The sequence below is a fragment of the Variovorax sp. YR216 genome, assembly GCF_900107745.1.
Lineage (GTDB): Bacteria > Pseudomonadota > Gammaproteobacteria > Burkholderiales > Burkholderiaceae_C > Variovorax.
Genome location: NZ_FNRO01000006.1, coordinates 169,877 through 280,280 on the forward strand (window position 1 = coordinate 169,877; position 110,404 = coordinate 280,280).

Consider the following 110,404-nt stretch of genomic DNA (forward strand, 5'->3'; position numbering starts at 1 on the left):
GAACACGCCCGAGAGAATCAGCCGCAGCACGTGCGTCGCGGTCTCGACCGCATAGCCCCAGGACGCGAAGCCCAGTTGCGGAAAGTCCTTGTAGTAGGCCTCGAACACCTGCGGATGGGGGTTGGACGGGTGCAGGTAGATCGGCACGCCGAGCGCTTCAGCCGCCTCGAAGATCGGCCAGAAGCGTTGCTGGTCGAGGTAGGCGCCGCGCGTGTGGCCGTTGATCATCGCGCCCTTGAAGCCCATGCGCTGCACGGTGCGCTCCAGCTCGGCGGCGGCCGCTTCCGGCGCGCCGGTGGACAAGGTCGCGAACGCGGCGAGGCGCGTGGGATGGCGGGCCACCGCTTCGGCGAGGTAGTCGTTGGCCGCGCGGGCGAGCGCCGCGGCCTGCGCGCCGTCCTCGATCTCCTGCGCGCCGGGCTTGGTGTGCGAGAGCACCTGCAGGTCGATGCCTGCGCGGTCCATCTCGGCGATGCGCATGTCGCCGATCTCGTCGAGGCCGGGCACGCGCGAGGGCGCGAGCAAGGCGCGGTCGGTCTCGTCGTAGGTGGCGAGCAGGCCGTCGTAGAGGAAGTGTTCCTCCAGCGCGATCAGCCGCACGGGCGGCGGCACGTAGACCTGCGTGAGTTGCGGGCTGGGTGTAGTCATGTGGTCTCCTTGGCGTGCGGCTGTTCGTGATTGGTGATGAAGTCCTCCGGCACGGCCGGACCCCAGACATAGAGCGAGTCTTCCGGCGCATGGTCCGCGACCGGCCAGTCGACGTCATGCGCGATGAAGTCGATGTCGAAGGAATACTCGGCGAAGCTGCCCCATGGATCGCGCACGTAGTGGAAGTAGTTGGAGCCGAGCACATGCCGGCCCAGCCCCCAGCCCCGGTCGAAGCCGGCCGCGCGCATCTGCTCCGCGCCGCTGCCCACTTCGTCGATGCTGGCGACGGTCCAGCTGGAATGGTGCAGGCCCGGCGCATGCGACTTGGCGAAGGCCACGAGGTGATGGTCGCTGCCGTGCGCGCCGTGCAGGAAGGCGATGATGTCCTGCGAGCGGTCGGACAGGCGCAGCCCGAGGATCTCGGTGCAGAACCTCAGCATGCGCGGCACGTCGGCGGTGAAGAAGAGCAGGTGCGACAGCGCGCGCGGCCGCACCATGCGGACCTGGCTGCGCGCGGGCGCTGCGCCCTGCCCGGGTGCCGGGCTCGGCCGCGCGGCGGGGCGGCTCTTGGCGCTTGGCGAGACCTTCGGTGCGACCACGAGTTGCAGCGGCGTGCCGTCGGGGTTGCGCAGCCACAGGCCCGCGCCGTCCGACAGCGGATGCGCGGCACAGCCCAGGCTGTGGCGGTCGATGCGGTCGCGAAAGGCCGACACGTCCTCGGCATGGATGCCGTAGCTCAGGTATTCCAGCCGCTTCGGCGCATCGCCCGCGTGCACCGATCCCCAGCAGTGCGGATGGCCCGCGGTGTAGAGATCGAGTCTTTCGCCGACCTGCCGGGGCTCGAGCCCGAAGGCGGTGTAGAAGCGGCGGGCTTCCTCCAGGTCCGGCACCGAGAAGACGAAGCGGTGGACCGAATGCACGCCAATGGCGCCGGCGCGGCGCGGGGTTTCGCTGTTCATCGTGTGGTCCTCCGGGTTCAAGCGGCGCGGCCCGATACGCGGCGCAGCAGCGCCTCGCCATCGGCCGGCCAGGCATGGCCACGCCAGGCCACGTGCTGGTCGGGGCGCACGAGCGTGTAGCGGGTGGGGTAGAGGCTCGCGATGCAGCCCTCGTCGGGCTGCAGCACAGTGAGCGGCAGGCCGCAGGCGGCGGCCGCGGCGCGCGCGGCTTCGAGTTCCGCGTCGGTGCCGCGCTCGGCGGCCATCAGCGTGAAGCCTTGGCCGAAGTGGTCGTACAGCGAGCTTCCGTCGTGCCGCCAGGCATGCGGCGCGAGGCTGCCGGGGCGCGAGCTCGGTACGTAGTTGATGAAGTCCGCCGGCGGCGCGGACGTGCCGTCCGGCACGATCACGGGCGAGTGCTCGTAACGGTAGCCCAGCACCACGCCGAGCGTCATGAATTCGCGCATCTTGCTCGCGCCAATGCGGGCGCCAATCTCGCGCCGCACGGCCTCGCCTGCCTCGCCCGCATCCTCCAGACCGGCGGCGGCCAACTGGTTGCCGAGGATCGCGTGGTTGGCCTCGGCTTCGGCCATCACCCATTCGTGCACCGGGCGGCGCTCGGCCTCGTAGCTCTCCAGCAGCGCGGGGCCGCCCCAGCCCTGCAGCACCGCGGCCAGCTTCCAGCCCAGATCCACGCCGTCGGCCACGCCCATGTTCATGCCATAGCCGCCGAACGGTGGATGCAGGTGGCAGGCATCGCCGGCGAGGAACACGCGCCGGTCGCGGTAGCGGTTGGCGATGAGGCGGCTGGCGACCCATTCGTCGCTGCTGAGCACTTCGTAGGGCAGGTCGATGCCGGTGGCGCGGCGAATCAGCGCGGGCGCTTCCAGGTCGGCCAGGCGCACGCCTTCGGGCACGTGCGTGGGCATGAAGAACCAGGTGTCGCCGCGGTCCATCGGGCCGATCAGGCTGGGGACGTCGCCATTGATCTGCCAGTACATGATGGCCGGGCCGTGCGGATGCGCCTCGGCGAGCCCCGGCGCGCGGAAGACGATGTTGTAGTTGCGCGAAAGGCCGTACCGGCCTTCCATGCGCGCGCCGATCTGCTCGCGCACCGTGCTGCGCGCGCCGTCGGCGCCGACCAGGTAGGCCACGCGCACGGTGCTGTCCTGGTCGCACACCTTGTCGTGCAGCCGGGCGGTCACGCCGTCGGCGTCCTGTTCGAGTCCGCGCAGCTCGCAGTTGAAGCGCAGCTCCACGCCCGGCAGCGACTGGGCATGCGCCCGCATCACTTCCTCGACGGTGTATTGCGGAATCCACTGCGCATGCTCGGAGTAGAGCGGATTGCGACCCGGGGCGCAGTACATCGCGTTCTCGAAGCGCGCCAGCTCGTGGCCCGCGAGCCGGGTGACGAACACCACGTTCGACGGGTACTGGGCGCCCAGGGGCGAGGCCGCGCGCAACTGGTCGGCGATGCCCCAGCGGCGCAGGTGCTCGCGCGTTCGGACGTTGGTGGTCTTGGCGCGCGGCGCATAGCCGACGCGGTCGTTGCGCTCGATCACCAGGCATGGCACGCCGCGATGACCCAGTTCGATCGCCAGTGCCAGTCCCACCGGGCCCGCGCCGACGATCAGCACGGGCAGCGGCGGAGTTGTCTCGTTCATGTCGTATTTCCTCGGCTTCACTTCGCAGATGGAGCGGGATCGTAGAAATGGGCGACTGATCGCCAAAGATGCGGGAAATGCGCGAACGATGCTCAAATCACATCACTGCTGATTGCGTGGCGACTGGCGCGGGTTTGCACCGAGAGACGCGAGTGATTCAAAAACCGAACAATTTGCGCCCCGAAGTGTTTGCAATGAATCGGACGAGATGAAACTCAACACAGTGCGCGACTTCCTGGCGGTCGCCGAGCGCGGCAGCATGCGGGCCGCGGCGCGCCAGCTCAGCCTGGCGCAGCCGGCGATGACGCGCAGCATCCAGGAGCTCGAAAAGGAACTGGGTGTGGAGCTGTTCGAGCGCCGCGCGCGCGGCGTCATGCTCACGCCCATGGGTGAAGTCTTCCTGCGGCGTGCGCAGGCGCTGCGCAGCGAGATGCGCAGGGCGCAGGAGGAGATGGACCAGCTCAAGGGCCTGCGCCATGGCCATCTCCGCATCTGCCTCTCGAGCGGCGCGCACATGGCGCTGCTGCCCAATGCGCTGCGGCCTTTCCGGCAGCGCTTTCCCAACGTCGCGCTCGAAATCATCGACACCGTGTTGCCCCGTGTCGAGCGGGACCTGATCGATGGCACGCTCGATGTCTACATCGGCCCTTCCTACGACGAAGTGGGTGGCGAGCTGGTTTCGGAGCGGCTGTTCGACAACGAGCGCGTCATCCTGGCGCGCAAAGGCCACCCCCTCGCCGGTGCCAGGTCACTGGCCGAACTGGCGGACGCCGAATGGGTCACCACCTCGGTCACGCACCGGGCTGAGGACGAGATCGTCCCCCTGTTCACGCAGCGTGGGCTGCCGGCGCCGAAGATCGTGGTGCAGGGCCATTCGGCGCTCACCTTCTTCTTCATGATCGCGTACTCGGACCTGCTGATGATGCTGCCCATCCAGTGGGAGCGCTCGCCACCCTTCGCGGGGCTGCTCACGCGCATCGATGTGGGCGAGCGGCTGCTGGCGCCGCCGATCTCGATCGTGCGCCGCTCGTCGTTGCCGCTGACGCCGGCAGGCGAGTACTTCTGCGACATGATCCGCCGGGCCGCGCTGCACCGGGACTGAGCTGCCCGCGGGCCCGCCGCGGGCGACGCACCTCTTCAACCCTTCCACCGCTTTCCGCACCTGCCGGAGGGCGCGGCCGCGCGCCGACGTTCCCGCTCGGCGATGCCGAAGGGCTATCGCAGTCGGCATTTCTGCATCTTTTGCGCAGACCTCGGCGCTCCTACGCTTGCGCCCATTCCGACTCGCCATCCGCCGGTCGGCCTCGTCGAGATACCGGGGCAAGGCCCCGCACAAAAAGGAGACACATGCTTGATCTGCGCAAACCGCTGGCCGCGCTCGCGCTCGCCATGGCAGGCAGCTTCGCCGCCGCACCCGCGGCGGCCCAGTCGCCGATCCGCATCGGCTACCTGAGCACGTTCTCGGGCCCGATCGGCTCGCTCGGCCAGGACATGTACGACGGCTTCATGCTCGGCGTGGAGCAGGGCGGCAACAAGCTCGGGGGCGTGCCGGTGGAGATCCTGAAGCAGGACGACCAGTTCAAGCCCGAAGTCGCCAATCAGATCGTCCAGAAGATGATCGAGAAGGACAAGGTGCCCATCATCACCGGCGTGGCCGGCTCGAACGTGATGATGGCCGTGCAGCGCGCCATCGCCGAGAAGGAAGTGTTCCTCATCGGCGCGAACGCCGGCCCTTCGGAACTCGCGGGCGCGCAGTGCTCGCCCTACCGCTTCGTCGCCTCGTGGCAGAACGACAGCTGGGCCGAGGCCGCGGGCAAGTACGCCAACGACAAGGGCTACAAGCGCATGCTGCTCGTGGCGTCCAACTACCAGGCCGGCAAGGACGCGGTGGCCGGCTTCAAGAAGTTCTACACGGGCCAGATCGTCGACGAGATCTATCCCGGCGTGACCCAGCCCGACTTCTCGGCCGAGCTCACCCAGATCGGCGCCGACAAGCCCGATGCGGTGTTCGCCTTCGTGCCCAGCGGCGGCATCAACTTCATCCGCCAGTACCAGCAGGCGGGCCTCCTCAAGACCGTGCCGCTGCTCACCGTGGGGATGGCCGACGGCACCACGCTGCCCGCGCTCAAGGAGTCGGCGCTGGGCATCCAGTCGGTGCACTTCTGGGCGCCCGACACCGACAACCCCGTCAGCCGCCAGTTCGTCGAGGCATTCGAGAAGAAGTACGGACGCATCCCCTCCAACTTCGCGGCGCAGGGCTACGACTCGGCGCTGCTGCTCGACGCGGCCATCGGCCGCGTGAAGGGCGACGTCTCGGACAAGAAGGCCTTCATGGCCGCGCTCAGGCAGGGCAGCGGGAAATCGGTGCGCGGCAGCCTGCGCTTTGCCAACAACAACTTCCCCATCAACGACTGGTACGCCTTCGAGGTCGCCAAGGACGCCAAGGGCCGCGTCAGCCTGAAGACCGTCGCCACGCCGCTGAAGAACTACCAGGACTCCTACCACGCCAAGTGCGCGATGAAGTGACCGCGCCGACCACCGCCATGACCGCCACGATGAACGCACTCCCGCCCCTCGCCGAACCCCGCGTCGAATCCCGCGCCTATCGCCAGTTGATCGCGGGCGAATGGGTCGCGGCCGACGATGGCCGCAGCTTCGACGACTTCGACCCCTACACCGGCGAGCTCTTCGCGCGCATCCCCGCCTCCGGCGCCGCGGACGCGCAGCGCGCCATCGACGCGGCCGAGCGGGCCTTCGCCTCCTGGGCCGCGATGGGCGCGCGGGCGCGCCAGGCGATCTTCCTGAACACCGCGTCGATCCTCGAACGCCGCGCCGACGAAGTGGTGCTGCTGATGGCGCAGGAAACCGGCTGCGCCGCGCCTTTCGCCCGCTTCCAGATCCAGTGGGCGGTGGGCCTGCTGCGGCAGGCGGCCGGCTACCCCTACCTGCCAGGCGGGGAGATCGTCGCGTCGGACACGCCGGGCGTGTTCGCCATGGCGGTGCGCAAGCCCGTGGGCGTGGTGTGCGGCATCTCGCCGTGGAACGGCTCGCTCGCGCTGGGCTTTCGCACCGTGGTCGCACCGCTGGCCTGCGGCAACACGGTGGTGCTCAAGCCTTCGGAAGATGCGCCGGTGTGCGCGGGCCTGCTGATGGGCGAGATCTTCCACGAGGCGGGGTTGCCGCCCGGCGTGCTCAACGTCGTCACGCATGCGCCCGGCGAAGTGGGCCCGGTGGCTGACCGCCTCTTTGAAAGCCCGAACGTCCGCGCCTACAACTTCACTGGCTCGTCCGCCACCGGCGCGATGCTGGCGGAGCGCGCGGGCCGGCACCTCAAGCGCATCGCGCTGGAACTGGGCGGCTACAACCCGATGCTCGTGCTGGCCGATGCCGATCTCGACGACGCGGTGGACACGGCGGTCTTCGCGGCCTTCTTCCACCAGGGCCAGATCTGCATGAACACCCGCAAGATCCTGGTGCACCGTTCGCTGTACGACGCGTTCATCCAGCGCTTCGCGGCGCGGGCGGAGGCCATTCGCGCCGCCGATCCGGCCGATCCCGCCACGCGCATCGGTCCGCTGATCAACGATGCCGCCGTGGCGAAGGTCCAGCGCGCCGTCGATGCCGCCGTCGCAGGCGGCGCCCGGCGGCTGACCGGCGGCGCGCCTCGCGGCCGCTGCTTCGACCCCACCGTGCTCGTGGAGGTGCCGGCCGACGCGCCGATCCACTGCGAGGAAGTCTTCGGCCCGGTCGTGCTGGTCGAGCCCTTCGACGACGAACAGGAGGCGGTGTCACGCGCCAACGCGACCGCCTATGGCCTGTCGGCTTCCATCATGACGGCCGACGTCTGGCGCGGGATCAGCCTCGGCGGGCAGGTGCACGCCGGCATGGTCAACGTCAACGGACCGACCATGGGCGGCGAGCCGCAGATCCCGTTCGGCGGCGTCAAGGACAGCGGCTGGGCGCGCTTTGGCCGCTGGGCGATCGACATGTTCACCGACCTGAACCTGGTGACGGTCAGCCAGGCCAGGCGCCAATACCCGCTGTGAGCATGATGAATGCACTGCATCTCCCGCGCACCGTGTTCGGCGCGGGCGCCATCGGCCAACTGGCGGCCGAGCTCGTCGCGCTCGGCGTGCGCCGGCCGCTGGTGGTGGCGGACAAGGGCATCGTCGCCGCGGGGATCGCGCAACGGGTCGTGCGCGCCTGCGGAGAAAGTGCCGCGCCGGTGCTGTTCGACGCGGTCACGGAGAACCCGCTCTTCGCCGACGCGGATGCGGGCGCCGGCTGCTATGCGGCGCAAGGCTGCGATGGCGTCGTCGCTGTGGGCGGCGGTTCGGTGATCGACACGGCCAAGCTCATCGCCCTGCTGGCCGCCAATCCGGGGCGCGTCGCGGACTACGTCGGCGCCAATGCCTCGCGCCATGGCGCGGCCGCGCCGCTGGCCGCGATCCCGACCACCGCGGGCACGGGCAGCGAGGCTTCGCCCTCCGCCGGGCTGCATCCGGACGCGACCACGCCCTCGGTCGGCATCAACTCGCGCCATCTGGTGCCGCGCCTCGCGGTGCTCGACCCCGAGCTCACTGTCAGCCTGCCGCCATGGCTGACAGCCGCCACCGGCATCGATGCGCTGTCGCATTGCATCGAGGGCTGTCTGTCCGAGCGCGACCAGCCGCTGGGGAAGGCCATTGCGCTCGACGGCATCGCGCGCGTGGCGCGCCATCTGCGGCGCGCGGTCGATGCTGGTGCGGATGCGAATGCGCGCGCGGAAATGATGCTGGCCGCCTTCGCGGGCGGCGTTTCCATCGGCATGGGTCTCGGGCCGGCGCATGCCATCGCGCTCACCTGCAGCGACCAGGGCTTTCGTCACGGCGTGCTGAGCGGCATCGGGCTCGTGGCCACGCTCGACGCGACCGCGGTGCATGTCTCCGCGCGCATGGCGGCGATCAATGACGCGCTCGGCCTGCCCGCGTCCGTCTCCACCGCGCAGGCCGTGCGCGGGCTCATGCGCGATCTCGGCTTGCCGGGCTCGCTGGCGGAACTCGGCTACGCCGCCGGCGACCTGCAGGCGCTCGCGCAGGCGGCCGCGCGCAGCCACTTCAACCTGAGCGCGCCCTTCAAGCCCGATGCCGAGGCCTACGCCGGCTTCTTCCGGCAATCGCTCGGGCTCGGCGCCGACGTTGCGGGGGTGTCGCCATGAACGCATCGCTTCTCTTCGCACAGGCGCTGAACGGCCTCCAGCTCGGCGTGCTGCTGTTCCTGCTGTCCGCCGGGCTCACGCTGGTGCTGGGCATCATGAACTTCGTGAACCTCGCGCACGGCTCGCTGTTCATGATGGGGGCCTACTTCGGGGCCGCGAGCTTCGCCGCCACGCAGTCCTTCGCGCTGGCCGCGGTCGCGGCGATCGGCGGCACGATGGTGCTGGGCGTGCTGGTGGAGCGCCTCGTCCTCGCGCGCCTCTACGAGCGCGACCATCTCTACCAGGTGCTCGGCACCTTCGGCCTGATCCTGGTCTTCAACGAGATCGCGCGTTTCGTCTGGGGACAGGCGCCGGTGTTCATGGACGTGCCGCAGTTGCTCGCGGGCACCATCCAGCTCGGGCCGGTGGCCTACCCCGCGTACCGCTTCGCGATCATCGTGGTGGGGCTGCTCGTGGGGTTGGCGCTGTACCTCGTCATCCACCGCACGCGGGTGGGCATGCTGATCCGCGCCGGCGCGTCCGATGCGCAGATGCTCTCGGCGCTCGGCGTCGACAACGGACTGGTGAGCGGCCTCGTGTTCGCCGTGGGCGCGGGCCTGGCCGGGCTCGCCGGGCTGATGGCGGGGCCGATCCTCACGGTGCAGCCCGGCATGGGTGAGCCGGTCCTCATCCTCGCGCTGGTGGTGCTCATCACCGGCGGCATCGGCTCCATCCGCGGAGCGTTCTACGGCGCGCTCATCGTCGGCGTGGTCGACACGGTCGGGCGCGCCTTCCTGCCGGGGCTGCTGCGCGACTTCGTGGAGCGCTCGTTCGCGCAGAACGCCGGGCCGGCCATCGCCTCGATGCTGATCTATTTCCTCATGGCCGCAGTGCTGGCTTTTCGCCCCGCGGGGCTGTTTCCGGTGAAGCATGGATAAGAACCCGACCCTCGTCGCCACGGCGCCGGTCTCTCCGGTCATGGCCGCCGCGCTGCGCCGCATCGGCGCGGGCCCACTGCGCCTGGGCTTCGGCCTCGCGCTGCTCGTGGCGCTGGCCGTCGTGCCGCTTGTTTCGCTCCTCGCGGGACAGTCGTACTACGTGACCCTCGTGTCGCGCATGATGGTCTTCGCGCTCGCGGCACTGGGCCTGAATCTCGTCGTCGGCTACGGCGGCATGGTCAGCTTCGGGCATGCGCTCTACGTCGGCGTCGGCGCATTCGCGGTGGGCATCCTGTCCTTCCACGGCATCGGCAACGGCTGGGTGCATCTCGCGGTCGCGCTGGGAGCGGGCGCGGTGCTCGCGACGCTGATCGGCCTCGTGTGCCTGCGCGTGAACGGCATCGCCTTCATCATGATCACGCTGGCCTTCGCGCAGATGATGTACTTCGCCGCGGTGGGCCTGAAGCAGTACGGCGGCGACGATGGCTACGCGCTGCCCGCGCGCAGCGACTTCGGCGTGCTGAACCTGGAGAACGACGTGGCGCTGTACTACGTGATCTTCGCGCTGCTGGCTGTCACGCTGCTGGCGTTCCACCGGCTGGTGAATGCCCGGTTCGGCATGCTGCTGCGCGGCTGCAGGACGAACGAGCGCCGCATGCGCGCGCTGGGCTACGACACAGTGCGCGCACGCCTCGTCGCCTACGTCATCTCCGCACTGGTGTGTGTGCTGGCCGGCATGTTGCTGGCGAACCTCGCGCGCTTCGTCTCGCCCTCGTACATGCAATGGTCGGTCTCGGGCGAACTGATCGTGATGGCCGTGCTCGGCGGCACGGGCAGCCTTCTCGGTCCGGTGCTCGGCGCGATCGTGTGGCTCGCGCTGGAGGAACTGCTCTCGTCAGGCGCCTGGGGCCTGCCGGGCGATCTCGAAGCCCTGCTCAAGACGCACTGGCTGGGCGTGCTGGGCATCGTGGTGGTGCTGGTCACGCTGACGCTGAAGCAGGGCCTGTACGGCTGGCTGCAGCAGCGCGAGCAGCGTGAGGAGAAGACGCAATGAGTGCATGCTTTCTGCTGCAGGTGCGCGGCCTGACGAAGCGCTTCGGCGGCCTGCGGGTCACGGACGGCTTCGACCTCGACATCGGCGAGGGCGAGGTGCACGCGATCATCGGCCCCAACGGCGCGGGCAAGACGACGCTGATCAATCAGTTAAGCGGCGAACTGCGGCCCGACGGTGGCTCGATCCTCTTCGCGGGCGAGGAGGTGGTGCATACGCCGGTGCAGCGCCGCGTCGCAATGGGAATGGCGCGCAGCTACCAGGTCACCTCGGTGTTCCCGGATTTCAGTGCCCTGCAGAACGTCATGTTGGCGGTGCAGAGCGCGAGCGGCCACAGCTACGGATTCGTGCGCCCCGTGATCGCGGACCGTTCGCTGGTGGAGCCCGCGCAAGCGCTGCTGGCCAGCGTGGGCTTGGGCGGGCGGGGGAACGTTCCCGTCGCCTCGCTCGCGCATGGTGCACGCCGGCAACTGGAACTGGCGATGACGTTGGCGCTGCGCCCCCGCTTGATGCTGCTGGACGAACCGATGGCCGGCATGAGCCAGAAGGAGTCGGCGGAGATGGTGGAACTGTTGCAGCAGGTTCGCGGCCGGCACGCGATGCTGCTGGTCGAGCACGATATGGACGCGGTCTTCGCGCTCGCCGATCGCATCACCGTGCTCGTGTACGGCAGGGCGATCGCCACCGGCACACCCGACGAGATCCGCGACAACCCCGAGGTGCGACATGCGTACCTCGGCGACGAGGAGGAAGTCCTGTGAGCCTGCTGGAAGCCCGCGACATCGAGACTTGCTACGGTGCGAGCCAGGTGCTTTTCGGCATGAGCTTCGACGTCAAGGCGGGCGAGGTGGTCACGCTGCTGGGGCGCAATGGCATGGGCAAGTCGACCCTGGTCAAGTCCGTCACCGGGCTGCTCGCCCCGAGGCGCGGCACGGTGCGGCTCGCCGGCGTCGACCTCGCGGGCCGGCCGCCGCACCATGTGGCGCGGGCGGGCATCGGGCTGGTGCCCGAGGGCCGGCGCGTGTTCCCCAATCTCAGCGTGCGTGAGAACCTGGTCGCCACCGCTGCCAACCGGCATGCGCAGCCGCAGCCCTGGACACTCGAGCGCATCTACGGCCTGTTTCCGCGCCTGCGCGAGCGCGAACGCAACCTCGCCTGCAACCTGTCCGGCGGCGAGCAGCAGATGCTCGCCATCGGACGCGCGCTGATGACGAACCCGCGGCTGCTGATCCTGGATGAAGCCACGGAAGGGCTTGCACCGCTCATCCGCCGCGAGATCTGGAACTGCCTCGCGCAGCTGAAGGCTGCGGGCCATGCGATGGTGGTGATCGACAAGAACATCGGCCCCCTGCTGCGCCTGGCGGACCGGCACTTCATCGTCGCGAAGGGCCGCACGATGTGGAGTGGCACTTCGGCGCAATTGCGCGCCGAACCCGCGCTGCTGCACACCTACGTGGGCCTGTGAAGAGCGTTAGTGCAGCACTTGCTCTTCAAGTGACCTCAGAGCTTGGCGAACGGAGTTGCGGCTGACGCCGAATTGCTCCGCGAGATCACGCTCGGGAGGAAGGCTGTCGTCAGCGCGAAGTCGCTGGTCATGGATGAGACCTCGTTGCCGTCGTGCTCGATGCGGAATTCCTCGAGGCTTTCCGCCTATCTTGACGTCCCGCCGGAGTACTACGCCAAGGTCTGGAAGCGCGTTCATACGAGTTTTTGGGTCTTTGGCCGCGTGCGTCCCCTAAAGGCGGCCGCGCCTTGACTAGAGTTTCGACTACGACTTTGTTCTCGCCAGACAATGATGCACCGAGAATTCTGTCCATTGAACGACAGACAGGAGCCGGCCACCATGGAAACCACGAACGACATCGCGCCCGAAGCCGAGTGGGTGCGCTGGCGCCATGACTTCCACCGCTTTCCCGAGACGGGCTTCGACGAGCAGCGCACTGCGGGCCGCGTCGCACAGATCCTGGAATTGCTGGGGCTGGAAGTGCATCGCGGCATCGGCGGCACCGGCGTCGTCGCGAACCTGAAGGTCGGCACCGGCAGCGGCGTGATCGGGCTTCGCGCCGACATGGACGCGCTCGCGATGCACGAGACCGCGGAGCGTCGCGACTACGTCTCGACGCACCCGGGCCGCATGCATGCCTGCGGTCACGACGGCCACATGGCGATGCTGCTCGGCGCGGCGCAGTTGCTCGCTGCCGGGCGCGACTTCGACGGCACGGTGCGCCTCGTCTTCCAGCCTGCCGAGGAGCACGGCAAGGGTGCGGCCGCGATGCTTGCCGATGGCCTGCTGGAGCGCTTCCCGATGGACGAGATCTACGGCGCGCACAACATCCCCGGCATGCCGGCCGGACATTTCGCGACCCGCGTGGGCGGCATCATGGCCAGCGAGGACAACTTCGTGATCCGCATCACCGGCCGCGGCGGCCATGCGGCCCGGCCGCACATGGCGGTCGATCCGCTGGTCATCGGCGCGGAGATCGTGCTGGCGCTTCAGACCATCGTGGCGCGTTCGGTCGATCCGCGTCATTCGGCGGTGGTGTCGTGCACCGAGTTCATCACCGACGGCATCCGCAACGCGATCCCGACTGAGGTGGTCATCAGGGGTGACACGCGAAGCTATGCGCCGGAGGTGCAGGCGCTGCTGGAGAAGCGCATGCGCGAGCTGTGCGAGGGCATCTGCCAGGCGCACGGTGCGCGCTGCGTCGTCGAATACACCCACGAATTCGCGCCCACGGTCAACTGGCCGCAATGCGTGCCCGTCGCGGTGCAGGCCGCACGGGCCATTGCCGGCGCGGCGCACGTCGATGGCGATGTACCGCCGATGATGATTTCCGAAGACTTCGGCCGCTTCCTGCAGAGCATTCCCGGTGCCTTCGTGTTCATCGGCAACGGCGATGGCGACAGCCCCGGCGCGGTGCCGTTGCACAACGCGCGCTACGACTTCAACGACTCGATCCTTCCCATCGGAGCGCGCTACTTCGCCGAGCTGGCGCGCATCCGGCTTCCCCGTTCCAACTGACATGTTCCTGCTCAATTCCCACGCCACCCGTCGTCTGTACGACATCGATCTCCAGGCCATCTTGAACCTTGCCGAAGGGCGCGCAAGCCGGCAGCGGCTGTCGACATGGGACCGGCTCTCGCCGTGCCCGACCCCGGCGTGGTCGCTGCCGGGTCTCGCTGCTTCGCTGGGAATCGCGGGGCTCACGCTCAAGGACGAGTCCAGGCGTTCCAGCCTCGGCAGCTTCAAGGCGCTCGGCGCGCCCAATGCGCTCATCCGGCTGGTGCTGCGGCGCTGGCCCGATCGTGGATGGCGTGCGGATGATCTGTTTCGTGGAACGCACGCGGCCGAGTTGCGCGGCTTCGTCGTCATCAGCGCCACCGACGGCAACCATGGCCGTGCGCTGGCCGCTGCCGCGCAGAGCATCGGCTGCCGATGCGTGATCGTGCTGCACGCGCATGTCAGCCAGGAGCGCGAGGACGCGATCGCCGCGTTCGGCGCCGAGATCGTGCGCATCGCGGGCAACTACGACGAATCGGTGGAAGAGGCCGCGCGCCTCGCGCGTGTCAATGGATGGGAGGTGGTGTCCGACACCTCGTACGAAGGCTACGAGGAGGTGCCGCGCGACGTGATGCAGGGCTACGGCGTCGTCGCCGAAGAGCTGCTCGAGACCGCGCCTTCCGACGCCTGTCCGTGGACGCATGTGATTCTGCAAGGCGGTGTCGGCGGACTGGCCGCCGGCATCGTGAGCCACTTCTGGGAGCGCTATGGCGAACGCCGTCCGCGCTTCGTCGTCGCGGAGCCCGAGCAGGCCGATTGCCTCTGTCAAAGCGCGCTGCAAGGTCGGCCGGCGCGCGCGACCGGCAGCGTGGATTCGGTGATGGCGGGGCTGGCGTGCGGCGAGACATCGCCGCTCGCGTGGCGCTTCCTGCAGCCGGCGGTCGATGTCTTCATGACGGTGTCGGATGCGCAGGCGGTGGAGGCGATGCGATTGCTGGCCGGCGGATCGCATGCCGATGTCCCGGTGGTGGCAGGCGAATCCGGCGTCGCGGGGCTGGCTGCGCTCGAGCGCATCGCGCGCAACGATGCGTGGCGGCAGCAGGCGGGCCTCGCCGCGGATGCACGCGTCCTCGTCATCAACACCGAAGGGGCGACCGCGCCGGCGGTGTACGAAAGCCTCGTCGGACGCTCGCACGATGAGGTGCTCGCCGCCCAGCAGCAGTGGCTGCGGCAGCGCTCGGTCGGCGAGGCGGCGCTGGTCGAACGCATCGAGGCGCATGCCGCCATCGGCGCGATCGAAGGCGGCGGCGTCTGCCGCATCGCGCTGACCGATGCCGACCGCGATGGACGCGACCGGCTCGTCGCGTGGATGCGCGAGCTCGGCCTCGCCGTGTCCATCGACCGCATCGGCAACATCTTCGGCGTGCGCCGCGGCAAGGCGGACCTGGCGCCGGTGATGACCGGCTCTCACATCGACACTGTCGCGACCGGCGGCCGCTACGACGGCAACTACGGCGTGATGGCGGGGCTCGAAGTGGTGCGCTGGCTCAATGACCGCGGCATCGCCACGCATCGTCCGCTCGTCGTCGCGGCGTTCACGAACGAGGAGGGCGTGCGTTTCCAGCCCGACATGATGGGCTCGCTGGTCCATGCCGGCGGCCTGCCCTTGCAGCAGGCGCTCGACACCGTCGGCACCGACGGCGCGCGGCTGGGCGACGAGCTGGCGCGCATCGGGTACGCCGGCGGGATGGCGTGTGGATCGATCGTGCCGCATGCGTTCGTCGAACTGCACATCGAGCAGGGCCCGGTCATGGAGGCCGAAGGCGTGCAGATCGGCGCGGTCGAGAACCTGCAGGGCATTTCATGGCAGGAATTCACGATCACCGGCCAGTCCAACCATGCGGGCACCACGCCCATGCGCCTGCGCCGCGACGCCGGCTATTGCGCGGCCGCGATCGCGGTGTTCGTGCGCGAGCTGGCGCTGCGCGAGGGCGGAAGCCAGGTTGCGACCGTGGGCGCGATCGACCTGCACCCGAACCTCATCAACGTGATCCCGGCACGCGCGACGGTCAGCGTCGACCTGAGGAATACCGACGAGGCCACGTTGCAACGCGTCGAGCGGGAGCTCGCCGCGTTCGTCGGCAAGCTCGCCGACGAGCAATCGGTGCGCATCGACACACGCCGGCTGGTGCGATTCGAGCCGGTGGTCTTCGACGGGCGGCTGGTGCGCGTCATCGAGCGCGCAGCGCAGACGCGCGGCCACGCAACGCGGCGCATGACCTCCGGCGCCGGCCACGACGCGCAGATGATGGCCCGCGTGTGTCCGGCGGCGATGGTCTTCGTGCCCAGCGCGCTCGGCATCAGCCACAACCCGCGCGAACACACCGCGCCCGCAGACCTGCTGCGGGGCGCGGACGTGCTGCTCGATGTGCTGCTGGCGCTGGCGGAAGAGGGCTGAGCGTCGCTACGACGGCTGCAGCCCCGGCGCGCTGTCGATCTCGGAGCCGCGGTAGAGCTTGTGCTGCGCCGCCGGCCCGGGCGCATCGCTGACCACCGCGAGGCGCCACGGATCGCCGGCCTTGGCGCACGCGCGTTCCGCGCTGGTGAGCTGGAAGCCGGGCCCGCCCGACTTCGTGCCCTTCACCGCGATCTTCAGCAGCGTCTTGCCCTTCTTGTCCGAGACCTCGATGTCGTAGCCCAGCCCCTGGGCTGCGACGTTCTCGGCCTTGTAGCCGTAGCCTGCGAAGTGCTTCGTGAGGTGCTCCATCGCGGCCGCGTGCAATTCTTCCGGCGATGCCGGGCCGGCGGACGCATCCGCTTCCGGCGCCGGCTCGGGAATGGCGGCGCGTGCGCGCGCGGCCTGCAGCTCTTCGTCGCCCGGCATCCAGCCGGGTGCGCCGCGCACCAGGATCGCGAGCTGCCGGTCCGCATTCCAGTCGACGATGTGCCATTCGTCGTCGTCCGGCACGCGGACGGACACCTTGGCCGTCCTGTCCGACTCCATTTCGAGCACGGGCACGCGGTTGGTCTGCAACACCACGCGCACGCCCTGGCCCGCGTCGTGTGCGCGCTTGAGCAGGCCGTGCCGGTCCTTGGCGCGCTGCGCCTGCTGGGCGCTGCGGTCGCCGCCGCCGATGCGGATGAGCGGATTCAGCGATTCGATGTAGAACCAGCGCCCGCTGGCGCTCACGTTGACGAGTTCCGCCCACAGCGTGGCGATGACGTTGAGGCTGTCGCCGGTGGCCAGCCATGCGAGGTCGCCGGCTTTTTCGCGGGCGTCGAACACGCCCATCCTCGCGATGATTTCGACGGGCGTGCGCTTTTCGCCCAGGAGGCGCTTTTCATTGATGATCCCGAGCACCGCGGGGTCGACTTCCTTGTCCATTGGGCTTGATCTGACGAGTTGAATTTGCGTCGAGTATGCCTTGCGTCGCCGCTCTCGCTGGCGGCGCACCCAGGTAGTCGCGCATGTCGCACGGGGCGTCGCGCTGTCCGGCGTCCGGCGGCTCAGGCGTCGCGTTCCTCGAGCCAGTGGGTCATGAGGCCGAACAGGCGCTGTCCTTCCGCGACGGTCAGCAGGAGCAGCAGCCGGTTGTATTCGGTGTCGGGATGCCAGAGGCCGCCGTTGCACGGCGTGCCGTCACCGTTCATGAGCAGGCCCTCGGTCCAGCCGACGCGTATCTCACGCGCGTGGAGGTAGGGCCGCACGGTCCAGTTCGGCCCCTCGGTCGACGGAGACATCCCGTCGGCGGGTCCACGGCGGTCGTCGGGGCGGATCTCGCAGGTCGTGGCCGACGACTTCATCGCCGTCAGGGCGCGCTCGAGGAAGGTCCGCGGATCATCTGTGCGGGTCATGAGGCGGCTCGGTGGTCGGATGGCGGATTCGGAATCGCAAACCTTCGGCCGGGCGGGCATGTCGCAACGTAGGAATCTTTCCCGTGCGGGTGGCGGAAGACGGCTGTTTCGGGGTTCTTGGATCGACGGCGACTGGAATGCGTCGGGCGCGACCGGTTCGGTGGCTGTGTCCCTGTTCTGAGCGCCGGGCTGTTGCCTCACTGCACGCGCTCGGCGGCGCGAACCGGCGGCGTGGAGCGGTGCAGCAGGCTCAGCAGATCGGCCTGCCGCGACGTCCCGGTCTTCGCGTAGATGCGCTGCAGGTGGGTGCGAACGGTCGGTTCGCTGATGCCGAGCATCTCGGCCGACTCCATCCCGCCGAGCCCCTGCGACAGGGCCAGCACGACGCGGAGTTCGGCGCCGGTCAGTCCGTGCAGCCGTGCGAAGGCCTCACCCGGCATGAGCGGAACCTTGATGGGGTCCTGCATGAACACTGCGACCGACGCGGCGAACGGCGCGAGGATCCCGCTGCGCTGGCCGTTCTCGATCGGCAGCAGCGTGGCGACATAGCCGCCGCCGACGCCGTCCGGGATCGCCACGGAATGTTCGCTCCAGGGTGATGCGACATCCGCGCGCGTCGCGGCATCGATGCTCTTCGCAAGTGCCGCACGCGCCACGGGATCGATGGGGGACAACCGGTTCTGGGCGACGCGAATCGAACGGCCGGCCCTGACCTGGCGCTCGGCCGCGGCGTTCATGTAGACGACGTGGCCGTCGCTCGCCGTGAGGTAGACGCCGGCGGCGAGTCCGTCCAATGTCTTCTCGAGCATCTCGGACCGGAGCGCGCGGATGTCGAGCGCGTCGGAAATCGCGAACGCCCGGCAGACATGCGGGGACAGGAGCTTGAACAGCCGCACGTCGTGCTGCTGGTAGCAAGGTCGCTGGTCACTGCGGGACGCATGCAGCGACGCCGTCCGGCCGCCGTTTCGCAGCGCGGGAAACCACATCATGTCCGTCAGTCCGTAGGGCTCCAGCACCTCCCGATAGAACCGGCTTTCGTACAGCTGCCGCGGCTCCGCGGCCAGGGAGTTGACGTCGCCGACATTCGAGACGACATCGGCGGTGGCCATCGGGCTTTCGGAGAACCGGCTGCCCAGCTTCTCCAGGAATTCCGGCTGGTAGCCGAACACGAAGAGCTGGTCGTTCTGAACCTGCTTCAGGTCATGCACGCAAATGCCGCCTCCCGTGCTGGCACAGAGATTGGCGATCGTGCGGCAGGTGGCCGGCCACAACGCGGGGTCGAGGGCGCAGTCGTAGACGGATCCGATCACGTCGGAGAGCTGCTGGGCGGTGATGCCTTCCAGACCGTTCATGTCGATCTCCCTTTCTTCATGGGCTTGGGTTCGTCATCGCTTCGGATGACGCGGCGGCGGGGGCGATTTCCTAACCTTGCGCGCAAGACCACTCGACCAAAGAAAGGTCCCCGATGCTCGACCGTGTCATTCGAAGCCTCTCCACAGCTGCAAGAAGGACGTCCGCCGGCTACGTGGTCACGCTCGTCGTCGCCTGCGTCCTTCTGGCATTGGCATGGAACAGTCCGGCCGGGCATGTCCAGGCGGCGATCAAGCATCCGGTGGCCAAGGGCAGTGCCGTATCCGCCGCGCACCGGCTGTGCGTGTCGGGCGAATGAACGGTCGGGAGACGCCGCAATGAAGCTCGATACCGATCCCGGACGCGCGCGTGAATTTGAAGTGCTGGCGATCGTGATTCTCCTGGCGCTTGCCGGCGCATCGCTGTCGGACTTCCTGCGTGCGCCGACCTGGACGCCGCTGGTCGACGCGTCGCTGCCGGCGGACGATGGCGGCTGCTGCACCGGCATCCTCGTCGAGCCGTGGGTCCCACAGGCGCCGGAACGCGAAAGCGACCGGTGACCGCGCTGAATATCGCGCGCACCGACCCGGGCAGGTACTACCTGGAAAGGTGGCCCCGACCTCCCTTATGCTCGCCCGAGGTCTGCGACCCGCAGACCCCTCTCGGGGGCGACATGCATCAAGGCGTGGATTCAACGAATGCCCGGAGCGACGACGTCTATGCGCTCTGGGATCGCTTGGCGGAGTTCTCGGTCGGCGACGGCGATGCCGCGCTCGTGCATCTGCTCGCTGCGCTGTGCGCCATGTTCGGGGCCCGGAATGCGCTCTGGTCCGTGGTCGTGCGAATGCCTTCGCCGGCGCCGGCGGACCCGCTGCTCGGCTGGCGCCCGCGATTGATCCGGCTCCTGCACCCGGTTCCGACGGTTGCGGCGTCGGTCAAGGAGCAGTTCGACACGCTCTGGTCGCCCAACGTCGACCTGTCGCAGATCCTGGCCGTGTCGGGGGACGAACCGTTCCGGACGCGCCTGCTGTTCGAAGCGCTGCCGCCCGAGTGGTTCGAGGGCGAGCACTATCGCCGCCACTACCTGGACGTCGGCCTTGCCGACAGCATGTCTGTGCGTTGTGCGCTCAACGACGACGTGCGGATCCACCTCTTCGTTTTTCGCGACGCACAGGCGCCGCGGTTCTCCACGCGGGACAGCAGCCTGCTCGGCTTCGTGATGCGCGGGCTGCGATGGTTCTACCGGCAGCAGTTGCTCAGCCACGGGCTCCTGATCGCCAATGCGCCCCTGACGCCGGCCGAACGACGCGTGTTGCTGGGGATGCTCGACGGACACGTGGAAAAGCAGATCGCGCAGACGCTGGACCAGAGTCCGAACACCACCCATTTCCACATCAAGTCGATCTACAGCAAGTTCGGCGTCAAGAATCGCTCGGCGCTCGCCGCGCTCTGGCTCGGCAAGCTGCGATAGCTGCGCCGACCGCGCCGGTCGAGCCGGCGCGGTCCGCCATGCACGGCGTGCTACTGCGCGAACGACTTGACCATGCGGTACATGAACTCGCGGCCGTCATAGAGCCGCGGGATCGCGACGCGCTCGTCGAGGCCGTGCGCGCGCGCGTCGCTGGGCTCCGAGAAGATGCCCGAGACGCCGTACATGGGGATGCCGATGTTGCGCATGAAGCGGCTGTCGGTCGCGCCGGTGCTCATCGTCGGCACCACCGGGATGCCGGGCCACATCTGCTGCGTGAGCGAGTCCACCACCTGCACCACGTCCGGGCGCAGCGGCGAGGGCGGGCTCTTCAGCGGCGGGTTGGTCTGCTCGATCTTCATGCGTGGGGTCTCGAGCACCTTGCGCAGCGCGGCATCGACCTCGGCGGGGTCGTCGTGCGGCAGGATGCGGCAGTTGACCGTGGCCTTCGCCGATTGCGGCAGCGCGTTCTCCGCATGGCCCGCGGTGACCTGCGTGGCGACACAGGTGGTGCGCAGCGTCGCGTTGTAGAGCGCCGATTTCGACAGCCGGTCGGTGGCTGCTTCGTCGGGCTTGCCGGAGGCGACGGCGCGCATGTCCTCGGCCATCTGGCCGGTCTCGAACTGCGCGCTGCGCTCGAAGTACTTCTGCGTGACTTCGGCGAGCTTCACCGGGAAGCGGTACTTGCCCAGGCGGTCCAGCGCGGTGCCGAGCTCGTAGACGGGGTTGCTCGGCGTCGGCAGCGAGCTGTGGCCGCCGACGTCGCGCACCTCGAGCTTGTAGGTGGTGTACATCTTCTCGGCCACCTGCACGCGGTGCAGCACCGGCTTGCCGTTGTTGAGCTGGCCGCCGCCGCCTTCGTTGATGCCGAACTCGGCATCGAGCAGCGCGCGCTGGTTGTTCACCAGCCAGAAGGCGCCATTGGTGGGCACGTCGCCGAGCTCTTCGTCGGCCGTGAGCGCGAGCACGATGTCGCGGTTCGGCTTGAAGCCCTCGCGCTTGAGCTGCGACAGGATCGAGACGAACGAGGCGGCCATGGCCTTGTCGTCCGAGGAGCCGCGCGCGGTGAAGTAGCCGTCGTCTTCCTTGAGCTTGAAGGGATCGGTCTTCCAGTCGGAGCGCCGGGCTTCGACCACGTCGATGTGGGCCAGCAGCAGGAGCGGCTTCTTCGCGCCCGTGCCCTTGTAGCGCACGACGAGGTTGCCCTTGTTCGGGTACGGCTCGAAGAGCTGGATCTCGTCGGCCTTGAAGCCCGCATCCAGCAGGTGCTTGCGCATCGCCTGCGCGGCCTCGGTGTTGTTGCCGCTCAGGTGCGTGGTGTTGATCTCGACCAGCTCCTTGTAGATGTCATGGAAGCGTTGCTGCTCGGGCGTGAGCGGCGGCATCGGCGCGGGCGCGGGCTGGGCGCCGGCCCATGTGGCGGCGCAAAGCAGGGTCGCTGCGGCGGCGCAATGTCGTACCTTGTTATTCATCTGACTGAAGTCTCCTTGTTGAATGCTGGACAGGGCCGTGCCTCCTGTTGGCACAGGCCCGGGCCAGTATAGGAGGGAGACTTCGCCGTCCCTCGCTCAGAGCGGCACGGTGGTTGCCGCGAAGCGACGTGTCGGCTTCACGCCCGGCGCGGCGTCGCCGGCTTCGAGCAGCTTCTCGTAGTTGCGCCGCAGGATGATGCCGGCGTAGTAGACGTGCTCGCGCATCAGTTGCTCGGCGCGGATGCTGTCGCGCGCGATGACGGCTTCGACGATGCGGTGATGGTCGCCGTGCGAACGCAGGATGATCGCGTGGTCGTCCCACAGCACGATGCGGTCCGATGCGAAAGGGATGTTCTGCGCCTGCTCGGCGAACCGCGTGACCCATGGATTGCCTGAAGCAGTCAGCAGCGTGTCGTGGATGGTCACGTTCATGAGCTGATAGGGCTCGTGGTCTTCCGGCCGAAGCACACCGGTCGAGAGGATGCGGTCGCCGTCCGCAAGGCTCGCCCTGAGGCGACGGGTCTGGTCTTCGGTGAGGCCGCGTGCCGCTGCATTGCGGCATGCAAGCCCTTCGAGCACCGATCGCACTTCGTAGGCGGCGACGATTTCTTCCATGTCGAAGCCGCGCACCAGATAGCCGCGCTTCGGCTGGTGGTCGATCAGTCCCTCGGTGGCGAGCGTGCCGAGCGCCGCGCGCACGGGCGTGCGCGACACGCCCAATTGCTCCGCCAGGGGCACCTCTTCCAACCGCGCGCCGGGTCGCACCTGGCCATGAAGGATCCAGTCGCGAAGGGTGTCGGTGACGTTCTGAGCCAGTGTTTTCATAGGCCGTTTCCCCCGTTCGGATTTCGCTGCTCAAGTATACGTATTCGCGTAGACGTATACATGAGATGCCAATAACAGCTTATTTCAGGGAAAACCCTCGCGTTTGATCGCATTCATGTATACATAATGCTTTTAATTCTTTCGATATCGGCGAATCAGGAGTATCGGCATGACGGGCGTGGGCAAGGACTTCGGAACCAGTTGGCTGGGACTCGGCGAACGGGTCTGCGTGGTGACCGGAGCGGGCGGAGGCATCGGCGCCGAGATCGCGCGCCAGCTCGTGGATGCCGGGGCGCGCGTGGCGTTGCTCGACCGCAATACCGACACCCTGCACGGTGTCGTCGAGAGCGTGGGCGATGCCGCGAGCCGTGTGATGCCGGTCGCCTGCGACGTGACCCGCGCGGAAAGCGTGCAGGCTGCCGCCGACCAGATCCAGGCGGCATGGGGCCCCGCGACGCTGCTGGTCAACAACGCTGCCGCGCTGTATGCGGATGCGGTCATGGACATCGCGCTGGACAAGTGGAACCAGTTGCTCGCGGTCAACCTGTCCGGCTACCTGCTGTGCGCGCAGGTGTTCGGCCGCCAGATGATGGCGGCGGGCGGCGGCTCGATGGTGCACATCGCCTCGATCTCCGGAAGCATCCCCCAGCCCTACAGCGGCGCCTACAGCGTGAGCAAGGCCGGCGTGAAGATGCTGTCGCAACTGCTGGCCGTCGAGTTGGGCGAAAAGGGCATCCGCAGCAACGTGGTCAGCCCCGCCATGATCCGCACGCCGATGAGCGACGGCATCTACCAGAACCCCGAGGTCCGGCAGCGCCGCGAGCAGATCGTTCCGGCCGGCCGCATCAGCACGCCGGACGACATCGCGGCGGCGGTCCTGTTCCTTGCCAGCGAGCGTGCGAGCTACATCAGCGGCCAGGAGATCCTGGTCGACGGCGGCCTCACGCAGGCCTGGCTGGGCCTCATCCCGCGTCCGGGCTTCGAGAAGGACGACGCGGCGCGTTCCACGGCCTGAGGCGATCGGTCGCCCGCCAACCCCCTCACCACAAACTCCACAGGAGACAAGCATGAAGTTGAGCAAGTCCTTTGTCGTGGCGCTCGCGGCCACGGTCGTCGCCTTCGGCGCCAGCGCGCAAGGCGAGCCCGGTCTGACGGACAAGACCATCAAGATCGGCATGTTCGGCCCGCTGTCGGGCAACTCGATGGCCTACGGCTTCGACGTCATCAACGCGGCGAAGATGTACTACGACAAGGTCAACAAGGAAGGCGGCGTCAACGGCCGCAAGATCGAGCTGGTCGTCGAGGATGATCGCTGCAACGCCAACGACCTGCTCGCCGCGGTGAAGAAGCTGACGGAGCAGGACAAGGTCTTCCTGCTCAATGGCGGCTCGTGCTCGGGCCCGGTCGTCGGCGCGCGCGAATACGTGGAACGCGTGCAGGTGCCGCTGGTGATGCTCAACGCCTCCGGCGACGGCGCGCTGTATCCGCCGTCGAAGTACATCTACGGCGCGTTCTCGATCTCGCAGCGCGCGGTCGGCGGCTCGATGGTGCAGTTCGCCGTGGAGCACCTCAAGGCCAAGAAGATCGGCTACATCAACCACGACGACGCCTACGGCGGCTGGAACCTCGAAGCGGCCGAATTCCAGGCCAAGAAGGTCGGCGCCGACCTTCAGGTGCAGTCGATCAACCCGAACATCACCGACGTGACCGCGCCGATGCTCAAGATCCGCGCGGCCAATCCGGACGTGCTGGTCATCACCACCTACGCGCGGCCGGTGAGCCTCCTGGTGAAGAAGGCGCAGGAACTCGGCTGGAACAAGCCGATCGTGATCGCGGTCAACGGCACGGCCGACCTGAAGCAACTGGTGGAGAACGTCGGCAACAAGGACGCGTTCAAGAACGTGTACCTGCAGGAAGTGATGCTCGACGTGCCCGGCGGCGCCAAGCTGCAGTGGGTGTACGACATGTACAAGGACTACTACCCCGAGCTGGCCGCCAAGCCCGGCTACCCGCAGACCTACATGCCCTACGGCATTCCTTCGGCGATGACCGTGGTCAACGCGCTCAAGGCCGCCGGCCCGCAACTGACCCGCGAGAAGTTCCTCGACGCGCTGTCGAAGACGAAGTTCGACTCCAAGGTGATGGCCGGCCCGATCGAGCTGACGCCGACGGACCATGCGGGCCAGAAGTCCGCCATCTACCTGAAGTTCGATGGCGAGAACAAGACGCCGGTGCCGGGCTCGTACCGCAGCGCCTGGGTCTACCAGCCCAAGTGACGTCCTCCGCGCCGGTTCCAGACCATGAGTTTCAGTGACTTCTGGCTGTTCCTGCAGCAAGGCCTGTTGTCGGGCCTTGTGACGGGCAGCGTGTATGCATTGCTGGCACTGGCCATCGTGGCGGTGTTCAAGACGACGGACGTGCCCAACTTCGCGCAGGGCGAGATGATGATGATCGGCGGCTACGTGGCGCTGAGCCTGCTGCTGCTGGCCAAGCTGCCCTACGCCGCCGTGATTCCGCTGACGCTGGTCATCGTGGCGCTGGGCGGCGCGCTGTTCCAGCGCGTCGTGATGGAGCGGGTGACCGGCTCGCGCGGGGTCGGCGTGCAGTTGGTCATCGCCACGCTCGGGCTGGCCTATTTCCTGAAGGGCCTCGTGCGGCAGACCGGCCTCGGCGACACCCCGCGCTCGCTGCCCGCGCTGGTCTCCGGCGATACGGTGCTGATCGGCGATGCCGCGCTGACGCGGCTGGACATCGCGATCTTCGTCGTGGCGGTGGTCGTGATGGTGCTGATCTACCTGATGTTCACCTACACCCGCATCGGCAAGGCGATGCGCGCGGTCGGCATGAACCCGCGCGCGGCGCAGATCGTCGGCATCCGGCTGTCGCGCATCCGCATGCTCGTGTGGGCGATGTCGGGGCTGATCTCCGCGATCGCGGCCTTGCTGATCACGCCCAAGGTACTGGTCACGCCGGACATCGCGCACATCGCGATCCTCGCGTATGCGGCGGCCATCGTCGGCGGCTTCACCAGCCTGCCGGGCGCGGTGCTGGGCGGGCTGATCATCGGCGTGGTGGAGAACCTCGTCGGGCTGTTCATCTCGACGAACGCCATCGTCGTCGCGCCGTTCCTGGCCATCCTCGTCACGCTGATCGTGCGGCCGCAGGGTCTGCTCGGCGGCAAGGTACAGGTGAAGAAGGTATGAAGAAACCCAACCTCGATCACGCGGCGCTGCTGGTGCTGCTCGCGGTGATCTGCGTGCTGCCCTTCGTGGCCACGGGCTATGTGCTGTATGTGGTGAACCTGCTGATGGTGTTCGTGGTGCTGGCCCTCGGCATGCACGTCGTCATCGGCGAGGCCGGGCAGTTCGCGCTGTCGCACACTGCGTTCTACGGCATCGGCATCTATACGGCCGGCATCATCAATGCGACCTGGCATCCGCCCTTCGTGGTGTCGATCATCGCGGGCGGCGTGCTCTCCGCGGTGCTCGGCTACCTGATCGGCTTCCTGGCGCTGCGGATGCGGGACATCTATCTCGCTCTCGCGACCTTCGCGTTCGGCGAAGCGATGCAGTGGGTCTTCCTCAACTGGGACGGCGTCACGGGTGGCTCCAACGGCATGCGCCTGCAGCCCGCCGAGCTGTTCGGGCTCAAGCTCACGAACGACCTGCAGGCCTATCCCTTCGTGATCGGGCTCACCGCACTCATGCTGTGGGCCACGGTCGCGATCTCGCGCTCGCAGTTCGGCTCCGCGCTGCGCGCGGTGCGCGAAAGCGATGTGGCTGCCACGGCGATGGGCATCAATGCGCGTGCCATGAAGCAGTCCGCGTTCGCGATCTCTGGTGCCTTCGCAGGGGTCGCCGGCGGCATGTACACCCTGTTCGTGTCGTTCATCCATCCGGAAAGCCTGGGCTTCCAGACCACGATCCTGGTCCTGACGATGGTGGTCGTCGGTGGCATCGGGTCGGTGCGCGGCGCGGTCGCCGGGGCGATCACATTCGGGATCATCTCGGAGCTGCTGCGGCAGGCGCTCTCGGTGCAGGAAATCATCTATGGCGTGATCCTGATGGGCTTCATGATGTTCAAGCCGCGGGGCCTGTTCGCCGATCGCAAGAAGCGCGCGGCGCGTCCCGCCGCGCAGGAAGGGCTTGGCGGTAGCGCGGTCCATCCGGGCGTGGCGGAAAGGAGCCATGCATGAGCGCGGTTCCATTCCTCGACGTGCAGGGCATCACTGTCCGCTTCGGTGGCCTGACGGCGGTCAACGACCTGTCGTTCCAGGTGCAGAAGGGCACGATCCACGCGCTGATCGGCCCGAACGGCGCGGGCAAGTCCACCACCTTCAACTGCATCTCGCGCTACTACCAGCCGACCGCCGGCCGCATCGTGCTCGACGGCCAGGACGTGAGCCACGCCCGCGCCGACCGCATGGCCGGCTTCGGCGTCGCGCGGACCTTCCAGAACCTGGAGCTCTTCGGCGAACTGAGCGTGTACGAGAACGTGCTGCTGGGCTGCTATTCGCACAGCGCGAGCACCGTGCGGCGCCTGCTGCGCCGGCCCGACGGCGAGACGCGCGACCTGGTGGACAGCCTGATCGAGCGCGTGGGCCTCACCCACGATCGCAACACGACCGCGCGCGAGCTGGACTTCGGGCACCAGAAGCTGCTCGAACTGGCGCGGGCGCTGGCACTCAAGCCGCAACTGCTCCTGCTGGATGAGCCAGCCGCAGGGCTGCGCAACAGGGACATCGAAAGTCTCGACCAACTGCTGCGCGAACTCGCGACGCGAGATGGCATCACGGTGCTGCTGGTCGAACACGTCATGCAATTGGTGATGTCGATCTCCGACCGGATCACCGTGATGTCCTTCGGCGAAAAGATCGCGGAAGGCACGCCCGCCGAAGTGGGGCAGGACCCGCGCGTCATCGAGGCCTACTTGGGCAAGGGAGCCGCCAATGACTGACATGATGCTGGAGCTGCGCGGCGTCAGCGCCTCCTATGGCGCGATCCAGGCGCTGCAGAACGTGTCGCTGCAGGTGCCGCGCGGTGCGATCGTGGCACTGCTGGGAAGCAACGGCGCGGGCAAGAGCACCACGCTCAATTCGGTCTCCCACCTCATCGAGCCTTCGGCGGGCGAGATCCGGTTCGACGGGCAGTCGATCGGGCGGCTCCACTCCGACGAGATCGTGCGGCGCGGCCTGGTGCAGGTGCCGGAGGGCCGCGAGGTCTTCAAGGACATGAGCGTGCGCGAGAACCTCGAACTCGGCGCTTTCCTTCGCAAGTCGTCGCGAAAGGAAATTGCCGAGGACTTCGAGCGCGTCTACCAGATGTTCCCGCGCCTCAAGGAACGCATCGAGCAACGCGCCTCGACGCTGTCGGGCGGCGAACAGCAGATGCTGGCGATCGGGCGCGCGCTCATGGCGCGGCCGAGGATGATCCTGCTCGACGAACCGTCGATGGGCCTCTCGCCGCTGCTGGTGGAACAGATCTTCGAGATCATCCAGCGCCTGAACCGCGAACAGGGCCTGACCATTCTGGTGGTGGAGCAGGACGTGCGGCTCGCGCTGCGCATTTCGAGCTACGCCTACATCCTCGAGAACGGGGAGCTGAACCTCCACGGCCCCTCGAAGCAGCTATTGAACGACCCGGCGGTCCGCCGGGCGTACCTAGGCGTCTGAGCGACGCCCAACGCAAGGAGATTTCCCGATGAATCTGTTGAAGGACAAGCTGGTCCTCGTGACGGGCGGCGGCGGTGGACTGGGCGCGGCGATGGCGCACGGCTTCGTGAAGGAAGGCGCCCGCGTGATCGTGCTGGATGTGCAGCGCGACAAGGCCGAAGCGGTTGCAGGGGCGATCCGCGAGAAGGGCGGCGAAGCCTGGGCCGAGGCCTTGGACGTGACCGACCGCGAAGCGACGCAGAAGATGGCGCAGTCGCTGACCGAGCGCCTCGGGCCGATCGACGTGCTGGTGAACAACGCCGGCATCTCGGGCAAGGCGCGCATCGACGATCCGAACGCGACGGAGGTGTGGGATCGGTTGATCCAGGTGAACCTGCAGGGCCTCTTCAACGTCACGCATGCCTTCGTGCCGGCCTTGAAGCAGTCGAAGGGCTGCATCATCAACCTGTCGTCGATCGTGGCTTTCGTGAGCGGCATTTCGTCGGCAGGCTACGTCGCATCGAAGGGCGCGGTGCGCTCCTTCACGCAGGCGCTGGCGCGCGATCTCGCGCCTTTCGGCGTGCGCGCCAATGCGGTGGCGCCCGGCCTGATGCTCACCGACATGGTGACGCCGCAATTGCAGGTGCCTGGCGGCACCGACTGGTACATGAACCGCGTGCCGGTCAAGCGCGGCGGCAAGCCCGAGGAGATCGTCGGGCCGGTCGTGTTCCTCGCATCCGAGATGGCCAGCTATGTCAACGGTGTGGTCCTGCCGGTGGACGGCGGCTTCCTTTCTGCCTGAGGTGTGTCCATGAATTCGAACAAATCAGTCGCGCTCGTCACCGGCGGCGCGAGCGGCATGGGCCTCGCGACGGTGGAGCGCCTTGCGCGCGACGGCTTCGCGGTCGTCATGGTCGATCGCGTCGAAGCCCTGGCCGTGAAGGAGACGGAACGCCTCAAGGGCTTGGGCCTCGACGTGCAGGTGCGCATCGTCGATCTCACCGACGAGGCCGCGGTCCGCGCGATGGTGCAGGAACTGCCGCCCATCAGCGCGCTGGTGAACAACGCCGGCGTGTTCGACGAGCGCAAGTTCATGGAAGTGACGAGCGACGACTTCCGCCGCGCCTACGAGATCAACACGATCGCGGCCGCGACGCTGACGCAGGAAGTCGCGCGCAGGATGCCCGATGGCGGGCGCATCGTGAACATCGCCTCACGCGCCTATATCGGTGCGCGCAACCATCCGCACTATGTCGCGTCGAAAGCCGCCATCGTCGGCTACACGCGCGCGAGCGCGATGGAGCTGGCCTCGCGCGGCATCCTCGTCAATGCGATCGCGCCGGGGCTGATCGACACGCCGCTGCTGCGCGCGCTCACGCCCGAGCGGATGGCCGCGCAGCTCGCGCTGCAGCCGACGGGCAAAGCCGGCCGGCCGGAAGACATCGCGCGGGCGGTGTCGTTCCTCGTCTCGCCCGAGATGGGCTTCATCACCGGACAGGTGCTGTTCGTCGACGGCGGCAAGTCGCTGGGAAGCTCGATCGTATGAAGACGAAGACACAGGCGCGGTGGGACAAGGAAGTGGATGTGCTGGTCATCGGCGGCGGCGCCGGTGGCATGACCGCGGCGATCACCGCGCACATCCATGGCAGCTCGGTGCTGCTGGTGGAGAAGACGGACCGCATCGGCGGCTCGACCGCGATCTCGGGCGGCGCTGTCTGGGCGCCACTGAACTCGCAGAGCGCCGCGGTCGGGCACCCCGACACCTTCGAGAAGGCGTGGAGCTACATGTGCAATACGGTGGGCGATGCCGCGCCGGAAGCGATGCAGCGAGCCTTCCTGAATTCGAGCGCCGAAGCGGTGGACTTTCTGGAGAAGAACACCGAGCTCAAGCTCGCCGCCCGCAAGTATTCGCCGGACTACTACCCCGACCGCGAGGGCGCGGCATTCGGCGGCCGGTCGCTGGACCCGGTCATGTTCGACGGCCGCCTGCTGGGCGAGCACTTCCGCGAGCTGCGCGATCCGCTGCCGGAGTTCATGGTGCTCGGCGGCATGATGATCACCATGACCGACGTCAACCATCTGCTCGCGGTCACGCGCTCCTTCGCCTCGTGGAAGGAGGGCATGAAGTTGGTGCTGCGCTTTTTCGGCGACCGCCTGCGCGGCTACCACCGTGGCACGCGGCTGGTGCTCGGCAATGCGCTTGCGGCGCGCCTTTTCAAGACCGTGCTGGACCGGCGCATCGAGTACTGGCTCGCCTCGCCGCTCAAGTCGCTGATCACCGAGGGCAGCAGCGTCATGGGCGCCGAGATCGAGCGCGATGGGCGTGTGCAGCGCATTCGCGCGAAGCGCGGCGTGGTGGTCGCAACGGGCGGGTTCCCGTGGAGCACGGAGATGCGCGGCAGGCTCTACCCGCAACCCACCGGCCCGTGGTCCATGTCGCCGCAGGGCAATGCGGGGGAGGGCATCGAAATCGCCCGCGCGGCCGGTGCGTCGATGGGCAGCGGCCACTTCTCGCCGGCCTTCTGGGCGCCGGTCTCGATCCTCCAGAAGCCGGACGGCTCACATGTGCGCTACCCGCATCTCGTGTGGGACCGCGCCAAGCCGGGGCTGATGGCGGTCAACGCGGCCGGGAAGCGGTTCGTCAACGAGTCGACCTCGTACCACGAGTTCGTGATCGGCATGTACCGATCGCACCAGACGCTGCCGACGCTGCCCGCCTACCTGATCTGCGACAGCGATTTCATCGAACGCTGGGGCCTGGGTCTCGCGCTGCCGGGCGGCCGTCCGCGCGAACATCTGGTGCGTGCGGGCTACCTCTATCGCGCCGCCACGCTGGACGAACTCGCCGCCAAGCTGGGCATCGACGCCAAGGGGCTCAATGAATCAGCCGAACAGTTCAATCGCTACGCGCAGGCGGGAGAAGATGAGGCGTTCGGAAAGGGCAGCACCGCGTACAACCGCTATCTGGGTGACGCAGGCAACAAGCCGAACGAATGCCTGGGCCCGTTGCAGAAGGGGCCGTTCTACGCGGTGAAGGTCTACGCGGGCGACATCGGCACCGCCTGCGGCATCCGCTGCAACGAGAATGCACAGGCGCTGGACGCCGATGGCCAGCCCATCTCCGGTCTCTATGCGGCGGGCAATGACATGCAGTCCGTGATGGGCGGACAGTACCCGGCGCCCGGCATCACGCTCGGCCCCGCGCTCACCTTCGGATGGATCGCGGGCCGGCATGTCGCGCAGCACACCACACAGCCACAAGTCGAAATGGAGACCGCGTGAAGATCCTCTTTTCCCCTTTCTCGCCCTATGTGCGCAAGTGCCTCGTGACGGCCCATGAGCTGGGGCTCGACGACCGCATGCAGTTGCTGCCCTCGAACGCGAACCCCGTCCAGCGCGACCGCGACATCATTCGCGACAACCCGCTGGGCAAGGTACCAACCTTCTACACCGACGACGGGCAGGTGCTGTATGACAGCCGCGTGATCTGCGAATACCTGAACGACCTGGCCGGCGGGGCGCTGTTCCCCGCGTCGGGCGCCAAGCGGTGGGAAGCGCTCACGCTTCAATCGCTGGGGGACGGCATCCTGGATGGCGCACTCATCGCACGCTACGAAGACGTGGCGCGGCCCGAGCCGCTGCGCTGGCCCGAATGGCGGGCGGCGCAACTGGACAAGGCGGAAACGTCGCTCGCGCACCTGAACGCGCGCCCCGAACTGCTCGAAGGACGGGTGGATATCGGCGCGATCGCGGTGGGATGCGCGCTCTGGTACCTGGATCTGCGATTCGCGGATTTTGGATGGCGTGACCGGCATCCTGCGGTGGCGCAGTGGTTCGGCGCGTTCGGCGAGAGGCCGAGCATGCGGGCCCAGTGGTCGCTGTAAGGCGGCCTGAACGCGCCGAAGGTTCCGTTCCCGCCCTCAGTTCAGCAGGATCGTATTTCCCTTGACCGTCACCGGTTGGCCGACGGCGAACGAACTGCGGGAGTCGATCGTGCGCAGCGACCCGTCCTGCATACGCACGTTGATCCTGTACATGGTGTGCGTGTTGCGGTTTCTTTCGACGGCATTGCCCGCCATGGCGCCGCCAGCGGCGCCAGCGACGGTGGCGAGCGTCCGACCCCTGCCGCTGCCGACCTGATTGCCCACGACGCCTCCCACCACGCCGCCGGCCACGGCGCCGACTCCGGATGTGGATGCCGAGGCCTGCGCAGGGTTCACGGACTCGACGGTGCCACAGACGGAGCAGGTGCCCGCGGAGCTCTGAGCATGCGCCACGCTCAGCGTTGCGGCGAGCAGGCAGGCGGCCGACCATTGCCGTGCGAAAGTGAAACTCGATGCCATGAAGCCTCCATTCATCTTCAGTGCCGTTGCGAATACGTCGGAGGCCCGTGGGCCATCCGGCAGGTGTTGGAGCCCAGTGTCAACTTGCTCTTCGCGCATGCTGCACCAGGGACGTCAAGCACGCAAGCGCATCGAAGAAGCGCAAAGCCTAGAACGCGCTCTTCGTACAGCCGCCGTCGACGCGAAGCGCCGCCCCTGTCGTTCCCGATGAAAGCGGGCTGGCAATGTAGGCCACCATGGAGGCAATCTCCGCTGGATTTTCGAACCGCTTGATGAGGGACGTCGGGCGCACCTTTTCGAAGAACTCCCTCTCGTAGGCATCGAAGGACTTGCCATCGGCCTTGGCAAGCGCCTCGACGAAGTCGCCCACGCCGCGCGACTTGGTCGGGCCCGGCAGGATGCTGTTGACGGTGATTCCAGTGCCGGCGACGGCCTCGGCCAATCCGCGGGAGACGGCCAATTGCGCCGTCTTCGTCATGCCGTAGTGAATCATCTCCGAAGGAATCTGGATGGCGCTCTCGCTCGAGATGAAGATGATGCGTCCCCAGTTGGCCCGCCGCATCGCGGGCAATACCAGACGCGCCAGGCGCACGCCGCTCAGGACATTCACATCGAAAAAGCGCGTCCAGTCTTCATCCGGAATGTCTTCGAACGGCTTGGGTTCGAAGATGCCGAGGTTGTTGACCAGAATCTCGATGCCGGGGTACTTCGCCACCAGGGCTTGCGCCGCCGCGGCGGTGCTCAGGTCGCCGGCAAAACCGATGACTTCGCCGCCTTCCGCCGCCTTGATCTGAGCCACCGCGGCGTCCACCGAGTTCTGCGAACGCCCATTGACGATGACGCGTGCGCCCTCCGCCGCCAAGGCATTCGCGATGGCGAATCCGATGCCTGCCGTGCTGCCGGTCACCAGCGCCAGCCTGCGCGTGAGTTGGAGATTCATTGCGTGTGCCCTTCAAAGAGAAATGATGGGTCGTGCCAGGCGGCGCAGCGCGGCGGCGACTGGCCCTTGGGGCTCAGCGTAGGCGAATTCGAGGGCGTCGTCGAGCGGCCGCGCCACACGACAACTAGTCGAGCCGAACCCCGCTTCGCCTGACCGCTTCTCCCCAGTGGGCGTACTCGCTGCGGACAAAGGCCGCGGCTTCCGCCGGACTGGTGCTGAACCGCGGAACGGCGCCGATTTGGCGCATCCTGGCATCGACCTCCATGGTCTGCATGGCCTTGTTCATGGCCCCGAACGTGCCTGCTACCAATTGCTTGTCGGTGGCGGCAGGGTAGAGAAGCATGAGCCACGTGACAGCGCTGAAGTCCTTGAAGCCCTGTTCCGCGATGGTGGGCACGTTTGGCATCGTGCCGAGCCGCTTCGTGGTTCCGGCACCGAGCGCCTTGAGGCGACCGGACTGGACGAACGGCTTCACGGCGGCCGCGGTTTCCAGCGCGAGCGACACCTGACCCGCGACCACATCCGTCAGTCCCGGGCCGCTTCCCTTGTAAGGCACATGCAGGATGTCGATGCCGGCACGGGCCTTGAAGTCTTCCATGGCCAGATGAGAGACCGTTCCGTTGCCCGATGACGCGTTCGTCAACTTGCCGGGGTTGTCCTTGGCGTAGCGCACCAACTGCTCGACGTTGTTGAACGGCGTCGACGGATGACACACGAGCACGAACGGAAGATCGCCGAGCAATCCGACGGGCTCGAAATCCTTCAGCGAGTCGTAGGGCACTGACTTGTACATGTGCGGATTGGTCGCCACCGCGGACATGTGCGTGAGCATCATCACGCTGCCATCGGCCGGCGACTTCGCAAGCGCCCCCATGGCGAGACTACCGCCCTGGCCGGGTCTGTTGTCGACGATGTAGTTGCCGCCGGTCACCGCGGGCAGCTTGTTGGCGAGCAGCCGCGCAACGATGTCGGTGGCCTGCCCGGCGGGGAACCCGACGATGATCTTCACGACCTGAGACCCCTTGCTCACTTGCGCCTGTGCCGCACCCGCGAGACCCATGCCGGCTGCGGCCAGGACGAAGGTGCGCCGATCGATGCCGGCATTCTTCATGTCTGTCTCCATCTCAACTTCTCTTCTCGGTGGGATGAACGTTTCGCCGTTCAGCGTGCAAACAGAACACCCGCCAGGGTGGCGACCGAGCCGATGACGGCCGAAATCGCGAGCCACCAGCCGGGAACCATCACCGTTGCGGCGGCGCTTGCATCGGATCGAGTCGCGGCGACGGCCGCCGGTGTCGGTGCGACGGAAGCACTGGCTGTCGAGCCCGCCACCGGACGCCCGGCGGAAACGCCGATCGGCCGAGTTGCGGTCTCCTTCGCAGCAACGGGCACTCCGGCCAGTTGCGTCTTGAAGGCCTTGAAGAAGTCATCGGCCATCTTGCGTGCCACGCTGTCGATGAGCCGCGAGCCGACCTGGGCGAGCTTGCCGCCCACCTGTGCCTGCGCGGTGTAGGTGAGTTCAGTCTGACCGTTCGACTCGGTCAACTTGACGGACGAGTTGCCCTTTCCGAAGCCGACAGCGCCTCCCTGTCCTTCGAAGACCATGGTGCAGGATGTAGGCGCCTCGATATCGGACATCCTGAGCAGGCCGTTGAAACGCGCACGCAGAGGGCCGATGGCCGCGGCCATGATGACCTTGAATTCCTCCGCGGATGTGCGCTCGACGGACTCGCAGCCGGGCAGGCTCCTCTTGAGGATGTCAGGGTCGTTCAGCGCATCCCAGACCCGCTGGCGCGGCGCTGAGATGGTTTGGGTTCCGGTGATTTCCATGGCCGCCTCAATGCGTGTTCTTCTTCATGGCGGCGGCCGTGTTGACCATGGAGTGCAGGCTGCGTGCGTAGTCGATGGCGCCCTGCTCGTCCATGCGAGGCGCCACGCGCAGGTACTCCTTCAGGCCCAGGATCGCAGGACGCGGGCGGGAGAGCAGCACATCGACGAAGCGACTCACCTCCGCGTCCAGCTTCGCATCGGGAACCACGTGGCTCACGAGCCCGTAGGCCAACGCCCGCTGCGCGTCGATGAAGTCGGTGGAGTACGCCATCCACAGGATCGCGTTCCGGTTCATGCGGTCGTACACCGCCGACATCACCATCGTCGGCATGACGTTGTGACCGATCTCGGGGATGTTGAAGGTGGCGGTGTCGCTGGCGAAGCTCACATCGCACAGGGAAGCGATGGCGGTGCCGAAGCCCATGCAGCGACCCTTGATGACGCCGATGATCGGCACCTTCGCGCCCCGCATGGCCTGGTAGCTGCCGAAGATGCCGTCGTACTCGTCGCGACGGGTGTAGGCCTCGGAGGTGGGCGGGGTGGTGCCCGCGTCACGGATGCGGCCGGTGCAGAAGTCCGGGCCGGCACTGCGTAGCAGCACGGCATCGGCGGTCTCGTGCGCCTTGGCCAGCAGTTGCGACAGTGCCGAAGCCATGCTGTCCGAGACGCCGTTGTCGTCGGTGCGGTTGAGGGTTACAGACAGCAGGCGGCCCTGCTGCTCGATGATCAGATGCGGATGCATGAAGGTCTCCGTAGTGGTTGGAAATGGGTTACTTGCGGACGCGCTCGAAGTGCCGCAGCAGGGCCGCGTTGAACGCGGCGGGCTGGTCGACGTTGGGCAGGTGTCCCGCTTCGGCGATCGTTTCGAGGACCGATCCGGCAATTCGCTGCTGCAGGTCGCGCATCGCTTCGGGCAACACGCCGTCGTTCGAGCCGACGATCAGCGTCATGGGCGTTGCAATGCCGGCCAGGTCCGCCAGGTAGTCCAGGCCTTGAATGGCTCGGGCGCAGCCGACGAATCCCTTGATGGAGGTGCGTGCGGCAATGGCCTCGAAGCGCTCGGCGATCCCGGTGTTCGCCATCACGAAGGGCTTGCCGAACCAGCGCTCGATCGTCGGGGCGGCCAGTGGCGCGCAGGTCCCGCGCTGCTCGGCAATGGCAATACGCTCGTCCCAGGGCGCGGCTACCGCAGGCGGCGCATCGGCCCTTCCATCGCACAGCACGAGGCTCAGGAGTCGCGCGCCGTGGCCGATGCCCAGCCCGAAGCCACTCATCGCGCCGAGGGAGAGTCCGACGTAGTGCGCCCTCGCGATATCCAGTGCGTCCAGCACCGCCACCGTGTCCGCGGCGAGCCCATCCATGGTCACGGCTTCGGCCTTCGGTGCGGGCGAATCACCGTGGCCCGTGGCATCCACGCGCACCACGTACCAGCCCTGACCGGCGAGCAATGCAGCCTGCTCGTCCCACATGGCTGCCGACGAAAGAATGGAGTGGGTCATGACGACGGCCGGGTGCTTCGGATTGCCTTGCAGCCGGACGGCCACGTCCCCATGGTGGGCGCGCACGAGGCGCTGCTGGATGTCTGCGTGGTTCATTCGGATTCCTTCACGCCCGCAGCGCGCAGCGCACGCCACACCGCTTGTGGCGTCATGGGGAGTTCATTGATGTTTGCGCCGACAGGTGCGAGCGCGTCGTTGATCGCGCTGGCGATCACTGCAGGGCCGCCGAGATAGCCGGCTTCCCCGGAACCCTTCTGCCCGAACGCCGTCAGCGGCGATGGCGTGCAGTGGTCGACGATGGTGATCGACGGCACCTCTTCTGCACTGGGCAGGAGGTAGTCCATGAAGGTGCCCGACAGCAGTTGCCCCTCCTCCGAGAAGGCGAACTTCTCCATCAGCGCGGCGCCCAGGCCATGCGCGACGCCGCCGTAGGTCATGCCATGAACGACGTCGGGGCTGATCATCACGCCGCAGTCGTGGCCGACGGCGTAGCGATGCAGGTGCGTCTTGCCGGTCTGCGGATCGATGCTTGCGAGCACGACGTGCGACTCGAAGGAATGGCAGGGGTACATCTGCACCCGACCGTCCTCGGTCGGCATCTTTCCGCCGGTGGGAACCTCCCAGCAGAACTTCTCCTGGAGCCCGGGCTCCATGCCCGGAGGCATGCAGTGGTACTTGCGATGGGCGATCTCGACGAGCGCGTCCCAGCGCATCCGGCGCACGGGGTCGGCCTGGACGAAGACGTCGCCGTCCTCGTAGGTCAAGGCTTCCTTGGGCGCCTCCAGGTTGTGGGCCGCGATGGTGAGCAGCTTGTCCTTGAGGATCTTCGCGGCGCCGGCCGCAGCGCCGCCCAGCATGATGGCCATCCGGCTGCCTACCGGGCTGTTCGATGGCAGTGCGTTGAGCGAGTCCGCATGCAGCACGCGGATGCCGTCCGGCTCGCGCTGCAGCACTTCGCCGACCACCGTCGACACCAGCGTCTCGTGCGCCTGCCCCGAGGTGGAGGTGCCCATCAATGCCGTCACCGCGCCGTTGAGGTCGATGCGGATGAGGCACGAATCCATCCAGGTCGTGGTCTCGTTCTTCGGATTGAACAGCGGCTCGAAGGCCGAGTTGCCGCCCGAAGGCTCCAGGCAGGTCGACACGCCGATGCCCGCCAGCAAGCCCTTGGCGCGCAGCGCGTCGCGCTGCACGACCAGTTCGTCGTACGCCGCTGCCGCGAGCGCCTTGTCCATCACCGCCTCGTAGTCGCCCGAGTCGTAGTAGGTGCCGCTCGGGATCAGGTAGGGGAAGGAGTCCTTGTGGATCAGGTTCTTGCGGCGCAGCGCGACGCGGTCCATGCCGAGGTGGCGGGCGATCCTGTCGATGCCCGTCTCGATGGCGTAGTTGGTCGGCGCCTGGCCGAAGCCGCGCACCGCTTCCTGGGGCGTCTTGTTCGTCATCACCGAGTAGGCGTCGTACTCGACGCTGGCGATCTTGTAGGGACCCACGATGGCGCCCACCGGCTTGCCGAGCTGAAGCGGGGAGCGCCCCGAGTACGCACCGATGTCATCGACCGCGCGCATGCGCATCGAGCGGATCGTTCCATCACCGTCGAAAGCGAGCGTGACGTCGAAGATGCGGTCCGGCCCCTGCATGTCGCCGCCGCGCATGTTCTCCAGCCGGTCTTCCAGGAAACGCACGGGACGACCCAGCTTGCGCGCCAGGAAGCCCACGAGGACCGTGTGCTTGAGACCCCGCTTGACGCCGTAGCTCCCGCCCACGTCGACGTCGTAGTGCACGCGCACGCCATTGCCCGGCAGGCGCAGGCACTTGGCCAGCAGGTCGGGGTACTTGGGCATCTGGATCGAGGCCCAGACATCCAGGATCTGCGTGGCGTCGTTCCAGCTGCAGGTCGCGACGAAGGTCTCGATCGGCACGGTGGAGCTGCGAGCCCACCGCACCCGGTAGCTCAACTGGTGCACGGAAGTCGCGAAGTGCGCGTCGACATCGCCCCATGTGAACTTGCGCTGCCAGATGATGTTGCCGCCATGGGCCGGATGCACCCTGGGCGCGTCCGGAGCCATCGCAGCTTCGGGGTCCACCACATGCGGCGTCGGCGCGTACTCGACATTCACCATCTCTGCGGCGTCCTCCGCCAGCGCACGCGACTCCGCGACCACCGCCACCACCCATTCGCCGGCGTAGCGGACGACGCCGCGTGCAAGCGGGTAGCGCGCGACCTTGGGCGCATCGACGCCCGGCAGCATCGGATCGACAGCGTCGTTGAGTTCCTCGCCGGTCAGCACCGCATGCACGCCGGGCATGGCCTGCGCGGCGGAGGCGTCGATCGACAGGATCCGCGCGCTCGCGTAAGGGCTGGCCACGATCGCCACATGAAGCAGGCCCGGCGGGACCACATCGGCTGCATAGTGGCCGTTGCCCGTCACGAAGCGCCGGTGCTCGACGGCCCGGCGATGACGGCCGATGTACTTGAAGGCTTGGTAGGCAGGGTGCTTCGGATCAGCCATGGGAAGCCTCCGTGCCCTTGGCGCGCGCATCCTTGACCTCATAGCCAGGCGAGGTCGCCAGCTTGACCGCGTCGACGATCTGCTGGTATCCGGTGCAACGGCACAGGTTGCCGCCGATGGCGTCGCGGATCTGCGCCTCATCGGGCTGCGGTGTGCGCTCCACCAGCGCGTGGCAGGCGACCAACATTCCCGGCGTGCAATAGCCGCACTGCAGTGCGTGGGTCTCGCAGAAGGCGTCCTGGATCTTGGAGAGGCATCCACGCTGAGGCGCCAGGCCTTCGACGGTGGTCACCGCCATGCCATCGGCCTGCACGGCGAACATGCAGCACGAACGCACAGGTTCGCCGTCGAGCAGCACGGAGCACGCACCGCAAATGCCGTGCTCGCAGCCGACGTGGGTTCCGGTGAGGCCCAGATGGTCGCGCAGGAAATCCACCAGCGTTGTGCGCGGCTCCACGGCACGCGGCTGGATCACTCCGTTGACCTTGATCTCGACTGTGACTAGGGAGGACATGGCGATTGGGCTTTCTTGTCTCAGTGATGAAGGGCGGGAGAGCCGCGATGGGTCTGCGCGGCTTTGAGCAGGACGCGCGTGAGCATCACGACGCCCAGATGCCGTCGGTAGTCGGCGTTGGCATGCAGGTCCGATCCCGGCTCGGTCTGTTGCATCGCTGCCTGGGCCATTTCCCTGGCCATTCCTGCATCGATGCGATAGCCGATCAGTTGCCGCGCCAAATCAGGAAAGGCCCGCGGCGTGCCATCCACGCCACCGACACCGAAGGCCGCGCGCCGGCAGACACCATCCGCATCCAGTTCGAGCTGGCAGGCGGCGGAGGCCATGGCAAAGTCGCCATGGCGAATCGCGGTTTCATCGAAGGCAGTGAAGACACGGCCTTGCCAGACAGGCCACTCGATCTCGACCAGGCATTCGGTTTCGCCGGTCGCGGTGAACATGGGGCCGAGGAAGAACTCCTGCGCGGAGATCTGCCGCTCGCCATCGGCCTGGCTCTGCAGGCGCAGCGTCGCATCGAGAACGGTCGCGGCCAACGGCAACTCGGCAGAAGGATCGGCATGGACAAGGCTGCCACCCACGGTGCCGCGATTGCGCGTCTGGATGTGCCCCACCCAGCGCAGCGCGTCCCGCACCAGAGGCAGGGCCGCTTGTAGGTCGGTTCCGTGCTCCACTGTGCGCTGTCGGGTGGTGGGGCCCATCCGTACCCTGTCCGCCTCGATGCTCACTTGCCGCAGCTCGGGCAGCCGGTAGATGTCGAGAAGCACCGTGGGACGCGCCAGGCGCATCGCCATCATCGGCACCAGGCTCTGGCCACCGGCGATGGCCTTGGCATCCATGCCGTTCTGGTGGAGGCAGTCCAGCGCGTGTTCGAGGGATTCCGCGCGGACGTAGTCGAAGGGGGCTGCTTTCATGGGTTCAACGCGGGGTGTATGTCGTTTGGTGAAAGCTGTGGCAGTAAATCTCACGTTCCCGGAGATTCATCGGTGCTGCTGCCTTCTTCGCTTGTCTCGTTTTGGTAAGGGAATTTTGTTTTCAGCCCTCTGCACGAGCAATCGATCAAATCTGATGCGGCGTGAGAAAATCTCACGGTTCACACCGTGCGAAAGCCACGACATTTGCGGGGACCATGATGAGAAAGCTCCCGCCACTGAACGCCTTGAAGGCCTTTGAGGCCGCCGCCCGTCACGTCAGCTTCACCAAGGCGGCGGAGGAACTGCACGTCACGCACGGGGCCGTCAGCCGGCAGGTTTCGCTTCTGGAGGACTGGCTGGGCGCGACGCTCTTCCAGCGCGGCGCTTCGCAGGTGGCGCTCACCGATAGCGGCCGCGCCTACGCGCAGGAGGTCACATCGCTCCTCGATCGCCTGTCCGTGGTCACTGCGCAGGTGATGGAGAGGGCGGCCCCGTCGGCCATCAGCGTGAGTGCGCCGCCGACCTTCACGATGCGATGGTTGATTCCCCGTCTATCGGTCTATCAGAGAAAGCGGCCCGGCATCGAGGTGCGACTGACGACGTCGATCGCGCCCGTGCACTTCCAGGAGAACAACTACGACATCGCGATACGCGGCGCGCTGGAGCCCATGACGGGTTGCGACTCCGTGCCCTTCATGACGGAAACCATTGTTCCGATCTGCCACGCCGACTTCGTGGAATCGGGTGGCTTGCGAAGCCCGGCGGACCTGAAGCGACACACGCTGATTCGCTACACGACCGAGCCCTACCCGTGGTCGACATGGTTCGAGTCGGCGGGCATCGACGAGATTGCCGGCGCGAGCACGCTTCACTTCGAGCAGATGTACTTCGCCTTGCAGGCCGCGGCAGAAGGATTGGGCGTGGTGCTGGTGCCGCTCTTCCTGGTGGCGGACGACATCGTGACCGGAAAGTTGTGCGCGCCGTTCGGCCTGCACGGCGCGATGCATCGACACTACTACGCCAACACGTCACCGGCCTCGACGCACAACGCAGTCATCGCGGAGTTCCGCGCCTGGCTCATCGAGGAAGGCCGAAGCACGGAGCAAGCCATCAACACCTGGGCACAGGAGACGCTGAAACAGGTCACGCCACCTGCGAGCCGGCGAAGACGGAGATAGCAGCCTCAGGGTCCGAGGACTTCGAGGCCCGGCGCCCAGCGCGGGGTCCATCAGCCCAGCAGCGGACTGCGCGTCGCGCTGTACTTCGACGCGAGATCGTACGCATGCCCGATCTGCAGCACCGCGAGATCGGCCTGTGCGCGGCCGATCACCTGCATCCCGATCGGCAAGCCGCCCGGCCCGAAGCCCGCCGGCACGTTGAGTACCGGCAAGCCCGAGAGCGTGCCGCCCACGACCACTTCCATCCAGCGGTGGTAGGTGTCCATCGGCTTGCCGTTGATGCTCTTGGGCCAGTCCAGCTTCGCATCGAAGGGGAAGATCTGCGCCGACGGCAGCACCAGGTAGTCGTAGCGTTGGAAGAGCGTGTTGAGCGCCTGGTACCACGCACTGCGGTCGATGGAGGCGCGGTAGACGTCCGCGCCCTTGAGGTTGAGGCCGTTCTCGACTTCCCACACCGCCTCGGGCTTCATCATCGCGCGGGTCTTCGGATCGGCGTAGAGGCCGCCCGCGATGCCTGCGACGATGAAGCCGCGCATCGTGAGCCAGGTCTTCCACAGCCGCTCCATCGGGAAGTCGGGTTGCACTGCGTCGACCGTGCAGCCGATGGTCTCGAAGTGCTTGAGCGCCTTGGTGCAGGTGTCGAGCACGCCGGCCTCCATCGGCAGGTAGCCGTTGTAGTCGCCCATCCACCCGATGCGCGCGCCCTTGAAGTCCTTGTTCAGCGGCTTCGTGAAGATCGACGGGTCCTGGTCGATCGACAGCGGCACGCGCGCATCGAAGCCGGCTTGCACCGACAGCAGCATCGCGACATCCGCCACGCTGCGGCCCATCGGGCCTTCGTAGCCGAGCTGCTGGATGAAGACCTCGTTGGTCGGCCCGTAGGGTACGCGGCCGAACGAAGGGCGGAAGCCGAAGACGTTGTTCCATGCGGCAGGGTTGCGCAGCGATCCCATCATGTCGCTGCCGTCGGCCACCGGCAGCATGTTGAGCGCGAGCGCCACGGCCGCGCCGCCGCTGCTGCCGCCGGCGCTCCTGGTCGGATCGAAGGCATTCAGCGTGGTGCCGAACACGGTGTTGTAGGTGTGCGAGCCGAGGCCGAACTCGGGCGTGTTCGTCTTGCCGATCAGCACCGCGCCGGACTTGCGTGCACGCTCGACAACGATGGCGTCGGTCTTCGGCACGTAGTTCTTGAAGATGGGCGAGCCCTGCGTCGTGACAATGCCCGCCGTGGCCGCGAGGTCCTTCGGCGCCTGCGGAAAGCCGTGCATCCAGCCGACCGTGCGGCCGTCGTTCTTCGCGGCCGCGAGTTGCGCGTCGCGTTCCTTCGCCTGCTCCAGAAGCCCGTCGCGCGGCTGCTGCGAGACGATCGCGTTGACCTTGGGGTTGAGCTTGTCCACTTGCGCGAGGTAGGCGTTCATCACCTCCACGCACGAGACGCTGCGCGACTGGATCGCGCGGGACAGCTCGATCGCGGACCAGCCGGTGATCTCGCTCGCGGCCTTGGCCGATGCCCCCTGCGCAAGCGCGCCCAGCGGTGCCGCAGCGAGCAGCGCCGCGCCGGTCTTGAGGAATTCGCGGCGGCCGGTGTCCGTGCCGTGAGCGGAAGTCGAATCGTCGATGTCAGTCATGGTGGATGCTCTCGTGGTCTTGGGTGTTGGAATTCGAGGCGAAGCCGGTTACTTGGCCGGATTGACTGGATGGGTTGGACGGTTCAGCCCCAGCGTGGGCGTCTCGTCGAAGTAGTTCCACGGCTTCAGCAGCGCGTGCACCCATTCGGTCGGCATGATCGGCCACTCCTCGGCGCGCGCGACGTGCGTGGTGCCGGTGGTCAGCCACACCACGTTGTCGGTGTTCACGATCGGCTGGTCGTCGGCGGTGAACTGGCCCAGGCCCGTGTCCTTGCCCGACCGGTTGGGGTACTTGCCTTCGGGGAACTTCTCTTCCGGGTCGTACCGCGTGACCCAGATCTGGCGGTCCATGAAGCTCAGGCGGTGGTTGATCCACTCGTCCTTCGCGAAGTTGGCGCCCTTGGCGATCGGGTGCGTGCCGCCGGCGTATGGAATGAGCTGGTACGACACCGGGTTGCCGACCTTGTTGAGCTTGTTCGTGTTGCTCAGGAGGCGGATCGTCGAGGCATCGAACTTCTGCGCCGCGGCCTTCTCGCTCGCCACCGTGCGCTGCACCGTCTGCATGGTGCTGGTGCGCGGACCGCCGCGGGTGTTCTTCTCGACCACCGGGTCGATCTCGGTGAGCGAGTTGGCTTCGCCGTCCACGTCGAGGTCGAGCCGGAAGTTGTAGATGTGCTGGTGCGTCGTTCCGACGATGTTGTGGTCGAGCAGCGTTCCGTAGCGCGTGTCCTCGGCGGCGGTCGCGTCCTGCATGGTGCGCGAGCGCACGCCCTTGACCGCCTCGATGCCGGTGGCGCCGGCGTTGATGCCGATGGTGCCGTTCTCGGCGAACACCCAGTCGAACATGTAGTCGTAGTTGCCCACGGTGCTGATCCAGCGCACCACGAGTTCACGCCGCTCGGTGCTCACGTTGGGCTTGCCCATTTCCTGGTGCTTGAACTCGGGGTCGGCGTAGCGCTCGAAGACCGCGATGGCGTTCGGCACCTTGGCCGGTGCGCCGGTGTAGTCGGCGAGCGTCGCGTCGAGCAGCACTGCGTTGTCGGGCGCGTCCTGCCCGCGCTCGATCGGCGAGGTGAGCGTGCCCATGCCGTACTCGCCCGAATCGAGATACGCCTTGAAGTACCAGCCCACGTCGGGGTCTCCGTAGGGCACGATCATTCCGCCGAGCGAGCCTTCGTACATCACCTTGCGGCGCGTGCCGCGATCGTTGTAGGTGACGGTCGAGAGCACCAGCCCCACGCGCGAATCGAGCCGCAGGTGGAAGTCCCAGTTGCGCCAGTGCAGCGTGTTGCCGGTGATCGTGTAGTTCTTGCCCTCGGGCTCGGTGATCTCCAGCGGCTTGTGCGGTGCGGTGAGCTTGCGGTCGCGGCCGTCGTACGGCGTGGGCTTGAGCGGCACCGGGATGACGCCCTCGTCCTCGATCTTCACGACCTGCTTCTTTTCGAGATCCACCACCGCGACGAGGTTCTCGATCGGGTGCGCCCAGTAGTTGCCGTCGCCCACGTCGAGGTAGCTCACCACCTTGAGCAGCCGGTCTTCCTGCTTCAGCGAATCCTTGCCATCGAAGTAGCCGACGGTCAGCGGCGTCGCGACGACCTTCTTCACGTCATTGATGTCGCGCTTGCGCAGGGCCTGCGCGTACTCGGGGCTGGCTTCGATCGCAGCCTGCACGGTCGCGAAGTCGTCGATCAGCACCATGCCGTGCGCGCCTTCGACAGGCTCCCAGCGCGTCACGCTGCGGGCGGCGAGGTCGACGGTGCCTTCGATCAGCTTCTTGCCATCGAGCACCACCACCGACGCCTGGCGCGTCGCACGCACCGGCTGGCCGGTGAGCGCGAAGTTCCAGACTTCGTCCTTCGGCGGCGTCTTCAGCGTGATCTCGGTGAAGCGGTAACCGGGCTGGTAGCGGCCGGAGGCCTTGAGGATCGATACGGCCGCGTTGATTTCATCGGCAGTCAGCGGATTGAGCGGGCTCGGCGTGCGCTCGATCGCGAAGGTCTTGTCCAGGCCCGACTGGAACACCTGGTTGATGAAGTCGTGCGAGACGAAGGCGGTGTTGCCGCGCATGGTCACCGGCACGTCGAGCTTCACCGGCTGGCCGTTCACCAGCGCGGTGCGCGAGCCCGGCTTGACCCGCACCAGCGTGCTGTTGCGTGCGATGGTGAAGACGCCCGCGAAGCTGTCGTAGCGCACGTTCGCGCCGAAGTCTTCGAGCGTTTTCTTTAGAGGCACCATGTGCGCTGCGCCGCCATGCGCGTGCGCCGGCGGGGCGAAGGTCGAAAGGGCCGCGCAGGCGGTGATGGCCGCGATGGCGGTCAGCGCGGCGGCGCGCGTGCGGAGGGGTCGGGAAGCCTTGGGCGATTGGAGCTGCATCGTCGTACTGCGTCGCTGTGGGAGTGGTTGCCACGAAGCGTACGAGCGCCGGCCGCCGGGCCGTTATCCCGATTTGGCAAGACTTGCGGGGGCGGAAAGGGCAGGGAGCGCGAGAAGACTCAGTGCGCGAGCGACACCAGCCGCGCGGCGCCGCGTGCGCGGGTCGCCGAGGGCAGCTCGCCGAAGTGCTGCCGGTAGTCGGCTGCGAAGCGGGAGAGATGCCAGAAGCCCCAGCGCGCCGCGATGTCGCCCACGGTGTCGTCGCAGCGCGCGAGCAGCTCGCCGCGCACATGGTTGAGCCGCATCACGCGCAGGTAGGTCACCGGGCTCAGGTGCAGGATCTCTTCGAATGCGTATTGCAGCGCGCGCCGGGATGCGCAGGTGGCCTGGCACAGGTCGGGCACGCTGATCGGCTCGTCGGCATGGGCGCGCATGTAGTCGCGAGCGGCATTGAGGATGCGCCGGCGCGCGGCGGCGCTGGGCCGCACGCCGGCCTCGCGACGGTCGCCGGCGATGCCCTCCAGCATGGCTTCGGAGAGCGACAGCGCCAGCATGCGCTGCGCCGGGTGCTGCTGCAGCATGGCGGGCTGCAGCCGTGCGAGGGAGAGCGCGGTTTCGACGAGGTTCCTCAGCCCGGCCTGCACGGCATCGGAGGCATCGAGCACGCACGGCCCGCGCGCCGGAAGCACCGCATGCTCGCCGCCGCGAAGCCGGGTGGCCAGCGCGACGAGGTGCTCGGTGTCGATCGAGATGCCGGTCACGCCCATACCGGCGCCGGCGGTCAGGTCGAATTCGGAATCCGACGCGATCATGATCATGTTCTCGCCGTCCAGGCGATGACCGCAGAACCAGCCGCCTTCTGCCTTCGGCTGCATCAGCCCGATCGTGTGCGAGCCCGCGCGCGGCATGCCGCACTGGAACACGGCCCGGCTCGCGGTCTCCACGAAGATCTGCACCGGCCCGATGCGCAGGTCTTCGACATGGCCGTCGAAGCGGCCTGCGGAGATCTGCTCGTATCGCTGGTCCCAGGCGCTCAGGCCCGCGGCATGTTCATCCGCATCGCGGGTATCGAGAGTGGTGTAGCAGACGTCTTGCATGGGGCGAAACCTTCGGGCGTATTCGCGCAAGAAGCGTGCCCCCATTGGACGGTACGCGCAAGCCCAGAAACCCCGCGGAACCGGCTTTGCCGGGCCGCTGGGGGTGTTACTTTTTCAAGCTGATCACCTGCGGCTGCGTCACGGACTTCAGGCCGTCGATGCCGAACTCCACGCCCCAGCCCGAACTCTTCACGCCGCCGAACGGCACCATCGGGTGGATCGTGCCGTGCTGGTTGATCCACACCGTGCCGGCCTGGATGCGCGAGGCGACCGCGCGAGCCTTGCCAATGTCGGCGGACCAGACCGACGCGCCGAGACCCACGTCGAGCCGGTTCGCGCTCGCGATCGCGGACTCCACGTCCTTGTAGCGAATGATCGGCAGCACCGGACCGAACTGCTCCTCGTCGACCAGCCGGCTGCCGTCCGCGATGCCGGTCACCAGCGTCACCGGATAGAAATTGCCGGCACCGCCAGTTTCCTTGCCGCCGCACACGACGGTCGCGCCGTGGGCCTTCGCGTCCTCGACCAGCGACACCACCTTGTCGAACTGCATGCGGTTCTGGATCGGCCCGATCGCGATGCCGGGCTCCATGCCGTTGCCCATCGGCATGGCCTCGGCGAGCGCCTTGAGCTCGGCGACCACCGCGTCATGCAGGTTGTCGGGCACATAAAGGCGCTTCGCGGCAGCGCAGGTCTGGCCCATGTTGAGGAAGGCGCCCCAGAAGAGGCCCATCGCGATCGCCTTGGGGTCGGCGTCGGGCAGCACGATTGCCGCGTCGTTGCCGCCGAGTTCCATCGTGGTGGGCGTGAGATTGCGCGCGGCGGTGGCCGCGATGCGCGCGCCGGTCGCGGTCGAGCCGGTGAACATGATCTTGTCGATGTCCGTGTTCTCCACCAGCGCGGCGCCCACGTCGCCGCCGCCGCTCACCGTGTTGAGAACCCCCGGTGGCAGCACCTCGGCAATGATGCGGACCATCTCCAGCGTGCCGATGCTGGTGTATTCGGACGGCTTGAGCACCACTGTGTTGCCCGCGCGCAGCGACGGGATGATCTGCCAGATGGCGATCAGGAGCGGCCAGTTCCACGGCGCGATGGCGGCCACCACGCCGAATGGCTTGCGGTGCACTTCGTCGCGGCGGGTGTCGTCCTCGAAGGCGACTTCCACCGGCAGCTCGAGGCTCGCGGGCACCTGCGTCCAGACCTCGCAGCCCCAGATCTCGAAGCGTGCGCCTGGCACCTGGTCGGGGCCGACGCCGCCGAGCGGTTTGCCCTGTTCGCGCGTGACCCATTCGGCGAGGTATTCGTTGTTGGCCTTGATGGCTTCCGCCACCTTCATGAGAAGCGCCTTGCGCTCGGCATCGGGGCGCGCGGCCCAGGCAGGCTGCGCCGCACGCGCCGCGGAGACCGCCTCGGCGACCTGCTCGGGCGTGGAATGGGGCACGAGGCCGAGCGTTTCGCCGGTGGCGGGGTTCTTCGATTCAAAGGTGCGCGCAGAACCGACGCGGCGGCCGTTCACGGTGTTCTCAAAGGTCTTCACGGGATGTCTCCGGACAGTGGATTCGGGCCGCAGTCTAGGGAGCGAGCGCGCGCGGCTCCATCGCGAAGATTCGCGATAGGGTTCGCCCGGAGGGGCTGGAATCAGTGATGCGGAGAGACGGCCAGCGCCCGCGCGAGCCGCGCGGTGGAGCTCACGCCCAGCTTGTCGCGCACGCTGCGCAGCTGGTGGTCGACGGTGGAAAACGAACGACCCAGTTCACGCGCAATCTCCTTGTAGCTCATGCCCGTCGCCGCCATGCGAGCGACCTTCAGCTCGGCCGGCGTGAGTCCCGCGACGGCGGTGTGCGCTGACGAATCGACGTGGGCCCGGGCGAGCGAACGTGCGGCAGTGAGCACGGGACTCAGCACCGAACGCGCGAGCAGCGGCAGATGCTCGCAGGCCTCCGAATGCCAGCGGGACCGGGGCTCCATCCAGTCTGCGCACAGAAGGCCCAGCGGCCGGGCGCCGTCATGCAGCGCCATCGAGAGCTTGGTGCGCGTCCCGATGGACGAGAGCTGCGCGCGCATCGCCGGGCCGAAGCGCCCATCGCTCGCGACGTCGTCGAACACCACCACATCGTGGGAGGACCAGACCTCGGCGAGGCTCGAATCGCGCGCATCCATCTTCGCGCCGACCACCGAAGGCACCGCGCGATCGGGCCGCAGCGATTCGACGAGCGGCGCATACAGCGCCTGCCCGGGCTGTGCGAAGCCGCCGTCGACGCGGTCGGCATCGAGCAGTTCGCGCAGGCACTCCACGCCGACGCGCCAGCACTGGAGCGGGTCCTCGACATAGAGGAGCATCTGTGCCGCGAACTCGCGCGCCGGCCGCCAAGGCAGCGCGCAGCGGTCATCGAGCAGGCTGCCGCGCAGCCTGCGTTGGGCCTGGAGCACGTCGTCGCTTTGGATCATGTCGGGTCCCCGCGTTGGGCATGCCGCGCATGCCGGGACCGCATTTTCCACGCATGCGGGCAAACCGGGCTCAGCGCGTGCGCCGGACGTAGGCGACATCGGTGAATTCGTCGAAGCTCGGCAGCTTCCAGTCGACATCGCGGGTGAAGCGATAGCTGTCCAGCCATGCGCGCCAGCATTCGAACTGCGGCGGCGAGGGCGCCACCTGCGGGCGCTGCCTTTTCAGGAGCGCCAGCGCCTCGAGCGGCGGCATGCCGCGATGCACGAGCACGCACAGCGCGAGCGTGGCCGAGCGGCCGATGCCGTATTCGCAGTGGATGAGCACACGCCGGCCCCCGTCGAGGAACTCATTGGCAAAGCGGATGCCGTATTCGAGGTCCGGCGTTTCCACCGCGCACATGTCCTCGGTCGGAAGGTGCAGCAGCGAGATGCCGTGACGGCGCATCACCACGGCGTCGGGCTTGGCCTCGCCGCGCAGGTCGACCACCGCGGCGACGCGATGTTCGCGCGCAAGAGCGTCCACCCGTTCGAGCGGAAAGCTTCCACCGACGGCGAGCTGCTCCGTGATCCAGCTGAGGTTCGGCTGCCAGTGACTCATTCGAAACTCTATGTCCTTTCCTCGGCCCTGGTCCGTATCGGCCTAGCAGCCGGCGTGGAAAAGCGTGTCTGCATGCGACCCCGTACTCAGGTGTGTCCGGGTGGTCGATGCGCCTCGTGGAGCCGCTGGCAGGGCACGCAGCGCTCGCTGGAGGGCTGAACCTCCAGTCTCTCTCGCGGGATCTGCGTATTGCAGTCGATACACCGGCCGTAACGCCCGTTACGCATGCGTTCCCTGGCATCGGCGATCCGGCGCAGTTCGAGCGCGTCACGCTGCGCCTCGCCGTCGCGGACCGTTTCGTGGATGCGCGCCTCGGCCTGGTCCACGGCGTCGCCGGCTTCCATCGGCGGCAGCCGCGATGATTCCTCCATCGCCTCGTTGTTGATGGACGCGAGTTCGGCCGCGAGCTCGGCCTCTCGCCGGTCGAGCTTCTTTCGCAAGGAAGCCAGTTGCTTTTCGCTGAGCCCGGTCATGCACCGCTCCTTGAGTTGGAGTCCGACATGAGGCCCGAAGCGGGTGGGCGCCGCCTTCGGCGTGGTTCCCGTGCGCGGGTCAGTCCATGCCGACAGAAAGTCCCGGATTCGGCCGGCCGGCGCGCGTGCCTGCAAAATCCGGTCCATGACGACTCCGCTCGATTTCCACAATCCGTACCGCCACGGCTTTGCCCGCGTGGCCGTCGCGGTGCCGCGCAATCGCGTCGCCGATCCCGTGTTCAATGCCGCCGAGACGGTGCGGATGTACCGCGAAGCCGCCGCCAAGGGGGCGGTGCTGGTGGCCTTCCCCGAACTGGGGCTCTCCGCTTACACCTGTGACGATCTGTTCCACCAAGCCGCATTGCTCGATGCCTGCGAGGCGGCCTTGCGGACGGTGGTCGAGGCCTCGCGGGAAGTGAATGCGGTGGCGGTGGTGGGATTGCCGCTGCGGGTCGACCATCGGCTCTTCAACTGTGCGGCCGCGGTGGCCGGCGGACGCGTGCTCGGTGTGTTCCCGAAGACCTACCTGCCGAACTACGGCGAGTTCTACGAGGCGCGCCAGTTCGCGGCCGCCGATTCCGCGCTCGCGACGGAGATCGAGCTGTTCGGCCAGCGCGTGCCCTTCGGCACCGACCTGATGCTGCGCGCGCGCCAGATGCCCTTGCTGAAGCTGCACGTCGAGATCTGCGAGGACGTGTGGGTGCCGATCCCGCCGTCGAGCCTCGCCGCGCTCGCGGGAGCAACGGTGCTGGTCAACCTGTCGGCGTCGAACATCACGATCGGCAAGTCGGCCTACCGGCACCAGCTCGTGAGCCTGCATTCCGCTCGCTGCCTCGCGGCGTATCTCTATTCGTCGGCGGGCATCGGCGAATCGACCACCGATCTCGCGTGGGACGGGCAGGCGCTGATCTACGAAAGCGGCGAGATGCTGGCCGAGAGCGAGCGCTTCAGCAACGACTCGCACATGATCTGCGCCGACGTCGACCTCGAGCATCTGTCGCGTGAGCGCATGCGGCAGAACTCCTTCGGCGTTTCGGCGCAGAAGCATCGCGCGGCGCTGCAGGCGTGGCGCACGGTGGACTTCGATCTGGAGATTCCGCAGCCCGCATCGCGCGCGCTGCTGCGCAAGGTCGAGCGGTTTCCCTATGTGCCGGCCGATGCCGCGCACCGCGACGAGCGCTGCCACGAGGTGTTCAACATCCAGGTGCAGTCGCTGGTGCAGCGCATGGAGGCCGCGGGCATCAAAAAGCTCGTCATCGGCGTCTCGGGCGGGCTGGATTCGACCCATGCACTGCTGGTGTGCGCAAAGGCGGTGGACCGGCTCGGCATCCCGCGCGCGAACATCCTCGGCTACACGATGCCGGGCTTCGCGACCAGCGACCGCACACTGGGCCAGGCCCATGCGCTGATGCGCACGGTCGGCTGCACCGCGCAGGAAATCGACATCCGCCCGAGCTGCATCCAGATGCTGAACGACCTCGGCCATCCGTTCAAGGACGGGGTGCCGCAGTACGACATCACCTTCGAAAACGTACAGGCGGGCGAGCGCACCAGCCATCTCTTCCGGCTCGCGAACCATCATGGCGGCATCGTCGTCGGCACCGGTGACCTCAGCGAGCTCGCACTCGGGTGGTGCACCTATGGCGTGGGCGACCACATGTCGCACTACAACGTGAATGCCAGCGTGCCCAAGACGCTCATCAAGCATCTGGTGCGCTGGGTCGCCGAGAAGAACGAGATCGGCGCGGAGGGCAGCCGCGTGCTCGAGGCGATCGTCGATACCGAAGTCAGTCCCGAACTGGTGCCTGCGAACGCCGCGGGCGGCCCGGATGCGCAGGCGCAGCCGGGCCAGCGCACCGAGGACACCATCGGCCCCTACGAGCTGCAGGACTTCCATCTCTACTACACGCTGCGCTTCGGCTTCCGGCCGACGAAGGTGGCGTACCTGGCCTGGCAGGCATGGCACGACCGCACGCTCGGCGCGTGGCCCGACGCATTGCACACCGAGCGCAACGAATACGGGCTCGCGGAGATCCGGCGCCATCTCGGCACCTTTCTCTATCGCTTCTTCAAGACCAGCCAGTTCAAGCGCACCTGCGTGCCGAATTCGCCGAAGGTCGGCTCCGGCGGATCGCTGTCACCGCGCGGCGACTGGCGCGCGCCCAGCGATTCGGAAGCGGCGGTATGGATGGCCGATCTGGAAGGCATACCGGCCGAGGCGCCTTCAGCGAAGGGCTGACCGGCCGGACGCCTCCACCCCAATGGGGGCGAATTGCGTCAGCTAGTTTGAAGCCTTCTCGCAAGCGAAGCTCGCCGCCCTCTCGGGATCGCCGCCCTTATAGAACGCAATCAACGGGTACGCACAGAGGGGGCGACTGCGGTTGGGCGCCCACGTCGCCGGCACGTCTGCGTTGACGCCGGATGGATTGCCTGCCCCCCGTGCCTGGGCAACGATGCTGGAGGGCGCACGCCCGGCCTCGACCCAGTCGATCAGTATGTTGAGGCCGGCATACTGGTCGGTGGCGGGGCCTCCGCTGACGTGACCCATGCCCGGTACGCGGAAGAATCGAACGAACTTCGACTCGTCTCCGAAGTACCGACGGCCAAGCGCATCCATGTAGGCAGCAGTATCGTTGGGGGAGAAGACACCGTCCGCTTCGCCATGGACAATGATCATCTTCGCGCCCCTGTTTCTGAGCATGTCAAGGTTTTCCGGATTGGGCGGTGTCATGTATGAAATGGCGCTTTCCGTGTAGAGGCCGCTCGTCGCATAAAACTTCGGTGCGTCCACGTCCAAGCTGAAGGTGAGCGCGTAAGCCAGAGTGTCGGCGAGCTTCGCAGGCTCGGGCGGCGTAGCGAAGATCACGGCAGACACCGGGCCGCGATTCGCGCCCACGGAGTTTCGGAACGTCCAACCGGCCCAGCCCGACGCGACCATTCCGGGATCAAATGGCCAGTTCGCATACAGCGCTACGCCCGCGCTGTTGATGGGACCCCGATAGACGTTCGAGAACGCGCTTTTCTGGGCGTCGGTCAGGCAAGTGCCATCTCTTGCGCCTCTGCAAGAGGGCACGTCACGTTGGATGTCGAAGGCTTTGCGGCAGCCCTGATAGTCGTTCACCATTCCGTCCGCGAGACCGTCCAGTGCATCGCATCGGGCAAGGATGGCATCGGCTACCAGACGACGTTCGGCGACGGGGAAGGCAGTTTCCAGATCTGCGAGATCGGTCGCAACGGTTGCCCACTGCTGCGCTCCCCAGAGTTGCGCGATCGACGACTTGGGAAGGTTGAAGCCGGGCGAAACTGCCAGAAAGCCATCGTATTCCGCGGCATACCGTGCGGCCGCCACCATGGTGTGCCTGCCGCCGTTGGACCCGCCCGCGAAGTAGGACCGATCCGGTCCCCTGCCATACGCAAGCTTGACGAGAGCCTTGGCCATCGGCGTGAGGGTTCCCACCGCCGCATAGCCGTAATCCAGTCGAGCTTGAGGATCCATGCCGAACAGGGGGTTCTGAGCGGCCGAATGACCCGCATCGGAGCTGAGAACCGCAAACCCTAACTTCAGTGCATTGGTCTGTCCCGCTCCTGTATCGCCAGTCGCGGTCGCTACGCTGCCGTCGATACCGCCGTTGCCCTGATGAAGAAAGCGTCCATTCCAATTCTTTGGCAGTCTCATCTCGAACTGGATTGAATATGGCTGTCCGTCGACCGGTCCTACCCGTTCATTCATCTTTCCTGTCACGCGGCAGTGCTCCTCGATGGGAATGCCGGCAACAGTGAGCGTCCCTGCCGAGACCGTCGTGGCCGTGACAATCTTCGTCTTGTCGAAGATAAAGCTGGCCAACGATTCGCAGGAAGAGCCGAGAGAGCCGCTTTGCGCAGCGGCTAGTTGGGGAATCGGTGCCGGGCCGGCGATCTCACCGCCTGTTTCTCCTTGGCCTCCTTGACCTGCCTGGCCGGCACCTCCGCCGAGGCCGCCTTGAGCGGCGGTGCTTTCGCCTGCGCCTACGAAAGGAATGCGATTGTTGACGCCGCCGCACGCGCTCAAGACGAACGCGGCCACGGCCGTCATCAAATATTTTCTTGGTTTCATGTGGTCTCCATCTATGGATTTTGTGATCCACGACTACTGAGATTCGTTGTAGCGATACCGAGTGCAGCACCGCTCTGGCCGGCAGCCACCAGGTCCATCCTTCTTTGATCAAGCATCAAAGAATTCAGGCCGCATCCGATGGCCGCGCTCCTGTAGGCATCGGCGGGGCGCTAGAGGTCTAGGACAAGGACGGGAGATTTGGATCGCGAGCAACACGGCATGAACTGGTTATTCGCGGCATGCTCTTGGGCTGTCAGGTAGTGGTCCCGGTGATCCGGCGTGCCTCGAAGTACCCGAGTGACGCACGTCCCACAGACGCCTTGCTCGCATGACGTCTCTACTTGGACCCCGTGTTGCGCCAATGCTTCCACCACGCTTTGCCCACCAAGCACTCTGACAAGCAAGCCGCTGCTGGAGACTTGCACTTCGAACTCCGCATCGCTGTTGCTCTTCGAGACCTCTGCTCCAAAGTACTCGTAGTGAAGCTGTGCCGCAGGCCATCCGGCGGCCTCCGCCGACTGGATAACCCAGTCGAGGAAACCCTGGGGACCGCACACGTACAGGTGAACGCCAGTCGCCTCCCGATGTGAATCCAGGAGTTCGCGCAAGTGCAACTTTTGACCTTCGTCGCCGTCGTCATGATGAAAGCTGACGCGCGTGGCAAAGGCAGAAGCAAGAATGCGACTGTGAAACGCCGTGCACTGGAGCGAACGCGTGCAGTAGTGGAAATCAAAAGGCGCATCAATCGCCGAAAGCCGCTCGGCCATGCTCAAGATTGGCGTCACGCCAATGCCACCCGCCAGCAGGATGCTGTGACTCGCTTCGATCGCCAGCGGGAAATGGTTCCGCGGCGAACTGATCTCGAGGGTCGTTCCCTCCTTGATCAGATCATGCACAGCAGTGGATCCCCCACGCGAGGCGGAATCTCGCAACACGCCGATCTGATAGCGATGGCTGTCGGCAGGACTGTTGCACAAGGAGTACTGCCGCACCAATCCGTTCGGCAACTGGACATCAATGTGCGCGCCAGCCGAAAATGCCGGAAGTGGCTGCCTTTCCTCGTCGACGCTCGCCAACTCCAGAACCGCAACGTCTTCGGCGTCCATCGATTTACGAGTGACGCGTACCTGCAGCATCGTTCTACTCAAGCTTGATGCTCGCATTCTTGATCACCAATCCCCAACGCGCGGTTTCATCTTTCACGAAGGGGCCAAACTGCGCATCCGTCATCGGTGCGACCTCGAGCCCTTGATCAGTGAACTTCTTGCTCAACTCCGGCGACTGAATGGCCTTGACGACTTCATTGCTGAGCAGCGAGACCACAGCGGGGGGCGTTCCTGCCTTGACCGCCATCCCGAACCAGGCGACCAGATTGATGTCACCCAGACCCACCTCGGCCAGCGTAGGCACGTTCGGAAATTGGGCCGACCGCTTTTCAGCGCCGATGGCCAACGCCCTGAGCTTTCCGTCCTTCACGAACGGCCCGCTCGTGATCATCGGATCGAAGAAGACCTCGACCTGGTTGCCGACCATGTCGATCAGCGCCGGTGATGAGCCCCGATACGGTACATGGTTCAGATTGCCCTTGGTCTTGTCGCGCAACATCTCCGCGAACAGGTGTCCGCCCGAGCCCGTGCTCTGCGAGGCGATGCTCACGCCGCCTGGCTTCGTCTTCACGGCCAAGATCAGATCGGCCGCGGTCTTGTACGGGCCGTCGGCATTCACGACGAGGAGCGCTGGAGCGAGGGCCAGACGAGCAAGCGGCGTGAAGTCCTTCAGAGGGTCGTAGCTCAGCTTGGCATAGAGATTTCCGTTGAGCGCGAAGGAGCCGATGTCGCCGATGAAGATCGTGTGGCCGTCTGCGGGCGCTTGCTTGACGAAGTTGGCGGCGATCTGCGCGCCGGCGCCTGGCCGGTTATCCACGATGACCGGAACCTTCAAGCTCTCGGACATCTTCTGACCGACACCGCGCGCGAGCTGGTCGGTGACACCGCCGGCTGGAAACGGCACCACGATGGTGATCGGCTTGTTAGGAAAGTTGCCGCCTTGAGCTGAAGCCAAAGCGCTTGTGGTCGCAAGCAACGCTGCAGCTGCAACCTGCATGAAGCGGGGAAAGTTCATCGAGAGTCTCCAGTTGTTTTACGTATGCCGGGGAAATCAGGTTGTCACGGGTATGAGGGGAATGACCGCTGGCGCCTTGTTCTCCAGATCGATCAACTCGGTCAACAGCCGGCGATATTGGATGAGCCCCGCATCCGCTGCCATGGCGACCATCGATGACTCGGGCGAGTTGTCGATCATTTGCTGCTGCGCCTCGAGGATCTGCTTGTCCTCGATGAACGCGCGCTTCTGGCTCTGATCGATGGATTCCGTGACGACAGCGTCGTCGAGCCGGAAGTTGTGGGCCTGCATGAAGAAGTAATGCGTTGACTTCTCGGTCTCAGGCGTTATCGCCTGGCAACTGTGGAACTGCAGCGCGCCGCTCATGTCGTCGTCCGGTGTCGCAGCGGATTTCACGCCAGCATCGAGAAGCAGAATTCCGGGGACGTGGAAGTCATATCGGAACCAGCGATCAACCTTGCCTTCGAAGCTGCCGAGGCGCTGGTGATACGGCGCGGGAACTGTGCCGCGCACCGGCCGGCTCACCCGAACGCCTCGCTCCATGCGCTGCACTTCAGGCCGGGCCTCAGCGATGTTTGGTGACCCACCGAAGGTCTTCTCATGCACGTAGCTGAGGTGGGAAAAGTCGAGAAGGTTGTCGCTGATCAGGAGGTAGTTGCACTCGTAGTGGAGGTACGAAGGCTTCCATCGCCAGTCCGGATGAGCGAGCGAGTAGGTGTCGGGGATCAGCGTGTCGTCGGCGAGCGCCGGATCTCCCATCCAGATCCACACCCAGCGTTTACGCTGCACAGTTGGGTAGACGCGTTGGCGCAGCTTCGGCGGGATGCGTTCTTGACCGGGAACTTCGACACAGGCGCCGGTCGCATCGTATTTCGCTCCGTGGTACATGCAACGGACGCAATCGCCTTCCTTGCGGCCCATGTGCAATGGTGCGTGCCGGTGGCAGCACTTGTTGTCCATGGCAACCACCGTTCCGTCCTCCTTGCGGTAGAAAAGAACGGGCTGCCCCAGGAGGGTCCTCGTCAAGAGCGTATCGCCGAGGATTTCGTGGTCCCAGGCTGCCACGTACCAGCAGTTCTTCAAGAACATGTTCATCGTCTCCGTAGGGGCGCCGCTCTGAAAACGGGGCGCTCGAGGGGGACTTTAGGGAAGCCCCTCCCCCCCGCGCTACACGATTGGGTGGAAGATCACTATCTGTGAAAACGATAGACACCACTTTCGATCTGAACCTCTTGCGCGTGCTGGTCGCGCTCTCCGCAACGCGGAACGTGACCCAGGCTGCCCATGCTCTGGACATGAGCCAATCGGGCTTCAGCACCGCGCTTGCGCGGTTGCGGCAAGTGCTCGATGACCCGCTTTTCGTTCGCACGCCAGTGGGTATGTCTCCCACCCCGCGGGCAGCGCAGATGATCGCGACCGCTCAGGATGTGCTGTCGCGCGTCACGGAAGAAGTCTTGCAAAAGCCCGGGTTCGATCCGGCAACCGCCCGCACCGTCTTCCGACTGGCGATGGCTGATGTCGCGGAGATTGTTTTTCTTCCCAAGCTGCTTCAGCATCTGCAGCAGCACGCGCCATATGCAACCGTAACCTGCGCCTCCATGGACACGGAGACGCTGAAACAGGCGATGTCCAATGGTGACATCGATCTCGCACTCGGGTACTTTCCCGATCTCGATTCGCAGTCGTCTTTCCAGCAGCGCCTGTACTTCCACACCTACGCCTGCATGCTTCGTCGAGGACATCCCCTCGCAGCTCGAACGGTCACGGAGAAGAGTTATTCCGAGATTGGTCACGTCGTCGTCTCTTCGCCCGCCAGGACTAACGCGCTGTTCGAAGCATTCCTGGAAAAGCGGTCCATTAAGCGCAGGATCGTGCTTGAAACGCCTCATCACCTGAGCCTGCCCGCGATCGTTGAGAGCACAGATCTGATGGCCACCGTGCCGCTGGCGACGGGCGCTCGGTTCGTGCAGCTTGGAATGGTCGAGCTACTGCGCCTGCCGTTCACGCCGCCGAGCTTTGCGGTGCAACAGCACTGGCATCCGCTCGTTCACCATGACGCTCGCAGCCAGTGGTTGAGGAAGCAGGTGGCGCGGCTCTTCAACGTCGAGTCCGATGAATGGCGTGATCTTCAGGCCGCGTTGTACGGTCGTTCTGTTCGACCGAGCACAGGTTGAACAAGTCCCACCCGCGACGTCCCAGGCACCGCGTGAAGACGCCCCGTACCAGCGCACGACGATCAAACCTGTGAGTGTCTGCTGCTGGGCTATCAGCCTCGATGCGTGTACTTCCGCAACGGGCTACCGACATTAAAGAGGCTCAGAAGGTCGAGCACTGCAAACGCAAGTGCTTCAAACATTGTTTCCATTTCGAAAACATGGCAGTTCTGGTTCACTAGGGTTTACCCTATGTTTTTCGTGAGAGACTTCTTCCCACGGTTTCACGCCCCGAAACAACTCCAAAGGAAGCATCCATGAAAGTCTCGAAAATTCTCGCTGCAACGGCCCTGTCTTTTATCGCTATCGCTGGCGTTCACGCGGAGACCTATGAGGGTGTGCACCCCCTGACGTCGTCCGCCAGCCGCGCTGATGTGGCCCGCGAAGCCGTTGCCGCCGCGCACGCGGGCAACGTGTACGGCGATGCCGCAAGCACGGGTGAGAACGCTCAGCCCTTCACTTCGACCGCAAGCCGTTCAGAAGTTCGCGCTCAAGCCGTCGCCAAGGCAAGTGCGAACCGCGACAGTCTCGACAGCCGCTCGTTCTACCGAGACCAAGTGCCCGCTCAGTTCAATACGGGCCTGCACTTCACGCGACAAACGCAACAAGCCTCGCGCTAAGCTAATCGACCGCTCACCCGCTCGGTTTGGCGCGGTAGAGAACCCTCAGCGCTTGGACGTGCTGAAAGAAGCCTCCGGCATAGCCTGGAGGCTTCTTTTTTTTGGGAGAGGCTGGTCATCGTCCCTCGGCCGGGTTGCGAGCCGTCAGGAGCCCGCGTCGACCTGCGTTCAGGGACGCCTCCTCAGGAAGAAGGAGGCCGACTCTAGCCTAACCACAGCCGCGTCGTGGCGACGCATGCTTGGTCTTGGTCGTGACACCAAGGGGGTGTCGCGAACGTCTGCTGTGAGGTGCGCATTCAACCGGTCGATGCAACGATTTGGCTGAACATTTCAGCCGGTGTTTGAAAGTCGAGCGTCTTTCTGGGGCGCTCGTTCAACCTCCGCGCCAGCGCATTGAGCTTGGCTTGTGAGTAAGTCGAGACATCGATGCCCTTGGGAAGGTACTGCCTCAGCAGCCCGTTCGTATTCTCGTTGGTTCCACGCTGCCACGGGTTCTGAGGATCGCAGAAGAAGACCTGGATGTCGGTCGCCAAGGTGAACTGCTTGTGGCCCGCCATCTCCTTGCCTCGATCCCAGGTGAGCGACTTGTAGAGCTCCTGCGGCAGCTTGCGAGCATTCTTGATCAGTGCGTTGACGACCGTCTCGGTGTCCTTACCTGTGATCTTCACAAGCATCACATAGCGTGTCTGGCGCTCGACCAGCGTGGCGATCTGGCTGTTGGCGCTTCCAAACAGCAAGTCGCCTTCCCAGTGACCAGGAACCGCACGATCTTCGACAGCGGCCGGTCGCTCGCTGATCGAGACGGCGTCAACGATTCTTCCGTGGGCATCGGTCTTCTGCGAGTAATGGCGTGACCGTCGCATGCCTCGCGTTCGCCTCAGATGCTGCAGCAACTCCTTCTTCAACGCCCCGCGGGCTTGAATGAACAGGCTGCGGTAGATGGTCTCGTGTGACACGTGGCAAGTCTCGTCGCAAGGGTAAGTTTGTTTGAGCCACCCGGCAATCTGCTCCGGAGACCATTGCAGCCGAAGCTTCTCCGTGACGATGCGTGCCAAGGGTCGGTTCTCGGCCAGCTTGCAGCGCTTGGGCCGATGGTCTCTTTCCCAGGCGGCCTGGTCGGCCTGAGCCGCCCGATAGCATCCCTGACCACCGTTGCGCTTGATCTCGCGGCTGATGGTGGAGGGAGCTGGCCCGAGGATCACAGCGATCGCGCGAATCGAGAAGCCAGCTGCCATGGCACGTGAGATCTCCTCGCGCTCGGCCAGCGTCAGAGCCATCGGGGAGCGGCTTCGCTGCGGCGGTCGAATGCCGCCCGTGCGGGACAGAATGCCTTGTACCGTAAGCGCGCGGTGATCCCGTCTTGAGTTGGGGGCTTGTGTCCATGACGATGGTGTCCACCAAGGATTTAGGTGGACACCATGGAAGACTCCAAGCGCTTGAGCCGGCGGCGCCACGCGGCCGATCTGAAGCGGCAAGTGCTGGCCGCGTGCGCGGAACCCGGAGCGTCGGTGGCTCAGGTGGCGCTGGCCCATGGCCTCAATGCCAACCTCGTTCACAAGTGGCGCCGCACGGCCGACGCGGGAGGCGTCGACTCGAAGAGCGGCGAGCGCCAAGCCGAATTCGTCTCGCTGACGCTGGCGTCAAGCTCTACCGTCGCGAGTGACATCCACCTCGAGCTTCGCCGCGGTGCGATCGCGGTGAACGTGACCTGGCCGTTGAGCGCATCGAGCCAATGCGCCGCCTGGCTGCGCGAGATCCTCAGGTGATCCGGGTCGACGCACTGTGGCTTGCCATCGAGCCGTTGGACATGCGCGCAGGCACCGAAGCTGCGCTGGCGCGCGTGGTTCGTGTCTTCGGTGCTGCGCGCCCGCACCACGCATACTTGTTCGCCAACCGACGTGCCAACCGCATAAAGGTCCTGGTGCACGACGGAATCGGAATCTGGTTATCGGCAAGACGCCTGCACCAGGGCAAGTTCATCTGGCCCAAGGACAGTGGCACCACCCTCAGCTTGACCCATCCCCAGTTCGATGCGCTGGTGCTCGGGCTGCCGTGGCAGCGTATTGGCGAAGCCGGGGTCATCTGCGTGCTGTAGTGCAATTGCCGAATGTGCTGATGCGTTCGCGGGGACATCGGGGCACCATCACCTTCCGTGATCGACACGGCCGACCTTGACCACCTGGATGCTCAGCAACTGCGTGAGATGGTCCTCTCGCTCAGAAGAGGAGCCGCAGCCGACAAGCTCGAGATCGAACGCCGCGACCACGAGATCGCGTTCAAGCAGGCCGCCATCGACAAGCTCACGCACGAGATGGCTGTGCTCAAGCGGCTGAAGTTCGCCGCCAAATCTGAAGCCTTCAACGCCGAGCAGAAGAGCCTGCTAGAAGAGACCATCGATGTCGATCTCGCGGCAATGGAGCTCGAACTGGAGAGACTTGCAGGCACCTCATCAGCGGGGTGCGAGAAGCAACAACCCAGGCGCCAGGCGTTGCCCGCACACTTGCCGCGCCGGGAGATCCGCCACGAGCCCGAGAGCACCACCTGTGCCTGTGGCTGCACTCTCCAGCGCATCGGTGAGGATGTGGCCGAGAAGCTCGACTACCAGCCTGGCGTGTTTACCGTGGAGCGCCACGTCCGCGGCAAATGGGTCTGCACAAAGTGCGAGACGCTGGTGCAGGCACCCATCGCCCCGCACATCATCGACAAGGGGATCCCCACGGCTGGGCTGCTCTCACAGGTGCTGGTGGGCAAGTACCTGGATCACCTGCCGCTGTACAGGCAGGAAGCCATCTTCGGTCGCGCCGGCCTGGCCATCCCGCGCTCGACACTGGCTAGCTGGGTCGGACAGTGCGGCGCGCAGTTGCAGCCGCTGGTCGATGCGCTCAAGCGCGAAATGCTCCAATGCCGTGTGCTGCATGCCGACGAGACGCCGGTGGCGATGCTCAAGCCCGGCAACGGCAAGACACACCGGGCGTACCTCTGGAGCTACTGCACGACGAGCTACAGCGCGCTGCGCGCGGTGGTGTTCGACTTCGCCGACAGCCGGGGCGGCCAGCATGCTCGCGCCTTCCTCGGGCTGCCTGATGAACATGGCTGGCGCGGCACGCTGGTGTGCGACGACTTCAGTGGCTATAAGGCGTGCTTCGAGCTCGGCGTCACCGAGGCAGGTTGCCTGGCGCACGCGAGGCGCAAGTTCCACGAACTCTGGGTCAATCAAGGCAGCCAGGTTGGCGAGCAGGCGCTGAAGTTCTTCGGCGAGCTCTATGCCATCGAGCGTGAAGTCGCTCAGTTGATACCCGACGAGCGAAGGCGAATACGGCAGGAGAGGTCGCGCGAGGTAGCGGATGCCCTGAAGCAATGGCTCGCCGGGCAGCAGCTGAAGGTGCCGAATGGCTCGGCAACGGCCAAGGCGCTCGGCTACAGCCTGAAGCGCTGGCAGGCGCTCACGCGCTACATCGACGATGGCGATCTGCCTGCGGACAACAATTGGGTGGAAAACCAGATTCGTCCGATTGCAATCGGAAGATCCAACTGGCTGTTCGCAGGATCGCTGCGGGCAGGCCAGCGCGCTGCGGCCATCATGAGCTTGATCCAGTCAGCCAAGCTCAATGGACTCGAGCCGCACGCATACCTCAGCGACATCCTCGAGCGGCTGCCTACCCAGCCGGCCAGTCGCGTCTCCGAGTTGTTGCCGCATCGCTGGCAGCCAGCTTCGACATCCTGATCTGCGACCGGAGTCAAGACGGGATCACCGCGCGCTTACCTTGTACCGACGTGTGCGGCCGATTGAATAGCTCAGCGATCTGATGCAGGGTCCATCCCTGCTTCCATCGCTCCCACATCAACGCCTTCTGGCTGTCTGTGTAGTAGGTTCGTGTCCGGTACGCCATCTGCAACACTCCTTCTGCCAACGGCAGTCTTCAGTGTGTTGCATCGACCGGTTGAATCCGCACTCCAAACCAGACATCCATGGCCGCATCACTGCGGCCGAAGCGGACTCCGGCCAGGCACTGGTTCTTCAGAGGCACTTGCTTCCAGCCTTAGGCATAAACCCGATTGGCCATCAACATGAGGCTCTTCGGGAAAGTGATTCCCAACGCTGCGGCAGTCTTCGTATTCACCGCCAAGTCGAACTTCAGTACCAACTCAACCGGTAGGTCCCGAGGGGCGGCACCTCGATAGATTCTTGCGATGTAGTCAGCTGTCTTGTCCAGCACGTAGGCCAAATCCGCTCCATAGCTCATCATTAGCCCTGCTTCCGCGAAGGTGCGAGTGTCGCAAATGGCTGGGAGGCGGTGCTGCAGTGCAAGCTCAGCCAACAGCTTTCGTATGCCCAGGAATTCAGCTGAATTGTTGAGGACGACCGCGTCAACGTTGCGCTGCTTAATCTCAGCAAAGGCGTCTGCAAGCTCCGCGAAGGACCGCAGCTTGACGAACTCCATCCTGATGCTCATCGAGCTAGCCGCTTGAGCCAAAGCCACGTCATACTGTTCGTCGCGCTTGGTGAAGCCGCCTAAGTTTGTCGCCAGGTATGCGACGGCAGATGGACTCGCTAGAGCCTGGACCAGCAATTGAAGTCGCTTGACAGCGAGCTCGACTCCAAAAATGCAGTTCCCCGTGACGTTTCCGCCGGGGTGGGCCAGACTGTTTATGAAGCCGTCACCCACAGGGTCGGCCGAGCTCATCATCACGATGGGGATAGTCTTCGTGGCTTCCAGCGCCGCTTTGACGCTCGGGGAGCCTCCCATGGTGACAATCATGTCAACGCCCATGGAAACGAGTTCCTTGGCCGCCTGCAAGTACTGCGCATCTCCGCCTGAGAAACGTAATGCGAAAACATAGTGTTTGCCTTCAACGAGACCTCGGCGTTCCAGCGCAGCTCGCATGATGGCGGCGGCGTCCCGGTCGGCCGTTGCTCCAGGTGTTAGCAAGACGCCCAGAATCCAGCATCTATCGTCGCAGAGCGCGAGCCGTGGCCAGCATACGAAAGCTGCAGCCGTTGCTGCGCCGACAATGAGGCGGCGGCGAAGTTCCATGGTTCCTCCTCGCGCCACTGAGTTGGCGCCGTTGAGTACCTTTTCTCCGCACATTTTGCTCGTCTTCGGAACCGTCCTCTCCTCGGACTTCCTAAGTCTTGGGGATGACCGGGACCGGCTACAGTCGGCCAGAAGCGGTCCGTTGACTATGTGGCACGACTAGGGCCGTAAACTCGGTGCCCAACGTCCCCAACAGGACGCAATGATGTCATTGCTCCGACGCCTCCGAGCAGAAACCACGGCCGGGTTAGCGAAGGCGCGTGCGTTGCTCCCCAGGTGGGAATGGGTCATAGCGACATGCTTTGCCTCTTCAAGCGGCACGGCGACCGCCCGGACCGCCAGCGGCTCTATCTGGCCACTGGCAAGCAGATAGTCAACGAACGCGGAGCGTACTGCGTCGATCTCGCCTGGAAGACACGGCAGGAGCATTGGTGCCGTGTCGTCTATCGCTACAAGGACGCGTTCTACTTGGGGGCTCCGAACCTGGGCAACAGCCCGAATGCCAAGGTTGGGTTGCTGAAGGTTTGGCCTGACGCGTCGACGATAGCCTTTCCGAGAGGGGCCACATTCGACGGGCGGTGGACCGCCACGTTCAGGGGTGGCACCGTCCTGTTTCAGGCGGACGTTCAGATCGATGGTGACCGGGGCACCTGGTATGGGTACTCTCACATGGTGCAGAAGGACGACAACCAGTGTTTGGTAAAGCGGATGCCCCTGCGAGTTCTGACGAAGACCGATACAGCGATCACGTTTGAAGTCCTGCAAGGAGAGGTTGTGCCCGGGTGTGAGACGTGGCGGATCGGTCTCGTCTGGCTGGATGCAGACACGCTCGCAGGCCAGTTGGCCCAGGGGTGGAACATCAGGCTCACGCGGAAATAACCTGCTCGAGAAGAGCAACGTACAGCGTCGTCTTGGCCGGCCAGAACGGCCGCGTTGTAGCGCCTTGACTGTCTCAAAAGGGCCCACAGGAGCCGCTCAGCAGACGTCGAAACTGCGCAAAGCGGGCATTCACCGGCACTGTTCCAAACATCCGCGTCGCGGGGTTGGTCCTCGGGCACATAGCGATCGGTCGACGAATCCGAAACCGCTCGTTGAAGACGTGCGGCGCCGCTGGTTGCTCGATTGCGGGCTTTCTCGTCCCAAGGGGCGGACTTGGCACCAACTGCACACGGAAAAACACCCCCGGCATGTGACGACCCCAGGGTGATTGCCTAGTTCGGTGGCATCTACACTTTAAGCCAATCCCTCCAGAGAGGATCGCTCATTGCCCGAGCGTTGTTGACCCCAGAGTCCCGGCTGCCCATGCCGGTGGCGACAGACCCTGTCGAGCAGTTGCGCGAGTCGCTTCGTCCTGTCAACCGGGTGGCATCCAACTTGCATAGGACCATGCCGGCTATCAAGCACCTATTCCGTTCACGACCGCACACCTTCGCCCAAGCAACTCGATGACTGTTTCTCTCCGCTCCACGTCTCATTGGTCGACCGCCCTGTCGGTCGCACTCGTCCTGGCTGCCGCGCCCGACTTTTCCGCGGCGCAGACGGCACTCGATGATGTCTTCAAGGCCAAGTCGATCCGTGTCGCGATCCCGACCGACTTCCCGCCCTATGGCTCGGTAGGTACCGACCTCGCGCCGCAAGGCCTCGACATCGACATGGCCCGCTACATCGCCGCCAAGCTCGGCGTGAAGGCCGAGTTGCTGCCGGTGACTACCGCCAACCGCATCGCCTACCTGCAGACCCGAAAGGTTGACCTCGTCATTTCGACGCTGGGCAAGAACCCGGAGCGCGAGAAGGTCATCGATTTCACGGTCGCCTACTCGCCGTTCTTCATCGGTGTGTTCGGACCGAAGTCGATCACGCTCAAGACGCCGGCCGATCTCGCGGGCAAGTCGATCGCGGTCACGCGCGGCTCCGTCGACGACGCGGAGCTGACCAAGGTGGCGCCGCCGGCGACCGAGCTTCGCCGCTTCGAGGACAACAACACCACGATCTCCGCGTTCGTCGCTGGCCAGACCCAACTGGTTGCCACCAGCGCCCAGGTGGCCTCGGCCATGATGAGCAAGAACCCGCAACTGGGCGCCGAATACAAGTTCGTCCTCAAGGATTCGCCCAACTTCGTCGGCGTCGCGAAGGGCGAGGACAAGCTGCGCATGCGCGTCAACGAGATCCTTGCGGAAGCCCGGAAGAACGGCGACCTCGACAAGCTTTCAGTCAAGTGGCTCGGTCGTCCCACCGGCGAACTGCCTGACTGAGCGTCGTTCAGCGACGCTTCGGAACTGTGTCGACATCGGTGTAAACACTCTGATCGACATCTCGCTCTTCACGGACCATCCAAGACCGCAGCTCGCTTCACACGGTCAGGCCGGTGGCGCGCAATTTGCAAAAGGCACGCCATGACCGCCAGCTCGCCGCGCACGCCCAGCAAGACCACCAAAGTCACGCGTATCGACCGTGACGGCGACAGCACGGTGCAGTCGCTCACGCGTGCGATGCAGTTGCTCGAACTCCTCGCGGAGGACGACGAGGGCTATCGGCTGGTGGACATCGCGGCTCACAGCGGCCTGTCGTCGTCGACGGCGCACCGGCTGCTCACGACGCTGGAGCAACGGCAGTTCGTCCAGTTCGACCGCGAGACCAGCCTCTGGTACGTCGGCGTTCGCTGTTTCTCGGTGGGTGCCGCGTTCGGCCGTCGCCGCCGCATAGCGCACCTCGCGCTGCCTGTGATGCGCCGGCTGCGCGACAGCACGGGCGAGAGCATCAATCTCGGCATTGCCGATCTCGGCGACATCGTCTTCGTGACGCAGGTCGAAAGCCGCGAAACGATGCGCGCCATCGGCAAGCCCGGTTTTCGTGCACCGCTTCATGGCACCGCTATGGGGCAGTCGATCCTGGCCGCCATGGCGGAGGAAGACGTGCTGCAGTACTTGCGCACCTACGGGCTGCCGAAGCTCACCAACAACACGATCGCGCGGGCGTCGCGGCTGCACGAGACGCTGGGCGAGGTGCGCCGCGCGGGCCACGCGATCGATGACGAGCAGAACGCGGTGGGCCTGCGATGCATTGCCGCCGCCATCCGCGACGAGCACGGACGGCCCTTCGGTGCGATTTCGCTGGTCGGTCCGACGCAGCGCATCAAGAGTTCCGATTTCGCGCAGATCGGCGCCGGGGTGCGCGCCGCGGCGGACGAGATCACGGCGGCCTACGGCGGCCGCGCCTGCTAGTCCGTCTTCCACCGGCGCACAGCGCCAAGTCCTTGATTCACAAGCGATTTCGATCGCGTTCCCGCGCAGCGGAATAGTCCGCGGCCCGCCGCTGGCGCGCGCTCCAATGGGTGCACTTCAACCGCACACCTGGCAAACAAAACCATGAAAACATTGCTCCCACCGCATGGCGTGAGCCGAGCGCTCACGCGGGTTTGCGACTGGACCGTGATCGCCTGCGGCTGGTGGCTGATCGCGTTGTCCGTCATGACCTGCGTCGAGATGCTCGGCCGCAAGCTGTTCTCGTTCAGCCTTCAGGGCATCGACGAGATCGGCTCGTACACCTACGGCATCGTCGGCGCGTTCGGCTTTGCCTACACGCTCATCACACGCAGCCACACGAGAGTCGACTTTCTTCTGTCGCGCTTCTCAGTCGGGACGCGCGCGGCGCTCAACATGCTCGCCATGGTGAGCTTGGCGGCGCTCGCGCTGCTGTGCCTCTGGCGGGGCTTCAACGTGGTGGTGGAGAGCATCGAGCTGCGAAGCACGGCAGCCACGCCGCTCGCTACGCCGATGTGGATTCCGCAGGCGATCTGGCTGGGCGGCTACTTGATGTTTGCGCTGGTCGCGACCTGGGCCGCGCTGGACGCGCTGCGCCTGTTCCTCAAACGCCGCACGGGGGAACTCAACGAGCGCTTCGGTCCGCAAACGATCGAGGAAGAGATCGAGGCCGAAACCGAAGTCCAGCTGAAGTCGCCATCGTCATCGCCATCGCCTGCGTCGCCGACGGCGCCCATGGCCGCCACCGGAGCCGCATCATGATCGGACCCTTCGAAATTCTCGTGGGCCTGGCGATCATGCTCGGCCTGATGTTCCTCGGCTTTCACGTCGCGACGACGATGCTGGTGGTCGGCCTGCTGGGCGCGCTCATGCACTTCGGCATGCCGGCCATCAACGCAGTGGGCGAGCAACTATGGGCGGCGGGGGAGGACTACCTGCTGCTGTCGATTCCGCTCTACATCCTGCTTGGCGAAATCCTGATGCGCGGCGGCGCCACCGACAAGATGTACCAGTCGCTCGGCCAATGGCTCAATCGCATGCCGGGCGGGCTGCTGCACACCAACATCGGCGCTTCAGCCTTGTTCTCCGCCGTGTCGGGCTCGTCGGTGGCGACCGCCGCGACGATTTCGACCGTGGCGCTGCCGGCCTTCAAGAACCGCAAGTACGACCAGCGCATGGTGCTCGGCACCATCGCTGCCGGCGCCAGCCTGGGCAACCTGATTCCGCCCGGCGTGGCTTTCATCATCTACGGCTCGATGACCAACACCTCGGCGGCGCGGCTGTACATGGCCGGCATCCTGCCGGGCGCCATCATGACGGTGCTGTTCCTGCTCACCATCCTGGCGATCTGCGTCTGGCGGCCTTCGGTGGCAGGCGCTCGCGAGGGCAGCACGGCGCTGATGGAGAAGTTGCGTCACTCCGTGCACCTGCTCGGGCCCCTGGCTGTGTTCGCCGTGGTGATGGGTGGCATCTACACGGGCTGGGCCACGGTGACGGAAAGCGCGGCGCTGGGCGTGATCGTCTGCCTGCCGATCGCGGCGGGCTACAGAAAGCTGAACATCGCGATGCTGCACGAGTGTTTCCGCTCGACCATGCGACTCACCGCGATGACCGCGCTGATCCTGGTGGCCGCGCTGTACCTGAACTTCGTGCTGTCGATGCTGGGCGTGCCGCAGGCGCTGGCCAGTCTCATCAAGTCGGCGGATGTCTCGCCAGTCATGCTGCTCTGGATGCTGGCGGTCCTGTATCTCGTGCTCGGCATTGCGCTCGAGACGATGCCGATGCTCGTCGGCACGCTGCCGGTGGTGTTTCCGATCGTCCAGGCAGCTGGCATCGACCCGGTCTTCTTCGGCGTGTTCATGGTGCTCATGTGCGAGATCTCGCTCATCAGCCCGCCCATCGGCATGACGCTCTACGTGATCCAGGGCGTGCGCGGCGAGGGCTCCATCAACGACGTGTTCCAGGGCACCTTGCCCTTCTTCGCCGCCATGATCGTGATGACCGCGATCCTGATCCACAACCCCTCGATCGCCACCTACCTGCCCAACCTCATGTTCGGCAAGTGAAGGCGTCGTCTTTACCGGTTTTCTTTTGAAGGAGTCAGGCATGAAACTGAAGTTCGTTCTCCCACTGATCGCGGCGGCCCTCGCGCTGGCCCTGCCGGCCCACGCGGACAACCCCAAACTGCGCGTGGCCGGCAACCTGGTGGCCACCGGCCTGATCCAGCAGACCAAGGAGCAGCCCTTCTTCGAGAACTTCGCGAATAACACGGGCCTGCCCATCGATGCCGACTACAAGCCCATGGACGTGCTGGGCGTCAAGGACGCCGATGGACTGCGCGTGTTGAAGTCGGGCCTGTTCGACGTGGTCACGCTGCGCCTGGCCCAGGTCTCGCGGGACGAGCCGTTCTTTCTGGGCCCCGACATCGTGGGCCTGTCGACCGACTACGACGTCGCGCGCAAGGTCGTCGATGCATACCGCGACCCTTTCGACAAGCGCCTGCAGGAGCGCCACGGCGGCAAGCTGCTGGGTATCTACCCCTTCGGCCCGCAGGTCGTGTTCTGCAAGGTGCAGATCAACGGCCTTGCGGACCTGAAGGGGCGCAAGGTGCGCGTGTACGACCAGTCGCTCGCCAAGTTCATCGAGAAGCTCGGCGGCATCCCGGTGACGATTCCCTTCGGCGAGACGCAACAGGCGCTGGAGCGCGGCGTGACGGACTGCGCCATCACGGGCCCCAGTTCGGCCAATTCCGCAGGCTGGCCGGAAGTGACGACGCATTTCATGCCCATCGGCTTCCAGATCGCTCTCAATGCCTACGCGATCAACCTGTCCAAGTGGAACGCGATGACGCCCGACCAGCAGGCGAAGTTGACGGCTGCATTCAGGAAGTTCGAGACCGAGGTGTGGGCCTATTCCAAAGAGCTGTTCGACGATGCGTCGCGCTGCAACGTCGGCAAGGAACCCTGCAAGACGGTCAAGAAATTCGCGATGAAGGATGTCCCGGTCAAGGCTGCCGACGAGCAGATGATTCGCGAGGCCCTGACGACCGTGTCCTTCCCGACGTGGAGCGAGCTGTGCGACAAGTCCTATGACAAATGCTCGGCGACATGGAAGCAGGTCGTCGGTCCGGTGGTCGGTCTCAAGTAGCCCGAGATGCAAGCGCTCTGGCAACTCTCCGCGACGGAACTCGCGGCCGGCTTTCGTGATGCCGCATTCACGCCGAGCGAAGCGCTGCGGTCGTGCCTGCTCCGCAGCGAAGCCGTCAACCCCCGGCTGAACGCACTGGTCGCGCTGGACGTGGAGGGGGCCGCGCACGCCGCCGAGCAGAGCGGCGTCCGGTGGCGTGAAGGACGCGCATTGAGTGCGCTTGACGGCGTGCCGGTCACCATCAAGGACAACCTGCAGGTGCGCGGCTTGCCGACCCGTTGGGGCAGCCGCGCGCTGGCCGGCTTCGTGGCGGAACGGGACGAATTGCCAGTGGCGCGTATGCGGGCGGCCGGTGCTGTGGTCTTTGGCAAGACCAACGTGCCCGAATTCACGATGCAGGGCTACACCGACAACCCGGTGTTCGGCCCCACGGGCAATCCGTGGAATCCGGCACTCACGCCGGGCGGCTCGTCGGGCGGGGCGGTGGCCCTGGTGGCAGCGGGCGGATGCCCGATCGCGCTGGGCACCGATGGCGGTGGCTCGATTCGCAGGCCCGCATCGCACACCAACCTGGTCGGCTTCAAGCCTTCGCGCGGACGCGTGCCGCGAGGCGATGGGCTGCCGCCGATCTTTCTCGACTTCGAGGTGGCGGGGCCAATTGCGCGCAGCGTGGCCGATGCGGCCGCGGTCATGCGGGTGATCGGGCGAGGGCCGGTGGAGGAGGGGAGTGCTACCCGCGCGCGCATTCTCTTCATCCCTCGCTTCGCGCATCATCCAGTCGATCCGCAGATCGCCGCGTTGACCGAAGCGGCCGCGCGCAAGCTGGCCGCGATGGGCCACGAGGTCACGACGGCACAGGACTTCGACATGGCCGAGGCGGTCAATGAGCGCTGGCCGCTGCTGGCGCAGGTGGGCCTGGCCTGGCTCGTTGCGCACCCTCGGGAACTGTCGGGCCGGCCTTTCGATGCGTCGTCGTTCGGCCCGGCCATGCAGGCCAATGCCGAGACCGGTCGCAAGGCGTCTGCGGCGGATCTGTTCGAGCTGCTGTTCGAAGCCGAGCGGCTGCGCGCCGGGCTGTCGGGCGTGTTCGACCGCTACGACTTCCTGCTGACGCCGGCGGCCGCCGCGCTGCCTTGGCCGGCGAACGCGTCGCACCCGCCGCGCATCGATGGCCGCGAAGTCGGACCGAGAGGCCATGCGGTGTTCGCGGGGTTCGCTAACGCCGTGGGCTTGCCTGCCATTGCGCTGCCCTGCGGCTTCGCAGGCGGAATGCCGGTCGGCATGCAACTGGTCGCGCGCGAGGGAGCGGATGACGCGCTGCTCGCGCTGGCCCACTCGATCGAGCAAGCCCATCCATGGCAGCGATTCCCCGACCTTTGACGGATTCCGCGCCCGCGGTGCCCGAGCTCACGCCCGAGGCTGCCGCTCAGGCGTTGGGTCGTGCCCGGCGCGACGGCCGACGCGTGCTGTCGGCGCTGCTTCAGGCGCGCGACCGTGACAAGGCCTACGCGATCCAGGATGAGACGTTGGCTGCGAGCGGCGCGGTCGGAGGCTGGAAAGTCGGCGCGACGGGTCCGGGTCAGGAGCCGGTGTGTGCGCCGCTGCCGGCCACGGGGCTGGTGCCCGGTGGGTCGGCGCTCCAGGGCTGTGCATGGCACTTGCGTGGAACCGAAGTCGAGGTCGCATTCCGGCTCCGGTCCGACCTGCCGCCGCGCGCTCGGCCGTACACGCGGGACGAGGTCGCGTTGGCGATCGAGTCCGTGCTGCCGGTGATCGAGGTGGCAGAAACCCGACTTTCCGACTGGCTCGATGCCGAGCCAACGGCACTGCTTGCCGACCTGCTGAGCCATGGCGGACTTGTGCTGGGCGCGCCCGAGCCCTTCGATGGCGCCTGGTTCGACCTGAGGCAGACCGAGGTCGTGATGCGCTTCGACGACCAGGTCGTCGCGCACACCGTCGGCGAGCACACGCACCCCGATGTCGGCGGGCTGCTGGTGTGGCTGGCCAATCATTGCATTGCGCGTGGCGCGAGTCTGCAGGCCGGCCAGATCGTCACGACCGGCTCGTGCACCGGAATGCTGTTCGCCTCGCAAGGAACAGCGGTGCGCGTTGAAGTGGCAGGCCTCGCGCCGCTGAGCGTCTTCTTCTGAACTTCTCGAAGCCGACCACAGGAAATCGATATGTCCCTTTCAAAGATCGATGCAGCCGCCGAGGCACTGATCCGTGCTCGCCGCGAAAGCACCGTGGCGCTCGCCGCGCCGCTGGCCGACGCGCTGGGCGACGCTGGTGATGCCTACGCGGTGCAGGGGCGGGTTGCGGCCGAACTCGGCTGGTTCGCGACCTCGCCGCCACGCTACTGGAAAGCAGGAGGCGCGTCGCGCGACGCGGCGTTGACCTGCGCGCCGCTGCCGCCCGGCGGCGTGTGGACGAGTCCGGCCCGCGCCGGCGAGTGGCCGTTCCACCTTCGCGGGATCGAGGCCGAAATTGCCCTTCGCCTGGGACGCGATGTCGACCAGGCGCTCGCATCGACGCTGGATGCGCGCACCGCGCCCGCCTTGGTCGACGCGATGACCGTCTCGATAGAGATCGTCGATTCGCGTTGGCAGGAGGCGCTCGATGCGCCGGGGCTGTGCAAGCTGGCCGACCTGCAATCGCACGGTGCGCTGGTGCTAGGCGACTGGGTTCCCTTTGTCGCGCGCGACTGGGGTGCACAGGCCTGCGCAGTGTGCATCGGCTCGCAGGCGACAGTCGAACGCCGCGGCACCCATTCGCTCGGCGACCCTGCGTACCTGCTGCCCGCGTGGCTGCGTCATGCGACCCGCGACGGCAGTCGCCTGGCGGCCGGCACGGTGGTAACCACCGGCACGTGGGTCGGCATCCTGAATGCGGTCGAGGGCGACTTCGTCACCGCTGAATTTCCGGGCATCGGCCATGCGTCGGTGCAGTTGTAAACCCTGAACGAGACAAAGGACTGAGACACACATGATCGCTCTCGACAACCATCCCAGCGGCCGCCATTTCCTGCAGATCCCGGGGCCGAGCCCTGTGCCTGACCGCATCCTGCGGGCGATCAGCCTGCCCACCATCGACCATCGCGGTCCCGAGTTCGCGACGCTCGGCAAGAAGGTGATCAGTGGATTGCAGGCGGTGTTCCAGACGCGGCATCCGGTGGTCATCTACCCCGCGTCGGGAACCGGCGCGTGGGAGGCAGCGCTGGTCAACGTGATGAGCCCCGGCGACAACGTGCTGATGTTCGAGACGGGCCACTTCGCAACGCTGTGGCAGAAGATGGCGCAGCGGCTCGGCCTGGAGCCGGAGTTCCTCGCACTGCCGGGCACCGACGAGACCGGCCTGCCGCGGAGCTGGCGCCATGGCGTGCAGGCCGACCTGATCGAGGAGCGCCTGCGAAAGGACGGCGCGCATCGCATCAAGGCGGTGTGCGTGGTGCACAACGAGACCTCCACCGGCGTGACCTCCGACATCGCGGCCGTGCGGCGCGCGATCGATGCCGCAGGCCACCCGGCCTTGCTGATGGTCGACACGATCTCCGGCCTGGCGAGCGCCGACTACCGCCACGACGAGTGGGGTGTCGACGTGACGGTGAGCGGATCGCAGAAAGGCCTGATGCTGCCACCGGGTATCAGCTTCAATGCCCTCTCGCCGAAGGCCATCGAAGCCAGCAGGTCGGCTCGCCTGCCCAAGGCCTTCTGGGCTTGGGACGAGATCGTCGAGATGAACAAGGGTGGCTACTGGCCCTACACGCCGAGCACGAACCTGCTCTACGGCCTCAGCGAAGCGCTCGACATGGTGCTGGCGCAAGGCTTGCCGTCGGTGTTCGCACGCCACCAGCGTTGGGGCGAGGGCGTTCGCACGGCCGTGCGTGCATGGGGCCTGCCGACGCAATGCGCGGACGAGCGGGTGCATTCGCCGGTGTTGACGGGCGTCATCACGCCGCAAGGAGTCGATGCCGATGCGCTGCGGCGTGTGATCCACGAGCGCTTCGATCTTTCGCTCGGCGCGGGGCTCGGCAAACTCAAGGGGCGGATGTTCCGGATCGGGCACCTGGGCGATTGCAACGACCTCACCCTGATGGCCGCGCTGACGGGCGTCGAGATGGGCCTCAAGCTGGCGGGGATTCCGCTGGCCGGTAGCGGCGTGCTGGCAGCCATGGCGTACTTTTCGGAGGAGCCACGGGCCGGGGCGTAGCGATCTCTTCCTTGCAGGAATGGGCTCCTGGGTGTTGGAGAGTCTCGATGAGGGAAGCGAAAAGGGCGACCTCGAAAGCATCCTCGGAGAAGAGGAGATGGGCGCCCGGTCGCGCCCGATCTCATTCGGCTGGCCGAGTCTCGGACCACCATCCTCGTGCCAGATGCAGCAGTGGCGTTCCGGGGTACACCCGCGTCGATGCCGCGGTGTTCTTCACGCTTAGTAGGAATCTGCAGATTCAGCTCAACGTCAAGAAGCTGTAGGTGCGCAAGGGTACGAGCAACCTCTTCGTTGCCGTCGAGCCCAAAGCGGGGCAATGAGTCGTTTCGGCGACCGTGCATTGAGGCAAGGCCGACGTCGTCGGCTTCGTTGCGACGCTGCTTGGCGATAGATTCCCGGGGGTCATCGCCATCGGCGGCGGCGTACCGATCAAGGCTGGATCGGAAACGATTGGCGGCGTCGGTGTTTCGGGCGCACCGGGCGGTCATACAGACGAAGCATGCGCTAAGGCCGGAATTGCGAAGGTGGTGGCAAGGCTCAACTGATCTGCCCGACGGGACGCGATCGCCATCAATGTCGGCAATGCCACGATGTGTCTGCTCACCAGCGCTGTGATCATCTGGTTTCGGGAATGAACATGGAGAGATCAGGCGCCGACGGGCGCCAGGTGGCGACGGTCGGCCGAACCGTTGGTCTTCGGTTGCAAATTCGATACGGCCCTCATGAGCTTCCACTCCGAGGGGCCAACGTCGTCCGATTCAGTCTGTCGCGTTCGATCTCGTACGGCAGGTACGCAGCGGACGCTGCCGTTCCCGGCCTTCCGGCGAACGTGTTGGCTGCTCGCCTCACGGACAACCCATCGAATGGAAGGTAGTTCATGCAGAATGCCAGTCTCGTTCGTCGCTTCCTGGGCCAACAACGATGACAGCCAGTTCCTTCTTGTTTTCGCTTCTGAAGACGACTTCGATTTCGATGCGAGGGCTTACGCGTTGGGGAATCGGGTCGGTGCTTTCGATGGCCCTAGGCATCGCCAGTGCGGGCAAGCCGTACAGTTACTTCGTCACCGGGGACGCTGACGCGCAAGTCGCGACGCTGCAATCATCTTCAACGCCCTCGGTTGTGTTGATGGGTGGTGGCCCGGACGTCGACGAGGCATTCCGCTGGATGATCGCCAGAGCGGGCATCAAGCCGGGAACGGGCGGCCGATTCGTTGTGATCCGTGCGACGGGCACCGACGCCTACGATCCTTACATCTACTACAGCGACGCGGCGCTGACGACCGCGACGACCGTCGCCGATCAGTGGGTCGGCGGTGCATCGCTCGGTCTGAGCTCTGTCGAAACGCTCGTCATACCCAGCGTCGCGGCAGCGAATGATGCCTTCGTGAATTCAGTCGTGGGCAGGGCGAACGCTGTATTCATTGCAGGCGGCGATCAGAGCGACTACATCAATTTCTGGAAGGGCACCAGGCTGGATCAGACGCTTCAGGGTTTGTTGGCGAACAATGTGCCGATCGGTGGCACGAGTGCCGGCATGGCTGTGTTAGGCCAGTTCGACTTCGCAGCGCTTCGAGGAAGCGTCACCAGCACGCAGGCCTTGGCCGATCCGTTCAATAAATACATGACGCTCGACCCGAGTCCGCTGAGTCTGACCGGCGGCTTCTTGACGCCCCCGGCCCTGGCCTCGACCATCGTCGATGCGCATCTCGACAGCCGCGATCGAATGGGGCGCCTGATCGCCTTCGTGTCGCGGCTCGTGGCCGTCAATTCGAACTCCGGTTGCCCTGGCGGCATCCTCGCCTCGGGCAGCGGCTTCGCGGCCGCTCGCGGTATCGGCGTGGATGTCGAGACTGCCTTACTGGTGCAGGGCAACAAGGGATCGCATGCCTTCACGGCGCGAAGAGTCACGAATCCGTCAACGACTTCGGAAAGCGCGGTGTATTTCGTGCGGCCGCTGAATTCACCGACTGTCTGTGCCCCCGGGACGCCGTTGACCGCGACGAACGTCGAGATCAAGAAGCTTGCGGACTCCCAGACGATCTTCAACCTATCGGACTGGACGGGCTTACCGAGCTACTTCGTCGACGCAATTTCCGGCGCGTTGACATCTTCCCCCTATTGAGAGGGTCGTCCTACGTCTCACGGCGTGGCATAGCCCGACGTCAAGCTGCAGATTCCCGAGATGAGTCCCGCCTGCGCGCTGCAAAGGGACATCGTCTATCTCACCGGCTACGGTTTCCGGCCCACCACGGCGGCCCGATGCATCTCGCCGATCAGTTGCGAACCACTGAGTAGCGTGGCCCCACGAGCACCGCGACGGGAACGCGATGCTCAGTCCTGGCTGCCGACGTCGTCGCGCTTGTCGCCGGTGATCATCGAGGCGGGCAGGTTCTCGCGCCAATGCCAGCTCATGGCCGCAACGCCGGCAAGGTGCAGCGCGACCGCGACGAGCATTGCGTCGGCCAGCCACGCGTGCAGATCATGCACGCGTTCGTCGCCCCAGAACGCGTCGAGCCGGCTCATCCATCCGGTGAGCCCCAGCAGCAGGACCAGCAACCATTGCAGCCACACCATCCACAGGCCCAGCGGGTCATGGCCGAGTTGACGCGGTGCGTGGCCGCGAAGATAGGCCAGCGTCGCACGCACGGAAGGCTTCAGCGCCGCGAAGCTTCCATGGCCTCGGACAAGCGCCGCCCACAGCAAGCGCATGAACACCACGCCGACAGCCACGTAGCCGAGCGCTCGATGCAGCGGGCCTCCGTCGTCGCGCACGAGATCGAAGATCACCAGCCCCGCTAGCGACCAATGCAGAAGACGAACGGCTGCGTCCCACACGGGCACGCGGCCGTCGGATGCAAGCTCCCGTTGGCGGGAGGCCGGCATGGCCTACTTCTCGATCTCGGTCTTCACCGGCTCAAGGGTCTTGGCGTCGAAGTAGATCTCGACCTTCTTGCCCTCCTTGTTCTTGCCGTAGATCTCGTAGCAGTTGCCATCGACCTTGAACTTGCTGATCGTGTAGCCGTGCGCTTCGATCTTGCTCTTGGCGTCGGCCTCCTTCATCCATTCGGCCTTCGGGTAGGCCTTGCAGTCGGCTTTCGCGAAAGCGGCGGTGGTTGCGAACGCGGCGACGATGCCCAGCGTCGCGTTGATGATGATCTGGTTCATGGTGCTCCTCGTAGGACTGGTTTCGAGGGGCAGTCTAGCATCGCGATGAGAATGCTTCTTATTGACGTTCACAGAGCATGGGCTTTCGTGGAAGGGGCCCTGGTCTGCGAGTCGGACATTCGTGGTCGGCCTCATCGGCGTCGCTGCAGCGCAAAGATCAGCGGGCAGGACACCGCGCCTCGCACGTTCTCGCATTCACTCACCAGGCGTGCCAGCACGGATTCGATCCGGCGCAGATCGGCGAGTTGCTCACGCACATTGTCGAGCTTGCGCTGGCCCAGCGTTCGCGCTTCGAAGCAGTGCGTCCCGTCGTCGAGCGCAAGCAGGCAGGAGCTTGGCAAACCACCCTTCGCCAGCGAACGCCAGCAGGCTTGGGTGCCACTGGCGATGGCGCAGCCATCCGAGCGCGTTGGCGAGCAGCGCCACGCCCGCGAACAGCGGGAGCAGTCGGCTCATGATGAGGCCTTCGTACTCGGCAAAGATCCCGAGGCCCAAGGCCGCGCCGAGGCTCGCCAGTGCCGGAAAGCAGGCCGGGCATGCGGCTGCTGAGACGATGCTTCCGACGACGCCAGCCATGGTCGGTGTGTCGCTGTGGGATCTTTTTTCGCCGGCAAACAAGCGCTGCGCCGTGAGGGGCTGCGCGACTCCACGGGCGCGCCAGTGACTCGCCAACAGAGTTCATCGGGTCGCGTGGTTCCCGGCTCAGTGCCGACCTGCCCGCAGTGCGGCCACGCCAAGCGAGAAGACATGCCCGTGAACGCGTGCCAGTTCTCTACGAGTGATTAGCCATCGGCGTCTCACGCTGGCTACAGACGCGGCCGAACAAGCCGAATCCAGAGGGCGGCGCCGACTCCTATCCAAAGCAACACGATCACCACTGCGCCAACTCGGCTGCTCGGCTTCGATCCCTGCGTCTTCATCCAAACGTCTGCTTGCGTCCGGCAGTCGGCGAGTACCTCGGGCGGCAAGAGCCTGATGGTCAGCCAGACCAAGCCGGGGAGCAGCAAGACATCGTCCACGTAACCGAGCACCGGAACGAAGTCCGGAATGAGGTCTATGGGACTTAGCGCGTACGCCACGACGAAGACGCCCAGGGCCTTCGCATGCAAAGGCGTTGCAGGGTGTTTGCCGGCGAACCAGAGCGTCACGCCGTCGCGCTTGATTCGCTTCGCCCAGCTCCTCAGCTTGTCGCCTATGGTCATAGCCGCAATCTTGCCATGACGTCTCAACGCTCCGCAGCGAACCGCAATCCCGCAGCCGACCTTTGGGGCTACGGATGAGAGGCGGCGTGCTCCGCGGTGGCATTCATGAAGCTTTCGAGGATGGCACATGAATGGGACGGGTCGCCGTCGCATTGCGCGCGCAGGGCGACCAGTTGCTTTTCCAACGTTCGCAAGGCCTTGGCGTTGCCGGACCTGGTCGATGTGCTCGTCGAGCAAGGCATCGACATGGCTGCAGGACTGGTCCGGCGCGGCGGCGAACTCCAGCAACTCCCGGATCTCGGAAGGTGGGATGTCCAGCGACCGGCAATGACGGATGAACTGCAGGCGCTGCATGTGCCGGTCGGCATAGCGGCGGTAGCCTGACGGCTCCCGCTCCGGTGCCTCCAGGAGGCCTTCGCGCTCGTCGGAGGCGCGGCTATCGGCAGGTGGGTGCCCCTTGCGGAAGTGGCGGCCTCAGGAAAGCAGACGTTCGAGGCGACCGGCAGCTTCATGCCCTGAGGAAAGATAGCCCTCTATAGAACCACGTGCTGCATGCGCCCAATCCGCGTTAGTCAACCACTGCGCGTCGCATCGATTTTGTTGGTGCAAGCAGCCCTTCAGGGTTTCGCGAAATCAGTTCCTCGAATCTTCGGCGCACCTCCGCCATGGCATCGACTGCTATCGGCGTCGGATTACCCAAGCGTCGTGTGACGATTCCGATGGAACGCAGCGGACCATCCGCGATGTCGAACCGCTGTAGTCGGAGCAACGGCATGGCAGCCAGATAGGGAAGCACTGCAACTCCTAAACCCTCATTCACGAACGCGGCCACGGTGCCGAGTTGGTCGAACTGCATCTTCGGCCGGAATTCAATGCCGCGCTGCAGATATGCAGCGCTGATGTAGCGCAACGCAGTGCTGTTGTCCGTCATTGTGATGAGAGGCAAGGAAATCATTTCTTCCAGGCACACTACAGAATTCAACTTCCGCCTCCAACGTCGGCCAGCGAGCAGAACGAAACGGTCTCGGACCACTTCCTCGTAGTGCAGGTCTGGGTGGGAAGGTGCGACCGAAGCAAGCGCGAAGTCCACCTGATAGCGCAGCACTTGTCCCACGGCCGTTGTATTGCTGCAGTCATTGACAGTGATGCGGGACGCAGCGTGGCGTGCTTCCAGCGCGGCGCACACTTGGGGGAGGAGCACACTGGCTAGCGAAGGAAACGCTGCGATGGCTAGATGTCTCGCCTCGCGCTCCGCCGAGGATTGCAGTCGCTTGAGACCGGCCTCGTACTCGCCCACCACACTGCGCGCTACCGCCACGAGCTGTGCGCCGCCCGCTGTCAGTCGAACATGCCGCGTAGTGCGCTCGAACAGTGGTAGTCCCAAGGACTCCTCTAAGTCGCGAACTGCCTTGCTCAGACTGGGTTGAGTCATGAACAACTGTTCAGCCGCCTTGCTGAAATTCAGTGACTCCGCCAGGGCCAAAAACATGCGCAGGTGTCGAGGGGAAACATTCATTCCGCGATTCTATAAATTAATAGAAATCTGGAACTTCACCGATAGATGACCCGGCGATAGCATTGCCGTCATCCAAGATTCATCGACAACTCATACATGGCTCGCATTCCCTACGCCGACATCCAGACCGATGTTGTGCGTCCCTTGGCGGACAAGATAGTCACCCAACGCGGCAGCGTCCTGCACCTGTACCAGATGCTTCTGCACAGCCCGGCTGTTGCGGATGGTTGGCTCGCATACCTCACTTCCATCCGGAAAAAATCTAGCTTGGACGGAGCCCTGCGCGAGTTGGTCATCATGCGCGTTGCATTGCTGAACCGCGCACCGTACGAGGCCGACCAGCATGCGCCTATCGCATTGAGTGAAGGGGTCTCGGAAGGAAAGCTGGCAGGTTTGGCTGACTGGCCGCAGTGCCCGCTATTCGATCCGCTCGAGAGAGCGGTCCTGGCTTATGTGGATGCGATGACACGCCAGGTGCAGGTCGCCGATGAAATTTTCGTGGCCGTCGCGGCGCACTTCGCACCACAGCAACTAGTCGACCTCACGGCCACGATTGCTGCCTACAACATGGTGTCGCGGTTTCTCGAAGCGCTGCAGATTCACTCCCACGACGCGCGCTGAAATCACCAACTAAACCACTGGAGACGAAACCATGAAGAAACTCACTCTGCTCGCCGCGATGCTGCTGCCAATCGCGGCCCTGGCGCAAGGAAATTGGCCGGAGAAGGCCATCACCTTTGTCGTCCCCTTCCCGCCTGGGGGGCCGACGGACCTCATGGCTAGGCTAATTGCCACGCCCCTGTCGAAGCGGTTGAACGTCCCCGTCATCGTAGACAACAAGGCTGGTGCCAGCGGCAACATTGGAACCATGCAGGTCGTCCGGGCCAAGCCCGACGGTTACACCATCCTGCTGGCCGCCAGCGGAAATCTCTCGGTCAACCAGTACCTCTACAAGAATCTGGGCTTCGACCCGGTCAAGGATTTGGCTCCGATTGTCCAAATCTCGAAGTTTCCCCTGGTGCTGGAGGTGTCGGGAACGAGCTCTATCAAATCCTTCAAGGATTATGTGGAGTACGCCAAGAAGCCGATGAATCGAGTCACGTTCGCATCGGCGGGCAATGGCACTCCACAGCATCTCGGCGGGGAGCTGTTCAAGGCCAGCGCCAAGGTTGACATCACGCATATCCCGTACAAGGGCGCGGGACCCGCAATCGTGGACTTGATGGGCGGTCAGGTCACCAGCATGTTCGACATTCTTGGCAGCTCGATGCAGCACATTAAGTCGGGCAAGCTTCACGCGCTTGCTGTGACGACCAAGAACCGTTCCGAACAACTACCGGATGTTCCCTCGATTAGCGAACTTGGTTACCCGAATTTCGAGTACTACGCATGGCACGGCATCTCGACGACCGCGGGCACTCCGAAGCCAGTCATCGACCGACTGAACGCTGAGATTCGTGAAATCTTCCAGGATTCGGCATTCAGGGCGCAATGGAAGGAGATTGGTTCGGACGTCGTCGTGGGAACTCCCGAACAGTTTGGAGAGGTCACCCGCAACGAGGCTCGAAAAATGGAGACTCTCATCAAGAGCCTGAACATCCAGCTGGACTGAGCATGAGCCCTCATCGACGTTCGCAGGAGGTCCGCGCCGCCTCCCGGCGCTATAGGAAAGGCTCTCTTGCGAGGCAGTTCTTGCGCACTAAACCAGACGGTCGGAGTTGCGTTTCAAGAGCTTGGTCTAAGCTCCCGCCCGCCGTCGCGCGTCCTGCGCATCCGCCCCCGAGACCCCGCCTGCTCCGGACAGCCGCGAGCGCCTGGTCCAGGCAGCGCACGAACTCGTGGTCGAACGTGGCCTGGCGGGATTGAAGGTGCTCGACGTGGCGTCAAGGGCGAACGCGAATGTGGCCCTCATCAGCTACCACTTCGGCAACCGCGACGGGCTGCTGGATGAGGTGGTCCGACGTACTGCCGTCCAGATCGCGAATGCGCGATCTGAGCGCCTCGCGGCCTTGCTCGCGAGCAGCGGCGGCGAGCCGCCGAGCCCACGGGCGGTGCTGCGTTGCTGGGAAGACCCGTGGATAGAAAATGTGGAGCGCGAAAACAGTCGCGAGGTCATGCAACTGCTGTTGCACGTGATGTTCGCAGCGGACGTCGCCCCGGAGCGCAAAGAGCACCTGTTGGAGGACTCGGTGCGTGTCACTGCGTTGTTTCTTGACGTGCTGGCCCAGTGCTATCCGGGCGTGCCACGCGAGAAGATGACGTGGCGCATGCTTTGCGCCATCGGAGCGAGCTATCTGGTCCTCGGCCAGAAGTCGCCCGTGGGCTGGAGCGTGCTGTCCTCAAAGGGAAAAGTTGCTGCCCAGCCAAGGACAAAAGATGCCGCCGATGAGTTGGTGGCATTCATCCTCGGGGGATTCTCGGCACCAGTCGATCTTGGCGAAGGTGCCAGAGGCGGGCCGGGCTCGAAACGGAAGCTTTCGAGCTAGAGCTTCCGTCCGCCGGTGCTCGCCGGCGGCTCCACTCTCCACGTCAGGACGGCATGATCTTGCCCGCGCGTTTATCGAGGAACGCCTGGACGCGCAACTTGGCCGCCTCTTCGCCTTACGCCACTGCGGACGTCAAGGCCTCCATGAAGAGCCCATCTCCTTGAGGCAGATCGGCGATGCGTGGCAGCGCTCGCTTGATCGCATAGTTCGACAGTGGCGCGTTGCTGGCGATTTTTGCCGCCAGTTCCAGCCCTCTTCTGAGCCCATCCGCGGCGCTCACGAGGTAGTTCGACAGTCCGATGGATTGACCCTCCTGGGCGTCGAAGACCCGCCCCGTCAGCATCATGTCCCCCATGCGGTTGGCGCCTATCAGCCGCGTAGTTCGGGCCGAGCTGCCACCGCCGACGAAGATCCCGCGCTGAGCTTCCGGGAGTCAATAGAACGTAGAGGATTCAGCGACACGAAGTTGGGCTGCACTAGCGAGTTCCAGTCCGCCTCCGACGACGGCACCATGCAGTACGGCGATGACGGGGACGCGTCCGAATTGGACCTGGTCGAAGGCCGCGTGCCACGCACGCGAGTGCTGAATGCCCTGGGCTACGCTTCGATGCGATCCGACCGCTTGATGCCTGAGACAAGCCACCCAATGTCGCAGGAGCTAGGACTGCAGCGGGCCCGGAATTGCCGTCGAAGGGCAGACCGGGGAATGCCGTTCTGCAGCGCGCAGGTCAGATTGAGCCGGTGCGCAAACAGTTGGCAGAATGTTCGGCCGAAAGCCCTCACATGAAGAATAACCAACTCAAAGCCTTTGTCGCCGTAGCCGAACAGGGCACCATTCGCGCGGCGGCTCGGTTGCTGTCGCTTTCACAGACCGCGGTGACGAAGTCGTTGCGCGAGCTAGAGCTCGATCTTCAAGTCACCTTGCTACCTCGCAGTCCCCATGGGGTGCGCCTCACCGACGCCGGATTGGAGCTTTTGCGCCGCGCCAAGCTCATCCTGACAGAAACGGAGGAGGCGCGCGCGGCGATTCAGAATCTGCGTGGTCAAGGTGCCCACCGCGTTGCCGTGGCAATGACACCGGCTTTTTCCATGCTGTGCCTCCCGGATACATTGCAGCGCTTCCGCACCCGTTTCCCAAATGCGCGCTTGAGCATCCGCGACGCGTTCTTGTCGCAGTTGCTGCCGATGTTGAGGGAGGGCGCTATTGACGTGGCGATCACCGCTGTATTACCCGAGGTTTTGGGGGCCGATCTGGCATTCGAACCGGTGGGTCGCTTAGCAATCGCACTAGCAGGGCGTCCCGGTCGTTTCGGTCCCGGGCCGCATCGCCTCGCTGATCTGAGTGATGCCGCGTGGCTGCTGGACGACTCGCGGGTCGGGATCAGCGAGGCAATACGTCAATGGCTCTTGCGTCACCAGGTGCCCATGCCTCGACATGTCATCGAGTGCCCCTCTTCGATGGCTGCATTTATCCTGTCGACACAGACCGATGCCATCGCACCAGTTCCAAAGGCCGCGCTCTCGCTGCCTTGGTTGGCCCCACTGTCGCAGGAGATCATCTTGGACGAGCCCCTTCCGACGGTCCCTATTGGCATCGTCGTGCGCAAGGACAGCCGCCTGGATGCAGCGGCTACATGGTTCGTCGAGAGTGCACGCCTTTCATTGCGCAGTATCGTGACGAGCAGTACCGCCTAGCATTTCAACGGGCGCCCAACACGCATCCGGGATTGAGCATGTTGAGCGGGTCGAGTGCGACTTTGAGCTTCGTCATCAACTTGATGGCACTGGCGGACTTGTAGCTCCGAAGCTCGCCAGTCTTGAGGCTTCCTACGCCGTGCTCGGCAGAGAACGACCCGCCGAACCGTGCCACCTGCTCATAGACGACATGCGTGATGTCGCCCTGAAGCTTTCGCAACGCGCTGCCATCGCGGTCGGCTTCTGCCGCCTGGACGTTGAAGTGCAGGTTCCCGTCTCCCAGATGGCCGAAGTCGATCAGGCGAAGTCCGGGTGACAGCCGGGCGAGTTGCCCCTCCACGTCGGAAATGAACTGCGGGATGGAGGAAACCGGCAAGGAGATGTCGTGCTTCAGATGTGCCCCTTCATCGGCTTGCGCCAGCGAGATCGATTCGCGCACATGCCACAGAGCGCGCGATTGGGCGATGCTCTCTGCAATGATGGCATCGGTCACCACCCCCTCTTCGAGCGCGTCGCCGAGCATCTCCTCAAGCAGCGTGCGCGCGTGCGCTTCGGACTCGTGGTCCGAGACTTCCAGGAGCACGCAGTAGGGCGAGGACTGCCACAGCGGGACTTGCTGGTGCGGGTAATGCTTGGCCACCAGGCCCAACGCTGCCTGATTCATCAATTCGAACCCGGTGAGCGCGCTTCCGAGGCGACGTCCCGCGAGCTTGAGCAGATTCGTGGCCGAGTCCGGGGTGGGCACGGCGACGAACGCGGTCACGACTGCAACAGGGCTGGGGTACATCTTGAGTGTGGCTGCAGTGATGATGCCCAGCGTTCCTTCGGAGCCGATGAAGAGATTGCGCAGGTCGTATCCAGTGTTGTTCTTGCGCAGGCCGGAGAGGTCGCTCCAGATTTCCCCGTCCGCTGTCACCACTTCGAGCCCGAGGCAAAGGTCGCGCGCATTCCCGAAACGGATGACCTGGGTACCTCCCGCGTTGGTCGCGAGATTGCCGCCAATCGTGCAACTGCCTTCGGCGCCGAGGCTCAACGGAAACAGAAAGCCTTCACCTTCGCAGTGTTCCTGCAGAATCTGCAAGATGCATCCCGCTTCGACGGTCATGCTCGCATTGACCGGATCGAAACGGCGTATGCGATTCATGTCTCGCAGGCTGAGGACCACCTGCTGTCCGCTTGCATCCGGTGTCGACCCGACGACAAGCCCGGTGTTTCCGCCTTGAGGAACGATGGAGACACCGGCCTCGGCGCAGGTGCGCACGACGGCGGCAACCTGTTCGGTCGAACGCGGACGCACCACGGCGAGTGCGCGACCTTGTCGAAGCCCGCGCCAATCGCGTTCCCAGGCGGTCAGATCCGCAGCGGCGCCTTCAGACGTCAGGACACTCGATGCGCCGACCACGGCGCGCAAAGCGGCGATGAGTTCGTTCTTCATGCTGCAAAGGCTCTCGACTCGATCCGATCGCCGAGTTCCGGCGCCTGGAAGGCATACCACTCGCGCTCCAGCCAGCCTGCAAAGCGCAGCGCAACCGGGTCCGAGAAAGCCGGCGCGATGATCTGCGCGCCGAAGGGAAGTCCTTGTGCATTGCGGCCGAGGGGAACGGCCGTCGCCGGCAGGCCCACGACACCCGGATACCCCGCCCAGAACAGCGAATCGGTGCTTTCCTGCGGCTGCCCGTTGACATCGATCATGCGTTCCCAGCGCTCGCCTTTCTGGTTGTGCGCAAAGGCGGGCGTCGTGGCGACGGGGCAGATGACCAGATCGAAATCATTGAAGAAGCTTTGCCATTGCATTCGGAGGCTGATGCGGCGTTGGTCGAACGCGAACCAGTCCCGATGCGTGAGGGTGCTTCCACGGTAGTGGCAGGCCCGGTAGCTCATGTCCTTCGGGTCCAATGCATCCGCCACTCGCCGGGCGGCTTCGTGGTCAGCGTCCTGCAGGAAGGCACCGGTTGCGGCGCGCACCAGGTGAAGGTAGACGCATCGCGATTCCTCGCTGTCGACGGGCCGCCGGTCTTCGCTGACGTGCGCCACCTTTCCGCGCAGGAACGAGGCCAACTGTCGGAGCCTGTGGACGATGGCATCGTCCACACGCGCCACGCCGTCGTCGGAAATGACGGCGATGCGCAGGCGCTCGACAGGCTGTCCGGCATCGCGCCATCGCGCCTGTCGCCATCCGTGGCCACCGAAGCTGCGCAGGGGCGACGTCAGCACATCCATGGCCAACTGAAGATCGCCGGCGCTTCGCGCCATCGGGCCGGCGACACCGATGTCCACGGAATCCATGCAGACCGCTCCGGGCAGTGCATGCCCGTGCATGGGCACCACGCCCCAGGTCGGTTTGTGGCCGTACACGCCGCAATAGTGCGCCGGGTTGCGGATGGATGCGCCGATGTCGCTCCCGAGTTCGAGGGACGTAAAACCTGCAGCCAATGCCGCAGCGGATCCGCCCGAGGAGCCACCAGGGACTCGTGTCACGTCCCAGGGGTTGTTCGTGGTTCCGTAGACCGGGTTGAACGTCTGCCAGTCGGCCAGCGAAACAGGGACGTTCGTCTTGCCGAAGATGATCGCCCCGGCGTCCACCAGACGCTGTACGGCGGTCGAATTGCGGTTTGCGACGTTGTTCCTGAACGCCGGGTAGCCCCAGGTGGTCGGCAGGTTCGTGACATCGAAAGACTCCTTGACCGTGATGGGCAGGCCATGCAGCGGGCCCAGGCTCTCTCCTCGTGCGCGCGCTGCATCTGCTTCGGCCGCTTGGCGGAGCGCGCGCTCTTCGTCGAGAACGACGACGGCATTGATCGCGGAATCGTTGGCCGAGATGCGCGCCAGTTGATCCTTCAGAAGCTCGACGCTCGAGATTTCTCGCTGGTCGAGGCGACGCAAGAGTCGGTGTGCTGTCGGGTGGTTCATGTGCGACTCCTCGGTCAGCGGTTGACCGCGTGCTTGGGCATCAGCAGCACGGCGGTGCTGCCCAGCGCGATGCAGCCGGCGAGGATGCCGAGTCCGAGCGTGGCGCTGCCCGTGGACGTGAACAGCCAGCCAAACAAAGCGGGGCTTGCGAACCCGGCGATCTGTCCGAAGGCATTGATGAAAGCCAGCCCCACAGTGGCTGCGCCAGCGGTCAGCACGGCGGTCGGCAGGTTCCAGTAGAGCGCGTTGGCGATCACGTTGCCGCAGATGGCAACGGTGCTCGCCACGAGCAGGAGCATTGGATCGTTCAGCGTCCAGGGCATCACCGCGAGACCGGCTGCGGATACGAAGCCGGGCAACGCACTGTGCCAGCGGCGCTCGCCCGACGCGTCGGATGTGCGGCCGAGCAGCAGCATTCCGATGGTGGCCAGCACGTACGGCGCAGAAATCATCCACCCGATCTGCACTGTGTCTTTCTCCCCCGCGGTGCGCAGCAGCGACGGCATCCAGAATGCCAGCGTGATGCCTGCCAGGAACGCGAAGTTGATGAACGCGAGCAACCAGACGATGGGTGACCTGAAGGCGTCGCGCACCCGATGGGCAACCGCGTGCCGCGCATCGCTGGCCACGCGATCCTGAAGAAGGCGTTTCTCGCCGGCGTTGAGCCACTTCGCATGGCCGATGGTGTCCGGCAGATAGCGCAGAGTGATCAGCCCCAGCAGAACGGCCGGCATGCCTTCGATCAGGTACAGCCATTGCCAGGCTGCCAGGCCCGCATGTCCGTCGAACGAACGCAGGACCCAGCCGGACAACGGGCCGCCGAAGATGCTCGACACCGGGATGGCGGCCATGAACAGCGTGATGACGCGGCTGCGTCGGCTGGCCGGATACCACTGGGTCAGGTACAGCATCACACCGGGGAAGAAGCCGGCTTCGGCCGCGCCCAGGAGCAGGCGCACGACGTAGAACTGCGCCGGTGTCTTGACGAAGAGGGTCGCCATGGACAGCAGGCCCCAGGTCACCATGATGCGGGCGATCCAGCGACGGGCCCCGAAGCGCTCCAGCAGCAGGTTGCTGGGTACTTCCAGCAGGAAGTAGCTGACGAAGAAGATGCCGGCGCCGAGCCCGAACACCGCTTCGCTGAAACCCAGGTCGGCCTGCATTCCGATCTTGGCGAACCCGACGTTGATCCGGTCTAGGAAAGCGAAGGCAAAGCAAATGAAGAGAAAGCTGATTAGGCGCCGCGTTACCTTGGCGTAGACCGCGTCTTCGCTTTCCGCGAGGTCGGGGGCGTTCAAAACGGGGGGCGCCGGAATGCTCGTGGCGCTTTGAAGTTGGGCCTGCGTGGGCATGATGTCTCCTGATTGGTGTCGCGAGAAGTCGTGTGCTTCGAAAGACACGGATCGTAGGGAGACCAATCGAGCGTCGCTACTGAGAAGTTTTCAGTGTGAAAACCAATGGTGTTCAGGAACGTAGTTGCCCACGGGGCGGGTAGCGCGGGGGCGGGGGCTGTCTTGAACCGGGTTCAATTTGCGCGACGGAGGCCTTGGATGATTGGAAGGTCGAATATGCGCTGTGCAGCGTAGGCCGACCTTGAAGCTAGAACCGCTTGGTTGCCGAGAGCTGCCGTTCCAGTTTGACGGCTGAGGAGATCATGGCCTCCATCGCGACGGACTTGCCGGCGCCCACCGACGCGCAGATCAGCGTGTTGCGGTTCTCCAGATGGATCGGCACGGGCATCAGCCCGACCATGATCGGCGCGAGGTCCTTGATGTCGGGATCGACCTTGCGGAATTCCTTGCGCCGGCGTGCGTTGCGAGCGCAGCGCGTGGGGGCCTGCCGGGCGCGCGGCACGTTGGCCTCGCGGATGCCCAGGCCCGTGTAGTGGTCCGGTCTCTTGGCGCGTCTGGCCTGGCGTCTGCGTTCTTTGAGCAGTGCGGCTCGCGCCTGGGGGTCGCGAGGCAGGTCAATCGCGCGTATGCGGGTCCGGCGAGTGTTCGTATGAGCTTCCATCTGTCGGTTCAGGTGAGTGAAGGTGATAGCGGCGGCGAGTTCAGAAGCGCGCGCACCGCCGAGACGAAATCGCACGCGCGCAGGTGCATGACCAGATCGATGAGGCCGCCGCCGCCCTTGCCGGCCCGCGTGTCGAACCATTGCAGGCCCGAGAGGACGAGCTCCACGACCTGGCCACAATCCAGGCTGACGTGGATGCGCTGAGTTGCCGACAGCTTTAGAGCACTGGTGCACCGCCGGCTGCCGCCGACCGCGAATCTGCGCCAGCTCGATCCCGCTTTCTCAATTGATGTGCTTGGTTGCGAGCCCCGCGACGCACCCGGCCTCGTGGGCCGTGTCGAACTCCTTCGCGTTCGGAGGGAACAATGCGGCTCTGGTCGCCGGGTGTCTCTCGGATTGATGCGCGGATGCTCTGAGGGGCTCTCAGTGACTATCGTGGAGCGCGCGAAGGCTGGAGCCCAGGAGCAATAGTCAATGTTGCCGGGCCCCGTCGTTCCCCCCCCTGCCGGTCTCGGCGTGGTTATTCCGGCACTCAACCTTGGCCGCCATTACCGCGTGTGGCCAAGGAACCAACCGTAGTCGCAATGTCCCGGCATTCAGCCTCTGCACAGCTTCACGTCCTAGAGTGATTCACGCGCGTCGAGCATGCCTCGGCGCAACCACTTCGGGAGGACGCCATGCGGACGATAGAAGATCGTGCCTTGCCGGGCTGTCAACAGGCACTTCTCGCACTGGCGCTCGGACTCTGCGGGGTGCCGGCGCTGGCCGGAGGCGGTCCCCTCGGCATCGACCACAAGCTGGCCTTCGACCAGAGTGGAATCTGGGCGCGGCGAAACCAGGAGGCCGTCGAATACGGTGTTGTCATCTTCGAGCTCGCCGGTGCGGTATGGCTCGGTAACGACGACGAATTCGGCCATACGCTGTGGCAGGCCATCGACGCGTCGGCGGTGTCTGCCGTTGCCGTCGAGGCGTTCAAGGTCGCCACGGGCAGGCCAAGACCCGAGTCGGGCGAAGGCCCGGACGCGTGGTTCAAGGGCAGCGGAAACCGGAGCTTCCCGAGCGGGGAAGTGGCCCTGCAGGCCAGTTTCATCACGCCCATCATCATTAACTACGCCCCACAGAACCCGTGGGTCTGGGCGCTGGAAGTCCTGCCGCTCTACGACGGCATGGCGCGAATGAAGAGCCAGGCGCACTGGCAGACAGATGTGCTCGCCGGATGGGCGATCGGAACGCTCACGGGCTATTGGGCGACACAGTACGAAACGCCATTCTCCGTCCGAATACTTCCACATGGACTCACTGTGGGGTACTCGAAGAAGTTCTAGCGTCGCGAAATCGAGCGATCTAGCCATAACAGAGGTCGGATTGCATGACAAAGACATGCGTCTCGCACAACGGGTGCAAGGGCTTGACCCGGAGGGTGCTTCATCGAGGACCGTTCTCCAGTTGAAATTCGATACTGGCGAAGATCAACTTGGCATGGCGGCACAGGAACTGAAGGCCTCGTCCCAGGTTGTTGCTCGTCACCATGCCGATTCCGATTGGCGTGTGATGAGGCTGTAGCATGTACCCTCCCGTCAGTCCTAGATCCGGGTCGCCGGTGCACTTGATGGCATGGGCGACGAACCTGCGGAAGACCGAGAAGTCCACCATGTGCTGGCCATCGCAGAGTGGCGGCTTCCGCTGCACCGTTGTGGCCCGACGGTGGGAAGGACCGACGAGGAGCAGGAGCGCATGGCAGAGAAGGTTGCGGCGCGATAAGGCCCACTTTTCGATCCCGATCTGAGAACACTGCGCGCGCGAAGGCGGTCACAAGAGGGCAGGGGGTCGGCCATCCCACGCCAGGTACTTGAGATTGCCAGCAGCCCCTCGGGCATCTCGGTTCGTACTTCTCAAGTCGGCCAGAAGCGGCCGGTCGACCCCGCCGCAGAATTCGCGGATAGCTGACGTTGACAAGGGCATGCAACCGTCAGTGAGCGAGAATTGCGAAATGGCTACTGCAAGGTCCTTCGAGACCACCGACTACAAGCTCTTCCCTTCGCCACGCAACGAGCACCGGGTAGTGTTCGAACACCAAGTGTTCGTGCCGCAGCCCTACGCGCTCATCGACCTCCCGAGTTATGCCCTGAAGGGCCGCTACAGCCTATTCGCCGCCTGCCGCCTCGCCGACGGCAAGATGGGCCAACTCGTGACCCTGGAACAGGCGGATGACGTCGCGAAGTTCAAGGCGAAGTTCGTTCCAGATTAGCCCCCCGCTGCACTTCTCGGATTCACCCTCAAGGCGGCGAACTCACCGTTGAACTGAACACGGGCTGGCGCAGAGGCCGCTTGAATGAGGTTGCGCCGTCGCGGCACCTTCTCCTGCCGTCGATGCCCCTGAGTTCCACCCGCCACGCACGACGGTGTGCGCAAAACCTTCAGGCGGCAGGCGCTACGAGAAGGCGCGGCCCAGTCGCTCTGAAACGAGTCGCTCTGCATCCTTGACTATCCGCTCGATAAGGTCCTGTATCGTGGGGATGTCGTGAATCAGGCCCGCCACCATGCCGCAAGACCACGCCCCGGCATCCATCTCACCGTTGCGCATCACCTTGGGATACACGCCGGCAACCTCGGGAGCGATGTCCGCGAAGTTGATGTCGGCGCCAAGACGCTTCTCCTTCTCGAGGATTCGTTCAACACCAGCGTTGTTGAGAACGCGCTCGGTGTTACGTAGTGGGCGCATCACCAACCTGGTGTCCAATTCCGTGGCTGCGAGAATCGCTTGCTTCACGTTCTCGTGCACAGGCGCTTCTTTCGTCGCCAGGAAGCGCGTTCCCATGTTGATGCCGTCAGCGCCCAGGGCCAGAGCCGCAACCAGTGACCTGGCGTCCGCCATCCCACCCGATGCGATGAAAGGGATGTCGAGCTCTTCGGCGGCGCGGGGCAGCAGGATGAAGTTCGGGACGTCGTCTTCGCCGGGGTGGCCGCCGCACTCGAATCCGTCGACGCTGACGGCATCGCACCCGATGCTTTGCGCCTTCAACGCATGCCTGACAGCCGTGCACTTGTGGATAACCTTGATTCCGGCTTCCTTGAGCGCCGGCATCCACTTGGCAGGGTTGTTTCCTGCGGTTTCCACAATCTTGATGCCCCCATCGGCAATCGCCCGGATGTAGCCAGGATAGTCCGGGGGCTTGACGGCAGGTAGGAACGTCAAGTTGACGCCAAATGGATTGCCGGTGAGCGCTCTGCACTTCGCTATCTCGTCCGCCAGGGCGGCCGGCGAAGGCTGTGTCAGCGCCGTGACAAGTCCCAGGCCCCCCGCGTTCGAGACGGCGGAAGCCAGCTCAGCCAAGCCGACAAAGTGCATGCCGCCTTGAATGATGGGGTACTTGATGTTGAAGAGCTCGGTGATTCGTGTGCGCATTCCTATCCTCGTGAGTTTGAGTGGGGCAGTCGTGGCCGCAGCCTCGTAGCGGAGGGAGTGACGCGGGGCGCCGCAACCCAACCGCGCATGTCGTTTTTCAATTCCGACTCAGACCGAGTTCGTCCAGGATTTCCTTCTCCTGCTTCATCGTGTCTATGGCGAACTTGTGGAAGTCGGCCGAGCTCTTGTAGTCGGGCTCCATGTCGTAGCGAGCCAGCACTTGCTTGAACTCGGGCTGCTGCATTGCAGTCTTGAAGGCGTCGTGCAGCTTGCTCACAATCGCCGGGTCCATTCCCTTGGGCGCGACCAGCCCCCAATGGGAGGTCTGGGTGATGGGTATCCCGACCTCGCGAAGAGTGGGTACGTCCGGGAAGCTTGCCATCCGCCTGTCTCCCCATGTCACAAGCAGTCGCATCTTTCCCTCTTTGACGAAAGGCGCCCAAGCCGAGGTTTCGGCTGCCGAATCGATTTGTGCACCCAGGAGCGCCTGTATCGTCTCGCCTGTGCCCTTGTACGGGATGTGATTGAGTCGGATGCCAGCCTTTCGTGAAATCTGCTCCATCGTCAGATGGTTGGTGGTCGCGACGCCCGGACTACCGTATGTCAGTTGTCCCGGCTTGGCCTTCGCGGCAGACACGTAGTCGGTCCAGGTCTTGATAGACGATGAAGACGGAACAACGATGCCGAAAGCGTAGCCGGTGAGCCCGATGATGTACGTCAGGTCCTTGGCGGGGTTCCACTTGATGTCGGTCGTAAATGGAAGGCGATAGATTCCCAATGATGCGATGCCCAAGGTGTATCCGTCGTTCGAAGCGTTTTGCAGCACGACTCCGGGCAAGGTGCCCCCGGCACCAGGTCTGTTTTCGATGATGACTGGCTGCTTGAGAGTCTTGGAGACAGCCTCCGCGAGCACTCGCATGGGTGCATCGGTTGAGCCGCCGGGCGCGAAACCGATGACGATTTTGATGGGGCGCGTCGGATAGGCAACGTCAGCGGTGGCCGAGACACCCAGGAGGGCCGAAGCCGCGATGGCCGCACATGCGGCGCGACGAGTTTTGAACATGCAGTTTGTCTCCTCTAATTGAATTTCTTTCAGGTGCGCGTCGCCTGTTCCTCGACATCACGTAGGCGGTCTTTGCCAAAGTACATCTCGCTACCGACGAAGAACGTCGGCGACCCGAAGGCTCCCCGACGAAACGCGTCCTCGGTGTTGGCAAGCAGCCTTGCCTTGACCTCCGGTGTCTGGCTGGCGGCAAGAAGCGCTTCCGGGTCGAGTCCGGCTTCTTGGAGTTCGGCTGCAATCACCCGCGGGTCGTCCATCTTCTTCTCGCGCTCCCACATGCTCGCGAACACAACGTCGACATAGCGCTCAAAGCAGCCGAGGGTCTGGGCCGCCACGGCGCCGCGCATGAGTTGGAGCGTGTTGACGGGAAAGTGGGGGTTCGACCGAAAGTCCACCAACTGGTGCTTACTGACGAAGCGCTTGAGCTCCAGCTGGTCATAGGCTCGCTTGAGGGGAATCGCGGCGTTCGATTCCGCGGGGGAGCGGTTGTTGGCGAGCTTGAACAGCCCCCCCAAGAGGATGGGCACGTACTCGAAGGTGATGCCGGCGCGGGCTTCAATCCCGGGAATCACTTTGTGGCTGAGGTAGGCATTGGGGCTGCCGAAGTCGAACAGGAACTGAACGCGTGTCTTGCTCATTGCTGGGATGTCCTTTGCTTGGGGAGGAATCGTTGGAACTGCGACAGGCGCTTCGATTACCAGGATTCCAGCCACGGACGAACCTCGGTCTCGTGTGTCCAGGCATCACGAGGCTGGTTGTGCAGGTGCCAATACAGGTCCGCGATATGAGCCGGGTCGACGATGCCTTCGCGGTCCTTGAGCGCGTACCTCTCCGGAAAGTTGGTTCGAATGAACTCGGTGTCGATGGCACCGTCGATGACGGGATGCGCCACGTGAATGCCCTTCGGCCAGAGTTCGCGCGCCATGCTTTGCGCGAGTGCGCGCAGGCCATGCTTGGCGCCGGCGAACGCCGCGAATCCCTCGCGGCCTCGCAGGCTTGCCGTGGCGCCCGTGAAGATGATGGTTCCGCGCCCACGAGGCAACATGGCCTTGGCGGTCTCGCGCCCCATCAGAAAGCCGGCGAAGCATGCCATCTCCCACACCTTGTAGTACACGCGAGCCGTGGTCTCGGCGATGCCAAATCGCACGTTTGCGCCAATGTTGAACACGGCCACCTCAATCGGAGCGATTTCGGTTTCAATCTTGTTCACGAGTGCGACCATCTCCTCCTCTTTGCGCGCATCGCTGCCGAAGGCGTGCGCCTCCCCTCCGGCGCTTTGAATCTGCTCGACGAGTGGTTGCAGCTTCTCTACATTGCGCCGGGTCATGCACGCGATGTATCCCTCGCGGGCAAACCTCTGCGCGATGGCGCCGCCAGTGGCGTCACCGGCTCCAATCACAAGAATGGCCTTCTTGTCGGTCATATGGTCTCCAGGGGTTGTTGAACGGAATGCAAGTACGGACAGCCGGCAGGCATGGGTGCGCGGCGAGGCGTCGACTAGGCAGACGGCTGCTCGGCTTCCTTGGCTAGTTCGTGCTTGAGAATCTTCCCGGCAGTGGTGGCCGGCAGTGCGTCCTTGATGCGGACTTCCGCGGGGCGCTTGTAGGGGGCAAGTCGCTGACCGACGTAGTCGGCAATTTGCTCGGAAGTCGCTTGTTCGCCTTCGCGCAACTGGACGAACGCAACGACTTCTTCGTTTCCTGGAACCTTGCGTCCAACGACTGCGCATGCTGCAACCGCCGGGTGGGTAGCCAAGACAGCTTCGACTTCGGGGGGATAGACATTGAAGCCCGAGCGGATGATGAGCTCCTTGGTGCGGCCTGCGATGTGCAGGTAGTCGCCATCGAAGCGAGCGAGGTCGCCCGTGTTGAACCAGCCATTCGCATCGATAACGCCTGAGGTCAGTTCGGGCGCTTTGTAGTAGCCGAGCATGACATTCGGGCCCTTGACGTGCAGTTCGCCGACTTCGCCGGATGGCACCTCGGCGCCTTCTTGACCGACGAGCCTCACGTCCACGCCGGGAATCACCGGGCCGACGGTCGTATCGGCGCGCGGGTCGCCCATCCGAGTGAATGAGATGGTCGGCGAACATTCGGTGATGCCGTACCCGTTGTGCAGCGGCAGACCAAATGCGGCTTCGGTTTGCTGCTTGAGCGTCAGGTCCAACGGCGCGCCGGCGACGCCGATGGAGCGCAGATTGGGGCATTCGACCTCGCCAGTCGACGCCTCGAGCAGACGCTGGTACATGGTGGGAACGCCTTGGAACCGGGTAATGCGGCCGCTTTTCAGGGCTTGCAAGGCAGCCTCCGCGGCAAATCGCGGCACCAGTTCAAGGCAAGCGCCGGACATCAACGTCCCAATGAGCACCGACGAAAAGCCCACGATGTGCGACATGGGCAGGACCCCGTACACGTGGTCATCGGGTTCGAAGCTGCGCAAGATTCCGCCGATGGCTGCGGTGAACATGACGCTTCGGTGGCTGAGCATCACCCCTTTGGGCGCGCCGGTCGTGCCGGAGGTATAGATGAGAGCGCCTACCTGGCTGGCAGCGTCCTGAGAAACGCGCTCAGCCAGCGCGTCCGTCGCCAGAGCGCTTACGGCTACGGAGCCAAGGCCCGGGATGACCTCATTGCGAAGTTCGAGTCGCTTGGCATGTCGGGCGGCCTCGCTCGAGGTCGCGGATGTGCACAAGACTGCTCGTGCGCCGCTATGAGTGCGGATGGCATCGACCTCGCGCTCGCTGATGCGGGCGTTCACCACCAAGGGCCAAGCGTCGACGCCGCCTATTGCCAGAGCCAGCACCGCCAGCGCGATGGAGTTCTCTCCCAGAAGCATGACGCGGTCGCCGGGCTGTACGCCCGCGCCCCTGAGCCACCGCTCGCTCTCGGCAATCGCGCTCGCCAGTTCTGCGTAGGAGAGCGTGCGAGTGCCCTCGAGCAACGCAGGGGCGTCAGGTGAGCGCTGCGCCCACGGAAGAACGACGTGGGACATCCGACGGGGAAGGGACTCGAGCAGCGCAACAGGGTTCAGGCAAGCGGGCGGCATCAGACTTTGTCTCCATAGTTCTATTTTTGAACTTACTGGAGGTTAGGTTTAAAATCTGAACTCGTCAAGCACAATGTCGAAACATGAAGTGGAACGACCTTGAACAAGAGCGCTGCTCGGTTGCGCGCACGGTATCGGTCATCGGTGACCGGTGGACTCTGCTCGTGCTGCGGGACTGCTTCCTGGGTGTCCGTCGGTTCGACGAGTTTCAGGAGCGACTGGACATCTCGCGCCCCATGCTTGCTGACCGCCTGGGCAAGCTCGTCGACGCGGGTGTACTCAAGAAGGTGGCCTACCAGGAGTCGCCTCCGCGTTACGAGTACAAGCTGACGCAAAAGGGGCTGGACCTGCACCCGGTACTGATGGCCATCGTGCATTGGGGCGATGTTCACATGGCGGGGAAGGCCGGCCGGCCCTTGCTACATCGGCACGTCGGATGTGGTCATCTGTTCGACCCCGTCACCGTCTGCTCCGAATGCAATGCGGCGTTGAAGGCAAAAGACGTTGCCGTGGAGCGGGGGCCCGGCGCGTAGCTCGCAACGGTGCGCGATAGGCTAGCAGATGCTGCTCGCGTTCATCCGCAGCCAAGGCGGGCCGCTCCTCAAGCGTGGAACTCGCGCAGCTTGTCCTTTGCACCTGAGCACCGGCGGCAACCGGCCCAGGACCAGACATCCGATGACTTGAACCATAGTGTCAAGAAATAGCCTAGAAATACTCAAAATGATGGATTGGGTCCCATTAGTCTTCGTTACGTTCAAGGTTCTCGTGTTCGGCACGGGCATGTTCTTCGCCATCAAGTGGCACTATGAGCGAGGGAAGAAGGGGAGGGAGAAGCAGAGCGCGGTGCTACGCGCGGGCGGCAAGGTGGCCGCAGTCTTCGTGCTATCGCTCCTGGGCCTCTCGCTCCTCACCTTCGGCCTTAGCAGGATGCTCGGCTTGGACTTGACCTTCGCATGATGGAAAAGAATAGTCGGCCGTTATCCGAATGCGGCCAGTTCCGGACCTTGGTGACCGCGACAGAATCTGCTCCGAAGCAGTCGTCTCAGGCTTAGTGCGCGTCATCAGATTTCGAATTGAGCCGAGCATCCATGTCCTCGATCTCCGACACCTCTACCTAGCGACCCTGGTCGCCCGCATGAGAATGGACTGAGGAATCTTGACCCCAAGCTCGTTCGCCTCCTTGACGTTCACCACCAAGTCGAACTCCGACGGTTGTTCCATCGGCACGCTCGACGGCGCCTCACCCTGGATGACCTTGGCCACGTAGATCGCCGCGCGTTCGAAGAGCGCATTGATCGACACACCAAACGATGCAAGTCCTCCCGCGTCGACATGCTGGCCGAGGCCGAAAACCGCCGGTACCGCCCGCTTGCGCAATTCGGTCAAGAGACTCTCTCGACCGGGGAACATCCGCGGCGAAATCAGGACGAGCATTGCGTCGCTCTTCGAGGCGCGTGCCTGGTTCACGATCGGTCCTTAGTCATAGGGGTAGTCGCGCAGCTCGAGCACATGTAGTTCCACTTTCAGTTCCTGCCCACCTTGCGCGCGGCGTCGATCTGGTCTGCGGTGAACACACCCGAGATCCCTGCGATGCGTCGTGCGGCGGGCAACAGGTCGTGGAGCGATTCGAGCCGCTTCGCGGTGGCCTCGATCTGTGGGCGTGGACGCCGGTGATGTTCCCACCCGGCCGGGCGAGGCTCTTGACGTAGCCTCGCGCCACGAGTTCGCGCGACAGCGGCGCGAGCCGTTCCAGCTTTCCCTTGGCGAAGGCCGGATCAACGATCAGGTTCTTGCCATCGACATATCCGAGTTCCAAGAGGCGATGCTCGAACACAACGTAGAACGACGCGCTGCGTGCGCGCGCACCGGGCGGCTGCGCGCGGCCGCCATTGATTGCTTTCGGGCTCGGTATTTCCCATGCCCTGCATCAATGCAACTTCTTGTAAGTGAACCCGCTCTGCAGTGTGGCGCTGTGTCCGTCTGCATTGGTTACCACGACATCCACGGCGCCGGCCGCGTGCGCCGGGACGGTTGCCGTCAGCCTCGTGCTACTAGAGAAGACGACATTGGTTGCGGCGACGCCCCCAAAGGCAACGGATGCGCCAGGCGCGAATCCGCCTCCCTGCAGTGTCACCGTCGTTCCTGCCGATCCAGTGCCCGGAGCGACGTTCTTGAGACTCGGGAATGTACTCTTTAGCCCGTAGACAGCCACCTGGCTCGACCAGCTCGCCTGATAGACCTTCCCATTGACGACGAGCGGGGGCACGAACTTCGCAAGGTTCCCGAAACCGTCGCTTGCCGCGTTCAAGGTCGTATTCCATAACTCATTGGCTACGTTTCCGGCGTCATAGGCATGCAGCACACCGCCAACAGGAGGATTGTTTTCTGCATCACCGCCTGCGGCCGTCGTTGCCCAGAGCACACCACTGCCCGGCGTGTCGCCATTCGCGGACAGTGTGAGGAGGCCCCCCGGGAAAATCTGGTTGGTGGCGCTGCCCTGCGCGCTGGGATTCGCCGCGAACGTGCGCCCATTGAAAGGGTAGGCCTTGAGTCGATCGTTCACTCCCCAGTTATAGAGAAGCGGGCCACCGTTTGCCGCCGAGCGCTGCCAGTACACGGGCCCACCCCGGAACTCGGAAGCGGAGATGTTCTGCTTCTGGACAACCTGGCTGTCCGTCGCGTTGTATTTGCCGAGATTGCTCGTGTCGAGAACGTACAGGTCGCCTGTCTTGCCGCCCCCCGCAAGAAGGCCCGTTCCGGGAATCAGCAGCGGACCGGAACTGGTGAGATCCAGATCCTGATTGTCCAGAGAGCTCCAATTGCCCGGGGTGAACCAGTCAACCAGCCTCAATCCGTTCGACGGATCGAGCTTGAGCACGCTCTCGCTGAAGTTGTTGACGCCGTCATAACCGCTTCCGTAGGCGTTGCCCACAAAGGCATAGACGAAGCCCGCGCTGTCGACCACCGGTGGCCGTCCCGATTGCCAGACTCCACCGCCTCGGTTGCCGGTCGTGACGGTCGCGAAGACACCGCTCTGAGCCAGTGTCGTCTTGTCGTAAGCCATCATCCATCCAACATAGCCGCCGGAATATTCCAATTCGACCGCGCCGAAGCCGAAGACGACCTGGTTGCCGGAAAGCACCAGCGAGACACGCTGTGTCTGGTAACGCCCGTCGAACGTCGAACCGCCATAGGTCGCGATGATCTTGACGCCGGAACCCGGTCGCAGCGCGCCGCTCGTGATGTCGATAGCGTGGAGCCGGTACACCATCGTGTTGCTTTCGAGGGTGCATGCGATCAGGTACATCGTGTTGGTGGACCGATCGATGACCGGCGTGCTCAGGATGCCCAGATTGCCCGTGATGTTGCGATTCCCGGAAAACGTGAAGTTGGCGATCGGCACCGGCGTCGCACCGACGGAAGTCGCAAGATTGACTGTCCAGAGCGGTGCGCCGGCGATGTCCGCGTCAAATGCGTAAAGCGAGTCGCTCATCGTCGCGACGTACAAGACGTTGTGCACCCCTTGGTTCGCGATGGTGAGGCCCGGCACATACAGCGGTTGTGCGTAGATGACATCGTCAACGGGCAACTTGAACAACATGCCGAAGTTGCTTGAATTGACGTTCGCCGCATTGAGCACGGTCTCCGAGAGATTCGCACCCGTCACGCCAGGATCGTATCCACGCTGGAGGACCGGAACTTGCGCGCTCGATGGCAGGGCGAACAGGAGCGCGAGGGGGATTGCCACCAACGCCAGCGCCCGAAGGGTACACAAGAGCCGTTCTGTCCGAGGCGAACGATTCGGCAACGAATCGCTGGGCAAGTGTGCAGCCATAGTATGTCCCCTCGTGTCGCTATTTAGGAGAACTGCCATCGGTCGATCTTCCGGGGCACTCCCAATCAACAATGGGCGAGCAGCAAAGTGTGCCGGAACGCAAGAAGACGTCAAGCTGCCCTCTGAACATGGACGGATGTCCGTCAGGATTCTCAAGGTCGCGCTGTGTTCTGAAGGTCCGCTTCTATGAGGACTGGTTTGTCAAGGCGCGCCGGTCATGGCGGGACCTTTTCGTAGCAGCCTATCGACCTCGAAGGGCCGACGGTGTGCATGTGCGACAACCACCGTGATCCAAGGTCGGGGACGTTTGGAAGTTCGAGTATGTGTATTGGCCGGGACATGATCTGACACATGGTCGGATTCGATGATGTGTGATCAGTGGTAGGCGATGAGTTTCTCCTTGGCCAGGTTGAGGGAGTCGAGGAAGGTGCGCATGGGTGTCTTGCCATAACACCATCGACCTTGATGCTCGCGCTGGTTGTTGTACAGGTCAAGCCAGGCGTCGAGGTCGGCCTGCAGGGCATCGTTGGTGTCGTAGATCTTCTTGCGGAATGCGATGCGGTAGAACTCGTTGAGCATGGTCTTGTGCAGGCGCTAGACGATGCCGTTGGTCTGAGGCGATCTCGCTCGCGTGCGGGTGTGGTCGATGTCCTCCAGCGCGAGGTACAGCTCGTACTCGTGGTGCTGCGGGTTGCCGCAGTACTCGGTGCCGCGGTCGGTGAGCACGCGCAGCAGCCGGATGCCGTGCTGGTCGAAGAACGGCACGACCCGATCGTTGAGCAGGTCTGCTGCGGGCAGCGGTGTCTTGCGGTCATACAGTTTGGCGAAGGCGACCTTGCTCGATCGACGGCCGACCGGTGTGGCTGTAGAACGAGGCAAGCTGCTCGCGCAGGTTCACTGAGATCAAAGCACTGGTCGATTCCCCTCAATAGATGGTTGCTAGGGACGTGATCGTCCAAGCAGAAACTGTAGAAGAGCCTGTCCTGAACGCCGCCTCGCTGGCCCAGCATCTGGCTGCACTCCTCATCGATCGAGTGCTTCAACAATAGATCAGTGTGCGCAACTTGCCATCGGGTTTTTCAACACAATAGGCCCAGAGCCGAATTTCGAATCGCGCCTTGGAACTTCCACAATACGTGCCCAAGCTGTCGTTTGATTCGCACGCGCGGCCCTATGCACGTGGCCCCCGGGCCAATCACAAAAGCTTCAGCGCTTGGCGTGCTGGTAGCCGACCCGCTGAACTGGCGTCAACGCGCCCAAGCTTGGCCATGCCAGCAGAACGCCTTGCCCTTCCAGCGTGCGCTGGAAGTCTCCGAGCAAGTCTTTGTCTGCGCGTACCGCGCGCAGCGGTTGCTTGCGTGCGAGTGAGAACGCGGCCAGCGTGCCGGCTGCTTCACCGATGCTCCATTCCGTTGCGTGCTCGCGGTACGCGCCGTTGGTGACGCGTGTGGTTCCCAGGTTCTTGCAGGCCGGGAGCAGGTTCTCGACGCGCACCGGCAAAAGAGCGCCGAGCGGGATCTGGAATGGAAAGGAGTCGATGTCGACCGTGTTGCGGCCACGCGTGCTGGGGTGCAAATCGATGCGATAGGCACCAATGCCAACGCTGTCGGCAAAGCGCTCGGCACCGGATTGCCCTGGTCGCGCCTCCACGCCGATGTGCTGCTCCAGCACGGTGAACTCGGCCTGGATGCGGCGCCCTTCGCGAAAGTAGGCCTGCTTGGCCAAGCCATCCATCGTGCCCAGAACGTCGCCACGCAGTCTCAGGCCGCGGTAGCCGTAGCCTCCGTCGTGGCGCGGTGCATCGGTCTGCATCCAGTAGAAGAAGGCGAGGCTGAACTGTCGCGCTTCGGCAAGGGCCAACGCTTTTGCTTCGGCGGACACGCCAACGACCGGCTTTTCCCAATAGTCCATCTGGGGCCAGTTGGCCAGCGTGATGTCGCTGGCGTAGCTGCCCGGCAGGAAGTTCTGCCGGTACGCGATGCGTCGCGCGTGCCACAGATCGTAGAGAGAGTCGGTATCGGTCGGCCCAACGAACAGCGGGCGTTCGCGCGGTTGGTGCGTGACGAAGTCGCTCAGCGTCCAGCTCAACTGCGGGCCAGGCCAGCAGTCGAGTTGCAGTGTCTTGAGACGGTCGTAGTCGGCTGGCTTGTCGATCGTGTGGTCCTCGTCGGGCAGGTAGTCCGCAGCCAGGCACCATGTGATGGCCTGTTGATCGAAAGGATCCGCTTCGGGCAGCGCGTGCAATTCGTTCGTCTGCGACTGGGCCTCAGCGCCGAACACGTGCTCGACATTGGCCATTTCGAGCAGGTCGCCGATCTCCGTGGCGTCGATAAATATTGGTGCAGTCAGTACGAGCTCTTTCTCGTCATCCAGGCTGCGTAAATGCACCGTGCGGATGCGATCTCCATCGGTCTCGGCTTTCACCATGCGATGCTTGCGCAGCACGGTGACTCGGCCGGCCGAAACGTGCGGCGCCAGGATTTCGTCGATGGCCTTCACCGCGACCCACGGTTCGTGGCACAGCGAACTGACGTTGCCTTGACCGGGATTGAGCCGCACGCGCGCGCGCGCTGCGTCCGTCAGCGGCATGTGGCGTCGGTAGTAGTCGCGGATCGTTTCGCGGAACGTGGCGTAGCTCTGCGAGGCCGTCAGGTACTCGATCCAGGGGTATTCGTCGGGGGGCACGGCCTGCGAAGTCAACTGGCCGCCGAGCCAGTCGAGCTCCTCCACCAGGATGACCTTCGCCCCCAGCCGTGCCGCTGCCAGCGTGGCGGAGACCCCGCCCAGGCCACCGCCGATGATCACGACGTCGGCAGTTCGTTCAGTGGCGTTCATGATGCGGCTCACTCTGCTTTGATGCCGAGCTTGCGGATCGCGTCACCGTAACGCTGCGTTTCGCTGGCGATCAGCTTGCCGAAATCGGCAGGACTGCCGGGGGCCGCCTCGACGCCGATGTTCTGGAGCTTGTCCTTCGTTTCCGGATCGCTCAGCACCGCGTTGATTTCCTTGTTCAGGCGCGCGACCACCGCTGCGGGTGTGCCAGCCGGTGCGAGGACACCGAACCAACCCGTCACCTCGAACCCGGCCATGCCTTGCTCAGCGACCGTGGGAACGTCGGGCAGCACGCTCGAGCGCGTTTTCGTGGTCACCGCGAGGGGACGCAGCTTGCCCGCCTTGATGTGTGGCAGTGCGCTGGACGGAATGTCGAAGCCCAGGTCGACCTCACCAGACAACAGGGCCGTCAGGGCCGGGCCGGACCCCTTGTACGGCACCATGACCATATCAACCTTCGCCTCATTCTTCAGGAACTCGGCGGCCAGGCTCGTGGTGGTTGCGCCGCCGCCGCCAGCTGCGTAGTTGAGCTTGCCCGGGCTCTTGCGGGCCGCATCGATCACGTCCTTCAACGTCTTGTAGGGCGCCGACGCCGGAGCCACGATTACGACCGGCGAAGCGCCTACTTTGGCGACGGGCTCGAAGCTCTTTTGCGTGTCATAGCTCAGCTTCGGGTACAACGCCGCGCTGCCCGCATGCCCGCTGGTGACCATCAACAGCGTGTAGCCATCTGGCTTCGACGCGGCGACTGCTGCCGTCGCGATGGTGCCACCCGCCCCGGGCTTGTTGTCGACGATGACGGGTTGGCCGAGCGAACTGCCGAGCTTCTGCGCCAACAGGCGCGCGAGGCTATCGGCCGAGCCGCCGGGCGCAAACCCGACGACAAGGGACACCGGCTTGGTGGGATAGGTCTGCGCCTGTGCGGTGCATAGGGCCAGCGCAGTTCCGGTAGCGAGGAGGCTTTTCAACAAGTGGCGAACGGCGGCGGTCATGGCATGTCTCTTTCGTGTGGGGGAATGGCACCGATGCTAGAGACGCCTCTCTGGCCGGTCCAATACCAAGAGCGGCGCAGGCTATAACATGGCGTTCTAAATAGGGGTTTCCACCGAACAACTTGTAGTAGGTCCCAGCGTGAATCTGCGACAGATCGAAGTCTTTCGGGCCGTCATGACAACCGGCTCGACGACCAACGCCGCCAAGCTCCTGCACGTGTCGCAACCGGGGGTCAGCCGGCTCATCCGCCATCTCGAAATCCAGCTGGGCGTCACGCTCTTCGAACGTCGAAACGCCCGTCTCATCGCGACGCCGGAGGCGCACACCCTGCAAGCGGAAGTCGACAAGGTCTATCGCGGCGTGCAGCATGTGCAGAACGTGGCGACCCACCTGCGCTTTGGCGACCACGCCACGCTGAGGGTGCTGTCGAGCGCCAATACCGCCCTGCAACTCGTGCCCGGCGCCACCGCCAGGCTGCTGCAACGCTTCTCCTATTCGAAAGTGTTTTTCGAATCCTTGCCGACGCGCGAGATCGTCCAGACGCTGGTCGCCGAGGAGGCGGATGTCGCGATTTCAAGTGCTCCACTGGACCACCCGGTGCTCGATGTGCGAGAGATTGGGCGATGGACGCTGCAGTGTGTCGTGCCCAAGGGCCACGCGTTGTTGGCGAAGAAATTCGATCTGGCCACGGCGCTGCGGCAGCGCCTGGTCATCTACAGCCCGGAAGCACCGCAGAGCCGGATCATCGATGCCTGGCTCGAGAAGTTCGGCATCGCACGACAGGTCGCGGTGGAAGTGCGATCGGGCTATGCCGTCTGTGCCATGGCGGCCAGCGGGGCGGGCGTCGCGTTCGTCGACAACCTGTCTGCGCGCGCGCATCGTTCGGAAGATCTTGCGCTGATCAAGATCCCTGACGCGCCGCAGTTCGCGATCTACAGCGTGACCAATGTCAACCGGCCGCCCTCGCAGCTTGGGCAAACATTTCTTGAACTGGTCGCCAGCGAGTTGGAGAGCATTTCATAGCGCCGCCTGTGGCGATTAAAGGGCGCGGTACAACATCGCGCCTGGGGCCGGCACCGACGCTGCCATGACTTCGTCGGGCAATCCGATGGTCAGGAACCAGCTTCCTTCGATAGCGTGCGCCTGGTCGCCCCGAAGCCACGGCAGGGGCACTGCGTCGAGTGATCTGCGCCCGAGCAGCAACCCGCTGCTGGTCGATGCGTGTTCGGCAGCGCGCAAGCGCGCCACCTTTTCCTCCTCGAAGGTCCACGCAGCCACGTGGGTGGACTCACCGAACTCCTGCGATTCGCGAACGTCGCACACCCAACGCGACAGGTTGCACAGGTGCGGGCGCATGCGCGCGCTCATCGCCGTCGGCTGGCTCAGCAGCAGGCGATAGGCCTCGCTCTCCACGACCCGTGCATCCCGCATGCCGTAGATCGTGAGGTAGCGTGGCGCCGCGTCATCGCTCAATCGCCGATAGCGCCGGCCCCACAGCATCCCCGGGACCGTCAATCGCTCGGGCACGTGCTCGTTCGCATGCCACGCGTTGTATTCGGCATCCATCTCGGGCGTGACGTCATTCCACAGCGCCAGCACGGCACCCGCGCCCGTGGTGTCGTCATTCATCGTGCGGTTCCGGCTTCAGAAGCACCTTGCTCGCCGTCTTCGCGTGTGCCAGTGCGAATCCCTCGGCAGCCTGTGACAACGGCAGGACATGGCTGACCATCGGGCGCATGACGGCATCCATCTCGCCCAGCAATTCGAGGGCAAGGGGCCAATCGGATTCGGGCGGACGAAACGAACCACGCAGCTGCTGCTGGTTGCGCACCATCGGTGTCAGGTCCAGCGTAAGCGGGCGGGCATGAATGCCGGTGACAACGACAGGGCCATTGCGCCGCAGCAGCGCCAAGCCTTCCGTGATGGTCTCAGGCACCCCCGTCGCTTCGAAGACGACATCGAAGGGCTCGCCGCCCGTGTGCAAGTTGCAACCCTCGGCGAGCGACTGAGTCGCCACATCGACCAATGCCTCGAAACCCATGCGGCGCAAGGCATCGAATCGGGCTGCGTCGTCGAAGCCGCTGACCACCACCTGCGTGGCGCCTGCCCGGCGCGCCAGGGCGGCGATCCCTTGGCCAATGGTGCCCGGGCCCATCACGAGCACGCGCTTGCCCGCCACCTCCCCCGCGATGCGAAGCGCCTGCATCGAAATGGTAAGCGGCTCGGTGAGCGCGGCGAGTTCGTCACTCACGCTGTCAGGCACTGGCACGCAATTGCGAAGGGGCACCCGGACCCACGCTGCAAAGGCGCCATCCCGTGTCATCCCGATGCCACGGCGCTTTTCACAGCCGTCGTGGTCGCCGGCGGTGCACGCGGCGCAGACGCCACAGGTCACCGAAGGACGAACCACCACGCGCTGGCCAGCCAGGGGACCGGTCTGCGCGACCCCAACGAACTCATGCCCGACCGTGACCGGAATGCTCTGGGTGATGAAAGCATAGCTGGGCGTCCAGTCGTCCACGTGCAGGTCGCTGCCGCAGATGCCGGTGGCGCTGACCTTCACCAGCACATCCGTGGAATCGGCTTCCAGCACGGGAATCGGTACGTCCACCAATTCGAGGCCTGCTGCCGGGCGAGTTTTGCGCAATGCTTGCATGGTGCTTGATTCCGATGTCATTCGATGCTGATGCCGACCTTCTTGATGATGGCGCCCCATTTGAGGCTCTCATCCGCAATGAAAGTCTTGAACTCGTCGGGCGAGCCGCCACCAATGATCAATCCCTGCTTGGCGAAGGCCTCGCGCACGCCCTTGTCCTTCATCACCTCGTTGACGTCGGCGTTGATGCGGCGCACCACTTCGGGGGGCGTCCCGGCTGCGGTGAAGAGGCCGTTCCAGGCCAGCGCTTCGAAGCCGGGATAGCCCGACTCGGCGACGGTCGGCAGGTCCTTCATAGTCTCGGTGCGCTTCAGGCTCGTGACCGCCAGCAGACGGATGCGACCGCCTTGAATCAGGGGCAGCAGCGCCGGCGCCACGGTGAACAGCGCCTGCGTCTCTTCCGACGCCACCGAGATACCGGCAGGGGGCGAGCCGGCAAACGGGACATGCGTCGCCTCGAAACCTGCGGTGCTCTTGAACAGTTCCATGGTCAGGTGCGAAGAGCTGCCGGCGCCGACGGAGGCGTAGTTGATCTTGTTGCCCTGCTTCTTTGCCCATGCAACGAATTCGGGCAGGGTCTTCGCAGGATGACTTGCCGCCACCGCCAGAACGTTGGGCTGGGACGAGGTGAGCACGATCGGCAGCAAATCCTTGGCCGGGTCGTATGCCATCTTCTTGTACATGTGCGGGCCGAATGCGATCGGCCCGTTGAAGCCGATACCCAGCGTATAGCCATCGGCGGGGGCCTTGGCGACTGCGCTCATTCCCAGCATGCCGCCGGCACCCGCCTTGTTGTCGACCAGTACCGGCTGCTTCCACCGATCCCGCAGCTTGTCACCCAGCGTGCGGGCGATGAAGTCGAGCGAGCTGCCGGCCGGTGCCGGCACGACGATCTTGACCGGCTTGGTGGGCCAACTTTGGGCTGACGCGGCCAAGCCAAATGCGCAACCCGCAAGTAGGGCGAAGGCTTTCTTCATGTGTGTGTCTCCATTCGGTGGGCGGCGCATCTGCGCCTGGAATGGACGAATTCTGGACGACCAAGTTCGATATTCCAAACACCGATAGGCTATGGTATTGATACCTCCCACGTATGGAGATTTCATAACCATGGAACTAAGGCATTTGCGCTACTTCGTGGCCGTGGCCGAAACTGGCAACCTGAGTAGGGCCGCAGAAAAGCTGTTCATCGCGCAGCCGCCGCTCTCGGTGCAGATCCGGCAACTCGAAGAGGAAATGGGCACGGCGCTCTTTGTGCGCCATCCCAAAGGCGTGCGCCTGACGGCAGCCGGCGAGTCCCTGTTGCCGGAAGCGCGCTTTCTGCTGGACCGCGCGGCGCGCATGAAAGAGTCCGTGACGGGCAGCGCCAGCAGTGGGCACCTGGCGCTCGGCTTTGTGCCCTCGGCCAGCAGCACCTTGCTGCCGAACCTGATTCGCCATCTCAAGAAGGCGCATCCGGCTCTTCATATCGAATTGCGCGAGATGATCAGCAGCGAGCAGGCCGAGGCGGTGGCTGCGGGTCATCTCGATGCCGGGATCGCGCGCAGCAAGCCGCACCACCCACGCCTGACCGTAGCGGCTCAGATGGCTGATCCGTTCTGCCTGGCGCTGACACCTCAGGAGGCCCGCCGCGCCGGCAACCCGGTGGATCTGCGCGGTTTTGCGGACCACGATTTCGTCGCCTTCACCCGGCACCGAGGGCCCGCGTACTTCGATCAATCCATCTACTTGTGCGCCAAGGCCGGCTTCAGTCCGCGGATCCGTTACGAAGCGAGCACGGTGCACGGCGTGCTCGACCTGGTCGGAGCGGGTCTCGGCGTTGCCTTGGTGCCAGCCTCGTGCGCATTGCTTGGCGCCGCGGGAACCTCGTTTCGCAGCCTCCGAGGTGCCGGCGCCGGCGAGTTCCTCGTGTTGCTGCAACGCAAGGCCGATTCGAACCCGATCTTGCCCATACTGGCAGATGCGGTCCGTACCAACTTTGTGGAACTCAAGCATCGCATGGCGGAAACGCTGGGCGGTTGATCGCATCATGTGCGATGCCCGGCGTCAGTATCGGGAATCGGGGTGGACTGCGCATTTGCAGAACTGCTTGCAGTCTCTCGCAAGTGCGTCGACGACTTCATCGCGGAGGACAACTCGGTCCGAGTGGTCGATGCCTTCGTCGACGAACTGGACTTTCAGGAACTCGGGTTCGAAGGTATTCGCTCCGCTTGCACCGGTCGGCCCCGTTATCACCCGGCCGTGCTGCTCAAGATCTACATCTACGGCTACCTCAACCGTATCCAGTCTTCAGGCGCGACAGCGGCAAGGGCAGCCGCCCCGGGGGATCACTGCCGTGTGACGGTGAACGTCCGGCCGTCGCGGAAGCTGCCTTCCATCGTCTTGTCGTCGACCTTCTTCATCTTCAGGGTGTAGTCCTGCCCGCATCCAGCCATGCCCTTGGATGGCGACATGGCGAAGGCGACTCCTTCATCGCTTTTCGAGACGTCGAAGGGGATGGGGTTGCCGTTGCACGGG

The 110,404-nt window shown here is 65.0% G+C and carries 107 protein-coding genes and 8 pseudogenes (2 of these 115 cut by a window edge); 54 read left to right on the forward strand and 61 right to left on the reverse strand.

Annotated elements, in window-relative coordinates:
- The 3 genes in view from BLW05_RS18300 to BLW05_RS18310 are tightly spaced (at most 17 nt apart) and all read right to left on the reverse strand, a layout consistent with a single transcriptional unit that may run on beyond the window.
- Positions 1-648: the 5' portion of an amidohydrolase family protein gene (locus BLW05_RS18300; RefSeq protein WP_093164806.1), read on the reverse strand. The gene continues 372 nt to the left of window position 1, outside the view; 648 of the gene's 1,020 nt are visible here — the first part of the coding sequence; its start codon is at positions 646-648; its stop codon lies beyond the left edge, outside the window.
- A complete protein-coding gene (locus BLW05_RS18305; RefSeq protein ID WP_093164807.1) occupies positions 645-1,607 on the reverse strand; it encodes a VOC family protein in 963 nt (320 codons plus the stop codon). The genes BLW05_RS18300 and BLW05_RS18305 overlap by 4 nt, the downstream gene beginning before the upstream one ends.
- A gap of 17 nt (positions 1,608-1,624) precedes the next feature.
- Positions 1,625-3,250 carry an FAD-dependent monooxygenase gene (locus BLW05_RS18310; RefSeq protein ID WP_093164809.1) on the reverse strand — a complete coding sequence of 542 codons (1,626 nt, stop codon included), beginning with the start codon at positions 3,248-3,250 and terminating at the stop codon, positions 1,625-1,627.
- 208 nt (positions 3,251-3,458) lie between these two features.
- Here BLW05_RS18310 and BLW05_RS18315 point away from each other — a divergent pair, with 208 nt between their 5' ends.
- The 8 genes from BLW05_RS18315 to BLW05_RS18350 all read left to right on the forward strand — a co-directional run bounded on the left by BLW05_RS18315 (position 3,459) and on the right by BLW05_RS18350 (position 11,880).
- Entirely contained in the window at positions 3,459-4,352 is an 894-nt protein-coding gene (locus BLW05_RS18315) for a LysR family transcriptional regulator (RefSeq protein WP_093164810.1), read from the forward strand.
- Positions 4,353-4,597: 245 nt separating this feature from the next.
- Positions 4,598-5,776, forward strand: coding sequence for an ABC transporter substrate-binding protein (locus BLW05_RS18320; protein ID WP_093164812.1), 1,179 nt, complete (start codon positions 4,598-4,600; stop codon positions 5,774-5,776).
- Positions 5,777-5,805: 29 nt separating this feature from the next.
- Positions 5,806-7,296, forward strand: coding sequence for an aldehyde dehydrogenase family protein (locus BLW05_RS18325; protein WP_093164983.1), 1,491 nt, complete (start codon positions 5,806-5,808; stop codon positions 7,294-7,296).
- 5 nt (positions 7,297-7,301) lie between these two features.
- Positions 7,302-8,447, forward strand: coding sequence for an iron-containing alcohol dehydrogenase (locus tag BLW05_RS18330; protein ID WP_256330366.1), 1,146 nt, complete (start codon positions 7,302-7,304; stop codon positions 8,445-8,447).
- Positions 8,444-9,364 (forward strand): branched-chain amino acid ABC transporter permease, encoded by a 921-nt coding sequence (locus tag BLW05_RS18335; protein WP_093164815.1) that lies wholly within the window; start codon positions 8,444-8,446, stop codon positions 9,362-9,364. The genes BLW05_RS18330 and BLW05_RS18335 overlap by 4 nt, the downstream gene beginning before the upstream one ends.
- Positions 9,357-10,418 carry a branched-chain amino acid ABC transporter permease gene (locus BLW05_RS18340; RefSeq protein ID WP_256330367.1) on the forward strand — a complete coding sequence of 354 codons (1,062 nt, stop codon included), beginning with the start codon at positions 9,357-9,359 and terminating at the stop codon, positions 10,416-10,418. Before BLW05_RS18335 ends, BLW05_RS18340 begins: the two co-directional genes overlap by 8 nt.
- Positions 10,415-11,176 carry an ABC transporter ATP-binding protein gene (locus tag BLW05_RS18345; RefSeq protein WP_093164817.1) on the forward strand — a complete coding sequence of 254 codons (762 nt, stop codon included), beginning with the start codon at positions 10,415-10,417 and terminating at the stop codon, positions 11,174-11,176. The genes BLW05_RS18340 and BLW05_RS18345 overlap by 4 nt, the downstream gene beginning before the upstream one ends.
- Positions 11,173-11,880: an ABC transporter ATP-binding protein gene (locus BLW05_RS18350; RefSeq protein WP_256330368.1), complete on the forward strand. Its 708-nt coding sequence runs from the start codon at positions 11,173-11,175 to the stop codon at positions 11,878-11,880. Before BLW05_RS18345 ends, BLW05_RS18350 begins: the two co-directional genes overlap by 4 nt.
- Before the next feature lie 6 nt (positions 11,881-11,886).
- Here the strand turns inward: BLW05_RS18350 and BLW05_RS18355 are convergent, their stop codons facing one another.
- A complete protein-coding gene (locus tag BLW05_RS18355) occupies positions 11,887-12,117 on the reverse strand; it encodes a GntR family transcriptional regulator (RefSeq protein ID WP_093164819.1) in 231 nt (76 codons plus the stop codon).
- Positions 12,118-12,258: 141 nt separating this feature from the next.
- On the opposite strand from BLW05_RS18355, the gene BLW05_RS18360 reads away from it, so the two are divergent.
- From BLW05_RS18360 to BLW05_RS36460, 3 genes and pseudogenes are all read left to right on the forward strand, one after another.
- Positions 12,259-13,437, forward strand: a complete 1,179-nt coding sequence (locus BLW05_RS18360) for a M20 aminoacylase family protein (RefSeq protein WP_093164820.1) — start codon at positions 12,259-12,261, stop codon at positions 13,435-13,437.
- Position 13,438: 1 nt separating this feature from the next.
- Positions 13,439-14,632, forward strand: a pseudogene (locus BLW05_RS36455) (diaminopropionate ammonia-lyase); the annotation flags it as partial.
- Positions 14,633-14,641: 9 nt separating this feature from the next.
- Positions 14,642-15,874, forward strand: a complete 1,233-nt coding sequence (locus BLW05_RS36460) for a M20 family metallo-hydrolase (RefSeq protein WP_256330376.1) — start codon at positions 14,642-14,644, stop codon at positions 15,872-15,874.
- Between the two features lie 6 nt (positions 15,875-15,880).
- Here the strand turns inward: BLW05_RS36460 and BLW05_RS18370 are convergent, their stop codons facing one another.
- The 3 genes from BLW05_RS18370 to BLW05_RS18380 form a co-directional block, all read right to left on the reverse strand.
- Positions 15,881-16,801, reverse strand: coding sequence for a protein NO VEIN domain-containing protein (locus BLW05_RS18370; RefSeq protein WP_093164823.1), 921 nt, complete (start codon positions 16,799-16,801; stop codon positions 15,881-15,883).
- 122 nt (positions 16,802-16,923) lie between these two features.
- A complete protein-coding gene (locus BLW05_RS18375; protein ID WP_093164825.1) occupies positions 16,924-17,271 on the reverse strand; it encodes a hypothetical protein in 348 nt (115 codons plus the stop codon).
- A gap of 197 nt (positions 17,272-17,468) precedes the next feature.
- Positions 17,469-18,623, reverse strand: a complete 1,155-nt coding sequence (locus BLW05_RS18380) for a helix-turn-helix transcriptional regulator (protein WP_093164826.1) — start codon at positions 18,621-18,623, stop codon at positions 17,469-17,471.
- Between the two features lie 113 nt (positions 18,624-18,736).
- Between BLW05_RS18380 and BLW05_RS18385 the strand changes: the two genes are divergently transcribed.
- The 3 genes from BLW05_RS18385 to BLW05_RS18395 all read left to right on the forward strand — a co-directional run bounded on the left by BLW05_RS18385 (position 18,737) and on the right by BLW05_RS18395 (position 20,092).
- Positions 18,737-18,940 (forward strand): hypothetical protein, encoded by a 204-nt coding sequence (locus BLW05_RS18385; protein ID WP_093164828.1) that lies wholly within the window; start codon positions 18,737-18,739, stop codon positions 18,938-18,940.
- Positions 18,941-18,959: 19 nt separating this feature from the next.
- Positions 18,960-19,181, forward strand: a complete 222-nt coding sequence (locus BLW05_RS18390; protein ID WP_093164829.1) for a hypothetical protein — start codon at positions 18,960-18,962, stop codon at positions 19,179-19,181.
- Positions 19,182-19,306: 125 nt separating this feature from the next.
- Positions 19,307-20,092 (forward strand): helix-turn-helix transcriptional regulator, encoded by a 786-nt coding sequence (locus BLW05_RS18395; protein WP_256330369.1) that lies wholly within the window; start codon positions 19,307-19,309, stop codon positions 20,090-20,092.
- A 50-nt stretch (positions 20,093-20,142) separates the two neighbouring features.
- Here BLW05_RS18395 and BLW05_RS18400 read toward each other — a convergent pair whose 3' ends face one another.
- Positions 20,143-21,561 (reverse strand): M20/M25/M40 family metallo-hydrolase, encoded by a 1,419-nt coding sequence (locus tag BLW05_RS18400; RefSeq protein WP_093164832.1) that lies wholly within the window; start codon positions 21,559-21,561, stop codon positions 20,143-20,145.
- Between the two features lie 96 nt (positions 21,562-21,657).
- Positions 21,658-22,386, reverse strand: coding sequence for a GntR family transcriptional regulator (locus BLW05_RS18405; protein WP_093164833.1), 729 nt, complete (start codon positions 22,384-22,386; stop codon positions 21,658-21,660).
- Between the two features lie 169 nt (positions 22,387-22,555).
- Here BLW05_RS18405 and BLW05_RS18410 point away from each other — a divergent pair, with 169 nt between their 5' ends.
- The 10 genes from BLW05_RS18410 to BLW05_RS18455 are packed head-to-tail and all read left to right on the forward strand — an operon-like array spanning position 22,556 to position 31,920.
- Positions 22,556-23,401, forward strand: coding sequence for an SDR family NAD(P)-dependent oxidoreductase (locus BLW05_RS18410; RefSeq protein ID WP_093164835.1), 846 nt, complete (start codon positions 22,556-22,558; stop codon positions 23,399-23,401).
- A 52-nt stretch (positions 23,402-23,453) separates the two neighbouring features.
- Positions 23,454-24,662, forward strand: coding sequence for an ABC transporter substrate-binding protein (locus BLW05_RS18415; RefSeq protein WP_093164836.1), 1,209 nt, complete (start codon positions 23,454-23,456; stop codon positions 24,660-24,662).
- A 24-nt stretch (positions 24,663-24,686) separates the two neighbouring features.
- Positions 24,687-25,589 carry a branched-chain amino acid ABC transporter permease gene (locus BLW05_RS18420; RefSeq protein WP_093164838.1) on the forward strand — a complete coding sequence of 301 codons (903 nt, stop codon included), beginning with the start codon at positions 24,687-24,689 and terminating at the stop codon, positions 25,587-25,589.
- Positions 25,586-26,581 carry a branched-chain amino acid ABC transporter permease gene (locus BLW05_RS18425; protein WP_093164839.1) on the forward strand — a complete coding sequence of 332 codons (996 nt, stop codon included), beginning with the start codon at positions 25,586-25,588 and terminating at the stop codon, positions 26,579-26,581. The genes BLW05_RS18420 and BLW05_RS18425 overlap by 4 nt, the downstream gene beginning before the upstream one ends.
- Complete coding sequence (locus BLW05_RS18430; protein WP_093164841.1) at positions 26,578-27,342, forward strand: ABC transporter ATP-binding protein; 765 nt, start codon at positions 26,578-26,580, stop codon at positions 27,340-27,342. Before BLW05_RS18425 ends, BLW05_RS18430 begins: the two co-directional genes overlap by 4 nt.
- Positions 27,335-28,057: an ABC transporter ATP-binding protein gene (locus tag BLW05_RS18435; protein WP_177142706.1), complete on the forward strand. Its 723-nt coding sequence runs from the start codon at positions 27,335-27,337 to the stop codon at positions 28,055-28,057. Before BLW05_RS18430 ends, BLW05_RS18435 begins: the two co-directional genes overlap by 8 nt.
- 28 nt (positions 28,058-28,085) lie before the next feature.
- Positions 28,086-28,838: an SDR family NAD(P)-dependent oxidoreductase gene (locus BLW05_RS18440; RefSeq protein WP_093164842.1), complete on the forward strand. Its 753-nt coding sequence runs from the start codon at positions 28,086-28,088 to the stop codon at positions 28,836-28,838.
- A 9-nt stretch (positions 28,839-28,847) separates the two neighbouring features.
- Positions 28,848-29,582, forward strand: coding sequence for an SDR family NAD(P)-dependent oxidoreductase (locus BLW05_RS18445; protein WP_093164844.1), 735 nt, complete (start codon positions 28,848-28,850; stop codon positions 29,580-29,582).
- A complete protein-coding gene (locus tag BLW05_RS18450) occupies positions 29,579-31,318 on the forward strand; it encodes an FAD-dependent oxidoreductase (RefSeq protein WP_093164845.1) in 1,740 nt (579 codons plus the stop codon). Before BLW05_RS18445 ends, BLW05_RS18450 begins: the two co-directional genes overlap by 4 nt.
- Positions 31,315-31,920 (forward strand): glutathione S-transferase, encoded by a 606-nt coding sequence (locus BLW05_RS18455; RefSeq protein ID WP_093164847.1) that lies wholly within the window; start codon positions 31,315-31,317, stop codon positions 31,918-31,920. The genes BLW05_RS18450 and BLW05_RS18455 overlap by 4 nt, the downstream gene beginning before the upstream one ends.
- Positions 31,921-31,956: 36 nt before the next feature.
- Here BLW05_RS18455 and BLW05_RS18460 read toward each other — a convergent pair whose 3' ends face one another.
- From BLW05_RS18460 to BLW05_RS18500, 9 genes are all read right to left on the reverse strand, one after another.
- On the reverse strand, positions 31,957-32,379 hold the full coding sequence (locus tag BLW05_RS18460) for a glycine zipper 2TM domain-containing protein (RefSeq protein WP_256330370.1): 423 nt from the start codon (positions 32,377-32,379) through the stop codon (positions 31,957-31,959).
- Between the two features lie 148 nt (positions 32,380-32,527).
- Positions 32,528-33,319 (reverse strand): SDR family NAD(P)-dependent oxidoreductase, encoded by a 792-nt coding sequence (locus BLW05_RS18465; RefSeq protein ID WP_093164850.1) that lies wholly within the window; start codon positions 33,317-33,319, stop codon positions 32,528-32,530.
- Positions 33,320-33,443: 124 nt separating this feature from the next.
- The gene (locus tag BLW05_RS18470) at positions 33,444-34,430 is read right to left on the reverse strand and encodes a Bug family tripartite tricarboxylate transporter substrate binding protein (protein ID WP_177142707.1); all 987 of its coding nucleotides are present in this window, start codon (positions 34,428-34,430) and stop codon (positions 33,444-33,446) included.
- Between the two features lie 50 nt (positions 34,431-34,480).
- The gene (locus BLW05_RS18475; RefSeq protein ID WP_093164853.1) at positions 34,481-35,149 is read right to left on the reverse strand and encodes an SRPBCC family protein; all 669 of its coding nucleotides are present in this window, start codon (positions 35,147-35,149) and stop codon (positions 34,481-34,483) included.
- 7 nt (positions 35,150-35,156) lie between these two features.
- Positions 35,157-35,891, reverse strand: a complete 735-nt coding sequence (locus BLW05_RS18480; RefSeq protein WP_093164854.1) for an enoyl-CoA hydratase/isomerase family protein — start codon at positions 35,889-35,891, stop codon at positions 35,157-35,159.
- A 28-nt stretch (positions 35,892-35,919) separates the two neighbouring features.
- Complete coding sequence (locus tag BLW05_RS18485) at positions 35,920-36,744, reverse strand: alpha/beta fold hydrolase (protein WP_093164856.1); 825 nt, start codon at positions 36,742-36,744, stop codon at positions 35,920-35,922.
- Positions 36,741-39,158 carry a xanthine dehydrogenase family protein molybdopterin-binding subunit gene (locus tag BLW05_RS18490; RefSeq protein ID WP_093164857.1) on the reverse strand — a complete coding sequence of 806 codons (2,418 nt, stop codon included), beginning with the start codon at positions 39,156-39,158 and terminating at the stop codon, positions 36,741-36,743. The genes BLW05_RS18485 and BLW05_RS18490 overlap by 4 nt, the downstream gene beginning before the upstream one ends.
- A complete protein-coding gene (locus tag BLW05_RS18495) occupies positions 39,151-39,672 on the reverse strand; it encodes a (2Fe-2S)-binding protein (RefSeq protein WP_093164859.1) in 522 nt (173 codons plus the stop codon). Before BLW05_RS18495 ends, BLW05_RS18490 begins: the two co-directional genes overlap by 8 nt.
- A 20-nt stretch (positions 39,673-39,692) precedes the next feature.
- Positions 39,693-40,583 carry an FAD binding domain-containing protein gene (locus tag BLW05_RS18500; protein WP_093164860.1) on the reverse strand — a complete coding sequence of 297 codons (891 nt, stop codon included), beginning with the start codon at positions 40,581-40,583 and terminating at the stop codon, positions 39,693-39,695.
- A 218-nt stretch (positions 40,584-40,801) separates the two neighbouring features.
- Here BLW05_RS18500 and gcvA point away from each other — a divergent pair, with 218 nt between their 5' ends.
- Positions 40,802-41,761, forward strand: coding sequence for a transcriptional regulator GcvA (gcvA, locus tag BLW05_RS18505; RefSeq protein WP_218135191.1), 960 nt, complete (start codon positions 40,802-40,804; stop codon positions 41,759-41,761).
- Between the two features lie 50 nt (positions 41,762-41,811).
- Here gcvA and BLW05_RS18510 read toward each other — a convergent pair whose 3' ends face one another.
- From BLW05_RS18510 to BLW05_RS18540, 7 genes are all read right to left on the reverse strand, one after another.
- Positions 41,812-43,389 (reverse strand): amidase, encoded by a 1,578-nt coding sequence (locus BLW05_RS18510; RefSeq protein ID WP_093164864.1) that lies wholly within the window; start codon positions 43,387-43,389, stop codon positions 41,812-41,814.
- A 48-nt stretch (positions 43,390-43,437) separates the two neighbouring features.
- Positions 43,438-45,762 (reverse strand): primary-amine oxidase, encoded by a 2,325-nt coding sequence (tynA, locus tag BLW05_RS18515; protein ID WP_093164865.1) that lies wholly within the window; start codon positions 45,760-45,762, stop codon positions 43,438-43,440.
- A gap of 119 nt (positions 45,763-45,881) precedes the next feature.
- Positions 45,882-46,859: a helix-turn-helix domain-containing protein gene (locus tag BLW05_RS18520; protein WP_177142708.1), complete on the reverse strand. Its 978-nt coding sequence runs from the start codon at positions 46,857-46,859 to the stop codon at positions 45,882-45,884.
- A gap of 106 nt (positions 46,860-46,965) precedes the next feature.
- On the reverse strand, positions 46,966-48,396 hold the full coding sequence (locus tag BLW05_RS18525; RefSeq protein ID WP_093164868.1) for an aldehyde dehydrogenase family protein: 1,431 nt from the start codon (positions 48,394-48,396) through the stop codon (positions 46,966-46,968).
- 101 nt (positions 48,397-48,497) lie between these two features.
- On the reverse strand, positions 48,498-49,307 hold the full coding sequence (locus BLW05_RS18530) for a LuxR C-terminal-related transcriptional regulator (protein ID WP_177142709.1): 810 nt from the start codon (positions 49,305-49,307) through the stop codon (positions 48,498-48,500).
- Between the two features lie 70 nt (positions 49,308-49,377).
- A complete protein-coding gene (locus tag BLW05_RS18535; protein ID WP_093164872.1) occupies positions 49,378-49,905 on the reverse strand; it encodes a protein-tyrosine phosphatase family protein in 528 nt (175 codons plus the stop codon).
- Positions 49,906-49,991: 86 nt separating this feature from the next.
- Positions 49,992-50,378 (reverse strand): TraR/DksA family transcriptional regulator, encoded by a 387-nt coding sequence (locus BLW05_RS18540; protein ID WP_177142710.1) that lies wholly within the window; start codon positions 50,376-50,378, stop codon positions 49,992-49,994.
- A gap of 145 nt (positions 50,379-50,523) precedes the next feature.
- Between BLW05_RS18540 and BLW05_RS18545 the strand changes: the two genes are divergently transcribed.
- Positions 50,524-52,617, forward strand: coding sequence for an NAD(+) synthase (locus tag BLW05_RS18545; RefSeq protein WP_093164875.1), 2,094 nt, complete (start codon positions 50,524-50,526; stop codon positions 52,615-52,617).
- A gap of 42 nt (positions 52,618-52,659) precedes the next feature.
- Here the strand turns inward: BLW05_RS18545 and BLW05_RS18550 are convergent, their stop codons facing one another.
- From BLW05_RS18550 to BLW05_RS18565, 4 genes are all read right to left on the reverse strand, one after another.
- Positions 52,660-54,471: a tannase/feruloyl esterase family alpha/beta hydrolase gene (locus BLW05_RS18550; protein ID WP_093164877.1), complete on the reverse strand. Its 1,812-nt coding sequence runs from the start codon at positions 54,469-54,471 to the stop codon at positions 52,660-52,662.
- 170 nt (positions 54,472-54,641) lie between these two features.
- Positions 54,642-55,619 (reverse strand): PDR/VanB family oxidoreductase, encoded by a 978-nt coding sequence (locus BLW05_RS18555; RefSeq protein WP_093164878.1) that lies wholly within the window; start codon positions 55,617-55,619, stop codon positions 54,642-54,644.
- Positions 55,612-56,592 carry a Bug family tripartite tricarboxylate transporter substrate binding protein gene (locus BLW05_RS18560; protein WP_093164880.1) on the reverse strand — a complete coding sequence of 327 codons (981 nt, stop codon included), beginning with the start codon at positions 56,590-56,592 and terminating at the stop codon, positions 55,612-55,614. The genes BLW05_RS18555 and BLW05_RS18560 overlap by 8 nt, the downstream gene beginning before the upstream one ends.
- 36 nt (positions 56,593-56,628) lie before the next feature.
- Positions 56,629-57,681: an aromatic ring-hydroxylating dioxygenase subunit alpha gene (locus tag BLW05_RS18565; RefSeq protein WP_093164988.1), complete on the reverse strand. Its 1,053-nt coding sequence runs from the start codon at positions 57,679-57,681 to the stop codon at positions 56,629-56,631.
- Between the two features lie 107 nt (positions 57,682-57,788).
- Between BLW05_RS18565 and BLW05_RS18570 the strand changes: the two genes are divergently transcribed.
- Both BLW05_RS18570 and BLW05_RS18575 read left to right on the forward strand, forming a co-directional pair.
- Complete coding sequence (locus tag BLW05_RS18570; protein ID WP_177142711.1) at positions 57,789-58,766, forward strand: LysR family transcriptional regulator; 978 nt, start codon at positions 57,789-57,791, stop codon at positions 58,764-58,766.
- 296 nt (positions 58,767-59,062) lie between these two features.
- Entirely contained in the window at positions 59,063-59,425 is a 363-nt protein-coding gene (locus tag BLW05_RS18575; RefSeq protein WP_093164883.1) for an alpha/beta hydrolase, read from the forward strand.
- A 296-nt stretch (positions 59,426-59,721) separates the two neighbouring features.
- On the opposite strand, the gene BLW05_RS18580 is transcribed toward BLW05_RS18575, so the two are convergent.
- Positions 59,722-60,753 (reverse strand): IS30 family transposase, encoded by a 1,032-nt coding sequence (locus tag BLW05_RS18580; RefSeq protein ID WP_371126950.1) that lies wholly within the window; start codon positions 60,751-60,753, stop codon positions 59,722-59,724.
- A gap of 90 nt (positions 60,754-60,843) precedes the next feature.
- Between BLW05_RS18580 and BLW05_RS18585 the strand changes: the two genes are divergently transcribed.
- From BLW05_RS18585 to BLW05_RS18595, 3 genes are all read left to right on the forward strand, one after another.
- Positions 60,844-61,191 (forward strand): IS66-like element accessory protein TnpA, encoded by a 348-nt coding sequence (locus BLW05_RS18585; RefSeq protein ID WP_093164884.1) that lies wholly within the window; start codon positions 60,844-60,846, stop codon positions 61,189-61,191.
- Positions 61,188-61,520, forward strand: coding sequence for an IS66 family insertion sequence element accessory protein TnpB (tnpB, locus tag BLW05_RS18590; RefSeq protein WP_177142712.1), 333 nt, complete (start codon positions 61,188-61,190; stop codon positions 61,518-61,520). Before BLW05_RS18585 ends, tnpB begins: the two co-directional genes overlap by 4 nt.
- Positions 61,521-61,628: 108 nt before the next feature.
- A complete protein-coding gene (locus tag BLW05_RS18595; RefSeq protein ID WP_371126951.1) occupies positions 61,629-63,149 on the forward strand; it encodes an IS66 family transposase in 1,521 nt (506 codons plus the stop codon).
- Between the two features lie 40 nt (positions 63,150-63,189).
- Here the strand turns inward: BLW05_RS18595 and BLW05_RS36465 are convergent.
- Both BLW05_RS36465 and BLW05_RS18600 read right to left on the reverse strand, forming a co-directional pair.
- A pseudogene (locus BLW05_RS36465) lies at positions 63,190-63,315 on the reverse strand (IS30 family transposase); the annotation flags it as partial.
- Positions 63,316-63,465: 150 nt separating this feature from the next.
- The gene (locus BLW05_RS18600) at positions 63,466-64,461 is read right to left on the reverse strand and encodes an ABC transporter substrate-binding protein (protein WP_177142713.1); all 996 of its coding nucleotides are present in this window, start codon (positions 64,459-64,461) and stop codon (positions 63,466-63,468) included.
- A gap of 282 nt (positions 64,462-64,743) precedes the next feature.
- On the opposite strand from BLW05_RS18600, the gene BLW05_RS18605 reads away from it, so the two are divergent.
- The 12 genes from BLW05_RS18605 (at position 64,744) to BLW05_RS18660 (ending at position 77,195) form a co-directional block, all read left to right on the forward strand.
- Positions 64,744-65,340, forward strand: coding sequence for a hypothetical protein (locus tag BLW05_RS18605; RefSeq protein ID WP_093164888.1), 597 nt, complete (start codon positions 64,744-64,746; stop codon positions 65,338-65,340).
- Between the two features lie 566 nt (positions 65,341-65,906).
- The gene (locus tag BLW05_RS18610; RefSeq protein ID WP_093164889.1) at positions 65,907-66,713 is read left to right on the forward strand and encodes a transporter substrate-binding domain-containing protein; all 807 of its coding nucleotides are present in this window, start codon (positions 65,907-65,909) and stop codon (positions 66,711-66,713) included.
- Positions 66,714-66,854: 141 nt separating this feature from the next.
- On the forward strand, positions 66,855-67,682 hold the full coding sequence (locus BLW05_RS18615) for an IclR family transcriptional regulator (protein WP_093164891.1): 828 nt from the start codon (positions 66,855-66,857) through the stop codon (positions 67,680-67,682).
- A 144-nt stretch (positions 67,683-67,826) separates the two neighbouring features.
- Positions 67,827-68,483, forward strand: coding sequence for a TRAP transporter small permease subunit (locus BLW05_RS18620; RefSeq protein ID WP_093164893.1), 657 nt, complete (start codon positions 67,827-67,829; stop codon positions 68,481-68,483).
- Entirely contained in the window at positions 68,480-69,787 is a 1,308-nt protein-coding gene (locus BLW05_RS18625; RefSeq protein ID WP_093164894.1) for a TRAP transporter large permease, read from the forward strand. Before BLW05_RS18620 ends, BLW05_RS18625 begins: the two co-directional genes overlap by 4 nt.
- A gap of 40 nt (positions 69,788-69,827) precedes the next feature.
- Complete coding sequence (locus BLW05_RS18630) at positions 69,828-70,868, forward strand: TRAP transporter substrate-binding protein (protein WP_093164896.1); 1,041 nt, start codon at positions 69,828-69,830, stop codon at positions 70,866-70,868.
- A gap of 6 nt (positions 70,869-70,874) precedes the next feature.
- Positions 70,875-72,248: an amidase gene (locus BLW05_RS18635; protein WP_093164898.1), complete on the forward strand. Its 1,374-nt coding sequence runs from the start codon at positions 70,875-70,877 to the stop codon at positions 72,246-72,248.
- A complete protein-coding gene (locus BLW05_RS18640; protein ID WP_093164899.1) occupies positions 72,224-73,018 on the forward strand; it encodes a 2-keto-4-pentenoate hydratase in 795 nt (264 codons plus the stop codon). The genes BLW05_RS18635 and BLW05_RS18640 overlap by 25 nt, the downstream gene beginning before the upstream one ends.
- Positions 73,019-73,048: 30 nt before the next feature.
- Positions 73,049-73,819 (forward strand): fumarylacetoacetate hydrolase family protein, encoded by a 771-nt coding sequence (locus tag BLW05_RS18645; RefSeq protein ID WP_093164900.1) that lies wholly within the window; start codon positions 73,049-73,051, stop codon positions 73,817-73,819.
- Positions 73,820-73,850: 31 nt separating this feature from the next.
- Positions 73,851-75,074, forward strand: coding sequence for a pyridoxal-phosphate-dependent aminotransferase family protein (locus BLW05_RS18650; RefSeq protein ID WP_093164901.1), 1,224 nt, complete (start codon positions 73,851-73,853; stop codon positions 75,072-75,074).
- A gap of 404 nt (positions 75,075-75,478) precedes the next feature.
- Positions 75,479-75,619 carry a heme-binding protein gene (locus BLW05_RS18655; protein WP_371126952.1) on the forward strand — a complete coding sequence of 47 codons (141 nt, stop codon included), beginning with the start codon at positions 75,479-75,481 and terminating at the stop codon, positions 75,617-75,619.
- 469 nt (positions 75,620-76,088) lie between these two features.
- The gene (locus BLW05_RS18660; protein WP_256330371.1) at positions 76,089-77,195 is read left to right on the forward strand and encodes a cyanophycinase; all 1,107 of its coding nucleotides are present in this window, start codon (positions 76,089-76,091) and stop codon (positions 77,193-77,195) included.
- Positions 77,196-77,404: 209 nt separating this feature from the next.
- Here the strand turns inward: BLW05_RS18660 and BLW05_RS18665 are convergent, their stop codons facing one another.
- From BLW05_RS18665 to BLW05_RS18685, 7 genes and pseudogenes are all read right to left on the reverse strand, one after another.
- Positions 77,405-77,956, reverse strand: coding sequence for a cytochrome b/b6 domain-containing protein (locus BLW05_RS18665; protein WP_093164903.1), 552 nt, complete (start codon positions 77,954-77,956; stop codon positions 77,405-77,407).
- 3 nt (positions 77,957-77,959) lie between these two features.
- Positions 77,960-78,238, reverse strand: coding sequence for a PepSY domain-containing protein (locus BLW05_RS18670; RefSeq protein WP_218135192.1), 279 nt, complete (start codon positions 78,236-78,238; stop codon positions 77,960-77,962).
- A gap of 131 nt (positions 78,239-78,369) precedes the next feature.
- Positions 78,370-78,579, reverse strand: a complete 210-nt coding sequence (locus BLW05_RS35960; RefSeq protein ID WP_177142695.1) for a hypothetical protein — start codon at positions 78,577-78,579, stop codon at positions 78,370-78,372.
- A gap of 10 nt (positions 78,580-78,589) precedes the next feature.
- Positions 78,590-78,814: pseudogene (locus BLW05_RS18675) on the reverse strand (MerC family mercury resistance protein); the annotation flags it as partial.
- A gap of 230 nt (positions 78,815-79,044) precedes the next feature.
- Positions 79,045-79,440: a YkvA family protein gene (locus tag BLW05_RS36470; RefSeq protein WP_143044852.1), complete on the reverse strand. Its 396-nt coding sequence runs from the start codon at positions 79,438-79,440 to the stop codon at positions 79,045-79,047.
- Between the two features lie 258 nt (positions 79,441-79,698).
- Positions 79,699-79,848: pseudogene (locus BLW05_RS36800) on the reverse strand (MerR family transcriptional regulator); the annotation flags it as partial.
- A 160-nt stretch (positions 79,849-80,008) separates the two neighbouring features.
- A complete protein-coding gene (locus BLW05_RS18685; protein ID WP_093164908.1) occupies positions 80,009-80,956 on the reverse strand; it encodes a LysR family transcriptional regulator in 948 nt (315 codons plus the stop codon).
- A gap of 96 nt (positions 80,957-81,052) precedes the next feature.
- Here BLW05_RS18685 and BLW05_RS18690 point away from each other — a divergent pair, with 96 nt between their 5' ends.
- From BLW05_RS18690 to BLW05_RS18700, 3 genes are all read left to right on the forward strand, one after another.
- Entirely contained in the window at positions 81,053-81,577 is a 525-nt protein-coding gene (locus tag BLW05_RS18690; protein WP_093164910.1) for a carboxymuconolactone decarboxylase family protein, read from the forward strand.
- 31 nt (positions 81,578-81,608) lie between these two features.
- Positions 81,609-82,568, forward strand: coding sequence for a Bug family tripartite tricarboxylate transporter substrate binding protein (locus tag BLW05_RS18695; protein ID WP_093164913.1), 960 nt, complete (start codon positions 81,609-81,611; stop codon positions 82,566-82,568).
- 202 nt (positions 82,569-82,770) lie between these two features.
- Positions 82,771-83,442: a TetR family transcriptional regulator gene (locus BLW05_RS18700; protein ID WP_093164915.1), complete on the forward strand. Its 672-nt coding sequence runs from the start codon at positions 82,771-82,773 to the stop codon at positions 83,440-83,442.
- A 115-nt stretch (positions 83,443-83,557) separates the two neighbouring features.
- Here BLW05_RS18700 and BLW05_RS36805 read toward each other — a convergent pair.
- Positions 83,558-83,863 (reverse strand): annotated as a pseudogene (locus BLW05_RS36805) (enoyl-CoA hydratase-related protein); the annotation flags it as partial.
- 362 nt (positions 83,864-84,225) lie between these two features.
- On the opposite strand from BLW05_RS36805, the gene BLW05_RS18710 reads away from it, so the two are divergent.
- Entirely contained in the window at positions 84,226-85,137 is a 912-nt protein-coding gene (locus BLW05_RS18710) for a LysR family transcriptional regulator (protein ID WP_093164917.1), read from the forward strand.
- A gap of 4 nt (positions 85,138-85,141) precedes the next feature.
- On the opposite strand, the gene BLW05_RS18715 is transcribed toward BLW05_RS18710, so the two are convergent.
- The 5 genes from BLW05_RS18715 to BLW05_RS35970 form a co-directional block, all read right to left on the reverse strand.
- A complete protein-coding gene (locus tag BLW05_RS18715) occupies positions 85,142-86,572 on the reverse strand; it encodes an FAD-binding oxidoreductase (RefSeq protein ID WP_093164919.1) in 1,431 nt (476 codons plus the stop codon).
- Positions 86,569-88,047: an amidase gene (locus tag BLW05_RS18720; RefSeq protein ID WP_093164921.1), complete on the reverse strand. Its 1,479-nt coding sequence runs from the start codon at positions 88,045-88,047 to the stop codon at positions 86,569-86,571. The genes BLW05_RS18715 and BLW05_RS18720 overlap by 4 nt, the downstream gene beginning before the upstream one ends.
- A gap of 14 nt (positions 88,048-88,061) precedes the next feature.
- Positions 88,062-89,399 (reverse strand): MFS transporter, encoded by a 1,338-nt coding sequence (locus BLW05_RS18725; RefSeq protein WP_093164922.1) that lies wholly within the window; start codon positions 89,397-89,399, stop codon positions 88,062-88,064.
- A gap of 247 nt (positions 89,400-89,646) precedes the next feature.
- Positions 89,647-90,135, reverse strand: a complete 489-nt coding sequence (locus BLW05_RS18730) for a hypothetical protein (protein ID WP_177142696.1) — start codon at positions 90,133-90,135, stop codon at positions 89,647-89,649.
- Positions 90,069-90,227, reverse strand: coding sequence for a hypothetical protein (locus tag BLW05_RS35970; protein WP_177142715.1), 159 nt, complete (start codon positions 90,225-90,227; stop codon positions 90,069-90,071). Before BLW05_RS35970 ends, BLW05_RS18730 begins: the two co-directional genes overlap by 67 nt.
- 510 nt (positions 90,228-90,737) lie before the next feature.
- Between BLW05_RS35970 and BLW05_RS18735 the strand changes: the two genes are divergently transcribed.
- The gene (locus BLW05_RS18735; RefSeq protein ID WP_093164925.1) at positions 90,738-91,385 is read left to right on the forward strand and encodes a phosphatase PAP2 family protein; all 648 of its coding nucleotides are present in this window, start codon (positions 90,738-90,740) and stop codon (positions 91,383-91,385) included.
- A gap of 100 nt (positions 91,386-91,485) precedes the next feature.
- Here the strand turns inward: BLW05_RS18735 and BLW05_RS36810 are convergent, their stop codons facing one another.
- Positions 91,486-91,713, reverse strand: a complete 228-nt coding sequence (locus tag BLW05_RS36810; protein WP_093164927.1) for an AraC family transcriptional regulator ligand-binding domain-containing protein — start codon at positions 91,711-91,713, stop codon at positions 91,486-91,488.
- 337 nt (positions 91,714-92,050) lie between these two features.
- Here BLW05_RS36810 and BLW05_RS18745 point away from each other — a divergent pair, with 337 nt between their 5' ends.
- Positions 92,051-92,308: a hypothetical protein gene (locus BLW05_RS18745; protein WP_093164928.1), complete on the forward strand. Its 258-nt coding sequence runs from the start codon at positions 92,051-92,053 to the stop codon at positions 92,306-92,308.
- A 183-nt stretch (positions 92,309-92,491) separates the two neighbouring features.
- Here the strand turns inward: BLW05_RS18745 and BLW05_RS18750 are convergent, their stop codons facing one another.
- From BLW05_RS18750 to BLW05_RS18770, 5 genes are all read right to left on the reverse strand, one after another.
- Entirely contained in the window at positions 92,492-93,466 is a 975-nt protein-coding gene (locus BLW05_RS18750; protein ID WP_093164930.1) for an NAD(P)H-dependent flavin oxidoreductase, read from the reverse strand.
- Positions 93,467-93,563: 97 nt separating this feature from the next.
- Positions 93,564-94,529, reverse strand: a complete 966-nt coding sequence (locus tag BLW05_RS18755; RefSeq protein ID WP_093164931.1) for a tripartite tricarboxylate transporter substrate binding protein — start codon at positions 94,527-94,529, stop codon at positions 93,564-93,566.
- Positions 94,530-94,558: 29 nt separating this feature from the next.
- On the reverse strand, positions 94,559-95,167 hold the full coding sequence (locus BLW05_RS18760) for a 2-hydroxychromene-2-carboxylate isomerase (RefSeq protein WP_093164933.1): 609 nt from the start codon (positions 95,165-95,167) through the stop codon (positions 94,559-94,561).
- Positions 95,168-95,223: 56 nt separating this feature from the next.
- Complete coding sequence (locus tag BLW05_RS18765) at positions 95,224-95,952, reverse strand: SDR family oxidoreductase (protein ID WP_093164934.1); 729 nt, start codon at positions 95,950-95,952, stop codon at positions 95,224-95,226.
- Between the two features lie 74 nt (positions 95,953-96,026).
- Positions 96,027-97,520: a class I adenylate-forming enzyme family protein gene (locus BLW05_RS18770; RefSeq protein ID WP_256330373.1), complete on the reverse strand. Its 1,494-nt coding sequence runs from the start codon at positions 97,518-97,520 to the stop codon at positions 96,027-96,029.
- Positions 97,521-97,657: 137 nt separating this feature from the next.
- Here BLW05_RS18770 and BLW05_RS18775 point away from each other — a divergent pair, with 137 nt between their 5' ends.
- Together BLW05_RS18775 and BLW05_RS18780 are read left to right on the forward strand one after the other, a co-directional pair.
- Complete coding sequence (locus tag BLW05_RS18775; protein ID WP_093164937.1) at positions 97,658-98,107, forward strand: winged helix-turn-helix transcriptional regulator; 450 nt, start codon at positions 97,658-97,660, stop codon at positions 98,105-98,107.
- Positions 98,108-98,294: 187 nt separating this feature from the next.
- On the forward strand, positions 98,295-98,531 hold the full coding sequence (locus BLW05_RS18780; RefSeq protein ID WP_093164939.1) for a hypothetical protein: 237 nt from the start codon (positions 98,295-98,297) through the stop codon (positions 98,529-98,531).
- Positions 98,532-98,684: 153 nt separating this feature from the next.
- Here the strand turns inward: BLW05_RS18780 and BLW05_RS18785 are convergent, their stop codons facing one another.
- From BLW05_RS18785 to BLW05_RS18805, 6 genes and pseudogenes are all read right to left on the reverse strand, one after another.
- Positions 98,685-99,041, reverse strand: a complete 357-nt coding sequence (locus BLW05_RS18785; RefSeq protein ID WP_143044853.1) for an ABC transporter substrate binding protein — start codon at positions 99,039-99,041, stop codon at positions 98,685-98,687.
- 460 nt (positions 99,042-99,501) lie between these two features.
- Positions 99,502-101,322 carry an IPT/TIG domain-containing protein gene (locus BLW05_RS18790; RefSeq protein WP_177142716.1) on the reverse strand — a complete coding sequence of 607 codons (1,821 nt, stop codon included), beginning with the start codon at positions 101,320-101,322 and terminating at the stop codon, positions 99,502-99,504.
- A 462-nt stretch (positions 101,323-101,784) separates the two neighbouring features.
- Positions 101,785-102,249 (reverse strand): annotated as a pseudogene (locus BLW05_RS18795) (integrase core domain-containing protein); the annotation flags it as partial.
- Positions 102,248-102,419, reverse strand: a pseudogene (locus BLW05_RS36480) (IS5/IS1182 family transposase); the annotation flags it as partial. The pseudogenes BLW05_RS36480 and BLW05_RS18795, both read right to left, overlap by 2 nt.
- Before the next feature lie 196 nt (positions 102,420-102,615).
- Positions 102,616-104,244 carry an FAD-dependent oxidoreductase gene (locus BLW05_RS18800; RefSeq protein WP_093164943.1) on the reverse strand — a complete coding sequence of 543 codons (1,629 nt, stop codon included), beginning with the start codon at positions 104,242-104,244 and terminating at the stop codon, positions 102,616-102,618.
- Positions 104,245-104,252: 8 nt separating this feature from the next.
- Complete coding sequence (locus tag BLW05_RS18805) at positions 104,253-105,233, reverse strand: Bug family tripartite tricarboxylate transporter substrate binding protein (protein ID WP_093164945.1); 981 nt, start codon at positions 105,231-105,233, stop codon at positions 104,253-104,255.
- Between the two features lie 139 nt (positions 105,234-105,372).
- On the opposite strand from BLW05_RS18805, the gene BLW05_RS18810 reads away from it, so the two are divergent.
- On the forward strand, positions 105,373-106,257 hold the full coding sequence (locus BLW05_RS18810; protein WP_093164946.1) for a LysR family transcriptional regulator: 885 nt from the start codon (positions 105,373-105,375) through the stop codon (positions 106,255-106,257).
- A gap of 15 nt (positions 106,258-106,272) precedes the next feature.
- Here BLW05_RS18810 and BLW05_RS18815 read toward each other — a convergent pair whose 3' ends face one another.
- From BLW05_RS18815 to BLW05_RS18825, 3 genes are read right to left on the reverse strand one after another with little or no spacing between them, the layout of a single operon-like run.
- On the reverse strand, positions 106,273-106,863 hold the full coding sequence (locus tag BLW05_RS18815; protein ID WP_093164948.1) for a DUF4286 family protein: 591 nt from the start codon (positions 106,861-106,863) through the stop codon (positions 106,273-106,275).
- Positions 106,856-107,950 carry a zinc-dependent alcohol dehydrogenase gene (locus BLW05_RS18820; protein ID WP_256330374.1) on the reverse strand — a complete coding sequence of 365 codons (1,095 nt, stop codon included), beginning with the start codon at positions 107,948-107,950 and terminating at the stop codon, positions 106,856-106,858. The genes BLW05_RS18815 and BLW05_RS18820 overlap by 8 nt, the downstream gene beginning before the upstream one ends.
- Positions 107,908-108,867 (reverse strand): Bug family tripartite tricarboxylate transporter substrate binding protein, encoded by a 960-nt coding sequence (locus tag BLW05_RS18825; protein ID WP_093164951.1) that lies wholly within the window; start codon positions 108,865-108,867, stop codon positions 107,908-107,910. Before BLW05_RS18825 ends, BLW05_RS18820 begins: the two co-directional genes overlap by 43 nt.
- Positions 108,868-108,997: 130 nt before the next feature.
- Here BLW05_RS18825 and BLW05_RS18830 point away from each other — a divergent pair, with 130 nt between their 5' ends.
- Positions 108,998-109,909, forward strand: a complete 912-nt coding sequence (locus BLW05_RS18830; protein WP_177142717.1) for a LysR family transcriptional regulator — start codon at positions 108,998-109,000, stop codon at positions 109,907-109,909.
- Positions 109,910-109,972: 63 nt separating this feature from the next.
- A pseudogene (locus BLW05_RS36815) lies at positions 109,973-110,179 on the forward strand (transposase); the annotation flags it as partial.
- A gap of 35 nt (positions 110,180-110,214) precedes the next feature.
- On the opposite strand, the gene BLW05_RS35430 reads toward BLW05_RS36815, so the two are convergent.
- Positions 110,215-110,404, reverse strand: partial view of a hypothetical protein gene (locus BLW05_RS35430; RefSeq protein WP_143044855.1) — the final stretch only. It continues 191 nt past the right edge of the window; 190 of the gene's 381 nt are visible here — the last part of the coding sequence; the start codon falls outside the window, past its right edge; the stop codon is at positions 110,215-110,217.

What these genes read in the sequence shown, in the direction of transcription:
- BLW05_RS18540 (WP_177142710.1), bottom strand. Translation starts at nt 50,378, where the DNA reads ATGACCGGGCTCAGCGAAAAGCAACTGGCTTCCTTGCGAAAGAAGCTC.
- BLW05_RS18440 (WP_093164842.1), top strand. Translation starts at nt 28,086, where the DNA reads ATGAATCTGTTGAAGGACAAGCTGGTCCTCGTGACGGGCGGCGGCGGT.
- BLW05_RS18325 (WP_093164983.1), top strand. Translation starts at nt 5,806, where the DNA reads ATGAACGCACTCCCGCCCCTCGCCGAACCCCGCGTCGAATCCCGCGCC.
- BLW05_RS18665 (WP_093164903.1), bottom strand. Translation starts at nt 77,956, where the DNA reads ATGCCGGCCTCCCGCCAACGGGAGCTTGCATCCGACGGCCGCGTGCCC.
- gcvA (WP_218135191.1), top strand. Translation starts at nt 40,802, where the DNA reads ATGAGAAAGCTCCCGCCACTGAACGCCTTGAAGGCCTTTGAGGCCGCC.
- BLW05_RS18615 (WP_093164891.1), top strand. Translation starts at nt 66,855, where the DNA reads ATGACCGCCAGCTCGCCGCGCACGCCCAGCAAGACCACCAAAGTCACG.
- BLW05_RS18620 (WP_093164893.1), top strand. Translation starts at nt 67,827, where the DNA reads ATGAAAACATTGCTCCCACCGCATGGCGTGAGCCGAGCGCTCACGCGG.
- BLW05_RS18775 (WP_093164937.1), top strand. Translation starts at nt 97,658, where the DNA reads ATGAAGTGGAACGACCTTGAACAAGAGCGCTGCTCGGTTGCGCGCACG.
- BLW05_RS18725 (WP_093164922.1), bottom strand. Translation starts at nt 89,399, where the DNA reads ATGCCCACGCAGGCCCAACTTCAAAGCGCCACGAGCATTCCGGCGCCC.
- BLW05_RS18600 (WP_177142713.1), bottom strand. Translation starts at nt 64,461, where the DNA reads ATGGAACTTCGCCGCCGCCTCATTGTCGGCGCAGCAACGGCTGCAGCT.
- BLW05_RS18750 (WP_093164930.1), bottom strand. Translation starts at nt 93,466, where the DNA reads ATGCGCACACGAATCACCGAGCTCTTCAACATCAAGTACCCCATCATT.
- BLW05_RS18565 (WP_093164988.1), bottom strand. Translation starts at nt 57,681, where the DNA reads ATGTTCTTGAAGAACTGCTGGTACGTGGCAGCCTGGGACCACGAAATC.
- BLW05_RS18385 (WP_093164828.1), top strand. Translation starts at nt 18,737, where the DNA reads ATGCTCGACCGTGTCATTCGAAGCCTCTCCACAGCTGCAAGAAGGACG.
- BLW05_RS18470 (WP_177142707.1), bottom strand. Translation starts at nt 34,430, where the DNA reads ATGAAGAATGCCGGCATCGATCGGCGCACCTTCGTCCTGGCCGCAGCC.
- BLW05_RS18410 (WP_093164835.1), top strand. Translation starts at nt 22,556, where the DNA reads ATGACGGGCGTGGGCAAGGACTTCGGAACCAGTTGGCTGGGACTCGGC.
- BLW05_RS18745 (WP_093164928.1), top strand. Translation starts at nt 92,051, where the DNA reads ATGGCTACTGCAAGGTCCTTCGAGACCACCGACTACAAGCTCTTCCCT.
- BLW05_RS18310 (WP_093164809.1), bottom strand. Translation starts at nt 3,250, where the DNA reads ATGAACGAGACAACTCCGCCGCTGCCCGTGCTGATCGTCGGCGCGGGC.
- BLW05_RS18425 (WP_093164839.1), top strand. Translation starts at nt 25,586, where the DNA reads ATGAAGAAACCCAACCTCGATCACGCGGCGCTGCTGGTGCTGCTCGCG.
- BLW05_RS18760 (WP_093164933.1), bottom strand. Translation starts at nt 95,167, where the DNA reads ATGAGCAAGACACGCGTTCAGTTCCTGTTCGACTTCGGCAGCCCCAAT.
- BLW05_RS18520 (WP_177142708.1), bottom strand. Translation starts at nt 46,859, where the DNA reads ATGCAAGACGTCTGCTACACCACTCTCGATACCCGCGATGCGGATGAA.
- BLW05_RS18720 (WP_093164921.1), bottom strand. Translation starts at nt 88,047, where the DNA reads ATGAACCACCCGACAGCACACCGACTCTTGCGTCGCCTCGACCAGCGA.
- BLW05_RS18445 (WP_093164844.1), top strand. Translation starts at nt 28,848, where the DNA reads ATGAATTCGAACAAATCAGTCGCGCTCGTCACCGGCGGCGCGAGCGGC.
- BLW05_RS18335 (WP_093164815.1), top strand. Translation starts at nt 8,444, where the DNA reads ATGAACGCATCGCTTCTCTTCGCACAGGCGCTGAACGGCCTCCAGCTC.
- BLW05_RS18535 (WP_093164872.1), bottom strand. Translation starts at nt 49,905, where the DNA reads ATGAGTCACTGGCAGCCGAACCTCAGCTGGATCACGGAGCAGCTCGCC.
- BLW05_RS18370 (WP_093164823.1), bottom strand. Translation starts at nt 16,801, where the DNA reads ATGGACAAGGAAGTCGACCCCGCGGTGCTCGGGATCATCAATGAAAAG.
- BLW05_RS18630 (WP_093164896.1), top strand. Translation starts at nt 69,828, where the DNA reads ATGAAACTGAAGTTCGTTCTCCCACTGATCGCGGCGGCCCTCGCGCTG.
- BLW05_RS18465 (WP_093164850.1), bottom strand. Translation starts at nt 33,319, where the DNA reads ATGAATCTCCAACTCACGCGCAGGCTGGCGCTGGTGACCGGCAGCACG.
- BLW05_RS18390 (WP_093164829.1), top strand. Translation starts at nt 18,960, where the DNA reads ATGAAGCTCGATACCGATCCCGGACGCGCGCGTGAATTTGAAGTGCTG.
- BLW05_RS18585 (WP_093164884.1), top strand. Translation starts at nt 60,844, where the DNA reads ATGGAAGACTCCAAGCGCTTGAGCCGGCGGCGCCACGCGGCCGATCTG.
- BLW05_RS36470 (WP_143044852.1), bottom strand. Translation starts at nt 79,440, where the DNA reads ATGACCATAGGCGACAAGCTGAGGAGCTGGGCGAAGCGAATCAAGCGC.
- BLW05_RS18355 (WP_093164819.1), bottom strand. Translation starts at nt 12,117, where the DNA reads ATGAACGCGCTTCCAGACCTTGGCGTAGTACTCCGGCGGGACGTCAAG.
- BLW05_RS18635 (WP_093164898.1), top strand. Translation starts at nt 70,875, where the DNA reads ATGCAAGCGCTCTGGCAACTCTCCGCGACGGAACTCGCGGCCGGCTTT.
- BLW05_RS18330 (WP_256330366.1), top strand. Translation starts at nt 7,302, where the DNA reads ATGAATGCACTGCATCTCCCGCGCACCGTGTTCGGCGCGGGCGCCATC.
- BLW05_RS18800 (WP_093164943.1), bottom strand. Translation starts at nt 104,244, where the DNA reads ATGAACGCCACTGAACGAACTGCCGACGTCGTGATCATCGGCGGTGGC.
- BLW05_RS18435 (WP_177142706.1), top strand. Translation starts at nt 27,335, where the DNA reads ATGACTGACATGATGCTGGAGCTGCGCGGCGTCAGCGCCTCCTATGGC.
- BLW05_RS18530 (WP_177142709.1), bottom strand. Translation starts at nt 49,307, where the DNA reads ATGATCCAAAGCGACGACGTGCTCCAGGCCCAACGCAGGCTGCGCGGC.
- BLW05_RS18380 (WP_093164826.1), bottom strand. Translation starts at nt 18,623, where the DNA reads ATGAACGGTCTGGAAGGCATCACCGCCCAGCAGCTCTCCGACGTGATC.
- BLW05_RS18475 (WP_093164853.1), bottom strand. Translation starts at nt 35,149, where the DNA reads ATGGAAATCACCGGAACCCAAACCATCTCAGCGCCGCGCCAGCGGGTC.
- BLW05_RS18755 (WP_093164931.1), bottom strand. Translation starts at nt 94,529, where the DNA reads ATGTTCAAAACTCGTCGCGCCGCATGTGCGGCCATCGCGGCTTCGGCC.
- BLW05_RS18595 (WP_371126951.1), top strand. Translation starts at nt 61,629, where the DNA reads ATGGTCCTCTCGCTCAGAAGAGGAGCCGCAGCCGACAAGCTCGAGATC.
- BLW05_RS18360 (WP_093164820.1), top strand. Translation starts at nt 12,259, where the DNA reads ATGGAAACCACGAACGACATCGCGCCCGAAGCCGAGTGGGTGCGCTGG.
- BLW05_RS18765 (WP_093164934.1), bottom strand. Translation starts at nt 95,952, where the DNA reads ATGACCGACAAGAAGGCCATTCTTGTGATTGGAGCCGGTGACGCCACT.
- BLW05_RS18305 (WP_093164807.1), bottom strand. Translation starts at nt 1,607, where the DNA reads ATGAACAGCGAAACCCCGCGCCGCGCCGGCGCCATTGGCGTGCATTCG.
- BLW05_RS18495 (WP_093164859.1), bottom strand. Translation starts at nt 39,672, where the DNA reads ATGTCCTCCCTAGTCACAGTCGAGATCAAGGTCAACGGAGTGATCCAG.
- BLW05_RS18560 (WP_093164880.1), bottom strand. Translation starts at nt 56,592, where the DNA reads ATGAACTTTCCCCGCTTCATGCAGGTTGCAGCTGCAGCGTTGCTTGCG.
- BLW05_RS18450 (WP_093164845.1), top strand. Translation starts at nt 29,579, where the DNA reads ATGAAGACGAAGACACAGGCGCGGTGGGACAAGGAAGTGGATGTGCTG.
- BLW05_RS18490 (WP_093164857.1), bottom strand. Translation starts at nt 39,158, where the DNA reads ATGGCTGATCCGAAGCACCCTGCCTACCAAGCCTTCAAGTACATCGGC.
- BLW05_RS18480 (WP_093164854.1), bottom strand. Translation starts at nt 35,891, where the DNA reads ATGCATCCGCATCTGATCATCGAGCAGCAGGGCCGCCTGCTGTCTGTA.
- BLW05_RS18545 (WP_093164875.1), top strand. Translation starts at nt 50,524, where the DNA reads ATGACGACTCCGCTCGATTTCCACAATCCGTACCGCCACGGCTTTGCC.
- BLW05_RS18830 (WP_177142717.1), top strand. Translation starts at nt 108,998, where the DNA reads ATGGAACTAAGGCATTTGCGCTACTTCGTGGCCGTGGCCGAAACTGGC.
- BLW05_RS18820 (WP_256330374.1), bottom strand. Translation starts at nt 107,950, where the DNA reads ATGGGGCGCCATCATCAAGAAGGTCGGCATCAGCATCGAATGACATCG.
- BLW05_RS18500 (WP_093164860.1), bottom strand. Translation starts at nt 40,583, where the DNA reads ATGAAAGCAGCCCCCTTCGACTACGTCCGCGCGGAATCCCTCGAACAC.
- BLW05_RS18715 (WP_093164919.1), bottom strand. Translation starts at nt 86,572, where the DNA reads ATGAAGAACGAACTCATCGCCGCTTTGCGCGCCGTGGTCGGCGCATCG.
- BLW05_RS18710 (WP_093164917.1), top strand. Translation starts at nt 84,226, where the DNA reads ATGAAGAATAACCAACTCAAAGCCTTTGTCGCCGTAGCCGAACAGGGC.
- BLW05_RS18375 (WP_093164825.1), bottom strand. Translation starts at nt 17,271, where the DNA reads ATGACCCGCACAGATGATCCGCGGACCTTCCTCGAGCGCGCCCTGACG.
- BLW05_RS18400 (WP_093164832.1), bottom strand. Translation starts at nt 21,561, where the DNA reads ATGAATAACAAGGTACGACATTGCGCCGCCGCAGCGACCCTGCTTTGC.
- BLW05_RS18315 (WP_093164810.1), top strand. Translation starts at nt 3,459, where the DNA reads ATGAAACTCAACACAGTGCGCGACTTCCTGGCGGTCGCCGAGCGCGGC.
- BLW05_RS18650 (WP_093164901.1), top strand. Translation starts at nt 73,851, where the DNA reads ATGATCGCTCTCGACAACCATCCCAGCGGCCGCCATTTCCTGCAGATC.
- BLW05_RS18695 (WP_093164913.1), top strand. Translation starts at nt 81,609, where the DNA reads ATGAAGAAACTCACTCTGCTCGCCGCGATGCTGCTGCCAATCGCGGCC.
- BLW05_RS18405 (WP_093164833.1), bottom strand. Translation starts at nt 22,386, where the DNA reads ATGAAAACACTGGCTCAGAACGTCACCGACACCCTTCGCGACTGGATC.
- tynA (WP_093164865.1), bottom strand. Translation starts at nt 45,762, where the DNA reads ATGCAGCTCCAATCGCCCAAGGCTTCCCGACCCCTCCGCACGCGCGCC.
- BLW05_RS18415 (WP_093164836.1), top strand. Translation starts at nt 23,454, where the DNA reads ATGAAGTTGAGCAAGTCCTTTGTCGTGGCGCTCGCGGCCACGGTCGTC.
- BLW05_RS18610 (WP_093164889.1), top strand. Translation starts at nt 65,907, where the DNA reads ATGACTGTTTCTCTCCGCTCCACGTCTCATTGGTCGACCGCCCTGTCG.
- BLW05_RS18660 (WP_256330371.1), top strand. Translation starts at nt 76,089, where the DNA reads ATGGCCCTAGGCATCGCCAGTGCGGGCAAGCCGTACAGTTACTTCGTC.
- BLW05_RS18320 (WP_093164812.1), top strand. Translation starts at nt 4,598, where the DNA reads ATGCTTGATCTGCGCAAACCGCTGGCCGCGCTCGCGCTCGCCATGGCA.
- BLW05_RS18340 (WP_256330367.1), top strand. Translation starts at nt 9,357, where the DNA reads ATGGATAAGAACCCGACCCTCGTCGCCACGGCGCCGGTCTCTCCGGTC.
- BLW05_RS18780 (WP_093164939.1), top strand. Translation starts at nt 98,295, where the DNA reads ATGATGGATTGGGTCCCATTAGTCTTCGTTACGTTCAAGGTTCTCGTG.
- BLW05_RS18485 (WP_093164856.1), bottom strand. Translation starts at nt 36,744, where the DNA reads ATGAACCACGCAGACATCCAGCAGCGCCTCGTGCGCGCCCACCATGGG.
- BLW05_RS18815 (WP_093164948.1), bottom strand. Translation starts at nt 106,863, where the DNA reads ATGAATGACGACACCACGGGCGCGGGTGCCGTGCTGGCGCTGTGGAAT.
- BLW05_RS18430 (WP_093164841.1), top strand. Translation starts at nt 26,578, where the DNA reads ATGAGCGCGGTTCCATTCCTCGACGTGCAGGGCATCACTGTCCGCTTC.
- BLW05_RS18420 (WP_093164838.1), top strand. Translation starts at nt 24,687, where the DNA reads ATGAGTTTCAGTGACTTCTGGCTGTTCCTGCAGCAAGGCCTGTTGTCG.
- BLW05_RS18685 (WP_093164908.1), bottom strand. Translation starts at nt 80,956, where the DNA reads ATGAATGTTTCCCCTCGACACCTGCGCATGTTTTTGGCCCTGGCGGAG.
- BLW05_RS18645 (WP_093164900.1), top strand. Translation starts at nt 73,049, where the DNA reads ATGTCCCTTTCAAAGATCGATGCAGCCGCCGAGGCACTGATCCGTGCT.
- BLW05_RS18575 (WP_093164883.1), top strand. Translation starts at nt 59,063, where the DNA reads ATGAAAGTCTCGAAAATTCTCGCTGCAACGGCCCTGTCTTTTATCGCT.
- BLW05_RS18460 (WP_256330370.1), bottom strand. Translation starts at nt 32,379, where the DNA reads ATGGCATCGAGTTTCACTTTCGCACGGCAATGGTCGGCCGCCTGCCTG.
- BLW05_RS18640 (WP_093164899.1), top strand. Translation starts at nt 72,224, where the DNA reads ATGGCAGCGATTCCCCGACCTTTGACGGATTCCGCGCCCGCGGTGCCC.
- BLW05_RS18770 (WP_256330373.1), bottom strand. Translation starts at nt 97,520, where the DNA reads ATGTCCCACGTCGTTCTTCCGTGGGCGCAGCGCTCACCTGACGCCCCT.
- BLW05_RS18625 (WP_093164894.1), top strand. Translation starts at nt 68,480, where the DNA reads ATGATCGGACCCTTCGAAATTCTCGTGGGCCTGGCGATCATGCTCGGC.
- BLW05_RS18735 (WP_093164925.1), top strand. Translation starts at nt 90,738, where the DNA reads ATGCGGACGATAGAAGATCGTGCCTTGCCGGGCTGTCAACAGGCACTT.
- BLW05_RS36810 (WP_093164927.1), bottom strand. Translation starts at nt 91,713, where the DNA reads ATGGTGGACTTCTCGGTCTTCCGCAGGTTCGTCGCCCATGCCATCAAG.
- BLW05_RS18825 (WP_093164951.1), bottom strand. Translation starts at nt 108,867, where the DNA reads ATGAAGAAAGCCTTCGCCCTACTTGCGGGTTGCGCATTTGGCTTGGCC.
- BLW05_RS18510 (WP_093164864.1), bottom strand. Translation starts at nt 43,389, where the DNA reads ATGACTGACATCGACGATTCGACTTCCGCTCACGGCACGGACACCGGC.
- BLW05_RS18345 (WP_093164817.1), top strand. Translation starts at nt 10,415, where the DNA reads ATGAGTGCATGCTTTCTGCTGCAGGTGCGCGGCCTGACGAAGCGCTTC.
- BLW05_RS18550 (WP_093164877.1), bottom strand. Translation starts at nt 54,471, where the DNA reads ATGAAACCAAGAAAATATTTGATGACGGCCGTGGCCGCGTTCGTCTTG.
- BLW05_RS18805 (WP_093164945.1), bottom strand. Translation starts at nt 105,233, where the DNA reads ATGACCGCCGCCGTTCGCCACTTGTTGAAAAGCCTCCTCGCTACCGGA.
- BLW05_RS18670 (WP_218135192.1), bottom strand. Translation starts at nt 78,238, where the DNA reads ATGAACCAGATCATCATCAACGCGACGCTGGGCATCGTCGCCGCGTTC.
- BLW05_RS18605 (WP_093164888.1), top strand. Translation starts at nt 64,744, where the DNA reads ATGGGTCATAGCGACATGCTTTGCCTCTTCAAGCGGCACGGCGACCGC.
- BLW05_RS18690 (WP_093164910.1), top strand. Translation starts at nt 81,053, where the DNA reads ATGGCTCGCATTCCCTACGCCGACATCCAGACCGATGTTGTGCGTCCC.